Below are 115,343 nucleotides of genomic sequence, written 5' to 3' on the forward strand. Positions count from 1 at the left end.
GTTGAGGCGTGCCCGAAGTTGCCATGTTCCTGTCCTTTCTCAAGGCCGGTGAGCTTTTCTGGGCAGGGTGCTAAAACAAGAAACCCCGCCCGGTTTGCGCCGGCGGGGTTTGGGAATCGATGCGTTGATTCGGACCCTACGGCGCATTGCCGACGACCACCACCACACGCACGACGACCACCGCGGCTGGTAGCGCGGTAACTAGTAGGGTCGAAGTCAGCGAGGATGCGATCACAGGGAACCTTATCATCAGTAAAAAGAGTCAGGTTTTTATAAAAACACAGGCGCAAAATTCGCACAACAGGTTTATTGGCGCAGCATAAAAAACGCGCGTCAGATCACGCTTTACCCGAAATGCCCAGCACGCGCGCTTCGGGCGCGCTGCCGTCCAGCAGCGCCTGCGTCGGGCCGTCGTAATAGATGCGGCCATCGACCACCAGCAGCGTGCGCGGCGCGATGCGCGCCGCGTCGTCGAGGTTGTGCGACACCATCAGCAGCGTCAGGTTACGCTGTTCGCACACCGTCTGCAGCAGTTGCAGCATCTCGTTGCGCAGCGCCGGATCGAGCGCCGAGAAGGGCTCGTCGAGCAGCAGGATCGGCCGTTGGCGAATCAAACAGCGCGCCAGCGCGGCGCGCTGACGCTGGCCGCCGGAAAGCTGCGACGGCAGGCGCTCCAGGTGCTCTTCCAGGCCGACCTGACGAGCGATATGCGCCCGCTGTTGGCGCTGCTGCTCAGTCAAGCGCAGACCGGGATCCAACCCCAGCCCGATGTTCTGCGCTACCGTCAGGTGCGCGAACAGGTTGTTCTCCTGAAACAGCATCGACACCGGCCGTTTGGCCGGCGGTGTGGCGGTGTGGTCTTCGCCGTTCAGCAGCAGCCGGCCGCTGGCCGCCGGCAGAAAACCGGCGATCAGGCTCAGCAGGGTGCTTTTACCGGCGCCGCTGGGGCCGAGCACCGCGACGCGCTCGCCCGGCTGGATGCGCAGATCAAAGCGCATCGGCAGGTGTTCATACAGATAGGTCAGTTTTTCAAGCGTCAGCATGGCGCCCCGGTAAGCGTTCGATCAGGGTAAACAACAGGAAGCACAACAGCAGCAACAGCAGCGCGGTCACCGCCCCGTCGTTGCTGCGGTAGGCGCCAATCTGCTGATACAGGTAAAAAGGCAGGGTACGGAAATGCTCGTTGCCAAACAAGGCGACCACGCCGAAATCGCCGATCGACAGCACGCAGGCGAAGGCCAGCGCCTGCGCCAGCGGGCGGCGCAGCGCGCGCAGTTCGATCAGCCGCAGCCGTTGCCAGCCGTGGATATCCAGCGACAGGCACAGTGGGTTGTAGCGTTCGGCGAGGTCGCGCATCGGGTTCTCCAACACCTTCAGCGCATAGGGCACCGCCATCAGCGCATTGGTGAGGATCACCAGCGCATAGGGTGACTGCGGCAGCCCGATCGTATCGCTCAGCAGCAGGAAGAAGCCGGTGGCCAGCACGATACCCGGCATCGCCAGGATCACCATGCCGCTCAGCTCCAGCGCCTGGCCGCCGTGCAGATGCTGCCGCAGCTTCAGCTCTCGGCTGCTCCACAGCAGCATCATCGTGAGCGCCACGCACAGTAGCCCGGCGCCGAGGGCGATGCGCAGCGACGTGAACAGCGCCTGCCACAGCACCGGCTGGCGCAGCACGCTGACGACGGCCTGATTGGCGCCGTCGGCGATCACCGCCAGCAGAGGCGGCAATAACAGCAGCAGCGCGGCGGCGATCAGCAGAAAATCGCCGACGCGCCGCCACAGGCTGTCTTCCGGGTTGCGCCAGCGCTGGGCGTGGGTATGGCCCACCGGCAGCGCCTGGCTCAGCCGCTGGCTGATCAACACCAGCCCCAGACAACAGCTTAACTGGATCAGCGCCAGCATGGCGGCGCGACCCAGATCGTAGTCGTAACTCAGCGCCTGGTAGATCGCCAGTTCGATGGTGGTGGCCTGCGGCCCGCCGCCCAGCGACAGCACGGTGGCGAAGCTGGCGAAGCACAGCATGAAGATCAACGCGCCGCTCGGCAGGATCTGGCGACGCAGCGCCGGCCATTCGACGAAACGGAACTGCTGCCAGCCGTTCATGCCCAACTGGGCGGCCAGCTGGCGCTGCTCCACCGGAATGTTCTCCAGCGCCTGCAGCAACAGGCGGGTGGCCAGCGGCAGGTTAAAGAACAGGTGCGCCAGCAGAATGCCCTGCAGGCCGTAGGGCGAGAAGCCATACTCGACGCCCAGCCAGCCGCACAGCGCTGCCAGCCAGCCCTGACGCCCATAGACGCTGAGCAGGCCGAACACCGCCACCAGCACCGGCAGCACCAGCGTCATGGCGCACAGCCGCAGCAGCAGCTGCCGGCCGGGGAAACGGCGGCGATAGAGTGCGCGCGCCAGCAGAACGGCGGGCAGCACCGAAATCAGCGCCGACAGCAGCGCCTGCCAAAAGGTGAAGCGCACCACGTGCCACAGGTAGCTGTCCTGCCACAGGCCGCGCCAGTCGCTGCCCGGCGCGTGACGCCACAGCGAGCCCATCGCCAGCGCGGCGACCAGCAGGATCACGCCGGCGGCCAGCAGCCCCGGCCAGAGCCAGCGGGGGATCAGCGGCTGACGGCGGTTTGCCATGCCCGGATCCAGCCGCCGCGTTGTTTGGCCACCTCTTCGGCGCTGTATTGCAGCGCGGTCTGCGGCACGTTCATCTGCTCAAAGCCGACGGGCAGTGGGGTGTTGATCACCGGGTACATCCAGTTGCCGGTCGGGATGGTGTTCTGGAACGCCGGCGTCACCATGAACTGCATGAAGCGCTCCGCCAGCTCAGGCTGTTTGGCGGCCTTCAGCTTGCCCGCCACTTCCACCTGCAGGTAGTGCCCTTCGCTGAACGTGGCGGCGGCGTAGAGATCTTTTTTCTCTTCGATCAGGTGATAGGCGGGAGAGGTGGTGTAGCTGAGCACCAGATCGCCTTCGCCTTTCAGGAACAGGCCGTAGGCTTCGCTCCAGCCTTTGGTGACGGTGACGGTCTTCTTCGCCAACTGCTGCCAGGCGGCCGGCGCCTTGTCGCCATACACTTTTTGCATCCACAGCAGCAGGCCGAGGCCCGGCGTGCTGGTACGCGGATCTTCGTAGATCACTTTCCAGTTGCGATCGCTACTGACCAGCTCCTGCAGGCTTTTCGGCGGGTTCTTCAGTTTTTCTTTGTTATAGACGAAGGCGAAGTACCCGTAGTCGTAAGGCACGAAGGTCGCGTCCTGCCAGCCGCCCGGCACCGTCAGTTTGGCGGTGTCGACGCCGCTCGGCGCGAACAGGCCGGTTTGCTGCGCCGCCTGCAACAGGTTGTTGTCCAGCCCCAGCACCACGTCGGCGGCGCTGTTCTTGCCTTCCATGCGCAGGCGGTTCAGCAGCGAGACGCCGTCTTCCAGCGCGACGAACTTCAATTCACAGTCGCACTCGGCTTCGAAGGCTTTTTTCACCGCCGGGCCTGGGCCCCAATCGGCGGCGAAGGAATCGTAGGTGTAAACCGTCAGCGTCGGCTTGGCGAACACCGGCGCGGCGCACAGCAGCAATAAGCAGGGCAGATATTTTTTGACCACGTTGCACTCCTGAAAAATAAGGGGGCAAGGGCATCTGAGGGGGCGAGGCGGCGTCGCCGGTTCGCTGGGCTCAAATCCCTCCGCCGGTATTGACCGGATCAGGTTCGACGGGTGTGCTCTCAGCGGAAAATCGGGCTTATCACGCGGCCCGACTTACCGCACCCCGTTGAGACGGCGCTATTGTAAAGATTAACCGACCCGGGCGAAAGGCGCTTATGCCTCCGGCGGGGCAAACCAGGCGGACTTGAAGTCGAACCAGCCGAGAGTGTTCATCCGCACGCCGCGCATGCTGCGCTGGCCGTGCAGTTGCAGCCAGTGGTGGAACAGCGGATGCAGCTGGTGGTTGCTGACCAGACGCTGGCAGAACTCGGCCAGCGGCAAGCGGTTGGCGCGCCACAGCGCCGCGTCCTGCGCCAGATCTTCGTTCATGCAGTGCTGCATCAGCGGCAGTTCGTACAGCGTGGCGAACAGCGAAAACTCCAGCGGCAGATAGAAGTTGGCGCTGCCGAGCCACAGATCGCTGCGCGCGTCGCCCTGGTGCCAGGTGGCGTAATCCACGCTTTGCACAATCAGGCGGATGCCGTGCTGCGCCAGCAGCGGTTCGATCGCCTGGCGAATGGCGTGAAACTCCGAATGCTCATTGAAGTGGGTCATCGTCAGTTCGGTCAGGCCCGCGGGCTTGGGCTGCTGCGCCAGCGTGCGGTTGTGGTGCCAGCGCGGCAGCAGGCCGTACGCCGGCGACCAATAGCGCTGGTAGAGCGGCCCGGCGTGGCTCAGCAGCGAAATGGGGTTGATCAATTCGCACAGCCAGCTGCGAATGGCGGGATCGGCAGCCAGCGGGGAGCGCTGATCGAACAGCAGGAAATAGCAGCCCTCTTCCAGCCGGCTTTCCAGCTCGCTGTTGCCGGTTTCATCGCCCTGCAGCTGTACGCCGGAGTGCACCAGCTCTTCGGAAAACTCCGGCAGCACCCAGATGTTCACCTCGTCGATCAGCGCCCGGTAGCCGAAATAGTCGTCGAAGGCGTGGATCTTCATCTGGCTGGGATGGTTGCGCACCATGCGGTAGGGGCCGGTGCCGACCGGATGGCGGGCGAAATCAGGCAGTTCGCGCCATTCGCGCGGCAGGATCATGGCCTGCACGCTGCCCAGCAGCCAGGGCAGCCAGTGGTCGGGGCTGCGCAGCTGCACGTCGATCACGAACGGCGTCGGCGAGGTGACGCTCTCGATATGCGAGAACAGCGGTTGCGAGGTCAGACGCGAGAGGGAAGTGATGACGTCCGCCATCTCCAGCTCGCGGCCGTGATGAAAATGGATCGCCGGGCGCAGGTAAAACCGCCAGTGCAGCGGCGTCAGCGCCTGCCAATGGTGGGACAGATCGGACTCGAGTTCCCCGTTTTCCTCATTTATGCGCGTCAGGCCGTTGAAGATCTGGCGCGCCAAATGGGTTTCCGAACGCCGCAGCGCCGAGCCGGGCAGCAGGTTGTACAGCTGCCGGTAGTAGAGCACCCGCAGGATATGTTTCCCCTGGCGGAAGCTGCGGCCCAGCTGCGACAGCAGCATCTGGCGCACCACGTTTTTGTCGCCCACCAGCTGCACCAACTGATCGATGCGGTCCTGTTCCAACAGCTCCTCGGCCCGCTGTTGCTGCAGCGCCAGGCCGGTGTAGTGGAAGGTTAGCCGCGAACGTTTGCCGCGCCCCGACTCCGCCTGCCAGGTGAGCCAGCCCTCTCGCTGCATGGCGCTCAGCAGGGAGCGCACGTGGCGCCGCGAGCAGCTCAGCACCTCCGCCAGATCCTGCAGCGTGGTGTCGGTGGTTTCACCGTGGCAGCGCTGCCACAGACGGATGAACTGCTGCTGCAATCGGGACGTGGACATAAAAGAGGAACGCTCCTGCCTCAACTCGTCAATTTTTCTTTCCCTATATTACGCCGATAATTTTCATCAATGAAAGGGGGAGGGCGTAATGATGAAAGCTTTCTTATCCAGACAGTTCTACCAGCGCTATTTCAGCGCGGTGCGCCGCCAGCGCGCAGACTGGCTGAGCGTGGTGCCCGAGCAGGCGCGGCTGGCGATGCTGGCGCACCTGACGCAATGGGATATCAAAGAGATGACCGATAAGCAGTATCGCGAGCACCTGTAGGGGCTCCGGCAACCAATTTCTGAGTAATGGTGCTGTTTCACCAGCCAGTGGGGCGACCCACTGGTTTTTTTATGCGTGGTCATGGCAATGCGCTTGCATTTTTCTCGCCGTGGCCTAAGGTTCTTTTTTCTGCTTTGAGGTCAGGGAAGACGATATGCAACGCCTGAGCCGGTTGTCACAGCGCATCAATCCCATCTTTGCCGCATTCCTGCTGATTGCTTTTCTTTCTGGCATCGCCGGCGCGTTGCTGACGCCGACGCTCAGCCTGTTTCTGACCACCGAGGTCAAGGTGCGGCCGCTGTGGGTCGGGCTGTTTTACACCGCCAACGCGGTGGCCGGCATCGTCGTCAGTTTTCTGCTGGCCAAACGCTCCGATACCCGCGGCGATCGGCGCAGGCTGATCCTGCTGTGCTGCCTGATGGCGGTCGGCAACTGTCTGCTGTTTGCCTTTAACCGTGACTACCTGACGCTGATCACCGCCGGGGTGCTGATGTCCGCCGTTGCCAACACCGCCATGCCGCAGATTTTCGCGCTGGCGCGGGAATACGCCGACAGCGAGGCGCGTGAAGTGGTGATGTTCAGCTCGGTGATGCGCGCCCAGCTATCGCTGGCGTGGGTGATCGGCCCGCCGCTGTCGTTTGCGCTGGCGCTCAGCTACGGGTTCACCGTGATGTTCCTGATCGCCGCCGCTACCTTCGCGGTCTGCGTGCTGCTGGTAGGATTCATGCTGCCTTCGGTGCCGCGCGCGGCGGATGGCGAAGGGTTGCGGGAAGGCGCTTCCGCGCCGATTGCGCCCGCCAGCGCTTGGCGCAATCGCGATGTGCGGCTGCTGTTCATCGCCTCGATGCTGATGTGGACCTGCAATACCTTGTACATCATCGATATGCCGCTGTATATCACCGCCGATCTCGGCCTGCCGGAGGGGCTGGCCGGGGTGCTGATGGGCACCGCCGCCGGGTTGGAGATCCCGGCGATGCTGTTGGCCGGTTATTACGTCCAACGCTTCGGCAAACGCAACATGATGCTGCTGGCGGTGGCGGCGGGCGTGCTGTTTTATCTCGGGCTGACGGTGCTGGAGAGCAAGCCGGCCCTGATCGCGCTGCAGTTGCTCAACGCGGTGTTTATCGGCATCGTCGCCGGTATCGGCATGCTCTATTTTCAGGATTTGATGCCGGGCCGGCCGGGCGCCGCCACCACGCTGTTCACCAACAGCATCTCTACCGGGGTGATCCTGGCCGGGGTGCTGCAGGGCGCGCTGGTGGAGAATTTCGGTCATGGCTCGGTGTATTGGATGGCGGCGCTGTTGGCGCTGGCGGCGCTCGGGATGAGCGCCAAAGTGCGTGAAGTGTGAGGTCAAACGACGGCATTCTTGATGCAAGTCATTGAGAAGGCTGAACCGGACGCCCAAGCTGAAGACATATGGCGCGCGATCGTTGCGCCCACGCCCATCTCGCTATTGAGATGCCGCCTTGTCGTTTAGAACAGTGGGAACGTTATGGATAAACTCACACCGCTCAAACCGCTTCCTTCCCTGTGCGCCCTTGCCGCCACGCTGATTATCTGGTTCCTCATTCCCGTGCCGGAGGGCGTCGCGCCTAATGCTTGGCAGCTGCTGGCGCTGTTTATCGGCACCATCATCGCCATCATCGGCAAGGCGATGCCGATCGGCGCAGTCTCGGTGATCGCCATCGCCCTGGTGGCGGTGACCGGCGTCACCAATCCCGGCAAGCCGGGCGCCGCGCTGGACGACGCGCTCAGCGGCTTTTCCAACCAGCTGATCTGGCTGATCGGTTTTTCGATCATGATCTCCCTCAGCCTGAATAAAACCGGGCTGGGCGCGCGCATCGGCTATTACTTTATTTCGCTGTTCGGCAAAAAAACGCTGGGCATCGCCTATGCGCTGACGCTGGCGGAAACCACGCTGGCGCCGGTGACGCCGAGCAACACCGCGCGCGGCGGCGGCATCATTCACCCGATCATGAAGTCGATCGCCGACAGCTTCGGCTCCAAACCCGAGCTCAATACCTCCGGCAAAATCGGCCGCTACCTGTCGCTGGTGAACTACAACATCAACCCGGTCACCTCGGCGATGTTTATCACCGCTACCGCCCCTAACCCGCTGATTGTCAGCCTGATCGCCAAAGGCACACACGGCAGCTTCGAGCTATCCTGGTCGATGTGGGCAGTCGCCGCGCTGGTGCCGGGGCTGTGCTCGCTGATCGTGATGCCGTTGGTCATCTATCTGCTGTATCCGCCGGAGGTGAAAAGTACCCCGGACGCGCCGCGCTTCGCGCGCGAAAAACTGCAGGCGCTGGGGCCGGTAACGCTGCCGGAGAAAATCACCCTCGGGGTGTTCGCGCTGTTGCTGGTGCTGTGGGCCGGCATTCCGGCGATGATCTTCGGCCCGGCGCTGGCGGTCAATCCCACCACCGCGGCGCTGATCGGCCTGGCGGTGCTGCTGGCCACCGGGGTGCTGAGCTGGGAGGATGTGCTCAAGCATAAAGGTGCCTGGGACACCGTGGTGTGGTTCTCGGCGCTGGTGATGATGGCCAGCTTCCTCGGCAAGCTGGGGCTGATCGGCTGGCTGTCGCAAACCGTGGGCAACGGCATCGACCATATGGGCATGAGCTGGGTGGGCGGCACGATCTTGCTGACCCTCATCTATTTGTATTCGCACTATTTCTTCGCCAGCACCACCGCGCACGTGACGGCGATGTTCGCCGCCTTCTTCGCCGCCGGCATCGCGCTCGGCGCGCCACCGGCGCTGCTGGGCCTGATCCTGGCGTTCTCTTCCTCGCTGATGATGTCGCTGACGCATTACGGCACCGGCACCGCGCCGATCGTCTTCGGCTCCGGCTACGTGACGCTGGGGGAATGGTGGAAAGCGGGATGGGTGATGAGCGTGGTTAACTTGCTGATCTGGATAGTGATCGGCGGAGCATGGTGGAAGCTGCTGGGCTACTGGTGAGGAAAAAAAATCACCCGCCGGGCGGCGGGTGAAGGGGATTAATTCAAAAACGCCGGCTGCTGCGCTTCGTAGCGGGAGATGTCCGCTTCGTGCTGCAGCGTCAGGCCGATGCTGTCCAGCCCGTTGATCATGCAGTGGCGGCGGAAGCTGTCGATTTCGAACGGATAGCTTTTGCCGCCGGCGTTGACCGTCTGGTTCTCCAGATCCACCACGAACTCCGTTCCCTCGTTGGCGTCCACCAGCTTGAACAGCTCATCCACCTGCTGCTCGCTCAGCGTCACCGGCAACAGCTGGTTGTTGAACGAGTTGCCGTAAAAGATATCGGCGAAGCTCGGCGCGATCACCACTTTGAATCCGTAATCGGTCAGCGCCCAGGGCGCGTGTTCGCGCGAGGAGCCGCAGCCGAAGTTCTCGCGCGCCAACAGGATGCTGGCGCCTTTATAGCGCGGTTTGTTCAGCACGAATTCCGGGTTCGGCTGCTGGCCGGCGTCGTCGAGGAAGCGCCAGTCGTTGAACAGGTGCTGGCCGAAGCCGGTGCGGGTGACCTTCTGTAAAAACTGCTTGGGAATAATGGCGTCGGTGTCGACGTTGGCCGCATCCAAAGGCACCACTAAGCCGGTATGTTGAGTAAATTTAGCCACGTTAGCCCCTTAGTGAATATCACGGATGTCGGCGAAGTGACCGGCAACGGCGGCCGCGGCGGCCATCGCCGGGCTGACCAGGTGGGTGCGCCCACCGCGGCCCTGACGCCCTTCGAAGTTACGGTTGCTGGTGGATGCGCAGCGCTCGCCCGGATTCAGGCGGTCGTTGTTCATCGCCAGACACATCGAGCAGCCCGGCAAACGCCATTCGAAACCGGCTTCGATAAAGATTTTGTCCAACCCTTCGGCTTCCGCCTGGGCCTTCACCGGGCCGGAGCCCGGCACCACGATGGCCTGCACGCCGCTGGCGACCTTGCGCCCCTTGGCGATCGCCGCCGCCGCGCGCAGATCTTCGATGCGCGAGTTGGTGCAGGAGCCGATGAACACTTTGTCGATCGGCACGTCGGTCAATTTGATGCCCGGTTTCAAGTCCATGTAGGCCAAGGCTTTTTCCGCGGAGGCGCGCTCGACCGGATCGCTGAACGATTCCGGCGCCGGGATCGCCTGATTGACGGCGATCACCTGGCCGGGGTTGGTGCCCCAGGTGACCTGCGGCGCGATCTCTTCGGCGCGCAGCGTCACCACGGTATCGAATTGGGCGTCGGCATCGGACTTCAGCGTGCGCCAATAGGCGACCGCCTGCTCCCAGTTTTCGCCGGTTGGCGCGAACTGACGCCCCTTCAGGTAGGCGAAGGTGGTGTCGTCCGGCGCGACCAACCCGGCTTTGGCGCCCATTTCGATCGCCATGTTGCACAGGGTCATGCGTCCTTCCATGCTCAACGCTTCGATCGCCTTGCCGCAGAACTCCACCACGTGGCCGGTGCCGCCGGCGCTGCCGGTTTTGCCGATCACCGCCAGCACGATGTCTTTGGCGGTAATACCCTCGGCGGCGTCGCCGGTGACTTCAATCTTCATGGTCTTGGCGCGGCCCTGCTTCAGGGTCTGGGTCGCCAGCACGTGTTCCACTTCGGAGGTGCCGATGCCGAACGCCAGCGAGCCGAAAGCGCCGTGGGTGGCGGTGTGCGAGTCGCCGCAGACGATGGTCATGCCCGGCAGCGTCATGCCTTGCTCAGGCCCGATCACGTGCACGATGCCCTGGAACGGGTGGTTCAGGTCATACAGCGAAACGCCGAATTCCGCGCAGTTCTTGATCAGCTCCTGCATCTGGATGCGCGCCATCTCGCCGCTGGCGTTGATGTCTTTGGTCTGGGTCGACACGTTGTGATCCATGGTGGCGAAGGTTTTGCCGGGCTGGCGCACCTTGCGGCCCATGGCGCGCAGGCCGTCGAACGCCTGCGGCGAAGTGACTTCGTGCACCAGGTGACGGTCGATATACAGCAACGGCGTTTCGTTCGGCGCTTCGTGCACCACGTGGGCGTCGTACAGCTTCTGGTATAAGGTCTTGGCCATGTTATGCCCCCTGAGCTACAAAGCGAGCGATGATGTCGCCCATTTCATCGGTGCTGACGGCTTTGCCGTCACCGGCCAGATCGGCGGTGCGGTAGCCCTGTTCCAACGCCTGGTTGATGGCGCGCTCCACGGCGTCGGCCGCTTCATCGGCGCCCAGGCTGTAACGCAGCAGCAGGGTGGCGGACAGGATCTGCGCAATCGGGTTGGCAATGCCTTTGCCGGCAATATCCGGCGCGGAACCGCCCGCCGGTTCGTACAGGCCGAAGCCTTGCTCGTTCAGGCTGGCGGACGGCAACATGCCCATCGAGCCGGTGATCATCGCGCACTCGTCGGACAGGATGTCGCCGAACAGGTTGGAGCACAGCAGCACGTCGAACTGGGACGGATCCTTGATCAACTGCATGGTAGCGTTGTCGATATACATGTGCGACAGCGACACGTCCGGGTAATCCTTGGCGACCTGATTGACCACTTCACGCCACAGGATGGAGCTTTGCAGCACGTTGGCCTTGTCGATCGACGTCACCTTGTGGCGGCGCTTGCGGGCGGATTCGAAGGCGATGCGCGCGATGCGTTCAATCTCGAAACGGTGATACACCTCGGTATCGAAAGCGCGCTCCTGCATGCCCTGGCCTTCGCGGCCCTTCGGCTGGCCGAAGTAGATGCCGCCGGTCAGTTCGCGCACGCACAGAATGTCGAAGCCGCGGGCGGCGATGTCGGCGCGCAGCGGGCAGAATGCCTCCAGCCCTTGATACAGGCGCGCCGGGCGCAGGTTGCTGAACAGTTTGAAGTGCTTGCGCAGCGGCAACAGCGCGCCGCGTTCCGGCTGCTCGGCCGGCGGCAGGTGTTCCCATTTCGGGCCGCCTACCGATCCGAACAGGATGGCGTCGGCCTGCTCGCAGCCGGCGACGGTCGCCGGCGGCAGCGGGCTGCCGTGGCGATCGATGGCGATGCCGCCGACGTCGTATTCGGCAGTGGTGATGCGAATGTCAAAGCGTTGACGCACCGCGTCCAACACCTTGCGCGCCTGAGCCATTACTTCCGGGCCGATGCCGTCTCCGGGCAAGACGGCAATGTGATAAGTCTTCGTCATGTTCACACCGTTTCCTGATTATTTTGATGTTTGTTTTGCTGCAGGCGCTGCTTTTCTTTTTCTACCTGCTGTGAGCGCCAAATATTGTTCAACACGTGCACCATCGCCTTGGCGGAAGATTCGACGATGTCGGTCGCCAGACCCACGCCGTGGAAGCGGCGGCCGTTGTAAGAGACCACGATATCCACCTGGCCCAGCGCGTCGCGGCCATGGCCCTTGGCGGTCAACTGGTACTTCACCAGCTCGATCGGGTAGTCGGTGATGCGATTGATTGCCTGATAAACCGCATCGACCGGGCCGTTGCCGGTGGCGGCTTCGGCTTTCTCTTCGCCGCCGCAGATCAGTTTCACCGAGGCGGTGGCCATGATGCTGCTGCCGGACTGCACGCTGAAGTAGCCCAGGCTGAAGTGCTCCGGCTCTTCCTGCTGTTTGTTGATGAAGGCCAGCGCCTCCAGGTCATAGTCGAACACCTGGCCCTTTTTGTCGGCCAGCTTCAGGAAGGCGGCGTACAGGGTATCCAGGTTATAGTCCTGCTCCTGGTAGCCCATCTCTTCCATGCGGTGTTTCACCGCCGCCCGGCCGGAGCGGGAGGTCAGGTTCAACTGCACGTCCTTCAGGCCGATCGACTGCGGGGTCATGATTTCGTAGTTTTCGCGGTTCTTCAGCACGCCGTCCTGGTGAATGCCGGAGGAGTGGGCGAAGGCGTTGGAGCCGACGATCGCCTTGTTGGCCGGGATCGGCATGTTGCACAGCTGGCTGACGATCTGGCTGGTGCGGAAGATTTCCTGATGATTGATGTTGGTGTGCACGTTCATGATGTCCTGGCGCACCTTAATCGCCATGATCACCTCTTCCAGCGAACAGTTGCCGGCGCGCTCACCGATGCCGTTCAGGGTGCCTTCCACCTGACGGGCGCCGGCCTGAACCGCGGCGATGGAGTTGCCGACCGCCATGCCCAAATCGTCGTGGCAGTGCACGGAAATGATGGCTTTGTCGATGTTCGGCACGCGGTCATACAAGGTGGTGATGATGCCGCCGAACTGGTTCGGCGTGGTGTAACCGACGGTGTCCGGAATATTGATGGTGGTGGCGCCGGCGTTGATGGCGGCTTCGACCACGCGGCACAGATTGTCGATCGGCGTGCGGCCGGCGTCTTCACAGGAGAACTCTACGTCGTCAGTGTAGTTGCGGGCGCGTTTGACCGAGCGCACCGCCATCTCCAACACTTCGTCGAACGAGCGTTTCAGTTTCGATTCGATGTGCAGGGTTGAGGTGGCCAGGAATACGTGGATGCGGAACGCTTCGGCGACGCGCAACGCTTCGGCGGCCACGTCGATGTCTTTGTCCACACAGCGGGCCAGGCCGCAGACGCGGCTGTTCTTGATCTGGCGCGCGATGGTTTGCACCGACTCGAAGTCGCCCGGCGAAGAGACCGGGAAGCCGACCTCCATCACGTCGACGCCCATTCTTTCCAGCGCCAGCGCAATCTGAATCTTCTCTTTTACGCTCAGGCTGGCCTGCAACGCCTGTTCGCCATCACGCAGCGTGGTATCGAAAATAATGACTTGTTGGCTCATCGGTGCATTCCTTATCGTGTTGATTTCACGCTAAGCGGGCAAAAAAAAACCCGCGCAGTAGCGCGGGTTTCTTATGGGTGATCGGCTGAGTCAGCTCCGAACTTCGTCCACAGGCATACCGCGCAAACAAGATGCGTTGAGTAGTAGGCCTAGTAGACGATGAGTACGGATCATAAGGGTTCAGCTTCTCTTAAATTGGGTGTCTGCCTAATTTGATACGTGATTGGCCTGGCGATGTCAACACCTGATTGAATGCGGGGACAATGCACCAGCCCATTGGCCAAACAGAGGATCATTCGGCAAAAAAGCGACGCCTTAGAGAAAAAATGGGGCCAGTTTGCGCGCTGCTTAGCATAAACGAATCGAATATATACTGCGCTAATTGCTTCTGGATTTCGTTGCGTTAAGATTTGCGATGAAAAAATAAGAGGGATTAATCACGGGGGGCAATAAAATAACATTTTTTATACAAATGATTTAAATTGAATTCATATGATTAATTGATTATTTTAGTCATAATATAACAAAATAATGTAATTTTACACAAAGTGAGCGGTGTTTTTAGATGGTTTGATTGCTTATGATGTGTTTTTATAGTTTGTCTCATACAGTGCAACTATGTTGTTTAGTTGTATTAATCATTGTTGATACCTAATTATTAGTACTACCTAGGTGGCATTCTTCCCGCTGACGGGAGAAACTACTGACATGTATTCCATATACGACTTATATCGTGTCGATAACACGAGGTTTTTTATCGGTTGATGACGGTAATGGCAGGATTTGTCGTGCAAAGATATGACAATGCGGCGTTTCATTGTTTGTCGAGCATAAGGATTAGATTATCTACACAGGATTTAGTGGAGTGAAATATGGCTGAATATGATTCAGAAATCACTATGGTCAAAGAGCCGGCGGACATTCATTTGCGCAGCGTCGATCTTAATTTGCTGACGGTGTTTGACGCCGTGATGCAAATGCAAAATATTACGCGAGCCGCTAATTCGCTAGGGATGTCGCAGCCGGCGGTGAGCAACGCGGTAGCGCGCCTGAAGGTGATGTTCAACGACGAACTGTTCGTGCGCTGCGGGCGCGGGATCCAGCCCACCATGCGGGCCAGGCAGCTGTTTGGCCCGGTGCGGCAAGCGTTGCAGCTGGTGCAGAATGAATTGCCGGGCGCCGAGTTCGAGCCGCTGACCAGCACGCGAGCGTTTTCCTTGTCGCTGTGCAGTCCGCTCGACTTGCGCCTGGGCGCCGGGATAATCAATCACGTCAAACAGATCGCGCCGCAGCTTAATCTGCAAATAAAGTCATACATCAACAATAATATCGAACATCAATTGCGTTATCAGGACGTCGAGTTTGTCATCGGCTACAGCCGTTTCGAATCGGCAGAGTTTCGCAGTTTGGCGATGTTCGACGACGAATTAGTGCTGGCGGCCGCGCAGGCGCACCCGAGAATGGGCGAGGAGGCGACGCCGGAGCAAATGCTGGCCGAACAGCACGCGGCGGTATCCCTGGAAAGTTTTGGATCGTTCAGTAAGCCTTTTTATTTAGAGGAACCGATGCTGCGCGCCGTGACGCAGCAGTGCACGGATCTCTACAGCGTGTTGAATATGGTGTCGCAAACGGAGATGGTGGCGATTGCACCAGCCTGGCTGGTGAGACAACAGACGGAGGCGTTGAAAATAAAGGCGGTTCCTTTGTGCGCCAATCACAATAAAGCAACCTGCTATCTTTCCTGGCATGAATCCTCCGAGCGGGATAAAGGGCACCAGTGGATGAAATCCGTCCTGATTGAGGCAGGTAACCCAAAGTAAATCGATAAAAAATGGGAGCCATATAAAGATAATATTCAACTGAGCGTTTTTTTCTCATGATAAAAACTAAGAACTATCTGTGTTTTTATTAAGATGTTTCTTGGTTTTACGGCGATAAAATAACTTATTTTCATAGTGGGTTTGTTCGTTCAGCAAAAATAATTAATATAAATTAATATTCTGATTTTTACTTTCCGGCTAGTATTTTAAACTAACTCGATGCAGCGGCCCGGATGGGCCGCGTTTTATTGCCGCCGGCAAACCTTTTCCTTCCCGTTCTGTCCAACTGATGAAAGCACGAAAGCCGGCCTGAGTTTTGGCTCACACTTCTACGCTGAAATCGCTTTTCCCCCTGCCTGAGAGTAGGTAGACTGCGCGGAAAAAAGTAAACACGTGTAAGCTGAGATGAGGGCCGCAAGGCGTCGTTCAGGCTTAACTGTATGATTCATTTCAGGCTTAGAGCACTATGATCACTAATCTGCTGCAATACCATCTGATCCATCGTATACAGCATCAAATCACCCACCGAGCCGATCGCACAGCTTTTCGCCAATGGTCGCCCAACGGCGAGTTGCAACTGACCTGGGGAGCGGCCGCCGCCCGCATTGATCGCATCGCCGCCGGGCTGCTGGGGCTGGGCGTCGAAGTGCAAGAACGCATCGGTATTTTCGCCAATAACACGATGGCCTGGTCGTTGACCGATCTCGCGATCCTGCACCTGCGTGGCGTCAGCGTACCGCTCTATTCCACCAATACGCCGGCGCAGGCGGCGTTTGTCACCAACGACGCCGACATCCGCATACTGTTCGTCGGTGAGCAGGCGCAGCTTGACGCCGCCATCGCGCTGCGCGGCGTCTGCCCACAGCTGCGGCACATTATCGTCTTCGACGAGGGGGCCGATCTGCGCGGCTGCGAGATCGCACAGCATCTGAGCGCCTTCGAGCGCGCTGCCGATCCGGCGGCTTTTGCCGCTCAACGTCGGCAGCGTATTGAAGAGTGCGACCTGCAGGATCTCTTCACCCTGATTTATACCTCGGGTACTACCGGCGAGCCGAAAGGGGTGATGCTGGACTACCGCAACCTGGCGGCGCAGCTCTACCTGCATGATGAAAGGCTGACGGTCGGCGAAGAGGATGTGTCGCTCAGCTTCCTGCCGCTGTCGCACGTGTTCGAGCGGGCCTGGAGCTTCTTTGTGATGCATTCCGGCGCGCAGAACGTCTTCCTGCCGAATACCGATTGGGTGCGGGAAGCGATGGGGCAGGTCCGCCCGACGCTGATGTGTGCGGTGCCGCGTTTCTACGAGAAGATTTTCAGTGCGGTGCATGAAAAAGTGGCGCGCGCCCCTTGGCTGCGCCGTGCGTTGTTCCACTGGGCGATCGTCTGTGGCGAGCGCAAGTTCCTGCAGGAGCGGGCCGGCAAACCGTTGGGCAAAGTGTTCGACTTCACCCACCGCTGGGCCGACAAGCTGGTGTTGAGCAAGCTGCGCGGTATCCTCGGCGGCCGGGTGCGCTTTTTGCCGGCGGCGGGCGCCAAGCTGGACGACAATGTGATCCTGTTTTTCCAGGCGATGGGCGTCAACATCAAGTACGGTTACGGCATGACCGAAACCTGCGCCACCGTCTCCTGCTGGGAAGAGGGGCATTTCCGCTTCGGCTCTATCGGCAAACCGCTGCCGGAGGTCGAGGTGCGCATTGGCGAGGAAAATGAAATCCAGGTGCGCGGGCCGATCGTGATGCGCGGCTATTTCAACAAACCGTTGGAAACCGCCGCGACCTTTACCGAGGACGGCTGGCTGAAAACCGGCGACGCCGGGGCGATCGATGAAGAGGGCAACCTGTTCATCACCGAACGGCTGAAGGATTTGATGAAAACCTCCGGCGGCAAATACATCGCGCCGCAGATGCTGGAAGGCACGCTGGCGCAGGATCGCTTTATCGAGCAGGTGGCGATCATCGCCGATGCGCGCAAGTTCGTTTCCGCGCTGATCGTGCCGTGCTTTGAGTCGCTGGAAGAGTATGCGAAGTCAGTCAACCTGAAGTATCAGGATCGCCTGGAACTGCTGCGCAACGGCGAAATCCTCGAGATGTTCGAAAAGCGTCTGCGCGAGATGCAAAAGGAGCTGGCGCGCTTCGAACAGGTGAAGAAGTTCACCCTGCTGCCGGCGGCCTTTTCTATGGAGCTGGGAGAGCTCACGCCAACGCTGAAGCTGCGCCGCAAAGTGATCCTGCAGCGCTATCAGCGCGAAATCGATTCAATGTACCAGGAACAGGCCTGACGCCGCCGCCGGGCCATGTTCCCGGCGAAAAAAGCGGCATATCCTTCACCTGATTTAGTTCTGTAATTTTCCCTCTGTTCGAAACAATGCCTAGCCTGACAACCCTGCGGCTAGCGCATTGTTTTTATAAAGCCGTGATATCCAGCCGCTTGGCAATAACCATGCCTCCGCTAAGCCATTTTGGCGTTTGCCTGCCCCAAATTCTGACGTTATGTTAATTCGATAGCGACAACCCATAAAAACTTTGGGGCATTGCCCCGCAGCAGGCGCTACGTTCCGGCGCCAGAGAAGAATAAGCAAGCCTGGAGGCAAACCCATGGAGATGTTGTCAGGAGCCGAGATGGTCGTCCGATCGTTGATCGATCAGGGCGTTAAGCATGTATTCGGCTACCCCGGCGGGGCGGTGCTCGATATCTACGACGCCCTGCATACGGTTGGAGGGATCGATCATATTCTGGTGCGCCACGAGCAGGGGGCGGTGCACATGGCCGACGGCTACGCGCGCGCCACCGGTGAAGTGGGCGTGGTGCTGGTGACCTCCGGCCCCGGCGCCACCAACGCCATTACCGGTATCGCCACCGCCTATATGGACTCGATCCCGATGGTGGTGCTGTCGGGGCAGGTGCCCAGCTCGCTGATCGGCTACGACGCCTTCCAGGAGTGCGATATGGTGGGGATTTCGCGCCCGGTGGTGAAGCACAGCTTCCTGGTAAAACGCACCGAAGACATCCCGGCGGTGTTGAAGAAGGCGTTCTTCCTGGCTTCCAGCGGCCGGCCCGGCCCGGTGGTGATCGATCTGCCGAAAGATATCGTCGGCCCGGCGGTGCGGATGCCTTATGCCTACCCGCAGGACGTGAGCATGCGTTCTTACAACCCGACGGTGCAGGGGCACCGCGGGCAGATAAAACGCGCGCTGCAAACCATTCTGGCGGCCAAAAAGCCGGTGATGTACGTCGGCGGCGGCGCGATTAACGCCGGTTGCGAAGCCGAACTGTTGGCGTTGGCGGAACAGCTGAACCTGCCGGTGACCAGCAGCCTGATGGGGTTGGGCGCTTTCCCTGGCACCCACCGGCAGAGCGTCGGCATGCTCGGCATGCACGGCACCTATGAAGCCAACAAAACCATGCATCACGCCGACGTGATCTTCGCCGTCGGCGTGCGTTTCGACGATCGCACCACCAACAATCTGGCCAAATACTGCCCGGACGCCACCGTGCTGCATATCGATATCGATCCGACCTCGATCTCCAAAACGGTGGACGCCGATATTCCGATCGTCGGCGATGCCAAACAGGTGTTGGTGCAGATGCTGGAGCTGTTGGCACAGGACGAGAAAGCGCAGGATCACGACGCGCTGCGCGACTGGTGGCAGTCTATCGAGCAGTGGCGTGCCCGCGACTGCCTGGGTTACGACAAGCACAGCGGCACCATCAAACCGCAGGCGGTGATCGAAACCTTGCACCGCCTGACCAAAGGCGATGCCTATGTCACCTCGGACGTGGGCCAGCACCAAATGTTCGCCGCGCTCTATTATCCGTTCGATAAACCGCGCCGCTGGATCAACTCCGGCGGCCTCGGCACCATGGGCTTCGGCCTGCCGGCGGCACTGGGCGTCAAGCTGGCGCTGCCGGAGGAAACCGTGGTGTGCGTGACCGGCGACGGCAGCATTCAAATGAACATTCAGGAGCTGTCCACCGCGCTGCAATATAACCTGCCGGTGGTGGTGGTGAACCTCAACAACCGCTATCTGGGCATGGTAAAGCAGTGGCAGGACATGATTTATTCCGGCCGTCACTCGCAGTCCTACATGGATTCGCTGCCGGACTTCGTCAAGCTGGCCGAGGCTTACGGCCATGTCGGCATCGCCATCCGCACGCCGGATGAGCTGGAAAGCAAGCTGGCGCAGGCGCTGGCGGAAAAAGAGCGGCTGGTGTTCGTCGACGTGACCGTCGATGAAACCGAACATGTTTACCCGATGCAGATCCGCGGCGGAAGCATGGACGAAATGTGGCTTAGCAAAACGGAGAGGACCTGATCATGCGCCGTATTTTATCTGTCTTGCTGGAAAACGAATCCGGCGCCTTGTCGCGCGTGGTCGGGCTGTTCTCCCAGCGCGGTTATAACATCGAGAGCCTGACGGTGGCGCCGACCGACGATCCGACGCTGTCGCGCATGACTATCCAGACCGTCGGCGACGAGAAAGTGCTGGAGCAGATTGAGAAACAGCTGCACAAGCTGGTGGACGTGCTGCGCGTCAGCGAGCTGGTGCAGGGCGCCCACGTTGAGCGCGAGATCATGCTGGTGAAGCTGCAGGCCAGCGGCTACGGCCGTGAAGAGGTGAAGCGCTGCGCCGACATTTTCCGTGGCCAGATCGTGGATGTGACGGCGACGCTGTACACGGTACAGCTGGCCGGCACCAGCGACAAGCTCGACGCTTTCCTGAGCGCGGTGCGTGAAGTGGCGGAGATCGTGGAAGTGGCCCGTTCCGGGGTGGTCGGCGTGTCGCGTGGCGACAAAATCATGCGCTGAGTGCGGTCTGGCGGTGAATAATCAGGGGCGCGGCGTGGCTGCGCCCTTTGTTTTTCGGTATTTTTTGCCCGATTGCTGGCACCTTTCGGCAAAAGCGGTTGCTAGGCAGTGTTTTCTGCTGTTAGATCGCAGAGGCTGGATTGAATAACCGCACGGGATGTCATGGTTAATCCGAGCACAGCCTTCACTTCTATTTTCAGCGTCATTAAGGGGTTAATGTGAAACTGGATGAAATCGCGCGTCTCGCGGGCGTTTCGCGCACGACGGCCAGTTACGTCATCAACGGCAAGGCGAAGCAGTATCGTGTCAGCGATAAAACCGTCGAGAAAGTGATGGCCGTGGTCAGGGAGCATAACTATCACCCGAATGCCGTCGCGGCGGGGCTACGCGCCGGGCGTACCCGTTCTATCGGTCTGGTGATCCCGGATCTGGAAAATACCAGCTATACCCGCATCGCCAACTACCTGGAACGCCAGGCGCGCCAGCGTGGTTACCAATTGCTGATCGCCTGTTCCGAAGATCAGCCGGACAACGAAATGCGCTGTATCGAGCACCTGCTGCAGCGCCAGGTGGACGCCATCATCGTCTCCACCGCCTTGCCGCCGGAGCATCCTTTCTATCAACGCTGGGCCAACGATCCGCTGCCGATCATCGCGCTGGACCGCGCGCTGGATCGCGAGCATTTCATCAGCGTCGTCGGGGCCGATCAGGAAGACGCCTTTGCACTGGCGCAGGAGCTGCGCACCTTCCCGGCTGAATCGGTGCTGTATCTGGGCGCCTTGCCGGAGCTTTCGGTGAGCTTCCTGCGCGAGCAGGGCTTCCGTCAGGCCTGGCAAGAGGATCCCCGCCATGTCGATTACCTGTACGCCAACAGCTATGAACGTGAAGCCGCCGGCGCGCTGTTCGCCGAATGGCTGAAAACGCACCCGATGCCGCAGGCGCTGTTTACCACTTCGTTCTCGCTGTTGCAGGGCGTGATGGACGTGACGCTGAAGCAACGTGGCCGTTTGCCGACCGATCTGGCAATTGCCACCTTCGGCGACCATGAACTGTTGGATTTCCTCGAGTGCCCGGTGCTCGCGGTGGCGCAGCGCCATCGCGACGTGGCCGAACGCGTGCTCGAGCTGGTGTTGGCCAGCCTGGACGAACCGCGTAAACCCAAGCCGGGTTTGACGCGTATTCGCCGCAATCTGTTCCGCCGCGGCAGCCTGAGCCGCAAATAGTTCGCTCTACGGGAGCTCGCTTTGGCGGGCTCCTGGTTTAGACATAGCCCGCCACCCGGAACAGCCGCCTGCAATATTCCAGGAAATAGCCATACACCACGCCCATCGCCATGGAGACCAGCGCATTACTGGTCACCGCCGCCAGCATTTGTGGGCCGTCGGCACCTACGCTCCACAGAATGGCGGCATAAACCGGCGACTGGAAACTGACGTAGGCCAGCAGATCGGCGAGGTTGCGCAGCACGAACTGGCCGCGCGGGCAGCGGCGCGCCGTGCGGATAAACAGATCGCGATAGCGGCCGTAGGGCCAGGCGATCAGGATGTTGACCGGAATCGACAGCAGGCGCGAAGAGAGGGATTGCTGAAAGCTCATGCCGGAGATCAACACTTCTATCGCCATGCCGGCGATAAAGCAGTACACCACCAGTGCGAACGTATCGGCAGCGGCGCTACGCCAGTGAGCGGCGGGCGAAAGCATGTGTCATCCCCTTTGGTTAAAATGCTGTTAAATTATTAGTAATTGGATGTTAAGTCTGAGTTTTTGCGTTTTTTATAGTGTACTAATCTGCATTATGTTTTTTAACTAGGTTTATATTTTTATTTTTAACATTTGTTCGGTTTTTGTCCCGTGGAACCGGGGAAGAGGTGAGGGCGGAGGGATTAAAATCGGAATTTTAAAATAAATTCATTAAAAACATGTGGTTGCGATTTTTTGCTTCAAGTGAAGATTTTTTCCGGCAGAAATTGTGGAAATAAAGGTGTAAGAAAATGAAACCATAATTGTAAACAGGTATTTTGGGAATAATCTTACCAAATTGATTTAAATCGAAATTACTTCTGCTCGTAATATCCGAGCCATTTATTTTTTTCGCGGCCTCATCACGGCCGTGCAAATTGAAGTAAAATAGCGCCCGGTTTTACGGTGAATAACGATTGAGCGTTATTAACTCAAGGAGTTATGGCCTTATTCCGCGATCGATTCGCCAGGCGCCGAGCCTTGGCGGGCGCGGCTCGCCAGCGGTTACAGCCCTGAGATTGCCGAGCTGAAAAATGAGACATGGCTTGCAGAAGGAAGTAATGAGTTAATTAATCGCCAGTTCGTCAGGTTTTTAATCAGATTCTTTCCGCTTAGAAAATTCTCTCCGTTTATCATGGTGTTAATTTTTAATCGTCGAATAATCAGAGTTTCTTTCGCGAGTCAGCTCCCAAAATGACCAGAGAAATATTGCCAAAGCGCTGGCGCTCTGGCTTGACAAGGTTTTCATACCCTCCGTAAACTCCATTGTGTGGGAATTTGTGGGGTAAAGTGGTGAAAACGGTCACTAAGGGGTAGCTCAGGAATGTTCCGTGGAGCGACGATGGTCAACCTCGACAGCAAAGGGCGGCTCGCCGTACCTACCCGATATCGGGAATTGCTCAACGAGGAATCGCAAGGCCAAATGGTCTGTACCATTGACCTCCATCAGCCCTGCCTGCTGCTTTATCCTTTGCCCGAATGGGAAATTATTGAACAAAAATTATCACGTCTGTCGAGCATGAATCCCGCCGAGCGCCGCGTTCAGCGCCTGTTGCTGGGGCATGCCAGTGAGTGTCAGATGGATAGTGCCGGTCGTTTGCTGCTCGCCAATACGCTGCGGCAACACGCCGGACTCACGAAAGAAGTGATGCTGGTCGGTCAGTTCAACAAGTTTGAACTGTGGGATGAACAGACCTGGTATCAACAAGTCAAGGATGATATTGACGCTGAACAGTCGACTCAGGAACCGTTGTCTGAGCGGCTACAGGACTTGTCGCTATAAGCATGTTGGAAAACTATAAACACACCACCGTCCTGCTGGACGAAGCCGTCAACGGCCTCAACATCCGCAGCAACGGCATATATATCGACGGTACTTTTGGTCGCGGTGGCCATTCTCGTCTGATTCTGTCCCAGCTGGGGCCGGAAGGGCGCTTGCTGGCGATTGACCGTGACCCTCAGGCGATTGCAGCCGCCAAATCTATTGAAGATCCTCGTTTTACCATCGTACACGGCCCATTCTCCGAGTTGTCGCACTACGTGCGGGAACGTGAATTGGTGGGCAAGATCGACGGCGTTCTGCTCGATCTGGGCGTTTCTTCGCCGCAGCTTGACGACGCAGAGCGCGGGTTTTCCTTTATGCGCGATGGCCCGCTGGACATGCGCATGGATCCCTCCACCGGCCTGTCCGCCGCAGAGTGGCTGATGAAGGCCGAAGCGGACGACATCGCCTGGGTGCTGAAAACCTTTGGCGAAGAGCGTTTCGCCAAGCGCATCGCGCGCGCCATCGTGGAAAGAAACCGCGTGGAGCCGATGACGCGCACCAAAGCGTTGGCGGATCTGATTGCCGATGCCAGTCCGTTCCGTGAAAAGCACAAGCATCCGGCGACGCGCAGCTTCCAGGCGATCCGTGTCTATATCAACAGCGAGCTGGAAGAGATCGAGCGTGCGCTCGACGGCGCGCTGGAAGTGCTGGCCCCACGGGGCCGTTTGTCGATCATCAGCTTCCACTCGCTGGAAGACCGCATCGTCAAACGCTTTATGCGTCACCACAGCCGCGGTGCTCAGGTGCCGGCGGGCATTCCGTTGACCGAAGAGCAACTGCGCAGCATGGGCGGGCGAACGCTGAAAGCGCTGGGCAAAATGATGCCGTCGGAAGCGGAAGTGGCGGACAACCCGCGTGCGCGCAGCTCGGTGCTGCGTATTGCTGAGAGGATGCCCGCGTGATTGGCAACGAACGTCACGGCCTGGTCGGGGTGATTGGCGGCGATCTGCTGCGCAATGCCAAGATCCCCCTGATTTTACTGATTGCGTCACTGGTTTCCGCGGTTTTCGTGGTGACCACCGCGCACCGCACCCGCCTGCTGACCGCCGAGCGCGAACAGCTGGTGCTGGAGCGCGATGCGCTGGATATCGAGTGGCGCAACCTGATTTTAGAAGAGAACGCCCTCGGCGATCACAGCCGGGTTGAACGTATCGCGACAGAAAAACTGCAGATGCAACACGTTGATCCATCGCAGGAAAATATCATCGTTAAACAATGAATGGTTTAACCGGAATAATGACACGGAGTAGAAAGGAAACGCATGAAAGCAGCGCGCCCCGGTAAGTTGAGACGCCAGGAAGATCAGGCCAGCTTTGTCAGCTGGCGTTTTGCGTTGCTGTGCGGCTGCATTTTGCTGGCGATGGTCGGCCTGATGCTGCGCGTCGCGTACCTGCAGGTCATCAACCCCGATCGTCTGGTGAAAGAAGGCGACATGCGTTCGCTACGCGTGCAGGAAGTGCCGACCGCGCGCGGCATGATCAGCGATCGCGCCGGCCGGCCGTTGGCGGTCAGCGTGCCGGTCAATGCGGTGTGGGCGGATCCGAAAGAGCTGAACGAGCGCGGCGGCATCACGCTGGACAGCCGTTGGAAAGCGCTTTCCGATGCGCTGAACATCCCGCTGGACCAACTCTCAAACCGCATCAACGCCAACCCGAAAGGGCGCTTCGTTTATCTGGCGCGCCAGGTGAACCCGGCGATCGGCGACTACATCCACAAACTCAAGCTGCCGGGGATCTACCTGCGGCAGGAGTCGCGCCGTTACTATCCGGCGGGGCAGGTGACGTCGCATATCATCGGCGTGACCAATATCGACGGGCAAGGCATCGAAGGCGTCGAGAAGAGCTTCGACCGCTGGCTGACCGGGCAACCGGGCGAGAGAACGGTGCGTAAGGACCGCTTCGGCCGGGTGATCGAAGATATTTCCTCCGTCGACAGCCAGGCGGCGCACAACCTGGTGCTGAGCGTCGATGAACGCCTGCAGGCGCTGGTGTATCGCGAGCTGAACAACGCGGTGGCGTTCAACAAGGCCGAGTCGGGCACTGCGGTGCTGATCGACGTGAACACCGGCGAAGTGCTGGCGATGGCCAACAGCCCGTCTTACAACCCGAACAACATGGCCGGTACGCCGAAAGAGACCATGCGTAACCGTGCTATCACCGATATTTTTGAACCCGGTTCAACCGTGAAGCCGATGGTGGTGATGACCGCGCTGCAAAACGGCGTGGTGAGAGAAAACAGCGTGCTGAACACCATCCCGTACCGCATTCAGGGCCACGAGATCAAAGACGTGGCGCGGTACTCGGAGCTGTCATTGACCGGGATCTTGCAGAAGTCGAGTAACGTCGGTGTTTCAAAGCTGGCGTTAGCGATGCCGTCCTCAGCGTTAGTAGATACTTACTCTCGTTTTGGGCTGGGAAAAGCGACCAATTTGGGGCTGGTCGGAGAAAGCAGTGGCATATACCCAAAAAAACAACGGTGGTCTGACATAGAGAGGGCCACCTTCTCTTTCGGCTACGGGCTGATGGTAACTCCGTTACAGTTGGCGCGAGTCTATGCAACGATCGGCAGCCTGGGCGTGTATCGCCCATTGTCGATCACCAAGGTTGACCCTCCGGTCGCCGGCGAGCGCGTTTTCCCTGAACCTCTGGTGCGCACCGTGGTGCACATGATGGAAAGCGTGGCCTTGCCGGGTGGTGGCGGCGTGAAAGCCGCCATCAAGGGATACCGTATCGCCATCAAAACCGGTACCGCGAAAAAAGTGGGCCCGGACGGCAAGTACGTCAACCGATACATCGCTTATACCGCCGGCGTCGCGCCGGCAAGTAATCCCCGTTTTGCCCTGGTGGTCGTCATCAACGACCCGCAGGGTGGGAAATACTATGGTGGCGCAATCTCCGCGCCGGTGTTCGGCGCCATCATGGGCGGCGTATTGCGCACCATGAACGTCGAGCCTGACGCGTTGCCTACCGGTGACAAAAGCGAATTAGTGATTAACAAGAAAGAGGGTTCAGGTGGCAGATCGTAATTTGCGCGACTTACTCGCCCCGTGGGTGCCGACGGCCCCCGGGCGCGCGCTGCGGGAAATGACATTAGACAGCCGTGTGGCGGCTGCCGGGGATCTGTTTGTCGCCGTTGTCGGCCATCAAACGGATGGACGCCGCTATATTCCGCAGGCCATCGCGCAGGGCGTCGCCGCCGTGATCGCCGAAGCTGACGGTCAGGCCGAAGACGGCGCCATCGTTGAAATGCACGGCGTGCCGGTGATCTACCTGAGCCAACTGAACCAGCGCCTTTCCGCGCTGGCCGGGCGTTTTTACCACCAGCCGGGCGAGCGTCTGCGTCTGGTCGGCGTGACCGGCACCAACGGCAAAACCACCACTACGCAGCTGCTGGCGCAGTGGAGCCAACTGCTGGGCGAAACCAGCGCGGTGATGGGCACCGTCGGCAACGGCCTGCTGGGCCAGGTGTGCCCGACCGAGAATACCACCGGTTCTGCGGTGGATGTTCAACACGTATTAAACGAGCTGGCGGAACAGGGCGCGACCTTCGCCGCCATGGAAGTTTCTTCGCACGGTCTGGTGCAACACCGGGTGGCGGCGCTGCCGTTCGCCGCGGCGGTCTTCACCAACCTGAGCCGCGATCACCTGGATTACCACGGTGATATGGCCAATTACGAGGCGGCCAAATGGTCGCTGTTCGCCGCCCACAGCGTGGGGCAGGCGATCATCAACGCCGACGATGAAGTCGGTCAGCGCTGGCTGAGCAAGCTGCCGGATGCGGTGGCGGTGACGATGCAGGGCAACCTGCAGCCGGGCGGCCACGGCCGCTGGCTGAAAACCACGGCGGTCGACTATCACGACAACGGCGCCACCGTTCGCTTCAGCTCCAGCTGGGGCGACGGCGAGATCGAAAGCCGCCTGATGGGCGCGTTCAACGTCAGCAACCTGCTGTTGGCCTTGGCGACGCTGCTGTCGCTGGGCTATCCGCTGGAGGCGCTGGTGGAAACCGGCAGCCGTCTGCAGCCGGTCTGCGGCCGCATGGAAGTGTTTAACGCGCCGGGCAAACCGACGGTAGTGGTGGATTACGCCCACACGCCGGATGCGCTGGAGAAAGCGCTGGAAGCCGCGCGCCTGCACTGCCAGGGGCAGCTGTGGTGCGTGTTCGGCTGCGGCGGCGATCGCGACAAGGGCAAGCGTCCGCTGATGGGCGGCATCGCCGAGCAGTTCGCCGATCGCGTGGTGATCACCGATGACAACCCGCGTACCGAAGAGCCGCGCGCGATTATCAACGACATCCTGACCGGATTGCTGGACGCCGGGCAGGCGCTGGTGATCCACGGCCGCGCCGAAGCGGTAACCAGCGCCATCATGCAGGCGCAGGAACAGGATGTGGTGTTGGTGGCGGGCAAAGGCCACGAAGATTACCAATTGGTAGGCAACCGCCGCCTGGATTACTCCGACCGCACGACGGTCGCCCGACTGCTGGGGGTGCTGGCATGATCCCTGTCTCTCTTCAGACACTGGCTGAGGTATTGAGCGCTGAGCTGATTGGCGCCGATTGCCAAATTGTCGAGGTGACGACAGACACCCGCAAGGTGACCGCCGGTTGCCTGTTTGTGGCGCTGAAAGGCGAGCGTTTCGACGCTCACGACTTCGCGGCGGATGCCGTAGCCGCAGGCGCCGGGGCGCTGCTGGTCAGTAAGCGCTTATTGGTGGACGTGCCGCAGCTGGTGGTGCAAGACACCCGTCTGGCGCTGGGGCAGCTTGGCGCCTGGGTGCGTCAGCAGGTGCCGGCGCGCGTGGTGGCGCTGACCGGCTCCTCGGGCAAGACATCGGTGAAAGAAATGACCGCCGCCATTCTGCGCGAATGCGGCGAAGTGCTGTATACCGCCGGCAACTTCAATAACGACATCGGCGTGCCGCTGACGTTGCTGCGTCTGGAACCGCAGCATGATTTTGCCGTGATTGAGCTGGGCGCTAACCACATTGGCGAAATTGCTTACACCACCGCATTGACGCGGCCGCAGACCGCTTTGGTGAACAACCTGGCGGCGGCTCACCTGGAAGGCTTTGGCTCGCTGGCCGGCGTCGCCCAGGCGAAAGGTGAAATCTTTACCGGCCTGCCGGCCGACGGCGTGGCGATCATCAACGCCGATAACAACGACTGGCCGCACTGGCAGAACATGCTGGGCGGCAAAACCGTCTGGCGCTTCTCGCCGCAGGCCGCCGCAGGCGTGGACTTCTTCGCGGACGACGTGCGGGTAAACGGCGCGGGCACGCAGTTCACGCTGCACAGCCCGTTCGGCACCGCCGAGATCGCGCTGCCGCTGCCGGGGCGCCACAACGTGGCCAATGCGCTGGCGGCGACGGCGCTGGCGATGTCGGTGGGCGCCACCCTCGAAGCGGTGCGTCAGGGGCTGAAACAGCTGCAGGCGGTGCCGGGGCGTCTGTTCCCGGTGGCGCTGGCCGAAGGCAAGCTGCTGCTGGACGACAGCTATAACGCCAACGTCGGGTCGATGACCGCGGCGGCGCAGGTGCTGGCAGAGATGCCGGGCTACCGCGTGATGGTGGTCGGCGATATGGCCGAGCTGGGTGCGGAAGCGGAAGAGTGTCACCGTCAGGTGGGCGAAGCCGCCCGTCTGGCCGGGGTCGACAAAGTGATCAGCGTCGGCGGTTTGAGCCGCGTGCTGAGCGAAGCCTCCGGCAACGGCGAACATTATCAGGACAAGACAGCAGTGATCGCGCGCGTGGCGGAATTACTGTCGGAACATGCGGTCATTACCGTGTTAATCAAAGGTTCACGTAGTGCCGCAATGGAGCAGGTAGTACGCGCGTTACAGGAGAAAGCACCATGTTAGTTTGGCTGGCCGAGCATTTGGTCAAGTATTACTCAGGCTTCAACGTCTTTTCTTATCTGACGTTCCGAGCCATTGTCAGCCTGCTGACCGCGCTGTTCCTGTCGCTGTGGATGGGCCCGCGGGTGATCAAGCGCCTGCAAGAAATGTCCTTCGGCCAGGTGGTGCGCAACGACGGCCCCGAGTCGCACTTCAGCAAGCGCGGCACGCCGACCATGGGCGGCATCATGATCCTGACCTCCATCACCATTTCGGTGCTGATGTGGGCTTACCCGTCCAACCCGTATGTCTGGTGCGTGCTGTTCGTGCTGGTGGGGTACGGCATCGTCGGCTTCGTCGACGACTACCGCAAGGTGGTGCGTAAGGACACCAAAGGGCTGATCGCCCGCTGGAAGTATTTCTGGCAGTCGGTGATTGCGCTGATTGTCGCATTCGCCATGTACGCCGTAGGAAAAGACACGCCAGCCACCGAGCTGGTTGTGCCGTTCTTTAAGGACGTGATGCCGCAGCTGGGCCTGCTGTATATCCTGCTGGCCTATTTCGTCATCGTCGGCACCAGCAACGCGGTCAACCTGACCGATGGCCTGGACGGCCTGGCGATCATGCCGACGGTATTCGTGGCGGCCGGCTTCGCGCTGGTGGCCTGGGCGACCGGTAACATGAACTTCGCCAACTACCTGCATATTCCGTATCTGCGTCATGCCGGTGAGCTGGTGATCGTGTGTACCGCCATCGTCGGCGCCGGCCTCGGGTTCCTGTGGTTCAACACTTACCCGGCCCAGGTATTTATGGGCGACGTCGGTTCGTTGGCGCTGGGCGGCGCGCTGGGCACCATCGCGGTGCTGCTGCGTCAGGAGTTCTTGTTGGTGATCATGGGCGGCGTATTCGTGGTAGAGACGCTGTCGGTGATCCTGCAGGTGGGATCGTTCAAGCTGCGCGGGCAACGCATTTTCCGCATGGCGCCGATTCACCACCACTATGAATTGAAAGGCTGGCCGGAGCCGCGCGTTATCGTGCGCTTCTGGATCATTTCGCTGATGCTGGTGCTGATTGGCCTGGCAACGCTGAAGGTGCGTTAATCATGGCAGACTATCAGGGTAGAAAAGTCGTCATCATCGGGTTGGGCCTCACCGGCCTGTCCTGTGTCGATTTCTTCATGGCGCGCGGCGTGACGCCGCGCGTGATGGATACCCGTATCGCGCCGCCAGGGTTGGACAAACTGCCTGAAAGCGTGGAGCGCCATCTGGGCGATCTGAATCAGGACTGGCTGCTGGCGGCGGATCTGATCGTCGCCAGTCCGGGCGTCGCGCTGGCGACCCCGGCATTGAGCGCCGCGGCGGACGCCGGTGTGGAAATCGTCGGTGACGTCGAACTGTTCTGCCGTGAAGCGCAGGCGCCGATCGTGGCGATCACCGGCTCCAACGGTAAAAGCACCGTCACCACCCTGGTGGGCGAGATGGCGAAAGCCGCCGGTTGGGCGGTGGGCGTGGGCGGCAATATCGGCCTGCCGGCGCTGAGCCTGCTGCGCCAGGAATGCCAGCTTTACGTGCTGGAGTTGTCCAGCTTCCAGCTGGAAACGACGTATAGCCTGCGGGCGGCGGCGGCGACCATCCTGAACGTGACCGAAGATCATATGGATCGCTATCCGTTCGGCCTGCAGCAGTATCGCGGCGCCAAGCTGCGCGTGTATGAAAACGCCGCGGTGTGCGTGGTGAACGCCGACGACGCGCTGACCATGCCGGTGCGCGGCGCCGACGCGCGCTGCGTCAGCTTCGGCGCCGACGTGGGCGACTATCACCTGAACCGTCAGCAGGGCGAAACCTGGCTGCGGGTGCGCGGTGAGAAAGTGCTGAATACGCGCGAGATGAAACTGACCGGCCGCCACAATTACACCAACGCCTTGGCGGCGCTGGCGTTGGCGGATGCGGTCAATATTCCGCGCGCGTCCAGCCTGAAGGCGCTGACCACCTTCACCGGCCTGGCGCACCGCTTCCAGCTGGCTTGGGAGAACAACGGCGTGCGTTGGATCAACGATTCCAAAGCCACCAACGTCGGCAGCACCGAAGCGGCGCTGAACGGCCTGCAGGTAGACGGCACGCTGCATCTGCTGCTGGGCGGCGACGGCAAGTCCGCCGATTTCTCGCCGCTGGCGCGCTATCTGCAGGGCGACAACGTGCGTCTGTACTGCTTTGGCCGCGATGGCGCCCAGCTGGCACAGCTGCGGCCGGAGGTGGCGACGCTGACCGAGACCATGGAGCAGGCGATGCGCACCATCGCCGGCCGCGTACAGCCCGGCGACATGGTATTGCTGTCGCCGGCCTGCGCCAGTCTCGATCAGTTCCGTAATTTTGAAGTGCGCGGCGATGAGTTCGCCCGCCTGGCGCAGGAGCTTGGCGGATGAAACTACGCTTGCCGAACTTCGGGCTGACAGAACGGATGAAAGACTGGGTGACCGGCGCGCGCGACAACGATGCGGTCAACATGGTGCTGTACGATCGCACCCTGCTGTGGCTGACCTTCGGGTTGGCGATCATCGGCTTCGTGATGGTGACCTCGGCGTCGATGCCGATCGGCCAACGCCTGGCAGACGATCCGTTCCTGTTCGCCAAACGTGACGCGCTGTACCTCGGCCTGGCGTTCGGTCTGTCGCTGGTGACGCTGCGTATCCCGATGGAAGTTTGGCAGCGTTACAGCAACGTGATGCTGCTGATGTCGATCGTGATGCTGCTGATCGTGCTGGTGGTGGGGAGCTCGGTAAACGGGGCCTCGCGCTGGATCGCGCTCGGCCCGCTGCGTATTCAGCCGGCGGAGCTGTCCAAGCTGTCGCTGTTCTGCTACCTGGCGAGCTATCTGGTGCGCAAGGTGGAAGAGGTGCGCAGCAACTTCTGGGGCTTCTGCAAGCCGATGGGCGTGATGGTGGTGCTGGCGGTGCTGCTGCTGGCGCAGCCGGACCTCGGTACCGTGGTGGTGCTGTTCATCACCACGCTGGCGATGCTGTTCCTGGCCGGCGCGAAAATGTGGCAATTCCTGGCGATCATCGGCTCCGGCGTGTTCGCCGTGGTGCTGCTGATCATCGCGGAACCGTACCGTATGCGCCGCGTGACCTCGTTCTGGAACCCGTGGGCCGACCCGTTCGGCAGCGGCTACCAGCTGACCCAGTCGCTGATGGCGTTTGGCCGCGGCGAGTTCTGGGGGCAGGGGCTCGGCAACTCGGTGCAGAAACTCGAGTATTTGCCGGAAGCGCACACCGACTTCATCTTCTCCATTTTGGGTGAAGAACTGGGCTATATCGGTGTGGTTTTAGCCCTGTTAATGGTATTCTTCGTCGCTTTTCGCGCGATGTCCATTGGGCGCCGCGCGCTGGAGATCGACCAACGCTTCTCCGGCTTCCTGGCCTGCGCGATCGGCGTATGGTTCAGCTTCCAGGCGCTGGTTAACGTCGGCGCCGCCGCGGGCATGCTGCCGACCAAAGGTCTGACGCTGCCGCTGATCAGTTACGGCGGTTCAAGTTTGCTGATTATGTCGACGGCCATCGTGCTGTTGCTGCGAATTGATTATGAAACGCGCCTGACCAAGGCTCAGGCGTTTGTGAAGAGGTAAGGGATGAGCGGGAAACCTAAGCGTTTAATGGTGATGGCAGGCGGTACCGGCGGGCACGTGTTCCCGGGGCTGGCGGTCGCGCATCATCTGATGGCGCAGGGCTGGCAGGTGCGCTGGCTCGGAACCGCAGACCGAATGGAAGCCGATCTGGTGCCGAAGCACGGGATCGAGATTGATTTTATCCGCATCTCCGGCCTGCGCGGCAAAGGCCTGAAGGCCCAGCTGACTGCGCCGCTGCGGATCTGGCAGGCGGTGCGCCAGGCGAAAGCCATCATGCGCAGCTATCAGCCGGATGTGGTGCTGGGGATGGGCGGTTACGTTTCCGGCCCCGGCGGCCTGGCGGCTTGGCAGTGCGGCATCCCGGTGGTGCTGCACGAGCAGAACGGCATCGCCGGCTTGACCAACCGCTGGCTGGCGCGCATCGCCGCCAAAGTGATGCAGGCCTTCCCCGGTGCGTTCCCGAACGCCGAGGTGGTGGGCAACCCGGTACGTACCGACGTGTTGGCGCTGCCGTTGCCGGCGGAGCGGTTGCAGGGGCGCGAAGGCCCGATCCGCGTGCTGGTGATTGGCGGAAGTCAGGGCGCGCGCGTGCTGAATCAGACAGTTCCTGAAGTCGCGGCGCGTTTGGGCGATAGAATTACGCTCTGGCATCAGGTTGGCAAGGGCGCGCTGGAAACGGTGCTGCGCGACTACGAAAGGGTAGGGCAGACGCAGCACAAGGTGACCGAGTTCATCGACGACATGGCCGCCGCCTACGCCTGGGCCGACGTGGTGGTCTGCCGCTCCGGCGCGTTGACCGTCAGCGAAATCGCGGCGGCGGGGCTGCCGGCGATCTTCGTGCCGTTCATGCATAAGGATCGTCAGCAGTACTGGAACGCGCGCCCGCTGGAAGAAGCCGGCGCGGCGAAGATTATCGAACAGCCGCAGTTCAACGCCGATGTGGTGGCCGAACTGCTGGCGAGCTGGGATCGCAAGACGCTGCTGGCCATGGCCGAGAAAGCGCGCGCGGTCGCCATTCCGGACGCCACCGAGCGCGTGGCGGCGGAGCTGGTGCGGCTCGCCAAGTAACGAGTGCAGGGGTTCGGTGCGCCGAACCTGAATAAAAGCAATGTGATGTAGGGCCGGGGTACCGGATCCGGATTAGAGAGAGTGATGAATACACAACAACTGGCGAAACTACGTACTATCGTGCCCGAGATGCGTCGCGTCCGGCACATTCACTTTGTCGGCATCGGTGGTGCCGGCATGGGTGGTATCGCCGAAGTGTTGGCAAACGAAGGGTATCAGATCAGCGGCTCCGACCTGGCGCCGAATCCGGTCACCCAACAGTTGAGCGCGCTCGGGGCGACGATTTACTTCAATCACCGTCCGGAAAACGTGCTGGATGCGAGCGTGGTGGTGGTGTCTACCGCCATCTCCGCCGACAACCCGGAGATCGTCGCCGCCCGTGAAGCGCGCATCCCGGTGATCCGCCGCGCAGAGATGCTGGCGGAGCTGATGCGTTTTCGCCACGGCATCGCTATCGCCGGCACGCACGGCAAAACCACCACCACGGCGATGGTTTCGAGCATTTACGCCGAAGCCCGCCTGGACCCGACTTTTGTCAATGGCGGGCTGGTGAAGGCGGCGGGCACCCATGCGCGACTGGGGTCCAGCCGTTATCTGATCGCGGAAGCGGATGAGAGCGATGCGTCGTTCCTGCATCTGCAGCCGATGGTGGCCGTGGTCACCAACATCGAAGCCGACCACATGGACACCTACCAGGGCGACTTTGAGAACCTGAAGCAGACGTTTATCAATTTCTTGCACAACCTGCCGTTCTACGGCCGCGCGGTGATGTGCATCGACGATCCGGTAGTGCGCGAGCTGTTGCCGCGCGTGGGTCGCCACATCACCACCTATGGCTTCAGTGAAGATGCCGATGTGCGCATCGAAGACTACCGGCAGATTGGGCCGCAGGGGCACTTTACCCTGAGCCGTCAGGACAAGCCGTTGCTGACGGTGACGCTGAACGCGCCGGGCCGCCACAATGCGTTGAACGCGGCGGCGGCGGTAGCGGTAGCGACCGAAGAAGGCATCGACGACGAAGATATCCTGCGCGCGCTGGCGGGCTTCCAGGGCACCGGGCGCCGCTTCGATTTCCTCGGCGAGTTCCCGCTGGAGCCGGTCAACGGCAAAGCGGGCAGCGCGATGCTGGTGGACGACTACGGCCACCATCCGACCGAAGTGGACGCCACGCTGAAAGCGGCGCGCGCCGGCTGGCCGGACAAGCGTCTGGTGATGATCTTCCAGCCGCACCGTTATACGCGCACCCGCGATCTGTACGACGATTTCGCCAACGTGCTGTCGCAGGTGGATGTGCTGCTGATGCTCGACGTGTACGCCGCCGGCGAAGCGCCGATCCCGGGCGCGGACAGCCGTTCGCTGTGCCGCACCATCCGCAGCCGCGGCAAGCTGGATCCGATCCTGGTTTCCGATGCCGATACCGTGCCGGAAACCCTGGCGCAGCTGCTGCAGGATGAAGACCTGGTGCTGGTGCAAGGCGCCGGCAACGTGGGCAAAATCGCCCGTAAACTGGCCGAGCTGAAGCTGCAGCCGCCGAAGAAAGAGGAGGAGCACCATGGCTGATAAAGTTGCAGTTCTGCTGGGCGGCACCTCCGCTGAACGTGACGTTTCCCTGCAATCCGGCGCCGCGGTGCTGGCCGGGTTGCGCGAAGCCGGTATCGATGCGCACGGCGTCGATACCCGCGATTTCCCGGTGACCCAGCTGAAAGAGCAGGGGTTCACCAAAGTGTTTATCGCGCTGCATGGCCGCGGCGGCGAGGACGGCACCCTGCAGGGGCTGCTGGAGTTCCTCGAGCTGCCTTATACCGGCAGCGGCGTGATGGCCTCGGCGCTGACCATGGACAAATGGCGCACCAAGATGGTGTGGCAGTCGATGGGCTTGCCGGTGGCGCCTTACGTGGCGCTGAATCGCCAGCTGTATCTCGGCGCTGAAAAAGCGGCGCTGCTGGCGCGCGTGGCGGATCTCGGCCTGCCGCTGATCGTCAAGCCGAGCCGAGAAGGCTCCAGCGTCGGCATGAGCAAGGTCACCGAGAGCGCCGCGTTGGAAGCCGCGCTGGAAGAGGCCTTCCGTCATGACGACGATGTGCTGGTGGAGAAGTGGCTGAGCGGCCCGGAATACACCGTAGCGATGCTGGGCGACCAGGTGCTGCCGTCGATCCGCATCCAGCCGGCCGGCGTGTTTTACGACTACCAGGCCAAGTACATTTCGGACGACACGCAGTACTTCTGCCCGAGCGGTTTGAGCGCCGAGCAGGAAGCCGAGATGGCGGCGTTGGCGCTGCGCGCCTACCGCGGTCTGGACTGCAGCGGCTGGGGCCGCGTCGACGTGATGCAAGACAGCGATGGCAGCTTCTATCTGCTTGAGGTGAACACCTCTCCGGGCATGACCAGTCATAGCCTGGTGCCGATGGCGGCGCGCCAGTTTGGATTAAGCTTCTCGCAGTTGGTGGCGAGAATTTTGGAGTTGGCCGACTGATATGTCGCAAGCTGCCCTGAATGCGCGCGATCGCGAGGTCGATAACGGCCCGCGCCGCAGCAATGGAACCCAGTTGGCGGGAATGATTTTCCTGCTGATGGTGTTGGGAACGGTCGTGTGGAGCGGTTGGGCGGTGCTTGGCTGGATGAAAGACGCCAGTCGCCTGCCGCTCTCAAGGCTGGTGGTGACCGGCGAACGCCACTACACCACCAACGATGATATTCGTCAGGCGATCCTGGCGCTGGGCGCGCCCGGCACCTTTATGACGCAGGATGTGGACGTCATCCAGCAGCAGATCGAACGTCTGCCGTGGATCAAGCAGGCCAGCGTGCGCAAACAATGGCCGGATGAGCTGAAGATCCATCTGGTGGAGTACGTCCCGGTGGCGCGCTGGAACGATTTGCACATGGTGGACGCCGAAGGTAAAGCGTTCAGCGTGCCGGCGGAGCGGGCGGGCAAGCAGAAGCTGCCGCTGCTCTACGGGCCGGAAGGGAGCGAGCAGGATGTGCTGGAAGGCTATCGGGCGATGAGCGCTTCGTTGGCGGCCAGCAAATATACGCTGAAAATGGCGGCGATGACCGCGCGCCATTCCTGGCAGCTGGCGCTGGACAACGATGTCCGGCTTGAGCTGGGGCGCGATGACCGCAATGGGCGTTTGCAGCGGTTTATCGAGCTTTACCCGGTATTGCAGCAGCAGGGCCAGGCGGAGAGCAAGCGTGTCAGCTATGTCGATCTGCGCTACGAGTCCGGCGCTTCGGTAGGGTGGGCTCCGGTGTTGGTCGATCCGCAGGCGCTTGGCGGTCAGCAAAACAGTAATCAGCAACAGAATCAGGCACAGGCAAAACAACAATGATCAAGTCGACGGACAGAAAACTGGTAGTTGGACTGGAGATCGGTACTGCAAAAGTCTCCGCATTGGTAGGGGAAGTTCTGCCCGATGGCATGGTCAACATTATCGGGGTGGGCAGCTGCCCGTCTCGCGGCATGGATAAGGGTGGCGTAAACGACCTGGAGTCGGTGGTGAAGTGCGTACAGCGCGCCATCGATCAGGCCGAGCTGATGGCGGACTGCCAGATCTCCTCGGTGTATCTGGCGCTGTCGGGCAAACACATCAGCTGCCAGAACGAAATCGGCATGGTGCCGATCTCGGAAGAGGAAGTGACGCAGGACGACGTGGAGAACGTGGTGCACACCGCCAAATCGGTGCGCGTGCGCGACGAACACCGCATTCTGCACGTGATTCCTCAGGAATACGCCATCGATTATCAGGAAGGCATCAAAAACCCGGTTGGGCTGTCCGGCGTGCGCATGCAGGCCAAGGTGCATCTGATTACCTGCCATAACGATATGGCGAAGAACATCGTCAAGGCCGTGGAGCGTTGCGGCCTGAAAGTTGACCAACTTATTTTCGCCGGTCTGGCCGCGAGCTACGCGGTGCTGACCGAAGATGAACGCGAACTCGGCGTTTGCGTGGTGGATATCGGCGGCGGCACCATGGATATGGCGGTGTACACCGGCGGTGCGCTGCGCCACACCAAAGTGATTCCTTATGCCGGGAACGTGGTCACCAGCGATATCGCTTACGCCTTCGGCACGCCGCCGACCGACGCGGAAGCGATTAAAGTTCGACACGGCTGTGCGCTTGGGTCGATTGTTAGCAAGGATGAGAATGTAGAGGTGCCTAGCGTCGGGGGACGTCCTCCGCGCAGTCTGCAAAGACAGACGCTGGCTGAAGTCATTGAGCCACGCTACACCGAACTGTTGAATCTGGTTAACGATGAAATTTTGCAATTGCAGGAGCAACTGCGTCAGCAAGGGGTGAAGCATCATCTGGCGGCAGGTATCGTGCTGACCGGTGGCGCCGCCCAGATTGATGGCCTGGCAGCCTGTGCGCAACGGGTGTTCCACACTCAGGTACGCATCGGCCAACCCTTGAACATCACGGGTCTGACGGATTATGCGCAGGAGCCTTACTACTCGACGGCGGTAGGTCTGCTGCACTATGGAAAAGAGTCTCACCTGAGCGGTGAGACGGAAGTAGAAAAACGCGCCTCGGTGGGCAATTGGTTTAAACGCATCAATAGCTGGCTGAGAAAAGAGTTTTAATGTTTCAACAAAGAGATCATGCTGAGTAATCTTTTTATGATCTCGCAGCGACAGGCACAAAACGGAGAGAAACTATGTTTGAACCAATGGAACTAACCAATGACGCGGTGATTAAAGTCATCGGCGTCGGCGGCGGCGGTGGCAACGCCGTTGAACACATGGTGCGCGAGCGCATCGAAGGTGTTGAATTCTTCGCTGTGAACACGGACGCCCAGGCGCTCCGCAAAACGGCGGTTGGCCAAACCATCCAGATCGGTAGCGGTATTACCAAAGGTCTGGGTGCGGGCGCGAACCCGGAAGTGGGTCGCAATTCAGCGGAAGAAGACCGCGAAGCCCTGCGCGCAGCGCTGGACGGCGCAGACATGGTCTTCATCGCGGCCGGCATGGGTGGCGGTACCGGTACCGGTGCGGCGCCAGTGGTGGCTGAAGTGGCTAAAGATTTGGGTATTCTGACCGTGGCCGTGGTGACCAAGCCTTTCAACTTCGAAGGCAAGAAGCGCATGGCATTCGCGGAGCAGGGTATCGCTGAGCTGTCCAAACACGTGGACTCGCTGATCACCATCCCGAACGACAAATTGCTGAAAGTTCTGGGGCGCGGCATCTCTCTGCTGGACGCCTTCGGCGCGGCCAACGACGTGCTGAAAGGCGCGGTGCAGGGTATCGCCGAGCTGATCACCCGTCCGGGCCTGATGAACGTCGACTTCGCCGACGTGCGCACCGTGATGTCCGAAATGGGCTACGCGATGATGGGTTCCGGCGTGGCTTGCGGTGAAGACCGTGCCGAAGAAGCGGCCGAAATGGCGATCTCCAGCCCACTGCTGGAAGACATCGACCTGTCCGGCGCGCGCGGCGTGCTGGTCAACATTACCGCCGGCTTCGACCTGCGTCTGGATGAGTTCGAAACCGTGGGTAACACCATCCGTGCGTTCGCTTCCGACAACGCGACCGTGGTTATCGGTACCTCGCTGGATCCGGAAATGAACGACGAACTGCGCGTTACCGTGGTTGCAACCGGTATCGGTATGGACAAACGTCCTGAAATCACCCTGGTGACCAATAAACAGGCCAGCCAGCCGGTGATGGATCACCGTTATCAGCAGCACGGCATGTCGCCTCTGCCGCAGGAAGTGAAACCTGCCGCCAAGGTGGTCAACGACCAAGCTGCGCAACCGAATAAAGAGCCCGACTATCTTGATATTCCAGCCTTCCTGCGTAAACAGGCAGACTAAGAATATCCTGAGAATTTGGAATCTCCGCTCTTTGTGCTAAACTGTCCCGCCGGCCATGCTGTATGCTTGGCTGGTAGGATGGATAACATTGCGAGATAAAACGATGATCAAACAAAGGACATTAAAACGTATTGTTCAGGCGACTGGCGTCGGTTTGCATACCGGCAAGAAAGTCACGCTGACAATGCGCCCAGCGCCGGCTAATACCGGGGTCATCTATCGTCGCACTGACTTGAATCCACCGGTTGATTTTCCGGCTGATGCAAAATCCGTGCGTGATACCATGCTCTGTACTTGCCTGGTGAATGAGCATGACGTGCGTATTTCGACCGTTGAGCACCTCAACGCCGCGCTGGCTGGGTTGGGCATCGACAACATCGTCATCGAAGTCGACGCCGCTGAAATCCCAATCATGGACGGCAGCGCCAGTCCGTTCGTGTTCTTGCTGCTGGATGCCGGCATCGAAGAGCTGAACTCGGCGAAGAAATTCCTGCGTCTGAAAGAGACCGTGCGTGTTGAAGATGGCGACAAATGGGCCGAGCTGTCCCCGCATAACGGGTTCCGCCTGGACTTCACCATCGACTTCAACCACCCGGCTATCGACGCCAGCTCTCAGCGCTATCGTCTTGATTTCTCGGCTGAGTCGTTCGTGCGTCAAATCAGCCGCGCGCGCACCTTCGGGTTCATGCGCGACATCGAATACCTGCAGTCCCGCGGCCTGGCCCTGGGCGGCAGCTTCGACTGCGCCATCGTGGTGGATGACTACCGCGTGCTGAACGAAGACGGCCTGCGTTTCGAAGACGAATTCGTACGTCACAAAATGCTGGACGCCATCGGCGACCTGTTCATGTGCGGCCACAACATCATTGGCGCGTTTACCGCGTACAAGTCTGGCCATGCCTTGAACAACAAACTGCTGCAGGCCGTGCTGGCCAAGCAGGAAGCGTGGGAATACGTGACCTTCCAGGACGAAGCCGAAATGCCGTTGGCATTCAAGGCACCGTCCACCGTATTGGCGTAAGGTCTGAATTCCTCGTCCGCTGCGAATAACGGCAGGCGCATCCTCTGAGAGCCTGAGCATTCAGGCTCGTGATGCGGTCTGATGTTTTGCAGTTGTGTCGCTGATTACTTATCACGACTGGTTGTGTTGGTACCCTCTCCGGCCAATGCAGCCAGCCGTTCCAATATCTTGCGCAGTTTTTCCGGGCTACGGCTCGCCAATCCTCTCAGTTCTTCCGCACTTTCCAGACTCAAATGCCGCATCGGCACCGGTTTTTCCGGCGCTTTCTCTGCGTTTTGCACCTGGTGGCTGCCTTTCGCCATCAAGGCCGGATTAATCCTGATGTCGATCGACGACAATGATGGTAGAATTTGCGCTCGTAGTGCAGACAGTAAAGCGGGTTGTTCGTAGCGCAAGCGCATCATCCAACTGGCATTTGCCGTTTCGAGCACTAAAATACCCTGTCGGAAATTCGCGACGCGGCACCAGGGATGCAGGGGAGCGGGCAACAGGCCCTTCACTGCACGGTTAAGCTTGAGCAGCGCCACCGCGCGTTGCTGGACGTTATGCAGCGGCCCTTTGCTGCCGGCAGACGCGTCGTCGAACAGGACATCTAATAATTGTGGACGGCTATCGCGCATAATGGGCTCCGGCGGATTATAAACTCGTGATCGGTATTCTAAATCGTTGGCGACAATTTGGCAGACGTTATTTCTGGCCCCATCTCCTGTTAGGGATGGTTGCGGCCACGCTTGGCGCGTCTTCCAGTTTGTCCGGCGCCCCCGATCAGGCCGCACTGCCGAATACATCGTCCAGCCTTAACCGGCAAAATGCGGCCAATGGCACCTTCAACAGCCTGGCCCTGCTGCAGGACGCGCACCGCCGTCCTACCTTCAGCGTAGATTATTGGCAGCAACATGCGCTGCGCACCGTCATACGTCACCTTTCTTTCGCGCTGGCGCCGCAGGCGGTTTATGCGCGGGTGCAGGAGAGCGAAGCCGAAGCGGAACCCCCTTTGCAGGTGGCGCAACTGGCGCTGCTGTCCACCCTCAACGCGCTGCTGACGCACGAGCCGAAGCCGCCGACCATCATTCGCCACACCCACCTTGAGGTGCTGCCAACGCTGGCACGGCACCAGACCGGCCTGTGGGTGGCGCAGGTACAGGGCATTCGCGCCGGGCCTGCCGCGCTCGTCTGACTCCGCCCTTCGGGCACAAAAACCATAAATAATAGCAAGTTGACTGCCGTGTCAGGCCGTCATGACAGAGATATCAAACATCATGTTAGTAAAATTATTAACCAAAGTTTTTGGCAGCCGTAACGATCGTACCCTGCGCCGCATGCGCAAAGTGGTTGAGCAGATCAACCGCATGGAACCGGACATGGAAAAACTGTCCGATGATGAGCTGAAAGCGAAAACCAACGAATTCCGCGCGCGCCTGGAGAAGGGCGAATCGCTGGAAAGCCTGATCCCGGAAGCCTTCGCCGTAGTGCGTGAGGCGAGCAAACGCGTGTTCGGCATGCGTCACTTCGACGTGCAGCTGCTGGGCGGCATGGTGCTGAACGATCGCTGCATCGCCGAGATGCGCACCGGTGAAGGTAAAACCCTGACCGCCACGCTGCCGGCTTACCTGAACGCCCTGAGCGGCCGCGGCGTGCACGTCGTGACCGTCAACGACTATCTGGCGCAGCGTGACGCCGAAAACAACCGTCCGCTGTTCGAGTTCCTCGGCCTGAGCATCGGTATCAACCTGCCGGGCATGCCGGCGCCGGCCAAGCGTGAAGCTTACGCCGCCGACATCACCTACGGCACCAACAACGAATACGGCTTCGACTACCTGCGCGACAACATGGCGTTCAGCCCGGAAGAGCGCGTGCAGCGCAAACTGCACTATGCGCTGGTGGATGAGGTGGACTCCATCCTGATCGATGAAGCGCGTACGCCGCTGATCATCTCCGGCCCGGCCGAAGACAGCTCCGAGATGTACATCAAGGTCAACAAGCTGATCCCTAAACTGATCCGCCAGGAAAAAGAAGACTCCGACACCTTCAAGGGTGAAGGGCACTTCTCGGTGGATGAGAAGGCGCGCCAGGTTCACCTGACCGAACGCGGCCTGATCCTGATCGAAGAGATGCTGGTGGAAGCCGGCATCATGGATGAGGGCGAGTCGCTGTACTCGCCGACCAACATCATGCTGATGCACCACGTTACCGCCGCGCTGCGCGCCCACGTGCTGTTCACCCGCGACGTTGACTACATCGTGAAAGATGGCGAAGTGATCATCGTCGACGAACACACCGGCCGTACCATGCAGGGGCGCCGCTGGTCCGACGGCCTGCACCAGGCGGTGGAAGCCAAAGAAGGCGTGGAGATCCAGAACGAGAACCAGACGCTGGCTTCGATCACCTTCCAGAACTACTTCCGTCTGTACGAGAAGCTGGCGGGGATGACCGGTACCGCCGATACCGAAGCCTTCGAATTCAGCTCGATCTACAAGCTGGACACCATCGTGGTGCCAACCAACCGTCCGATGATCCGTAAGGACATGCCGGATCTGGTGTACATGACCGAGAAAGAGAAGATCGGCGCCATCATCGAAGACATCCGCGAGCGTACCGCCAAAGGCCAGCCGGTGTTGGTGGGTACCATCTCGATCGAGAAATCCGAAGTGGTTTCCCGCGAACTGACCAAAGCGGGCATCGACCACAAGGTGCTGAACGCCAAGTTCCACGCCATGGAAGCGGATATCGTCGCCCAGGCCGGCCAGAGCGGCGCGGTGACCATCGCCACCAACATGGCGGGCCGTGGTACCGATATCGTGCTGGGCGGCAGCTGGCAGGCCGAAGTGGCGCTGCTGGAAGCGCCGACCGAAGAGCAGATTGAAGCCATCAAAGCCGCCTGGAAAGAACGCCACGACGCGGTGCTGGCGGCGGGCGGCCTGCATATCATCGGCACCGAGCGCCATGAATCGCGCCGTATCGATAACCAGCTGCGCGGTCGTTCCGGTCGTCAGGGCGATGCCGGTTCATCCCGCTTCTACCTGTCGATGGAAGATGCCCTGATGCGTATCTTCGCTTCGGATCGCGTGTCCGGCATGATGCGTAAACTGGGTATGAAAGAAGGCGAAGCGATTGAGCACCCGTGGGTGACCAAGGCGATCGCCAACGCCCAGCGCAAGGTAGAGAGCCGCAACTTCGACATCCGTAAGCAGCTGCTGGAATACGACGACGTCGCCAACGATCAGCGCCGCGCCATCTACAGCCAGCGTAACGAATTGCTGGACGTGTCCGACGTGAGCGAAACCATCGCCAGCATCCGCGAGGACGTGTTCAAGAGCACCATCGACAACTACATCACGCCGCAGTCGCTGGAAGAAGAGTGGGACATTCAGGGGTTGGAAGAGCGCCTGAAGAACGACTTCGATCTGGAGATGCCGATCGCACAATGGCTGGACAAAGAGCCGGAGCTGCACGAAGAGACGCTGCGCGAACGCATTCTGGAGAACGCCAAAGAGCAGTACCAGCGTAAGGAAGACGTGGTCGGCAGCGAAATGATGCGCAACTTCGAGAAGGGCGTGATGCTGCAGACGCTGGATTCCCTGTGGAAAGAACACCTGGCGGCGATGGACTACCTGCGTCAGGGTATCCACCTGCGCGGCTATGCGCAGAAGGATCCAAAGCAGGAGTACAAGCGCGAATCCTTCAACATGTTCGCCACCATGCTGGAATCGCTGAAATATGAAGTGATCAGCGTGCTGAGCAAGGTTCAGGTGCGGATGCCGGAAGAGGTGGAAGCGCTGGAACAGCAGCGCCGTGAAGAGGCCGAGCGCCTGGCGCAGCACCAACAGTTGAGCCACCACGACGAGAACGCGCTGGTGACCGAAGATCCGAACGCGCCGGCGACCGCCGAGCGTAAAGTGGGCCGCAACGATCCATGCCCATGCGGCTCCGGCAAGAAATACAAGCAGTGCCACGGCCGCCTGCAGTAATGCCGGCCGCGGTTAACCGATAACACCAGGGGTTCAGCTTGCTGAGCCCCTGTTTTTTGACACCCATCAGGAGGGTGAGATGAAACATTTGAATATCGCCGTGGGCATCATCCGCAATGCGCAACGGGAGATCTTTATTACCCGCCGCGCCGCCGACGCGCACATGGCCGGGTTCTGGGAGTTTCCCGGCGGCAAGATCGAACAGGGTGAAACGCCGGAACAGGCGCTGAGCCGCGAGCTGCGGGAAGAGACCGGTATCGAAGCCGAACGTGCCGAGCTGCTGGAGGTGGTGGAGCATCGCTTCAGCGATCGCATCGTGACGCTGAATTTTTATCTGGTGGAGGCCTGGGCAGGCGAGCCGTTCGGCCGCGAGGGGCAACCGATGCGCTGGGTAAAACAGGCGGATCTGCGTGAAGACGAATTCCCGGAAGCCAACGTCGGCATCATCCGACTGCTGGTGGCGCAGGCGAACGCCGCGCAATGACAAGCGTGGCCTGACGCCCGCCAGGCCAACCGTGGGCGATCAGCGATCGTCCATTTCACTCCAGTCTTCGCTTTCCGACAGATCGCTGTTGCTCGGAATGCGCTTCTCTTCATCGGCCCACTCGCCGAGATCGATCAGCTGGCAGCGCTTGCTGCAAAACGGCCGGAACGGGCTGACTTCACCCCAAACCACGCCGGTGCCACAGGTTGGGCATTTTACTACGGTCGTCATAACGGTTCCTTACGCCTTCTGTCAGTGCTGAGAAGGCTTTCTTTCACAAGTTCAACAACAGGCCAGTTCGAACGTCAGGCGTTCAGGCACCACGCCATTTTCGCTGTCCAGCGGCAGGAAACGAATGGCATAACGCGTCTTGTGGCCGGAAATCTGCGGATAAAGCTGTGGCGCCAGATGGAGGCGCAGGCGCAGCAGATCCGCCCCTTCGGCGTTGTCCTGGAAAAAGCCGTTCAGGCTGATTTGATTGCGGAACGGCCCGGACTGGCGGATCAGATCCAGCACCATGGTCAGCGCCTGGTTCAGCGGATCCAGCGACTGCAGCCAGGTGGCGACGTCGGCATCGCGATCCTGCTGCGGCGCGTGCATCCACATGTGCAGGGTCGGCAGATCGAAGCTGCAGCAGCCGCCGGGAATGTTCAGCCGCTGGCGCACCAGGCCGATCAGCCGGTCTTCGCGCAGCGCCTGGCCGAGGCGCGGCGCCGCCATCAGCGCCGATGAGCGCGACTTCAACTGGCCGCGCAGCTGATCGATCAGCGCCATGTCCACGCCCGGCACATCGGCCCAGGCCAACAGTTTCTGCTGCTGGCGCTCCAGTTCTTTGAGCAGTTCGGTGCGCACTTCGCCGCGCTCCAGCACGTCCAGCAAGTCGGAGACGGTGCGAAAGAAGGTGAGAGCGATGGCGGTTTCGCTCAGGGCGCGTTGGCCGTGCAGCTGTTGCAGCAGAAATTCGATGCGCAGCCAGGTGCGCATTTTTTCGTTCAGCGGGTGTTCAAAGAGAACGGTTGGGGAAACATCACTCATGCAGTTTAATCCTGTTGGGGCGCTGTTGCCGCCAGTTCAAGGTAGCGACGATGCAGTGCGGCGACCTGTGGCTCTATCCCCTGAGCGGCGCCGCTGTTGTCAATAATGTCATCCGCCACGGCGAGGCGCTGCCGGCGTGTGGCCTGGGCGGCGAGAATGCTTTGCGCCTGCTCACGGCTGACGCCGTCGCGCGCGATGGTGCGAGCCAGCTGAGTTTCGGCGTCGACGTCGATCACCAGCACCCGATCGGCGCGATCCTGCAGGCCGTTTTCCACCAGCAGCGGCACCACCCACAGCGCGTACGGGCTGGCGGCCTGCGCCAGTTGGCGCTGGGTTTCACGGTGTATCAGCGGATGCAGCAGCTGGTTCAGCCAGGTTTTGTCATCGGGATGGCTGAAGATGCGCTGACGCAGCGCAGCACGGTTCAACGCGCCGTCCGGCAGCAACATTTCATTACCAAATCGTTCGGCGATCGCGGCCAAGGCAGGGGTGCCTGGCTCGACGACCTGACGGGCGATCACGTCGGCATCGACAAGGGTTGCGCCGTGGCGCGCAAAGGCGTTCGCGACGGTCGTCTTGCCGCTGCCTATGCCCCCGGTCAACGCAACAATGTAGGCCATGGTGTTAGGTGCATCCGATGTTCATAAAAAAATAATAGTCGAATCATAAAGCGATCGCGCAGAAGTGCAAGTCGGCAGGCGGCGCTTGCGCGTCGGCACCGTTCGGGCGGCGAGAAAAAGCGCAGCGGCACGGCAAAAATGAGCGGGCAATCACACTGCGATTATGCAGGTAAATTTGTCGGATTGTAGCGTAAATAAAGGCGAATTCGCAGTCTTGTTCGGCGATTATTAGCGCGTATTATAACGTCACTGGAACTGGCATTAATCTCGCCGCCGTCTTTTTGCGCCACTGGAAAGCCGTCGGGCAGAGATTCGAACATCCTCCTTGCGATCCGTCGCCATTAACCAGGAAATCATAAGTCATGCGTATTGAAGAAGATTTGAAGTTGGGCTTTAAAGACGTGTTGATCCGCCCTAAGCGCTCCACGCTGAAAAGCCGTTCCGAGGTTGAACTGGAACGTCAGTTTACCTTCAAGCATTCAGGTTGCAGCTGGTCCGGCGTGCCGATTATCGCCGCCAACATGGACACAGTGGGCACCTTCCGCATGGCCGAGGCCCTGGCTTCTTTCGACGTTCTCACCGCCGTACACAAACATTACAGCGTCGAGCAATGGGCTGACTTCGTGCAGCGCATGCCGGAATCGGTGCTGCGCCACGTGATGGTGTCCACCGGCACCTCCGAAGCCGACTTCGCCAAAATGCAGCAGATCCTGGCCCTGTCCCCGGCGCTGAAATTCATCTGCATCGACGTGGCCAACGGCTACTCTGAACACTTCGTCGCCTTCCTGCAGAAAGCGCGCGAAGCCTGCCCGAATCACGTGATCTGCGCCGGCAACGTAGTGACCGGCGAGATGGTGGAAGAGCTTATCCTCTCCGGCGCCGACATCGTTAAGGTTGGCATCGGCCCGGGCTCAGTCTGTACTACCCGCGTGAAGACCGGCGTGGGCTACCCGCAGCTGTCGGCGGTGATTGAATGCGCCGATGCTGCCCACGGGCTGGGCGGCCAAATCGTCAGCGACGGCGGCTGCTCGGTGCCGGGCGACGTCGCTAAAGCCTTCGGCGGCGGCGCTGACTTCGTGATGCTGGGCGGCATGCTGGCCGGCCACGACGAGTGTGAAGGCACCGTGGTGGAAGAGAACGGCGAAAAGTTCATGCTGTTCTACGGCATGAGCTCCGAATCGGCGATGAAGCGCCACGTCGGCGGCGTGGCGGAGTATCGCGCGGCCGAAGGTAAAACCGTCAAACTGCCGCTGCGCGGCGAGGTGGAGTTTACCGTGCGCGATATCCTTGGCGGCCTGCGCTCTGCTTGCACCTACGTTGGCGCCGAGCGCCTGAAAGAGCTGACCAAGCGCACCACCTTTATCCGCGTGGCGGAGCAGGAAAACCGCGTCTTCGGCAGCAAATAAGCCGCACCTTGCATTCGGGCGCAGCGCACCGCGGCGCCCGCTATCCTCTTTTTTATCCCAGCACGCTGCCCAGTTGAAAAATAGGCAGGTACATGGCGATCACCAAAGCACCGACGATCCCGCCCACCACCAGCATCAGCAGCGGCTCCAGCGTTTGCGCCAGCGTATCGGCCAGCTCGTGCGTCTGCCGTTCGTACCACTGCGCCAATTTATCCAGCAAGACGTCCAGCGAGCCCGATTCTTCGCCCACCCGCACCAGCTGCCGGCACAGCGGCGGAAACAGCGGTTGCAGGGCGAGGGCGTGATGAAACGCCTCGCCTTCGGCGAGCTGCCGCTGCACCTGCTCCAGCGCCTGCCGGTACAGCAGATGGTCGGCCGCCAGCGCCGCCGCGTTCAAGCCTTCTACCAGCGTCAGCCCCGCGCGTTGGGTCATGGTCAGAATGCGAAACGTTTGGCTCAGCGCGCCGCCGCTCACCAGCCGGGCGATCAGCGGCAGGCGCAGCAAGGCGGCCTGCTCACGTCGGCGCCACGGCGGGCGCGGATGCAGCCAGCGGCAATAGCCGAACAGCAATGCGCCGAGCAGCAGCGCCAAATAGGGGCCAACGGCGATCAGCAGCGCGGACAACCCCAATAACCCTTGGGTAAACCAGGGCAGCGGCGCATCGAACGACTGATAAACCTTGGCGAATTCCGGCAGCACCATCACCAGCATCAGCACGCTGACCAGCAGCGCCACCGCACAGATGAAGAGGGGATAGCGCAGCGCTTTGGTCACTTTGCGGCGCAGCAGCAGCTGGGCTTCCTGCTGTTGCGCCAGCTGCAGGCAGCAGCGATCGAGATTGCCGGTTAGCTCGCCGATGGCGATCAGTTGGCGATAGATAAGTGGAAAAACGCCTGGCTGCGCGGTAAGGGTTTCGGAGAGCGGCTGCCCTTCGCGCACCTGTTCTGCCAACTGGCGCAACAGGCAACGCCAGGCCGCCGAAGGGTGCTCTGCCGCCAGAAGCTGCAGCGTATTGACCAGCGGCAACCCGGCCTGCAGCAGGGTGGCGAGTTGGCGGGTGAAGTGGATCAAAGGTTCTCCGCGCCACTGGCCGGGCGTGACGCGTTTGCCGTGCCCGATCCGCCAGGGTTGCATACCTTGCTCAATCAGTAACCGGCTCACCTGCCGTTTTTCATCGCTCATCAGTTCGCCGCGGCGCAGGGCGCCCTGGGCGTCGAAAGCCTGCCAAAGAAACAGCCGGCGCGCTTTCATGGCGCGGTTACGCCGAGCTGGACGACGTCGATCACGCGGTACAGCTCTTCCAGCGAGGTCGCGCCTTCGCTGGCCAGCGCCAGGCCCGCCTGCAGCAGCGAAAGCTGCCCCTGCTCGCGGGCGACATCCGCCAGCCGGCTGGGCGCGGCGTTCGCCAGCAACGCCGCCTGTATTTCCGGCGTAATGGCCAACAGCTCATACACGCCGATGCGCCCATAGTAGCCGCCGAAGCAATGCTCGCAGCCATCGGCGCGCCAGGCGGTCAGCGGCTCCGGCCAGACCGAGGCAGGAAAATGCGTGGGTTGGCTGTGCGGGTAGCGGCAGTGGCGACACAGCCTGCGCACCAGCCGCTGCGCGATGACCAGCTTCAGGCAGCCGGCGAGCAGGTAGCCGGGGATACCCATGTGCATCAGGCGCGTCAGGGTTTCGCCGGTGGAGTTGGTATGCAGCGTCGACAGCACCAGGTGGCCGGTTTGCGCGGCCTTGACCGCGATCTCGGCGGTTTCCGCATCGCGGATCTCGCCGATCATGATGACATCCGGATCCTGGCGCAGCAGGGCGCGCAGCACCCGGGCGAAGCTCAGCTCGGTTTTGGCGTTGATCTGGGTTTGATTGACGCCGAACAGCGGTATCTCGACAGGATCTTCGACGCTGCACAGGTTGCTTTGCGCATCGTTCAACTGGCGCAGGCCGCTGTACAGCGTTACCGTCTTGCCGCTGCCGGTCGGGCCGGTCACCAGGATCAAACCTTGCGGGCAGGCCAGCGCCGCCGCGTAGCGCGCCAAATCCGCTCGGCTCATGCCCAGTTGATCCAGCGGCAGCTCCTGCTGTTCGCCCTGCTGAACGCGCAGCACCACCTTTTCGCCGTGTAGCGTCGGCAGAGTGGCGATACGCATGGCATAGCGCGCGCCGTCCAACGTCAGGCTGAGCTGCCCGTCCTGAGGCTGACGGCGCTCGGCGATATCCAGCTGGCCGAGGATCTTCAGCCGGGCGATGAGGCGTGCGGTCAGCTGGGGTGACGGCGAGGCGAGGGTTTGCAGCACGCCGTCGATGCGCAGGCGAATGCGAAAATGCTGCCGAAAGGGCTCGAAGTGGACGTCCGAGGCGCGACGCTGAATGGCCAGGCGCAGCGTCTGGTTGATGAACTGCACCACCGGCGCGTCGCCGTCGTCGGGGTAGGCGATGTCGGCGCTGTCTTCTTCGGCCGCCAGCGGCGCCGGTAGCGGTTCCTGGCGTTGGTTCAGCGCCTGCTCCAGCCTGGCCGCCGGCCATTGCTCCAGATGGATGCGCTTGCCGGTGGCGAAACGCAGCGCCGCCAGCAGCCCTTGCGGCGCCTCTTCGTTGAGGGCGATCGTCAGGGTGGTCGGATCTTCGTTCAGCGCCAGCGCCTGATAGCGCCGGCACAGGGCGTGAACTTCTTCGCTGATTTGCGCGTTCATCGCCGTTACTCCGCCGCGTTGTCGAAGCGGAAGACTTCCTGGCACACTTCAACCAGCGTTGCGTTTTCGCTGCTGCACAGCCGGCTCCAGCGGGTCAGCCCATCGGCGTTCGCTTTGGGGGTTAATGCCACCGCCAGCCCCTGCAGCGTTTGGGTGCCGGTCAGCGTGATCACGCCTTTGACGACTTTCACCCCGCTGGCGTAACGCGACGTGCCGCCGGTGGGAATGCCTTTGCTGCCGGCTTCACAGCCGGTGGGGGCGCCTTCGTCCAGCACGCACAGCTCGACCGCCAGTTTGTACGGCGACATGGTTTGCAGCATGTCGGTCATCGCCGCTTTCTGGATGTAGCGCTGGTAGGCGGGAATGCCGATGGCGCTGAGGATGGCGATGATGGCGATCACCACCATCAGTTCTATCAGGGTAAAGCCGCGTTGCGTTTCCATGCGTTGTCTCCTCCATAAGGGTGTGGAAGGCAACGGTAGCGGTTTGCGCGGGGGCACGGCGAGGGGCTTTTGCGCGTTTCTCGGCGCGCTTCCATCAGTAATGACGTTGTTTGCAGCGGTGAATAAAAGGGTGCGAGGGGCTTCGCAATTTTACGGTAACGCCCCCGGCAGCGGCCGGGGGCGAGGGGATCATTTGAAGCGCATCGACAGATCGAGCGCGGTCACATGCTTGGTCAGCGCGCCGACCGAAATGTAATCCACGCCGGTCTCGGCGAAGGTGCGCAGCGTCTCACTGGTGACGTTGCCGGATACTTCCAGCTGGGCGCGGCCCTGGGTTTGGGCGACCGCCTGGCGCATCATCTCGACGCTGAAGTTGTCCAGCATGATGATGTCGGCGCCGGCGTCCAGCGCCTGCTGCAGTTCATCGAGCGATTCGACTTCCACTTCCACCGGCACGTCGGCGTGCAGCCAGAAGGCTTTTTCCACCGCGTTCTTGATAGAGCCGGAGGCGATGATGTGGTTTTCCTTGATCAGGAAGGCGTCGGACAGCCCCAGCCGGTGGTTGCTGCCGCCCCCGCACAGCACGGCGTATTTCAGCGCGGTGCGCAGGCCGGGCAGGGTCTTGCGGGTATCGAGCAGGCGAGTCCGGGTGCCTTCCAGCAGAGCCACATAGCGGCTGACCTCGGTCGCCACGCCGGAGAGCGTCTGCACGAAGTTCAGCGCGGTGCGCTCGCCGGTCAGCATCACCCGCGCGGGGCCGCGCAGCCGGCAGAGCGGTTGGTTCGGCGTCAGGCGGTCGCCGTCCGCCACCAGCCACTCCACCTGCACCTGATTGCCCAGCTGAATAAAGACCTCATTCAGCCAGCGGCGGCCACAGAATACGCCGGCTTCGCGGGTGATGACGGTGGCTTCGGCCTGCTTGTCCGCCGGTAACAGTTGCGCGGTAATATCGCGCCCGGCGTCGACTTCACCCCCCAGGTCTTCGCGCAGCGCCTGGGCGACGGCATAGGGAATATCACTTTCAATTCGTTCAAGAAGCTCGGTGCGGCGACTGTCGGCACTGTAGCGGCGTGTCGGCATGGAAAACTCCGAAATGGACGGTTAGATCGTAGGGGAACATGCTACTCTGTTGCAGGAATAAGTACCACCGCAGAGAGGTGTCTGATGCAGTTGGAAAATGGCTGGATTATCGGGGTGACGCGAGTGGTCTCGCCGCACTGCGATCGGCGCCCGGATGACGAGCCGCCGTCGCTGCTGGTCATCCACAACATCAGCCTGCCGCCCGGCGAGTTCGGCGGCCCCTATATCGACCAGTTGTTTACCGGCACGCTCGATCCCGCACAGCATCCCTATTTTGCCGAGATCCATCAGCTGCGGGTGTCGGCGCACTGCCTGATCCGCCGCGACGGGGAGATCGTGCAGTACGTGCCCTTCGACCAGCGCGCCTGGCACGCGGGCGTTTCCCTGTATCAGGGGCGCGACCGGTGCAACGATTTCTCCATCGGCATCGAGCTGGAAGGCACCGATCAGTTACCCTACACCGAGGCGCAATACCGCGCGCTGCAGGCGGTCACCGCGCTGCTGGCCGAACATTATCCGCCGCTGGTGGCCAATATCGCCGGGCATTGCGATATCGCCCCCGGCCGCAAGACCGATCCCGGGCCGGCGTTCGATTGGGATCGCTATCTGGCATCTCTGGAACAACGCGGCGCGCCCGCCGACGCTATGCTTGAGACAAGAAATAGGGAGAGGAATCGCTAATGACGCTGTTTACGCTGTTGCTGGTTTTGGCCTGGGAGCGCCTGTTTAAGCTGGGAGAACACTGGCAGCTGGATCACCGTCTCGAAGTGGTGTTTCAGCGGCTGCATCGGGTTTCGCTGGCGCAGACGCTGGCGATGACCGCCGCCTGGATGGTGGTCGTTTGGGGCGTTCTGTGGCTGTCGCACGGGTTGTTCTTCGGCGTGGTGACGCTGCTGCTGTGGATCGTCATCGATCTGCTGTGCGTCGGCGCCGGCATCAAGCGCAAACACTACCGCGCCTACCTGAAAGCGGCGCGGCAGGGCGATACCCACGCCAGCGATCAGATGGCGGAAGAGCTGGCGTTGATCCACGGTTTGCCGGTGGACTGCAGCGAAGAGCTGCGCCTGCGCGAGCTGCAAAACGCGCTGCTGTGGATCAACTTCCGTTATTATCTGGCGCCGCTGTTCTGGTTCGTGGTCTTTGGGCCTTACGGGCCGATCGCGTTGGCGGGGTATGCCTTCCTGCGCGCCTATCAAACCTGGCTGGCGCGCCACAATACGCCGCTGGAGCGTTCGCAATCGGGCATCGATCACCTGCTGAACTGGCTGGACTGGATCCCGGTGCGTTTGGCCGGGGTGGCCTACGCGCTGTTTGGCCACGGCGAGCGGGCGCTGCCGGCCTGGTTCGCCTCGCTGGGGGATCGGCATTCATCGTCGTATCAGGTGCTGACGCGGCTGGCGCAGTTCTCGCTGGCGCGCGATCCGCATATGGATCCGGTGCAAACGCCGCGGGCGGCGGTGACGCTGGCGCGCAAGGTGACGATGATCATCGTGGTGGTGGTGGCGCTGTTGACCATTTACGGCACGCTGCTTTAAGCGGCAGCGAAAAGCAAAACGGGCGCCGAGGCACCCGTTTTTTTGGCCATTCGGCCGGGATTACAGCTTGGCGAAGCAGCGACGCGCGGCGTCGATGGTGCGCTGAATGTCTTCCTTGCTGTGCGCCACGGACATGAAGCCCGCTTCGAAGGCGGACGGAGCCAGATACACCCCTTCTTCCAGCATCAGATGGAAGAAGCGCTTGAAGCGTTCCACGTCGCACTGCATCACGTCCTGGTAGCAGGTGACCGCCGGCGCGTCGGTGAAGAACAGGCCGAACATGCCGCCGACGTTGTTGACCACCAGCGGGATATTCTCTTCCTGCGCCGCGTGCAGCAGGCCAGCGGCCAGCATCTCGGTCAGTTCGGTCAGCGTCTGGTGCACGCCCACCTGCGACACTTCGGTCAGGCAGGCATAGCCCGCCGCCATGGCGATCGGGTTGCCGGACAGGGTGCCCGCCTGGTAGACCGGGCCGGTCGGCGCCAGCGAGTCCATCACGTCGCGGCGGCCGCCGAAGGCGCCCACCGGCATGCCGCCGCCGATGATTTTGCCGAGGCAGGTCAGATCCGGCTCGACGCCGTAATAGGACTGTGCGCCGGCCAGCGCCACGCGGAAGCCGGTCATCACTTCATCGATGATCAAGAGCGCGCCGTACTTGTCGCACAGCGCGCGCAGGCCCGGCAGGAATTCCGGCAGCGGCGGCACGCAGTTCATGTTGCCGGCGACCGGCTCGACGATGATACAGGCGATCTCGGACGGGTACTGCTCGAAGGCGGCCCGCACCGAATCCAGGTCGTTATAGGTGCAGGTCAGGGTGTGCTTGGCGAAATCGGCCGGCACGCCCGGTGAGTTCGGCTGGCCGAGGGTCAGCGCGCCGGAACCGGCTTTCACCAGCAGGCAGTCGGCGTGGCCGTGGTAGCAGCCTTCGAACTTGATGATTTTATCGCGGTTGGTGTAGCCGCGCGCCAGGCGGATGGCGCTCATGGTGGCTTCGGTGCCCGAGTTCACCATGCGCACCATATCCATGGTAGGCACCAGCTCGGTGACCAACTGCGCCATTTTGACTTCCATCTCGGTTGGCGCGCCGAAGCTCAGGCCGCGCTGCGCCGCTTCGATCACCGCGTCGCGGATCGCCGGGTGGTTATGCCCCAGCACCATCGGCCCCCAGGAACCGACATAGTCGATATAGGCCTTGCCGTCGGCATCGAACAGGTAAGCCCCGTCTGCCCGCTCGATAAACAGCGGCACACCGCCTACGCCGGTGAATGCACGCACCGGAGAGTTCACCCCGCCGGGGATCAACTGTTGCGCCTGGGCGTACAGACTTTCGGACTTGCTGTGTAGGCTCATAAATCGGCTCCTGGATTCTCTTTTGAATGATTTGACCGCGCTATTCTAGAGGAGAGCGCCGCGTTATGAAACGATCACAGTCAGATACCATTAACGGCAGCGCGCGCCGCCGGGTTGGGGTAGAATAACCGCCTTGCCTATTTGTATTACAAATTACCTGACGAATTACTCGCGATGACGGAAACACATTCACAGCCAGTCGGGACGTTGAGCCCGCGTCTTAGCCGCAGCGATGCGGTGCGTCAGTTTATTCGCCGCGATAAAACGCCGGTGGCGATCCTGGTGATGGCCGCGCTGGTGGGGACGCTGGCCGGTTTGCTCGGCGTGGCCTTCGATAAGGCGGTGGAGTGGGTGCAGCAGCAGCGGCTGGCTTCGCTGGCGCAGGTCGCCGACTCCTGGATCCTGGTGTGGCCGCTGGCGTTTATCCTGTCCGCCGCGCTGGCGGCGCTGGGCTATTACCTGGTGCGGCGCTTTGCCCCTGAGGCGGGCGGCTCGGGCATTCCGGAGATCGAAGGCGCGCTGGAGGAGCTGCGGCCGGTGCGCTGGTGGCGCGTGATCCCGGTGAAATTCATCGGCGGCATGGGCACGCTGGGGGCGGGCATGGTGCTGGGGCGCGAAGGGCCCACGGTGCAAATGGGCGGCAACGTCGGGCGCATGGTATTGGACGTGCTGCGCATTCGCGGCGCCGAGGCGCGTCATACGCTGCTGGCGACCGGGGCTGCCGCCGGGCTGTCCGCCGCCTTCAATGCGCCGCTGGCCGGCATCCTGTTCATCATCGAAGAGATGCGGCCGCAGTTTCGCTACAACCTGATCTCGATTAAAGCGGTGTTTATCGGCGTTATCATGTCGAGCGTGGTATTCCAGCTGTTTAACGGCCAGGGCTCGGTGATCGCGGTCGACAAACTTTCTTCGGCGCCCATCAATACCCTGTGGCTCTATCTGGTGCTGGGGGCGATATTCGGCGCGGTGGGCGTGGGGTTCAACGCGCTGATCTTCCGCACTCAAGACATGTTCGCGCGTTTGCACGGCGGCAGAATGCGCAATGTCTTGCTGATGGGCGGGCTGCTCGGCGGCGTGTGCGGCATTCTGGGGCTGATCCAGCCGGAGGCGGCGGGCGGCGGCTTTGGGCTGATCCCGATCGCCGCGGCGGGCAATTACAGCGTCGGCATGTTGATGTTTATCTTTATCACCCGCATCTTCACCACGCTGCTGTGCTTCGGCTCCGGCGCGCCGGGCGGCATCTTCGCGCCTATGCTGGCGCTGGGCACGCTGTTCGGCACCGCCTTCGGGCTGGCGGGGGCGCATCTGTTCCCGCAGTACGGCATCGAGGCGGGCACCTTCGCCATCGCCGGCATGGGGGCGCTGTTCGCCGCCACGGTGCGCGCCCCGCTGACCGGCATCGTGCTGGTGCTGGAAATGACCGACAACTACCAACTCATTTTACCGATGATCATCACCTGCCTCGGCGCCACAGTGGTGGCGCAGCTGCTCGGCGGCAAGCCGCTGTATTCGTCGATCCTGGCCCGCACGCTGCAAAGGCAGGAGGCGCAGCTGGCGCGGGAAGCAGCGGAGAAAACAGGTAAGGAAAATACAACAAATGCGGTGAATACTTGAACGCAACACTCAGGTATCGGATAATCGTTAATATTAATCAGGCAGCCATAGTAGCGATCTGATGCTGAACAATGTTGGGAGTAAAGAGTATGAGTGATCAAACGGCACTGCCCCTGCAATTTACCGAGGCAGCAGCAAACAAGGTTAAGTTCCTGATTGCTGACGAAGAAAACCCGAACCTTAAGCTGCGGGTTTACATTACCGGCGGCGGCTGCAGCGGATTCCAGTACGGCTTCACTTTTGACGACAAGGTCAACGATGGCGATATGACCATCGAGAAGCAGGGCGTGGCGCTGGTGGTCGATCCGATGAGCCTGCAGTATCTGGTCGGCGGCTCGGTGGACTACACCGAAGGGCTGGAAGGGTCGCGCTTCGTGGTGACCAACCCGAATGCCAAAACCACCTGCGGTTGCGGTTCGTCGTTCAGCATCTGAGTTTGCCTGTCAGAATATCAACCCGCTCGCCTTACGGCCGGCGGGTTTTTTTATGCCTACCATTCCACGAGGATCACTTCCGCCCCGTTCTCCAGCGCCGGTTGGCGGGTAATGTTCGGCTGCGCCGCCGCATGGCTGCATTCGGCCCGTGGGGCGGCGGCCTCGAGGCGCACGGCGCATTGCGGTTCAATGGTCAGAGTAACGCCGATCCGGCCGCTGACGGCATCGGCATGCGCGGCGCCACTCAGCAGGGCGCCACAGCATGCAAGCAGGATTTTTTTCATCATTGCGGGAATAGCCATCCGTAAGCAATCTTGTGATGACTTATCGGCAAAAAGTTAAAAAGGTTTAACAGCGCGGGGAGGGGATTAACCTGCGGATAACAGAATTTTACATCGTCACTACGCTATTTATTGGGTGAAAATAATACTACCAAGCCCGTTTTTAGTCTAATAAATCACCCAATGCGGCGTTGCCAAGCGCCGCCCCACAGGGCGACGGCTCAGCGTTCGAGAATAAAGGCGGGCAATTTGAGGTGCCAGCGGATGGCCGCCAACCGAATGGCCAGGGTGATGATCATGCCCAGCATCATGGCCTGTTGCAGCGGCATGCTGAAGGTGTAAAACGCCGTGGCGTGCACGATGCCGCCGATGATGCAGGCGGTGGCGTAAATCTCGGTGCGCAGGATCATCGGGATCTCGCGCGCCAGCACGTCGCGGATAATGCCGCCGCCGACGCCGGTGATCACCCCCATGCAGATTGCCACCAGCGGGCCGGTGCCGGCTGCGAAGGCCTTGTTGACGCCGATGCCGACGAACACCGCCAGCCCGACGGCGTCCAGCACCGGCAGCACCCACTGCGGCAGACGGCGCGGCTGGCGCACCAGCAGCAGCGTCAAGACGCAGGTGATCATCGCCACCACCAGATCGGTGGGATCCTTGACCCAGAACACCGGGCCGTTGGCCAGCGCCATGTCGCGGATGGTGCCGCCGCCGACCGCGGTGACCACGCCCAATACCAGCACGCCGAACGGATCCATGCGCAACTTGCCGGCCAGCAGTACGCCGGAGATGGCGAACACCGCCGTACCGAGAATATCCAACCAGAACACCAGCATCAGCGGATCTCCGCCAGCTGGCGGCACAGCTGCTGCGCCGCCAACAGGATGCGCGGCCCGCCGCGGTTGAACCAGTCTTCGTTCAGCGCGATCACCGGCACCTGCAGCTGCGGCGCCCAGAAGGCTTTCACATTGGCGGCTTCTTTCGCGCCGCCGGTGATGACGATGGCCTGCGGCTGACGCGCCAGCACCTGTTCGCGGCTGATTTGCGGCCAAGGGGTGCGGCTGTCGGCGAAGACGTTCTGCCCGCCGCACAGCGCCAGCACCTGGCTTTGCAATGTGGCGCCGGAGCTGGTGAACAGCGGTTGGGTACCGAACTGCAGCAGCACGCGCCGTGGCGAGTTAGCGGCGTACTGTTGTCTGAGAGCGGCGAACTGGCGGCGAAGGCCTTCCGCCGCCTGATGCGCCTGCTCCGGGTGCGGGCTGTATTGCGCCAGCTTATCCAGCAAACCGGCGATCCCTTCGAGGGTGTCGGCGTCCGCATAGAAAATTGGGATGCCGAACGCGGCGAGCTGATCCAGCACGCGCTGCGGATTACCGCCGCGCCAGGCGAGGATCAGGTCCGGCTTGAGCGCCAGCACCCGCTCCAGATTGATGCCCTGCCAGGTGGCCACCTGCTCCAGCCTGGCGGCCTGCGGCGGATAATCGGAATAGGCGCTCGCCGCCACCAGCACATCGCCCATGCCGGCGGCATAGGCGAGTTCGGTGGCGTTGGGCGCCAGGCTGATCACCCGCTGGGCGGCGCCGGCCGGCATGGCCAGCCAGAGCGCCAACAAACAGAGCATCGAGGTAAAGCGCAGCCTCACATCAACCGCGCTTGGCCAGGGTTTGCAGCATGGCGTTGACCATCAGCGTGGACTGTTTGGCCGCTACCACCAGGAACTCGTCAAAGCTCATGTGCGACTCGCTGTCGGCGACGTCGGAAATGGCGCGCACCACCACGAACGGCGTGCCGAACAGATGGCAGACGTGGGCGATCGCCGCGGCTTCCATTTCCACGGCGGCGACGCGCGGGAAGGTGGCGCGAATGCGCGCCAGCGGCTCGGCGCCGTTGATGAAGGCGTCACCGCTGCAGATCAGGCCGCGCACCGCGTGCAGATCCAGCTGTTTGATGCAGCCTTCCGCCAGCGCGATCAGCGCGTCGTCGGCGACGAACGCCGCCGGGCAGCCGGCCATCTGGCCCGGCTCGTAGCCGAAGGCGGTGACGTCGGCGTCGTGGTAGCGCACTTCTTCCGACACCACGATATCGCCCACGCGCAGGGTGCTGGCCAGGCCGCCGGCGGAACCGGTGTTGATCACCAGATCCGGGCTGCAGTGTTCCAGCAGCAGGGTGGTGCCCATGGCCGCAGAAACTTTGCCGATGCCGGATTTCAGCAGGGCCACCTCAACGCCGCCGATCTGGCCGGTGTAGATTTCGCAGCCCGCGCGCTGGATGGTTTGACGGTTTTCGATTTGCTCGCGCAGCAGGGTGACTTCCTGCTCCATTGCGCCGATGATGCCTACTTTCATAAATAACACTCGCTGATTGGCCGTGAGAATTGCGGCATAGTCTATCATGGCTGTGTGAGAGAGATAATGCGTTGCATCCGCCGCCGGGAATTGTTATCACGGGGGCAGGGCGCAACGGCGGAGAAACAGATGTCCGGGATCGACTTCAAGCAAAAAATCAGCTTCCAACGGCCTTTCAGCAAACCGATCGAGGCCGAGGAAGAGTACGACATCGTGCGGCAGTTCGAGAGCGATCGCGGGCGCATCGTCAACTCGGCCGCCATTCGCCGTCTGCAGCAAAAAACCCAGGTGTTTCCGCTGGAGCGCAACGCGGCGGTGCGCAGCCGCCTGACGCACTCGATGGAGGTGCAGCAGGTCGGGCGCCACATCGCCAAAGAGATCCTCAACCGCTTCAAACAGGCGGGGAGAATTGATGAGCTCGGCCTGACCCGGCTGCTCGATCCGTTTGAAAGCATCGTGGAAATGGCCTGCCTGATGCACGACATCGGCAACCCGCCGTTCGGTCACTTCGGCGAGTCGGCGATCAACGACTGGTTCGCCCAGCGGCTCGATCCCGCCAGCTGCGGCAGCGAGCCGGGCAGCCACGATCGCTGCCAGGTGGCGACGCTGCGCCTGCATGAAGGAGAGAGCGATCTGAACCGGCTGCGCAGCCGGATCCGTCAGGATCTCAGCCACTTCGAGGGCAACGCCCAGGCGATCCGCATGGTGTACAGCCTGCTGAAGCTCAACCTGACCTACGCGCAGGTCGGATGCATTTTGAAATACACCCGCCCGGCCTACTGGGCGAGCGACATCCCCGCCAGCCACAGCTATCTGATGAAAAAGCCCGGCTACTATCTGGCGGAAGAGGCTTTCGTCGATCGGCTGCGGCGCGAGCTGCACATGGGCGAGTTCGATCGTTTCCCGCTGACCTACATCATGGAGGCCGCCGACGATATCTCGTACTGCGTGGCCGATCTGGAAGACGCGGTGGAGAAGAGCATTTTCACCGTCGAGCAGCTGTATCAGCACCTGATTCAGGAGTGGGGCGAAGTGGCGCCGGGCGATCTGTTCGACAAGACCGTCGCCAGCGCGTTTCGCAAGATCGATCGGGGCGGCGCGCGGCGCAGCGCGGAAGATCAGTTCTTCATGTATCTGCGGGTGTTTACCGTGGCGCGGCTGGTGCCGCACGCGGCGCAGCGCTTTATCGACAATCTGGACGCGGTCTATCAGGGCAGTTTCAATCAGGCGCTGCTGGAGGATTCCAGCCCGGCGTTCCGGCTGCTGAAAATATTTAAAAATGTGGCGTTCAAGCACGTGTTCAACCACCCGGAGGTCGAGCAGCTCGAGCTGCAAGGCTACCGGGTGATCAGCGGCCTGCTGGACATTTACAGCCCGCTGCTGGCGATGTCGCTGGCGGACTTCAGCCAGCTGGTGCGCGAGGACAGCCACCGCGCTTACCCGATCGAAACGCGCCTGTTCCACAAGCTGTCCACCAAGCATCGGCTGGCGTATGCGGAGGCGGTAGAGGGGCTGCAGCATTTATCGCCGGAGCAGCAAGCCATTCGGGAATATTATTTCCGCGCCCGTTTATTGCAGGACTATATCAGCGGAATGACCGACCTTTACGCCTATGATGAATATCGTCGATTAATGGCGGCGGAATAATTCAACTGAAGAATAATTGTCAGCAATTCCAACCGGTTGGCTGTCTCGACTTTTGTAAAGACGGACAATATTTGTTTACTATTGCCAATCATCTGTGCCGGAACTTCGGGCTATTAATTAACTCTGAATAAGCACGCAAGACGGCCATTCTTTTTGAACGACTTTATAAGAGACACACAGATGAAAAAAACCGCATTAGTTCTGAGCGCACTGGCATTCAGTATCGGTATGGCGATGGGTCCGGTCACGGCCAGCGCCGCTGAAACCGCCTCTTCCAACACCCAACAGCTGCCGAGCCTGGCGCCGATGCTGGAAAAGGTGATGCCGTCCGTGGTGAGCATTAACGTTGAGGGCAGCACCACGGTCAATACGCCGCGCATGCCGCAGCAGTTCCAACAGTTCTTCGGCGAAGATTCGCCGTTCTGCCAGGATGGTTCGCCATTCCAGGGCTCGCCGATGTGTCAGGGCGGCGAACAGCCAGGGCCGGATGGCCAGCCGCAGGGCACGCAGCAGAAATTCCAGGCGCTGGGCGCCGGGGTGGTCATCGATGCCGCCAAGGGCTATGTGGTGACCAATAACCACGTGGTGGACAACGCCAACAAGATCCAGGTGCAGCTGAGTGACGGCCGCCGTTTCGACGCCAAGGTGATCGGCAAGGATCCGCGTTCCGATATCGCGTTGATCCAGTTGAAAGACTTCAAGAATCTGACGGCGATCAAGATGGCGGATTCCGATCAGCTGCGCGTCGGCGATTACACCGTGGCGATCGGCAACCCGTACGGGCTGGGTGAAACCGCCACTTCGGGCATCGTATCCGCCCTGGGGCGCAGCGGCCTGAACATCGAAAACTATGAAAACTTCATCCAGACCGATGCGGCGATCAACCGCGGTAACTCCGGCGGCGCGCTGGTTAACCTGAACGGCGAGCTGATCGGCATCAACACCGCGATCCTGGCGCCGGACGGCGGCAACATCGGTATCGGCTTCGCCATTCCGAGCAACATGGTGAAAAACCTGACGGCGCAAATGGTCGAATATGGCCAGGTGAAACGCGGCGAGCTGGGCATCATGGGCACCGAGCTGAACTCTGAGCTGGCCAAGGCGATGAAGGTCGACGCGCAGCGCGGGGCCTTCGTCAGCCAGGTGATGCCGAAGTCTTCCGCCGCGAAGGCGGGCATCAAGGCCGGCGACGTGATCGTCACCATGAACGGCAAGGCCATCTCCAGCTTCGCCTCGTTCCGGGCGGAGATCGGCACGCTGCCGGTCGGCAGCAAGATGTCGCTGGGCATTATTCGCGACGGCAAACCGGTGACGATTGACGTCACGCTGGAGCAAAGCGCGCAGACTCAGGTGGCCTCGGGCAATATCTACACCGGCATCGAAGGCGCCGAGCTGAGCAACACCCAGGTCGGCAATGTGAAGGGCGTCAAGGTCGACAGCGTGAAAGCCGGCAGCGCAGCGGCGCGTATCGGCCTGAAAAAGGGCGATGTGATCCTGGGCGTGAACCAGCAGCCGATCCAGAACCTGGGCGAGCTGCGTAAAATCCTCGACAGCAAGCCGTCGGTGCTGGCGTTGAATATCCAGCGCGGCGAGAGCCAGCTGTACCTGCTGGCGCAGTGATAGGCGTCTGGCGTTAAAAAGAAAGGCACGCTGCGGCGTGCCTTTTTGCGTTATGGCCTGAGGATTCAGGCCGGTTGCGTCAGATGCGCGCGCGCCGCGTGGATCACCAGTTCAATCTCATCCAACAGCTCCAGCCACTCCGGCTCCAGTTCGTCGTTGGTGACGCCCTGGCGCAGCTGCCGCTCGAGGTAGAAACACAGCTGCTTGAGGCGCGGCACGCCGCTGTAGCTGCAACTGCCGTGCAGCTTATGGACCAGATCGAGGATCTCGTCGTCATGCTGGCCGTCGAGCAGCGCTTGCACCCGCTCGCGCACCTGCGGCAGGAAATCGAGCAGCATTTGCAGCAGATCGCGCGCCAGATCCGGTTTATTGGCCGCCTGACGCAGCGCCAGCGGCCAGTCGAGCGACAGCGGCGCGTCGTCGGCGATGGCGTTTTCCACGTCGCCGCTGTGGTAGCGCGACAGCACGCGGGTCAGCATTTTTTCGTCGATCGGTTTGGCCAGATAGTCGTCCATCCCGGCCTGCAGCAGGTGCTCGCGCTCGCCGCTGGCGGCATGGGCGGTAACGGCGACGATCGGCGTGGAGTTGTGATGCGGCAGTTGGCGGATCAGCTCGCTGGCGTGAATGCCGTCCATCTTCGGCATCTGAATGTCCATCAGGATCAGATCCAGCACGTTGTCGCGCGCCAGCGCCAGCGCTTCCTCGCCGCTCTCGCACAGCAGGGTTTTTTCTACCTGTTCCCCCAGCAGCGTGCCGATCAGCTTCAGGTTGGCCGGGTTGTCGTCAACCGCCATCACCGTCAGCGGCAGGCGTTTACGCTCAGGCGGCGCGGTGAGGCGTGTCGGTGTCTCCATCCTGAGCAGCGGGAACAACCGGGTGCTGGTGATCGGCTTGATCAGGCAGCCGAGCGCGCCTTGTTGTTTAAGCAGCTCGGCGTCGATCTGCGCCTGGCACGGCAGCGCCAGAATCACCCGATCGGCCAGCTTCAGCGAGGCCAGCAATTTGTCCTCGTGCTGCGCCATATTGGCGCGGAACGGGATGGGCACGCCGGCCAGCAGGAAGTCATAGTGGCCTGGCGGCAGCTGGGCCAGCGTCGGCGAGTGGGTGATCACCAGCTGCGTGACGCTGAGCATGTTGAGCGTCGCCTGTGCCGCCGTCGGGTTGGACTCGATATAGGCCAGCGTTTTGCCGTTCAGATCCGGCAGGCTCGGCGCCAGCGACAGCATGCCCTCGTTCAGATCCAGCGTGATGTGGAACCAGAAGGTCGAGCCGCGGTTCAACTGGCTGTGGAAGCAGATATCGCCCCCCATCTCTTTCACCAGTTTTTGCGTGATCACCAGCCCCAGCCCGGTGCCGCCGTGGCGGCGGGAGATGCTGGCGTCTGCCTGACGGAATGCCTGGAACAGCTGCGACTGCTGGCGTTCGGAGATGCCGATGCCGGTGTCGTGGATCTGCACTTCCACTTCCACCCGGCGATCCAGCCGTTTGCGCAGCTCGACGCGAATATCGATATTGCCGGTTTCGGTGAACTTGATGGCGTTGCCCAGCAGGTTGGTGATGATTTGCTGCAGGCGCAGCGAGTCGCCGATCACCTGCTCCGGCACGTCGTTGTGCACATCCAGCGTCAGCTCCAGCCCCTTATCGTGGGCGCTGGGCGCCAGCAGCACCACCACTTCGTCCAGCGTTTCACGCAGGGCGAACGGAATATGCTCCAGCACCAGCTTGCCGGCCTCCAGCTTGGAGAAGTCCAGCACGTCGTTGATGATGGTCAGCAGGTTGTTGGCCGAGCGTTCGATGGTCTGCAAATAGTCGGTCTGGGTCGCGCTCAAATCGGTTTTCAGCATCTGGCGGGTGAAGCCGATTACGCCGTTGAGCGGGGTGCGCAGCTCGTGCGACATGTTGGCCAGGAATTCGGACTTGATGCGCGCCGCTTCCTGCGCGCGTTTTTTCGCCAGATCCAGCTCGACGTTCTGAATTTCCATTTGCTCCAGCGTTTCACGCAGGTCGGAGGTGGCCTGATCGATGTTCTGCTGCATCTCTTCGTGATAGGCGGTGAGCGACATCGCCATCGAGTTGATGCCGTTCTTCAGCATGTGCAGCTCGCCGAGCATGTAGCCCTCCACGCGGCTGTCGAGCTGGCCGCGGCGGATACGGTCGACGGTATTCACCATGTTGCGGATCGGGCCGGTCACGTCGCGCATCAGCCGGTAAGCGAACAGGATGGCGATGCACATGCACAGCAACAGCAGCAGGGTGGAGACGAACACCTCTTTATATTGCTGCAGCCGCACCGACTGCAGATCCAGCTCGATCGCCACATAGCCCAGGTTGTTGTCGGGGTGGCTGCCGCCGTCGGCGGTTTCATCCGGATACTGGCTTTCCGACAGGATCGGCGTGCGCAGGATCAGCGAATCGCCGCGTCGGGTGAGCATCAGCTCAGTGGGCAACGGCACGCCTTTCGGCAGCTGCAGCTGAGCGAAGTTGTGGTGATAATTGGAGGTGACGAACAAATTGTTCTGCGCATCGAACACGGTGATCGAACGCACGATGTCCGAATGGCGGCGGTGCAACAGACTGACCAACTGCCTGACCGATTCGCGGCTGCGGAACGTCATGCCGTACTCGCTGGCCACCGCCAGCGGCTCGATGATGCTGGCGCCGGCGTCGACCAGTTGCTCCTGCAGCTCGTTATAGCGGTGCACCACGAAGAAGGTGCTGAGCAGCAAACCAATCAGCAAGGTCGGGGCCAGAATCAGGATCATCATGCGCGCACGCAGGCTGTATTTGGTCATGGGATTCCAATGTGGGAGAATTGACAGCTGACACTAGCTTAATGAACCAGCACACAATCGACAAATATGGCGCAATTCTACTCTCCCAAACGCCGCGTGACGACCCGGCAGAGCTCACAAATCTTCACCGTGACGGTGAGCGATCTCGATCCTTTCGGCCAGGGCGTGGCGCGCCACGACGGCAAAGCGGTGTTCGTGCCGGGCGTATTGCCGGGCGAGCAGGCGGAAATCCAGCTGACCGAAGATAAGCGCCAGTTCGCCAAAGGCAAGCTCAAGCGCCTGCTGAGCCGCAGCCCACAGCGGGTGGCGCCGCGCTGCCCGCATTTCGGCGTGTGCGGCGGCTGCCAGCAGCAGCATGCGGATGAGGCGCTGCAACAGCAGAGCAAGGCGGCGGCGCTGGTGCGCATGATCGCCCGCGAAACCGGGGTGACCCCGCAGCAGGAGCCGGTGATCGCCGGCCCGGAATACGGCTATCGCCGTCGCGCCCGCCTGAGCCTGGCGTGGCAGCCCAAGCCGCAGCGCCTGATGATGGGCTTTCGACAGGCGGCCTCCAGCGAGCTGGTGGCGGTGGAGCACTGCCCGGTGCTGCGGCCGGAGCTGGAACGGCTGCTGGCGCCGGTGCGCGCCTGCCTGAGCGGGCTGCAGGCGGTACGGCGGCTGGGGCATGTAGAGCTGGTGCTGGCGGATAACGGCCCGCTGCTGGTGCTGCGCCATCTCGACGCGCTGAAAGAGGCGGATCGGCAGGCGCTGTTGGCGTTTGGCGAGCGGGAAAACCTCGCCGTTTACCTGGCGCCGGACAGCGATCGCGTGGAAAAACTGTGCGGTGACACGCCGTATTATCAGGTTGACGGGCTACGCTTAGACTTCAGCCCGCGCGACTTTATTCAGGTCAATGACGCCGTAAACCAACAAATGGTGGCGCAGGCCCTTGAATGGCTCGACATTCAACCCAATGATCGGGTGCTGGACCTGTTCTGCGGCATGGGCAATTTTACCCTACCGCTGGCGCGCCGCGCCGCTGCGGTGGTGGGCATCGAAGGTGTTGCCACGCTGGTAGCGAATGGGCAATATAATGCACATAAGAATAAGCTGAATAATGCATCGTTCTTCCACGAGAATCTGGAGGACGACGTTGCGCGGCAACCTTGGGCAGCACAAGGGTTTGATAAGGTGATGCTGGATCCCGCCCGCGCCGGTGCGGCCGGGGTGATGTCACACATTGTAAAACTGGCGCCGGCGCGGGTGGTGTATGTTTCCTGTAACCCCACCACGCTGGCTCGCGACAGCAAAGTGCTGTTGAGCGCCGGTTATCGTCTTGCGCGCGTGCGGATGTTGGATATGTTTCCGCACACGGGGCATCTTGAATCAATGGCGCTGTTTATCAACGAGCGCGCGCCAGAGGTCGCTGCAAAGTAGGGAGAAGTTATGGTTGCGGTAAGAAGTGCACATCTGAATACGGCGGGTGAGTTCGCTCTCGATGAGTGGATAGCCGGCTTGGGGCTACCTAACCCGCAGTCATGTGAGCGATTGGCCGCAACCTGGCGTTATTGTGAGCAGCAGACCCAGAATCACCCCGACGCCTCGCTGCTGCTGTGGCGTGGTCTGGAGATGGTGGAAATCCTCTCGACGCTGAGCATGGACAACGACAGCATGCGCGCTGCGCTGCTGTTCCCGCTGGTGGACGCCGGCATCGTGCAGGAAGAGACCCTGACCGAAGCGTTCGGCAAGGGCATCGTCGCCCTGGTGCACGGCGTGCGCGACATGGACGCCATTCGCCAACTGAAAGCCACCCAAAACGACTCGATGGCCTCCGAACAGGTCGACAACGTGCGCCGCATGCTGTTGGCGATGGTGGAGGATTTCCGCTGCGTGGTCATCAAGCTGGCGGAGCGCATCGCTCACCTGCGCGAGGTGAAAGACGCGCCGGAAGACGAGCGCGTGCTGGCGGCGAAAGAGTGTTCCAACATCTACGCCCCGCTGGCCAACCGGCTCGGCATCGGCCAGCTGAAGTGGGAACTGGAAGATTTCTGCTTCCGCTACCTGCATCCGGAAGAATACAAGCGCATCGCCAAGCTGTTGCATGAGCGCCGCATCGATCGCGAACAGTTCATCGACGATTTCGTCGCCGGGCTGCGCGCCGAAATGGCCAGCGAAGGCATTCGGGTGGAGATCTACGGCCGGCCGAAACACATCTACAGCATCTGGCGCAAGATGCAGAAAAAGCACCTGGCGTTCGACGAACTGTTCGACGTGCGCGCGGTGCGCATCGTGGCGGAGCGCCTGCAGGATTGCTATGCGGCGTTGGGCATCGTGCATACCCACTTCCGCCATCTGCCGGACGAGTTCGACGACTACGTCGCCAACCCGAAACCCAACGGCTACCAGTCTATCCACACCGTGGTGCTGGGGCCGCGCGGCAAAACCGTCGAGATTCAGATCCGCACCCGGCAAATGCATGAAGACGCCGAGCTGGGCGTAGCCGCGCACTGGAAGTACAAAGAGGGCGCGGGCGTGACCGTGCGCTCCGGCTACGAAGAACGCATCGCCTGGCTGCGCAAGCTCATCGCCTGGCAGGAAGAAATGGCGGACTCCGGCGAGATGCTCGACGAAGTGCGCAGCCAGGTGTTCGACGATCGGGTGTATGTGTTTACGCCGAAAGGCGACGTGGTGGATCTGCCGGCCGGCTCCACGCCGCTCGATTTCGCCTACCACATTCACAGCGACGTCGGCCACCGTTGCATCGGCGCCAAGATCGGCGGCCGCATCGTGCCGTTTACCTATCAGCTGAAGATGGGTGATCAGATTGAGATCATCACCCAGAAGCAGCCGAACCCGAGCCGCGACTGGCTGAACCCGAACCTGGGGTATGTCACCACCAGCCGCGGGCGCTCGAAGATCCACAACTGGTTCCGCAAGCAGGATCGCGACAAGAACATTCTCGCCGGCCGCCAGATGCTGGACAACGAACTGGAACACCTCGGCATCAGCCTGAAAGAGGCCGAGAAGCTGCTGATCCCGCGCTACAACATGAACTCGCTGGACGAGGTGTTGGCGGCGATCGGCGGCGGGGACATTCGCCTGAACCAGATGGTGAATTACCTGCAGGGCAAGTTCAACAAGCCGAGCGCCGAAGAGCAGGATCGCGAGGCGCTGCGCCAGCTGGTGCAGCAGAAAGCGCCGCCGCCGGCCCGCAACAAGGACAACGGCCGAGTGGTGGTGGAAGGCGTGGGCAACCTGATGCACCACATCGCCCGCTGCTGCCAGCCGATCCCGGGTGACGACATCGTTGGCTTTATCACCCAGGGGCGCGGCATCTCGATCCACCGGGCGGACTGCGATCAACTGGTCGATCTGCAATCGCACGCGCCGGAGCGCATCGTCGACGCGGTATGGGGCGAAAGCTACTCCAGCGGTTATTCGCTGGTGGTGCGCGTAATGGCCAACGATCGCAGCGGGCTGCTGCGCGACATTACCACCATTCTGGCCAACGAAAAGGTCAACGTACTGGGCGTCGCCAGCCGCAGCGACACCAAGAAGCAGTTGGCCACCATCGACATGGATATCGAAATCTACAACCAGCAGGTGCTGAGCCGGGTGCTGGCGAAGCTGAACCAGCTGCCGGACGTGATAGACGCCAAGCGTCTGCACGGCAACTAAGCCCACATCGCCTTTCGGGCCGTATCGATAGCGGATGCGGCCCGAAATCCATGAATTCGGCGGGCGCTCCCCTGCGCCCCCATGCTTTCTCAGAGATTTTTTATGACCCAATCCACTCCGCTGCAGCGTCTGCTGAACATCATGAAAACGCTGCGCGACCCGCAGATCGGTTGCTCGTGGGACCGCAAGCAAACCTTCGCCACCATTGCGCCTTATACGTTGGAAGAGACTTACGAAGTGCTGGACGCCATCGAGCGGCAGGACTATGCCGATCTGCGTGACGAGCTGGGCGATTTGCTGTTTCAGGTGGTGTTTTACGCGCAAATGGGGCAGGAGCAGGGGCTGTTCGATTTCGATGAGGTGTGCACCGCCATCAGCGACAAGCTGGAGCGCCGTCACCCGCACATCTTCGGCGACGCCGAGGGCGGAGACAGCGAAGCCGTGGCGGCGCGCTGGGAGCAGCTGAAGGCCGGCGAGCGCGCCGAAAAAGCGCTGCACTCGGTGCTGGACGACATTCCGCAGGCGCTGCCGGCGTTGATGAAAGCGCACAAGATCCAGAAACGCTGCGCCTCGGTCGGCTTCGACTGGAACACCCTGGGCCCGGTGCTGGACAAAGTGTACGAAGAGATCGACGAAGTGATGCACGAAGCCCGCCAGGCGGTGGTCGACGAGAGCAAGCTGGAAGAGGAGATCGGCGATCTGCTGTTCGCCACGGTGAACCTGTCGCGCCATTTAGGCCACAAGGCGGAGAACGCGCTGCAGGCGGCGAACCGCAAGTTCGAGCGCCGCTTCCGCCAGGTGGAAGAGATTGTCCAGCAAAGCGGGCTGCGGCTTGAAGACGCCACGCTGGAGCAGATGGAAGAGGCCTGGCAGCAGGTGAAACGTCAGGAAAGCTGAATCGCCGCGACAATGTTGATCGACGACAAGGTTCACTCAAGCTGAAACGGTTAAGCTTGCGGTCAGGTTAGAGGCGCATGGCTGCCGGCGGCGGCAAAAGGGCAACAAACTGAAATCTAAGGCGTTTTATCGCTCCTGAGGGGCGGTAAAAAGAAATTTTCTCTGCTAACTATTTGTTTTAACTGGAGGGTTTATGCGGCGCCGGCGGAGTAAACCCTGATGAACACGGGAGGGCGGCCGAGATGATGGACAGCAAAACGATCGTTTGTAGGTCAGGAGAGGTTCGGGTATACTACTTTCCCGTCCTGGTTCTTCCATCGTCTTTAAACCTAAACTCTCAGGTTCAGCATGACAACTAATTATATTTTTGTGACCGGCGGGGTCGTATCCTCTCTGGGTAAAGGCATTGCCGCAGCCTCTCTGGCGGCTATTCTTGAAGCCCGTGGCCTCAACGTTACCATCATGAAACTGGACCCGTACATCAACGTGGATCCGGGCACCATGAGCCCGATTCAGCATGGGGAAGTTTTCGTCACCGAAGACGGCGCAGAAACCGATCTGGATTTGGGTCACTACGAGCGCTTCATCCGCACCAAAATGTCGCGTCGCAACAACTTCACCACCGGCCGCATCTACTCCGACGTGCTGCGTAAAGAACGCCGCGGCGACTATCTGGGTGCGACCGTGCAGGTCATTCCGCACATCACCAACGCGATCAAAGAGCGCATCATCGAAGGTGGCGAAGGCCACGATGTGGTGCTGGTGGAAATCGGCGGCACCGTCGGCGATATCGAATCGCTGCCGTTCCTCGAAGCTATCCGTCAGATGGCGGTGGAAGTGGGCCGCGAGCACACTCTGTATATGCACCTGACGCTGGTGCCGTACATGGCGGCGGCCGGCGAAGTGAAAACCAAGCCGACCCAGCATTCCGTAAAAGAGCTGCTTTCCATCGGTATTCAGCCTGATGTGCTGATTTGCCGTTCCGATCGCGCAGTTCCTGCTAACGAACGCGCTAAAATCGCGCTTTTCTGCAACGTGCCAGAAAAAGCGGTTATCTCTCTGAAAGACGTTGATTCTATTTATAAAATCCCAGGCCTATTGAAATCTCAGGGGCTGGACGATTATATTTGTAAACGATTCAGCTTGAACGCACCGGAAGCCAACCTGGCCGAATGGGAACAGGTGATCTACGAAGAAGCCAATCCGGGCGGCGAAGTGACCATCGGCATGGTCGGCAAATACGTTGAGCTGCCGGACGCCTACAAGTCGGTGATCGAAGCGCTGAAGCACGGCGGGCTGAAAAACCGTCTGACCGTGAACATCAAGCTGATCGACTCGCAGGACGTGGAAACCCGCGGCGTGGAAGTGCTGAAAGGGCTGGACGCGATCCTGATCCCGGGCGGCTTCGGTTACCGCGGCGTGGAAGGCAAAGTGATGACCGCACGCTATGCGCGCGAGAACAACATTCCTTACCTGGGCATTTGCCTGGGCATGCAGGTGGCGTTGATGGAGTTCGCTCGCAACGTGGCGGGCATGGAAAACGCCAACTCCACCGAGTTTATGCCAGACTGTAAGTACCCGGTGGTGGCGTTGATCACCGAATGGCGCGACGAAGACGGCAACGTCGAAGTGCGCAGCGAAGAAAGCGATTTGGGCGGCACGATGCGCGTAGGTGGCCAACAGTGCAACCTGATCGACAACAGCCTGGTGCGTCAGCTGTATGGCGAACCGACCATTGTCGAGCGTCACCGTCACCGTTACGAAGTTAACAACATGCTGTTGAAGCAGATCGAAGCCGCAGGGCTGCGTGTCGCCGGTCGTTCCGCCGACAACAAGCTGGTCGAGATCATTGAACTGCCGAATCACCCGTGGTTTGTAGCCTGTCAGTTCCACCCGGAATTTACGTCTACGCCGCGTGATGGGCATCCGCTGTTCGCCGGCTTCGTGAAAGCCGCAGGCGAGCATCAGAAGCGCCAGGTGAAATAAAATATTTGGTAGGCGGCGCGCGGTGAGAACCGCGCGCTGTTTGTCTGGAGTTTTAGTTTAACTTGTACTGAGGAAAACCTAATGTCCAAAATCGTTAAAGTCATCGGTCGTGAAATCATCGACTCCCGCGGTAACCCGACTGTTGAAGCCGAAGTTCATCTGGAAGGCGGTTTCGTCGGCCTGGCTGCTGCGCCGTCAGGTGCTTCTACCGGTTCCCGCGAAGCGCTGGAACTGCGTGACGGTGACAAGTCTCGTTTCCTGGGTAAAGGCGTACTGAAAGCCGTTGCTGCAGTAAACGGTCCGATTGCTCAGGCAGTACTGGGTAAAGATGCCAAAGACCAGGCGAACATCGACAAGATCATGATCGAGCTGGACGGCACCGAAAACAAATCCAACTTCGGCGCCAACGCCATTCTGGCGGTTTCCTTGGCAGCAGCGAAAGCGGCCGCAGCTTCTAAAGGCATGCCGCTGTACGAGCACATCGCTGAACTGAACGGCACCCCAGGCAAATTCTCCATGCCACTGCCGATGATGAACATCATCAACGGCGGCGAGCACGCTGACAACAACGTCGACATTCAGGAATTCATGATTCAGCCGGTTGGCGCGAAAACCCTGAAAGAAGCGGTGCGCATCGGTTCTGAAGTGTTCCACCACCTGGCGAAAGTTCTGAAAGCCAAAGGCATGAACACCGCCGTGGGCGACGAAGGCGGCTACGCGCCAAACCTGGGTTCCAACGCCGAAGCGCTGGCGGTTATCGCTGAAGCGGTAAAAGCGGCGGGCTACGAGCTGGGCAAAGACGTCACTCTGGCGATGGACTGCGCGGCTTCCGAATTCTACAAAGACGGTAAATACGTGCTGGCCGGCGAAGGCAACAAAGCCTTCACTTCCGAAGAGTTCACTCACTTCCTGGAAGATCTGACCAAACAGTACCCAATCGTGTCTATCGAAGACGGCCTGGATGAATCCGACTGGGCGGGCTTCGCTTACCAGACCAAAGTTCTGGGCGACAAAATCCAGCTGGTGGGCGACGATCTGTTCGTTACCAACACCAAGATCCTGAAAGAAGGCATCGAGAAAGGCATCGCTAACTCCATCCTGATCAAATTCAACCAGATCGGTTCTCTGACCGAAACTCTGGCGGCTATCAAGATGGCGAAAGACGCCGGCTACACCGCGGTGATCTCTCACCGTTCCGGTGAAACCGAAGACGCGACTATCGCCGACCTGGCGGTAGGGACTGCGGCTGGCCAGATCAAAACCGGTTCCATGAGCCGTTCTGACCGCGTTGCCAAGTACAACCAACTGATCCGTATCGAAGAAGCGCTGGGTGACCGTGCGCCGTTCAACGGCCTGAAAGAAGTTAAAGGCCAGTAAGTTCGACCGATTCGGTTGCTAAATAAAAACCCGCCGCGGCGGGTTTTTTTATGTTTTAAATTCGTGATGAATGTCAGTCTAATAATAAGTTTTTTATTGAAAACGTGGTCCTATTTAACCCGATAATTTTATTAAAGATAGTAACTGTGTTTATTTTATATTCCATTTTTATTTGCTTTATAATTATTCGTTACTAGACTGCCAATGAGGCAGTTTATTTCTCGCCGTTCTGCCGTAGATCTTCATCCTCACTATGCCTTAATACTGCCGGCTTGCTGGCCGGTTGAGCGAGGGCTTGATGCGACAGCGAATCGTCATTGTCGGCGGCGGAACCGGCGGCACCATCCTGGCCAATGTGTTGGCCGAAAAATTGCACCGAGAAATTATTAATAATAAAGTCGAGTTATTAATGATATCGGATTCACCGCTGCATTATTACAAACCGGCGTTTATGTATGTGGCGTTCAATACTTTTTTCAAGCAGGAACTCACGCGCTCACAGCAGAGTTTATTGCGCCCTGAAATACAATTCATTGTTGATAAAGCGGAATCTTTCGATTTAACACAGCGAAATATAGCCACGCAAAGCGGTAAAATTTATTCCTATGACTTTCTGGTCTTTGCTACCGGCTGCGTCCCCTGGCCGGAGCGTATCGAAGGGCTGGCGCAGGCGGGCGATCATTTTTACCAGTATCAGGCCGCCAGGCGGTTGGCGCAAAAACTGGCGACTATCGAGAAAGGGCGTATCTTCATCACCGTTTCCTTCCCTGAAACCCCCAACGTGCCCCACCAGTGCGGCATCGCGCCGATCGAAACCACGCTGATGCTGGATGACTACCTGCGGCGGCGCGGCGTGCGTAAGGCGGTTGAGATTGTTTATACCTATCCGACCATTTCCCAATTGCTGCGCAACTGCCTGTTTTTGCAGCGCCCGACCGGCGAAGCGCTGCCCGCCATTTTTGCCGCGCGCGATATCCGTCACCAGCGCGGTTTTACCCTCAGCCGGGTGGATGCGCAGCGCAATATCGCCTATTCCGCCGAGGGGGAGGAACAGCCGTTTGACATCCTGATGGCCACGCCGCCGATCCGGGCGGTGGAAGCGGTGCGCAACACCGGCCTGAGCGATATTCAAAACGGCGAGGGGTGGTTGCCGACCGATCACCAAACGCTACAGGTGTACGGCCAGCAGGGCGTATATGTGATAGGCGACACCGTGGATCTGCCGGTCAGCAAGGCGGGCGGTTCTTGCCACAATCAGGCGCCGGTGATCGCCGACAACATCGTGGCGGAAATACGGCTGGGGCAAACGGTCAGCCATTACGACGGCAAGGTGCAGGCGGTCGCGCAAATGGGGCTGAATGCCGGCATGCCGCTGGTGTACGACTACCGTCACGACGTGCTGCCGACCCCGGCCACCAAGGTGGGCGGCATGCTGCGCAACGGTTTTAACCGCGGTCTGTATTGGGCCACGGTAAGGGGGCTGATATGACGGAAAGCACGGTGCATGGTGATGAACTCCAATCGCTGGCGGGCTTGCTGGAAAAACTGCGGCCGCTGCTGGCCGGCGGGCGGCTGGACAACGTGGTCGATCTGCTGTCGTTGCTGTCGGACGTAGTGGATATCGCCGACAACGCGCTGGTGGAAAAACTGGCCGGCGTATTCGAAGGGCTGGTTACGGTCGGTTGGGAGGGAGGGACTGCGTTGAAGATGGCGCACAGCGAGCTGCAATTGAACCCGCCGCCCGCCAATTTTCGTGCGGCTTACGCCTTGCTGAAGCAGCCGGACACCCTGCTGGGCGTCATGCTGCTGCTGCGCACTCTGCAAATTATCGGGCGGCGTACACGGGATGGCGCGTTGCCGCCGGATGCTTCCGATGAATAATTGAATCGGCTTCGTTCACTCAGATAAGGAGTCGTTATGTCCGGCAAACTTGACCATGCCTTCGCTACCCGCGCTATTCATTATGGCTACGATCCTCAGCAGCATCAGGGGGCGCTGTGCCCGCCGGTGTTTATGAGCTCCACTTTTACCTTTCCCACGGCGGAATATGGCGGCGCTTGCTTTGCCGGCACCGAACCGGGGTATTTCTATTCACGTATCGCCAACCCGACGCTGAATCTGCTGGAGCAGCGCATCGCCAACCTCGAAGAGGGGGAAGCGGCGGTGGCGTTCTCTTCCGGCATGGGGGCGATCACCGCCTGTTGCTGGACGTTGCTCAGCCCGGGCGATGAGCTGATCGTCGATGAAACGGTGTATGGGTGCACCTTCAGCTATTTTCATCACGGTCTGGCGCGCTTTGGCGTCAAGATAACCCATGTTGATCTGACCCGGCCGGAGCGGCTGGCCGCCGCGATCGGTAGGCGCACCCGGCTGGTGTATTGCGAAACCCCGGCCAACCCCAACATGCGACTGATCGATATCGCCGCAGTGGCGGAGATTGCACACCGGCATCAGGCGTTGCTGCTGGTGGACAACACCTACTGTACGCCGTACCTGCAGCGGCCGCTGACGCTGGGCGCCGACATCGTGGTGCACTCGGCCACCAAGTACCTCGGCGGCCACGGCGATCTGCTGGCCGGGCTGGCGGTGACGAGCGAGGCGCTGGCGCAGACGATCCGGCTTGAGGGGCTGAAGGACATGAACGGGGCAGTGCTGTCGGCGCAGGATGCTGCGCTGGTACTGCGCGGTTTGAAAACCTTGCCGCTGCGCATGGATCGTCATTGCGATAACGCGCAGCGTCTGGCGGTGATGTTGGCGGAGCATCCTGCGGTCGAGCGGGTGTATTATCCCGGCCTGGCGAACTTTCCGCAGCATGCGTTGGCGCAGCGGCAAATGGCGCGCCCCGGCGGCATGCTGGCGTTTGAGCTGCGGGGCGGCATGAGTGCAGGCATTCGCTTCCTCAATGCGCTGCAGCTCATCTTGCGCGCGGTCAGCCTGGGCGATTGCGAAAGCCTGGCGCAACACCCGGCCAGCATGACGCACTCGGCCTACAGCCCCGAAGAGCGGCGGCGCCATCATATCAGCGAGGGATTGGTGCGGTTGTCCGCCGGGCTGGAGGCGTTTGACGACTTGCAGGCGGATGTCCTGCAAGCATTGGCGCAGGCGCATTAAAAAACCCGCCGCAGCGGGTTTTATCAGAAGCGAGCGTTACATCTGTTGCGTTGCCGCGGTCACCGGCGAACCCCCGCCTTTCTTGCGCACCCACAGCCAGTAAGCCACGGTGAGTAAAGCAATCCACACCAGCCCGACGTACAGCGCGATGCGGCTCTCTTCGAAGTAGCCGAGCAGGCCGATGACGAATGCCATAAAGGCGGTCGCCAGCGCCGGCGCCACCGGCCACCATGGAACCGGGAAGCTCAACTGACGAGTTTCTTCCGGCGACAGCGTGCGGCGCATGACGATCTGCGACAGCAGGATCATCAGCCACACCCAGACGGTGGCGAAGGTGGCGATCGAGGCGATGATCATGAAGACCTTCTCCGGGATCAGGTAGTTGAGCACCACCGCCAGCAGCAGGGCGACCGACATCACCAGCACCGTCATCCACGGCACGCCGCTGGCGGTCAGTTTGGTGAAGCTGCGCGGCGCCTGGCCGTCCTGCGCCATGCCGTACATCATGCGGCCGGCGCCGAAGATGTCGCTGTTGATGGCCGAGATGGCGGCGGTGATCACCACCACGTTCAGCACGTTGGCGGCGGAGCTGATGCCGAGGTTGCTGAAGATCTCAACGAACGGGCTGCCGTTCTGGCCGATGCTGTTCCACGGGTAGATCGCCATCAGCACCGTCAGCGTCAGCACGTAAAACAGCAGGATGCGCACCGGCACGGCGTTGATCGCTTTCGGCAGCACTTTGGCGGGGTCTTTCGCCTCGCTGGCGGTAATGCCGATGATCTCGATGCCGCCGAAGGCGAACATCACCACCGCCAATGACGCGACCACGCCGCCGATGCCGTTAGGCATAAAGCCGCCGTGCTGCCACAGGTTACTGATACCGGTAGCGTGCTGGGCTTGGCCGAAGCCGAACAGCATCACCGCCGCGCCGCCGACGATCATCGCCACGATGGCGGCGACCTTGACCAGCGACAGCCAGAACTCCAGCTCACCGAACACCTTGACGCTGCACAAATTGAGCGCGCCGATAAACAGAATGATGCTGAGCACCCAGACCCACTGGGCGACGTCCGGGAACCACAACCCCATATAAATGCCGAAGGCGGTGACGTCCGCCAAAGCGACGATCACCATTTCGAAGGTGTAGGTCCAACCGGTGAGGAACCCGGCCAGCGGGCCGAGATAGTGGCTGGCGTAGTGGCCGAACGAGCCGGAAACCGGCTGGTGCACCGCCATTTCACCCAGCGCGCGCATCACCATGAACACCGCCGCGCCGCCCACCAGGTAGGCCAGCAGCACGGCCGGGCCAGCCAGCTGGATGGCGCCGGCGGAGCCGTAGAACAGGCCGGTGCCGATCGCCGAGCCGAGAGCCATGAAACGGATGTGCCGCGCGTTTAGTCCGCGTCTGAGTTGTGTTGTTTCGTTACGCATGTTGCTTCCCGTTAAGTGTTTGCCGAACAGGCACGCGCTGCCCGCGCCGGGTGGAACGCACCCGGCGGGGCAGAACAAACTGCGTGATTCAGTGTGTGATGATTATGCCTGGCTAGGCAGCAGCGCCGCAGGCAGCAGCGATGTCAGGTGACCGGCCGCCAAGAGTTGGCTGGCGGCTTCAATGTCGGGGGCGAAGAAACGATCCTTGTCGTAGAAACTGACATGCTCGCGCAGCAGACGGCGCGCCTGCTCCAGACCTTCCGAGGTCTTCAGGCCGTTGCGGAAATCCAGGCCCTGGCAGGCGGCCAGCCATTCGACCGCCAGAATGCCGCGCACGTTGTCCGCCATGATCCACAGGCGGCGACCGGCGGCCGGCGCCATGGAAACGTGGTCTTCCTGGTTGGCGGAGGTCGGAATGCTGTCGACGCTCGACGGGTGCGCCAGCGCTTTGTTTTCGCTGGCCAGCGCCGCGGCGGTCACCTGGGCGATCATGAAGCCGGAGTTCACGCCGCCGTTTTCCACCAGGAACGGTGGCAGCTGCGACATGTGCTTGTCCATCATCAGCGAGATGCGACGTTCTGATAGCGAACCGATTTCGGCGAACGCCAGCGCCAGGTTATCGGCGGCCATCGCCACCGGCTCGGCGTGGAAGTTGCCGCCGGACAGCACGTCGCCCTGTTCGGCGAACACCAGCGGGTTATCCGAGACGGCGTTGGCTTCAATTTCCAGCACCTCGGCGGCCTGGCGGATCTGCGTCAGGCAGGCGCCCATCACCTGCGGCTGGCAGCGCAGGGAGTAAGGATCCTGCACTTTTTCGCAGTTGCGATGCGAGTCGGAGATTTCGCTGCGCGCGCCGAGCAGGTGGCGGTAGGCGAGGGCGGCGTCGATCTGGCCGCGCTGGCCGCGCACCTCGTGGATACGCGCATCGAACGGGCTGCGAGAGCCCAGCGCCGCTTCCACCGTCAGGCTGCCCGCCACGGTCGCGGCGGCGAACAGGTCTTCGGCATCGAACAGGCCGCGCAGCGCGAAGGCGGCGGAGACCTGGGTGCCGTTCAGCAGCGCCAGGCCCTCTTTCGCCGCCAGCGTCAGCGGTTTCAGGCCGGCCTTGGCCAGCGCTTCAGTCGCCGGCAGCCATTGGCCCTGATGGCGCGCCTGGCCTTCGCCCAGCAGCACCAGGCTCATGTGCGCCAGCGGCGCCAGGTCGCCGGAGGCGCCGACGGAGCCTTTCAGCGGAATATGCGGATAAACTTCGGCGTTGACCAGCGCGATCAGCGCCTGGATGACTTCCAGACGAATGCCGGAGAAGCCGCGCGACAGGCTGTTGATCTTCAGCACCATGATCAGGCGCACCAGATTGTCGTCGGTCGGCTCGCCCACGCCGGCGGCGTGCGACAGCACGATCGAACGCTGCAGGTTTTCCAGATCGTCGCGGGCGATGCGCGTCGAAGCCAGCAGGCCAAACCCGGTATTGATGCCGTAAGTGGTGCGGTTTTCTTCAACGATGCGTTCCACGCAGGCCACGCTCTGCTGGATTGGCGCGTAGGCGTTGTCGTCCAGCGTCAGCGTCACCGGGTGTTGATAGACGTCGCGTAGCTGGGCCAGCGTCAGTTTGCCTGGGCGAATAGTCAGCGCTTTCATGCTTTTTCTCCTTGGGTCGCGGCAACCATCGGCAGGTTCAGGCCTTGCTCACGGGCGCAGTCGATAGCGATATCGTAACCGGCGTCGGCGTGACGCATGACCCCGGTAGCCGGGTCATTGTGCAGGACGCGGGCGATGCGCTCGGCGGCTTCGTCGGTGCCGTCGCAGACGATCACCATGCCGGAGTGTTGGGAGAAGCCCATGCCGACGCCGCCGCCGTGGTGCAGGGAAACCCAGGTGGCGCCGCTGGCGGTGTTCAGCAGGGCGTTGAGCAACGGCCAGTCGGAAACCGCATCGGAACCGTCTTTCATCGCTTCGGTTTCACGGTTCGGGCTGGAAACGGAGCCGGAATCCAGGTGGTCGCGGCCGATGACGATCGGGGCGGACAGTTCGCCGCGGCGCACCATCTCGTTGAACGCCAGGCCCAGCTTGGCACGCTGGCCGAGGCCAACCCAGCAGATGCGCGCCGGCAGGCCCTGGAAGCTGATGCGCTCGCGCGCCATGTCCAGCCAGCGGTGCAGGTGTTCGTCATCCGGGATCAGCTCTTTCACCATGGCATCGGTTTTGTAGATGTCCTGCGGATCGCCGGACAGCGCTGCCCAGCGGAACGGCCCGATGCCGCGGCAGAACAGCGGACGGATGTAGGCCGGCACGAAGCCCGGGAAGTCGAAGGCGTTGTCGACGCCGGTTTCTTTCGCCATCTGGCGAATGTTGTTGCCGTAGTCGAAGGTCGGCACGCCCATCTGCTGGAAGGCCAGCATGGCTTTGACGTGATCGGCCATCGACTGCTTGGCGGCGGCGACCACTTTGGCCGGTTCGGTCTGGGCGCGCTGGCGATATTCTTCCCAGCTCCAGCCTTTCGGCAGGTAGCCGTTCAGCGGATCGTGGGCGCTGGTCTGATCGGTGACCATGTCCGGGCGCACGCCGCGGCGAACCAGCTCAGGCAGGATTTCCGCCGCGTTGCCGCACAGGGCGATGGAGATGGCTTTGCCTTCCGAGGTGTATTTTTTGATGCGTGCCAGCGCGTCGTCCAAATCTTTAGCCTGCTCATCGACGTAGCGGGTTTTCAGGCGGAAATCGATGCGGCTCTGCTGACATTCGATGTTCAGCGAGCAGGCGCCCGCCAGCGTCGCGGCCAGCGGCTGCGCGCCGCCCATGCCGCCCAGGCCCGCGGTCAGCACCCAGCGGCCCTGCAGGCTGCCGTCGTAATGCTGGCGGCCCGCTTCGACGAAGGTCTCATAGGTGCCCTGAACGATGCCCTGGCTGCCGATGTAGATCCAGCTGCCGGCGGTCATCTGGCCGTACATGGCCAGGCCTTTGGCGTCCAGCTCGTTGAAGTGTTCCCAGGTCGCCCAGTGCGGCACCAGGTTGGAGTTGGCGATCAGCACGCGCGGCGCGTTGCTGTGGGTTTTGAAGACGCCGACCGGCTTGCCGGACTGCACCAGCAGGGTTTCGTCTTCTTCCAGCGTTTTCAGCGTTTCGACGATCTTGTCGTAGCAATCCCAGTCGCGCGCGGCGCGGCCGATGCCGCCGTACACCACCAGCTCGTGTGGGTTCTCCGCAACTTCAGGATCGAGGTTGTTCATCAGCATGCGTAACGGCGCTTCGGTCAGCCAGCTTTTTGCGTTTAATTGTGTGCCGCGTGGCGCGCGTACATCGACATTGCGAACTTTGTTATTTGTAGTCACAGCAGTTTCCTCAAACAGTATCGGTGCAGATTCCATGCCGCGGTGGGGGATGAGTACCACGGCATAACAATGCGTAGGGTTTATTAACATATACTTGTATGTACAAGCATATGCAACACTGACCAGTTGCCGCTTAAAAGTGGCATAAGAAAAAGTTATTTTCTTTTTATATCAGTTTGATATGCGATTTTTTATCGCCGGCTTCATGTATGGAAAGCCGGAGAAAAGTGAGCTGTTCGGCAAAAATGAATTAAAAATGACTCATTTTTGGGCGGCTAGTCACAATATTTTTACAGACTGATTACAGTTGCGGCCAGGGGATAAACAAACCCTATCGCCGCAGGGAAAAAGCCCGCCGTCGGTGGCGGGCTTGCCAGGGTCAGGCCGCCGGTTGTAGCGTCGGTTTGCGGCTCATTTTGCATACCGTGGCGATGGCGGCGATCAGCGCCGGCACGCACAGGAACATCAGGATGCTCTGCACCTCCCACTGCATCGCCAGCAGTTGGGCGCCCATCATGGTGCCGGCGACGCCGCCGAAGCGGCCGATGCCCTGCATCCAGGCGATGCCGGTGGCACGGCTGTGGGTGGGGTAGAAGGTGGCCGCCAGCGTTTGCAGCCCGGACTGCGCGCCGTTCATGGTGACGCCCATCAGGAAGATGAAGGCGCCCAGCAGCACGATGTGTTTGTCCTCGGTCGCCATCGCCACGATCAGCAGGGCAGTGGCGACAAAGCCGCTCGAGACCACCTTATGCGCGTTCCAGCGATCCATCAGCCAGCCGGCCACCAGGATGCCAAGCGTGCCGCCGAAGGTGAACAGCGAGGTGAGCATCGCCGATTGCTCCAGCTGGTAACCCAGCCCCTGCATCAGGATCGGCATCCAACTCAGCAACACGTAGTAGATTACCAGCCCCATAAAGTAGGTCAGCCACAGCATCAGCGTGCCGAGCAGGTAAGGGCGGCTGAACAGCAGGCCGACGCTGGTCTTGGTGTGCGTAAGCTTCTCTTCGTACAGGTAAAAACGCGTCACGCCATCCAGGCTCTGGCTGACGAAGCGCTGTGCGATGCGCTTGATCTTCGCCGCATCCTGCCCGCGGTTGACCATGTATTTGACTGATTCCGGCAGCAGCAGGATCAGCAAAACCGTCAACGCCAGCGGCGCAATGGCGCCGAGCAGCAGCACGCTGTGCCAGCCGTAGCTCGGGATCAGCCACGATGAAATGGCGCCGCCGCCGGCCGCGCCCAGCGGAAAACCGCAATACATGGTGTTGATCGCCAGCGAACGGCAGCGCTGCGGCGCGTATTCGGAGATCAGCGTGATGGCGTTGGGCATCGCCGCTCCCAGCCCGAGGCCGGTGAGGAAACGCCACAGCGTCAGGCTATTGAGCGAGCCGGCGTAGGCGGTGGCCAGGCTCGACAGGCCGAAGAACAGACAGGAAAACACCAGCACGCGCTTGCGGCCGATGCGATCGGAGATTGGCCCGGCGATCAGCGCGCCGAGCGACAGCCCCAGCAGCGCGGCGCTCAGCACCGGCCCCAGATCCTGTTTGACGATGCCCCAGTCTTTGGCGACCGAGGGGGCGATATAGCCCATGGCGGCGGTATCGAAACCGTCGATGGCGAGGATCAGGAATCCGAGAATGATCAGGGTCCAGTGAAACAGCGAAAACTTGCTGTCGTCGATGGCCTGCTGAATGTTCAACTCGCTGGTGGAATGAGTCATGGCACCCTCTAAACGCAGATGTAGTCGTGATGGATGGAACGTGGCCGAAACTGACGCTCGGCTTGTGTTTGCTTGTATATACATCTGCGCGTCGGCGCTTTATGTCAAATATATTTATCTTATGCGTTAAATAAATGTTGTTTTTGCGAAGCAGGTTACACCGTGAATGAAAGGCCAAAGCCCGACTCACAAATTAAATGAACGCCGTGGGTGGTGAGATATGCTGGCGGCGGCGCGGAGAATAAAATTTAATACAATGTTGGCCGTTTGGTCGCCGGGCCGGAATCTGCGATAATCGCTTTTTACTTTTCCAGATTGAGAAACCGATGCAGTACCCGATCAATGAGATGTTCCAAACCTTGCAGGGCGAAGGCTTTTTCACCGGCGTGCCGGCCATTTTTATCCGCTTGCAGGGCTGCCCGGTAGGGTGCAGTTGGTGCGATACCAAACATACCTGGGAAAAGGAAGCCAATCGGGAAGTCGACCTGCAACGGATCCTGGTCAAAACAGAGGAAAGCGACGCCTGGGGCAATGCCGGCGCCGAGCAGCTGTTGGCGGTGATGCGCCAACAAGGTTACACCGCGCGCCATGTGGTGATCACCGGCGGCGAACCCTGCATCTACGATCTGACACCGCTGACCGAGCTGTTCGAACAGCATGGCTACGGCTGCCAGATTGAGACCAGCGGCACCCACGAGGTGCGCTGTTCCGCCAACACCTGGGTGACGGTTTCGCCGAAGGTGAATATGCGCGGCGGCATGAAGGTGCTGGATCAGGCGCTGCGGCGCGCCGACGAGGTGAAGCATCCGGTGGCGCGCGAGCGCGACATCGAGGCGCTGGACGCGCTGCTGGCGACGCTGCAGGACGACAAGGCGCGCATTATCGCGCTGCAGCCGATCAGCCAGAAAGAAGAGGCGACCCGCCTGTGCATCGAAACCTGCATCGCGCGCAACTGGCGGCTGTCGATGCAGACCCACAAGTATCTGAACATCGCCTAAAATCAGGGCGCCCTTGGGCGCCCTTTCTTTTAACCTTTATATACGCATCCCGCAGTACAGGTCTCTTTCACCATCACCGCAGTCAGTTCCGGCAACTGGGGCTTGAGCTGCTGCCAAATCCAGGCGGCGAGCACTTCGCTGGTGGGATTTTCCAATCCTGGAATATCGTTCAGATAATGGTGATCCAGCCGCTCCCAGATCGGGGAAAACACAGCCTTGAGCTCGGCGAAATCCATCACCCAACCGGTGTGGGGATCCACTTCACCGGTCACTTCCAGACGCACCATAAACGAATGCCCATGCAGACGGCCGCACTTATGGCCCTCCGGCACGTGGGGCAAACGGTGTGCGGCTTCAAACTGAAAATCTTTAAACAGCGTGGTTGCCATTATTACGGCCTCATTGACTCAAAAACCGCCGCATAGTACCGGAAAGCGCGTCTGCTTGCCATTTATACCGTTATGGTCTAGCGCCGCGATAACCGCGCCCGGTTAACACTTTTTTTGTTTGGTGTTTGCGGCACCTATCGGCTGGGGTAATGAGCCGAAATGTTGAACGGTGAAAAAACGATGAAAAAAAGCGCTTTAATTTCATCTGGATAAAAAACTTTGTTTAACGGTTTAAGCGTTATCCCTTACCGGAAAAACAGCTTAGTCATTTTGGTTATGATTTATTGCTATCCCTTATTTAATCGTTGCTATTCTGCTCGGTAACCTTACAAACTCTCCTGATCTTTTCCGCACACCCGACGCAGCGAAGAGACAGCGACTGACACTGGCGCGCGCCTGGCAGGAAAGGCGCTAAGTATAGGAAATAAGTACAGCAATGACGACTCAGGCTCCTCCAACATCTTTGCTCCCGCTGACGCCCGAACAGCTGGCGCGCTTGCAGGCGACGATCGGCGACTATTCGCCGACGCAGCTGGCGTGGCTGTCCGGCTATTTTTGGGGCATGGTCAATCAACAGCCCGGAGCCGTGGCCATTGCGCCTGTCGCCCCTGCGGCTGCCGCCGGCATCACCATCATTTCCGCTTCGCAGACCGGCAATGCGCGCCGCCTGGCGGAGCAGCTGCGCGACGATCTGCTGGCCGCCAATCTGAGCGCCACGCTGATCAGCGCCGGCGACTACAAGTTCAAGCAGATAGCTCAAGAGCGCCTGCTGGTGATCGTCGCCTCTACGCAGGGGGAAGGCGAGCCGGCGGAAGAAGCGGTGGCGCTGCATAAATTCCTGTTCTCGAAGAAGGCGCCGAAGCTGAATGACACCGCTTTTGCGGTGTTCGGGCTGGGCGACACCTCTTATGAGAATTTCTGCCAGTCTGGTAAGGATTTCGACGGCAAGCTGGCCGAGCTGGGCGCCGAGCGCCTGGTGGAGCGTGTGGACGCCGACGTGGAGTACCAGGAACTGGCCGCCGCCTGGCGCAAGCAGGTGGTGTCGGTGCTGAAGGCGCGCGCGCCGGCGGAAAGCGCCGCACCGGGCGTGTTGGCCAGCGGCGCGGTCGATCTGATCGACAGCAGCCCGTACAGCAAGGAACAACCACTTACCGCCCAGCTGGCGGTCAATCAGAAAATTACCGGCCGCGCGTCGGATAAAGACGTGCGCCATATCGAGATCGATCTGGGCGACTCCGGCCTGCGCTATCAGCCGGGCGATGCGCTCGGCGTATGGTTCGACAACGATCCGGCGCTGGTGGACGAACTGGTGCAGCTGTTGTGGCTGAAAGGCGACGAGCCGGTCGAGGTGGAAGGGCAAACCCTGCCGCTGGCGCAGGCGCTGCGCAGCCATTTCGAGCTGACGCAGAACACCACGCCGATCGTCGATAAATACGCCGCGCTGTCGCGCGACGAAACGCTGATCGGCCTGTTGGCGGATAAAGCTGCGCTGCAGCAGTACGCGCACAACACGCCGATCGTCGACATGGTGCGTCAGGCGCCGGCGGATCTGAGCGCCGAACAGCTGGTCGGCCTGCTGCGCCCGCTGACGCCGCGTCTGTACTCCATCGCCTCTTCGCAGGCGGAGAACGAAAGCGAAGTCCACATCACCGTGGGCGTGGTGCGTTACGACATCGACGGGCGCGCCCGCAGCGGCGGCGCCTCCGGCTTCCTGGCGGATCGCCTGGAGGAAGACGGCGACGTGCGGGTGTTTATCGAACACAACGACAACTTCCGCCTGCCGGCCAACCCGGAAACGCCGGTGATCATGATTGGCCCGGGCACCGGCATCGCGCCGTTCCGCGCCTTTATGCAGCAGCGCGACGCCGACGGCGCCAGCGGCAAAAACTGGCTGTTCTTCGGCAACCCGCACTTCACCGAAGATTTCCTGTATCAGGTCGAATGGCAGCGCTACGTGAAAGACGGCCTGCTGACCCGCATCGATCTGGCCTGGTCCCGCGACCAGCAACATAAAATATACGTACAAGACAAACTGCGCGAACAGGGCGCGGAAGTGTGGCGCTGGATTCAGGAAGGCGCGCACATTTACGTCTGCGGCGATGCCAATCGCATGGCGAAAGACGTGGAAAACACATTACTGGAACTGGTGGCCGAGCACGGTGGCATGGATACCGAGCAGGCGGATGAATTTTTAAGTGAGCTGCGCCTTGAGCGCCGTTATCAGCGAGATGTTTACTGATGAGTGATAAACACCCCGGGCCTTTGGTAGTCGAAGGCAAACTGGCCGATGCGGAGCGCATGAAGAAGGAGAGCAACTTCCTGCGCGGCACCATCGCCGAAGATTTGAACGACGGCCTGACCGGCGGCTTCAACGGCGACAACTTCCTGCTGATCCGTTTTCACGGCATGTACCAGCAGGATGACCGCGATATTCGCGCCGAACGCGCCGAGCAGAAGCTGGAGCCGCGCCACGCCATGATGCTGCGCTGCCGCCTGCCGGGCGGCATCATCAGCCCGCAGCAGTGGCTGGGCATCGACAAGTTCGCGCAGGAGAGCACGCTGTACGGCAGCATTCGCATCACCAACCGCCAGACGTTCCAGTTTCACGGCATTCTGAAAGGCAACGTCAAACCGGTGCACCAGCTGCTGAACCGTCTGGGGCTGGACGCGTTGGCGACCGCCAACGACGTTAACCGCAACGTGCTGTGCACCTCCAACCCGGTGGAGTCCGAGCTGCATCAGGAAGCCTACGAGTGGGCGAAGAAGATCTCCGAACACCTGCTGCCGCGCACCCGCGCCTACGCTGAGGTGTGGCTGGATCAGGAGAAGGTGGCCACCACCGACGAAGAGCCGATTCTGGGGCCGACCTACCTGCCGCGCAAATTCAAAACCACGGTGGTGATCCCGCCGCAGAACGACGTCGATCTGCACGCCAACGACATGAACTTCGTGGCGATCGCCGAAAACGGCAAGCTGGTAGGCTTCAACCTGCTGGTGGGCGGCGGGCTGTCCATCGAACACGGCAACAAGAAAACCTACGCGCGCCAGGCCAGCGAATTCGGCTACATTCCGCTCGAGCATACGCTGGCGGTGGCGGAAGCGGTGGTGACCACGCAGCGCGACTGGGGCAACCGCACCGATCGCAAGAACGCCAAAACCAAATACACGCTGGAGCGCGTCGGGGTGGACGTTTTCCGCGCCGAAGTGGAAAAGCGCGCCGGCATCACCTTCGCGCCGATCCGGCCGTATGAATTCACCGGCCGTGGCGATCGCATCGGTTGGGTGAAGGGCATCGACGATCAATGGCACCTGACGCTGTTTATCGAGAACGGCCGCCTGCTGGACTATCCGGGGCGCCCGCTGAAGACCGGCATGGCGGAGATCGCCAAGATCCATAAAGGCGACTTCCGTCTGACGGCGAACCAAAACGTGATCATCGCCGGCGTGCCGGCAAGCGAGAAGGCGAAGATCGAAGCCCTGGCGCGCGATCATGGCCTGATCGACGACGAGATCAGTGAGCAACGCAAGAACTCGATGGCCTGCGTATCGTTCCCGACCTGCCCGTTGGCGATGGCGGAGGCCGAGCGCTTCCTGCCGCAGTTCGTCACCAAGGTGGAAGGGATCATGCATCGGCACGGGGTGGGTGACGAGCATATCGTGCTGCGCATCACCGGCTGCCCAAACGGCTGCGGCCGCGCGCTGTTGGCGGAGCTGGGGCTGGTGGGCAAGGCGGTCGGCCGCTATAACCTGCATTTGGGCGGCAACCGCGAAGGCACGCGCATTCCGCGCATGTACCGCGAGAACATCAACGAAGACGAGATCCTGAGCGAGATCGACCTGTTGGTGGGGCGCTGGGCGAAGGAGCGCAACGCCGGCGAAGGCTTCGGCGACTTCACCATCCGCGCGGGCATCGTCAAACCGGTGCTGGATCCGGCGCGAGATTTCTGGGAGTGAGGCCGGGCGGCCCCTGGGGCAGAGGGGCCGCACAGGTAATTTCAAGTAGCAGGAGAGACAACATGGCTGAATTCGATCTGGCGGCGCTGAACGCGTTGCCCAAATCCGGGCAGGCGCTGGCATTGGCGGTGGTCAACGGCCAACTGGAGACCCTCAGCGCCGAACAGCGCGTTGCATGGGCGCTGGAGCATCTGCCCGGCGAGTTCGTACTCTCGTCCAGTTTCGGCATTCAGGCGGCGGTATGCCTGCACCTGGTGACGCGCATCCGGCCGGATATCCCGGTGATCCTGACCGACACCGGTTACCTGTTCCCGGAAACCTACCGCTTTATCGATCAACTGACCGACCAGCTGAAGCTGAATCTGCAGGTGTTCCGCGCCGAACAGTCTCCCGCCTGGCAAGAGGCGCGCTACGGCAAACTGTGGGAGCAGGGCGTGGAAGGGATTGAGAAGTACAACCAGATCAACAAGGTCGAGCCGATGAACCGCGCGCTGGAGACGCTGGGGGCGCAGAGCTGGTTCGCCGGCCTGCGGCGCGAGCAGTCCGGCAGCCGCGCCAATCTGCCGGTGCTGGCGGTGCAGCGCGGGGTGTTCAAGATCCTGCCGATCATCGACTGGGACAACCGCAAGATTTACCAGTACCTGACCGAACATGGGCTGAGCTATCACCCGCTGTGGGAGCAGGGCTACCTGTCGGTAGGCGATACCCACACCACCCAGAAGTGGGAGCCGGGCATGAGCGAGGAAGAGACGCGTTTCTTCGGCCTGAAGCGCGAGTGCGGCCTGCACGAAGGCTAAACGGCGCGATCAACATGACGGGGCTCAGCAGTGCTGGGCCCTGTTTTTTTGCGGACTACTTTTTCTTCTGTGCTTTCGGCGGGTGCGCCTGCGCCAGCTCTTTGATCAGCGGCAGCAGGATCTGCACGCTTTCGCGGCTGCGTTTGTCGATCCGCCCCGGCAGATAGCGATCCAGATACTGCAGGTTGTCATACTGCGGGCGGTGCCAGGTGATGCCCTGCGGGAAGTGCGGGCTGACGGCGCGCTGCTGGTAGCCGTCCTTGTCGCCCAGCGACCAGTTGGTGGCCTCCACTGACAGCACCGGGATGCCTGCGGCGTCGAACACCTCTTGATCGGAGCAGCAGCCGGTGCCCTTCGGATGCTGGGCGCTACCCGGATTGCTGGCGGCGGCGATGCCGTAGCGGTGGGCGATATCCAGCGCGCGATCGCGGGAGCGTTTCGCCATTTGCGGCGGCGTGTTGCGCCCGGCGTTGAAGTACAGACGATCGCCGGTGATCAGGCTGTCGAGGTTGATCACCAGCACGGTGTTGCTTTTCTCTTCCGCGCTCATGCGTTGCAGGTAGTTTTGTGCGCCCAGCGAGCCGATCTCTTCGGCACTGGTGGCGACGAAGCGCAGGCCGTAGGCGGTGGGGATGCTTTTCAGGCGCTCCGCCAGTTCCAGCATCACGCCGATGCCGGAGGCGTTGTCGTCGACGCCCTGCAGCGTCAGGCCGCCGAGGTTGTTATCCAGGTCTTCGTCGCTCTGCGGCGTGTAGGTGTCGAAGTGGGCGACAATCACTATTTGTTTCGGGCTGTCGCCGTTGCGGGCGGCGATCACCGAGCTGGCGGTGACGTTGTTCCAATTCTTCTTGCCGTCTTTGCTGGTGTAGAGATAGCGCGTGTTGACGCTGCGAATATCGCTTTGATAACCCATCTTGCTGAACTGCTGCTTCAGGTAGTCGGCGGTGAGCAATTCGGCCGGGCTGCCCGCCATGCGGCCGGGGAAGTAAGTGGCGATGTGGCGGGTCTGTTCGGCGGCGAAACGGCCCATTGGCGCGTCTTTTGCGGGCTGTGCGGCACAAACGCTGAAGACGCCGCCGAGTGCGAGGGCCAGCAGGCTGGTCTTCAGGTAAAAACGGGAAAACATACCGAAAAATCCTTCTTTGCTATCGGCGCTGCCGATCATTTTTCTTCGGCACCCAGTATGAGACGCCGGGCGGCATTACACAATTTCCCCGTCTCTTAATTTTCGCGCGAATGCGCAAACCGTCGCCGCAGTTATCACCGTTTGCCTCTGGCGTTGCGGCCTATATTCCATAAAGGAACTAATCATTCCTTTTCGTCATTTCAGAGGCTAAATCTCAGCCCGTATAGTCACACTATCTTTCTGTTATATGAAAAGGCTGTTGTGGACTATCTACCAATATTTGCCGACCTGAAACAACGTCCGGTGCTGGTCGTTGGCGGCGGTGACGTGGCTGCGCGCAAAGTCGATCTGCTTCAGCGCGCCGGGGCTGAAATACGGATAGTTGCGCAGTCGCTCTCACCGGAACTGGAACAACAACGTCAGCAAGGGCAACTGCTCTGGCTGGGGAAAACCTTTGACCCGCAACAGCTGGACGAGGTGTTTCTGGCGATCGCCGCCACGGACGACAACGCGCTGAATGCCGCGGTGTTCGCCGAGGCGGATAAACGCCGGGTGTTGGCCAACGTGGTGGACGATCAGCCGCGCTGTTCGTTCATCTTCCCGTCGATCATCGATCGCTCGCCGCTGGTGGTGGCGGTGTCGTCCAGCGGCCAGGCTCCGGTGCTGGCGCGGTTGCTGCGCGAAAAGCTGGAGGCGTTGCTGCCCGCCAGTTTGGGGCAGATGGCGCAGGTGGCGGGCCGCTGGCGCGGCCAGGCCAAACAGCGGCTGGCCTCGATCGGCGAACGTCGTCGTTTCTGGGAGAAAGCCTTCGGCGGCCGTTTCGCCACGCTGGTGGCCAACGGCCAGACGGCGCAGGCGGAGCGGCAGCTGGAGCAGGATTTGCAAAGCTTCGCCGCAGGCGATGAAGGCGTGCAGGGCGAGATAGCCCTGGTGGGCGCCGGGCCGGGCGACGTGGGGCTGTTGACCCTGCGCGGGCTGCAGGTGATGCAGCAGGCGGACGTGGTGCTGTATGACCACCTGGTCAGCGGCGAGATCCTCGATCTGGTGCGCCGCGACGCCGAGCGCATCTGCGTGGGCAAACGCGCCGGCGCGCACTCGGTGATCCAGGAAGAGACCAACCGGCTGCTGGTGGAGCTGGCGCAGCAGGGCAAACGCGTGGTGCGCCTGAAGGGCGGGGATCCGTTCATCTTTGGCCGCGGCGGCGAAGAGCTGCAGGTGGCCGCCGCCGCCGGCATTCCGTTTCAGGTGGTGCCGGGCGTCACGGCCGCCGCGGGGGCGACCGCCTACGCCGGCATTCCGCTGACGCACCGCGACCACGCGCAGAGCGTGACCTTTATCACCGGCCACTGCCGCCCCGACGGCGATGGCCTGGACTGGGCCGATCTGGCCCGGGCGCGGCAGACGCTGGCTATCTACATGGGCACCATGAAGGCGGCGGACATCAGCCAACGCCTGATCGCCCACGGCCGCGCTGCCGATACGCCGGTGGCGGTGATCAGCCGCGGCACGCGCGCCGATCAGCAGGTGCAGATCGGCACGCTGGATCAACTGGAACATCTGGCCCAACGGGCGCCGCTGCCGGCGCTGCTGGTGATTGGCGAAGTGGTGGAACTGCACCATCAAATCGCCTGGTTCGGGCATCAATCGCAGACGGAAGGGGCCGCGCGCCCGGCCGTCGTGAATTTGGCATAGGCAAGGCTTTTAAGGATCTGTTATGGACGAAAAACGACTCACTCATTTGCGGCAATTGGAGGCGGAGAGTATCCATATCATCCGTGAAGTCGCCGCTGAATTCGCCAACCCGGTGATGCTGTATTCCATCGGTAAAGACTCTTCCGTGATGCTGCATCTGGCGCGCAAGGCGTTCTTCCCCGGCACGTTGCCGTTCCCGCTGCTGCACGTCGATACCGGCTGGAAGTTCCGCGAAATGTACGAATTCCGCGATCGCACCGCGAAGGAGTACGGCTTCGAGCTGCTGGTGCATAAAAACCCGGAAGGGGTGGCGATGGGCATCAACCCGTTTGTGCACGGCAGCGCCAAGCATACCGACATCATGAAGACCGAGGGCCTGAAGCAGGCGTTGAACAAGTATGGTTTCGACGCCGCCTTCGGCGGTGCGCGGCGCGACGAGGAGAAATCGCGCGCCAAAGAGCGCATCTATTCGTTCCGCGATCGCTTCCACCGCTGGGATCCGAAAAACCAGCGGCCGGAGCTGTGGCACAACTACAACGGCCAGATCAACAAAGGGGAGAGCATCCGCGTCTTCCCGCTGTCGAACTGGACCGAGCTGGATATCTGGCAGTACATCTTCCTGGAAAAGATCGACATCGTGCCGCTGTACCTGGCGAAACCTCGCCCGGTGGTGGAGCGCGACGGCATGCTGATGATGGTGGACGACGATCGCATCGATCTGCAGCCGGGTGAAGTGATCAGCCAGCGCATGGTGCGTTTCCGCACCCTGGGGTGCTGGCCGCTGACCGGCGCGGTGGACTCGCAGGCGCAAACCCTGCCGGAGATCATCGAAGAGATGCTGGTCTCCACCACCAGTGAACGCCAGGGGCGGATGATCGATCGCGATCAGTCCGGTTCGATGGAGCTGAAAAAGCGTCAAGGGTATTTCTAAGGAGCCGCCGGATGAACAACGCAATCGCACAACAAATCGCCGACCAGGGCGGCGTCGAATCCTATCTGCACGCGCAGCAGCACAAGAGCCTGCTGCGCTTTCTGACCTGCGGCAGCGTCGATGACGGCAAAAGCACCCTGATTGGCCGCCTGCTGCACGATACCCGCCAGATCTACGAGGATCAGCTGTCGACGCTGCACAGCGACAGCAAACGCATCGGCACCCAGGGCGAGAAGCTCGATCTGGCGCTGCTGGTGGACGGCCTGCAGGCCGAGCGCGAGCAGGGCATCACCATCGACGTGGCCTATCGCTATTTCTCGACCGAAAAACGCAAATTTATCATCGCCGATACCCCGGGGCATGAGCAGTACACCCGCAACATGGCCACCGGTGCCTCCACCTGCGATCTGGCGATCCTGTTGATCGACGCGCGCAAAGGGGTATTGGACCAGACTCGCCGCCACAGCTTTATCGCGACCCTGCTGGGCATTCGCCATCTGGTGGTGGCGGTGAACAAGATGGATCTGGTGGACTACCAGGAAGCGGTGTTCGAGCAGTTCAAACAGGATTACCTGACCTTCGCCCAGCAGCTGCCAGGCGATCTGGACATCAAATTCGTGCCGCTGTCGGCGCTGGACGGCGACAACGTGGCGAGCGAAAGCGCCCATATGCCGTGGTACAGCGGCCCGACGCTGCTGGAAGTGCTGGAGAGCGTGGACGTGGTCAGCGAGCGAGAAAACCAGCCGCTGCGCTTCCCGGTGCAGTACGTCAACCGCCCGAACCTCGATTTTCGCGGCTATGCCGGCACGCTGTCCGCCGGCGTGGTGCGGGTGGGGCAACGGGTCAAGGTGCTGCCTTCCGGCGTGGAGTCCAGCGTGGCGCGCATCGTGACCTTCGACGGCGATCTGCAAGAGGCGGTGCCGGGCGAGGCGATTACGCTGGTGCTGAAGGATGAGGTGGACATCAGCCGCGGCGATCTGCTGGTCGACGCCGGCGAAAGCCTGCAGGCGGCGCAGAGCGCGCTGGTGGACGTGGTATGGATGGCCGAGCAGCCGCTGGTGCCGGGCCAGAGCTACGACATCAAGATCGCCGGTAAAAAGACCCGCGCCCGCGTGGAGAGTATCCGCCATCAGGTGGAGATCAATACGCTGGCGCAGCACCCGGCAGACACGTTGCCGCTTAACGGCATCGGCCTGGTGGAGCTGACCTTCGACGAGCCGCTGGTGCTGGACAGCTATCAGAGCAATCACGACACCGGCGGGCTGATCTTCATCGATCGCATGAGCAACGTCACGGTGGGCGCCGGTCTGGTGCGTGAAACGCTGCAGGCCGCATCGGCGGCGCGCGGCGAGTTCAGCGCTTTCGAGCTGGAGTTGAATGCGCTGGTGCGCAAGCACTTCCCGCACTGGGGCGCACGCGATCTGCTCGGTGGCCGATAAGGTGGCCGCTGAACTGAAGGCGACCGGGCCGGACGATGAGAACGTGGTTTGGCATCCGCACGCGGTGACGCGCGCGGATCGCGAAGCGCGCAATGGCCATCGCGGCGCGGTGCTGTGGTTTACCGGGCTGTCCGGCTCGGGCAAATCCACCGTCGCCGGCGCGCTGGAGCAGGCTCTGCACGGGCTCGGCGTCAGCACCTATCTGCTGGACGGCGATAACGTGCGCCACGGCCTGTGCCGCGATCTCGGCTTCTCGGACGAAGATCGGCGCGAGAACATCCGCCGGGTGGGGGAAGTGGCCAAACTGATGGTGGATGCCGGGCTGGTGGTGCTGACCGCGTTCATTTCGCCGCACCGCGCCGAGCGGCAGATGGTGCGCGAAATGCTCGGCGACGATCGCTTTATCGAAGTGTTCGTCGACACGCCGCTGGCGATCTGCGAGGCGCGCGATCCGAAGGGATTGTATAAAAAAGCGCGCGCCGGCGAGCTGCGCAACTTCACCGGCATCGACGCGGTTTACGAGGCGCCGCAGCAGCCGGAAATCCACCTCGATGGCCAACAATTGGTAACAAATTTGATTGCGCAATTGTTAGACGTGTTGCGTGGTCAGGCTATTATCAAACCCTGAATTCAAAAAAAGCGTGTGGCGTTTTTCGCCATGCGCTTTTTACTCTAAGCCGCCGCAGAGCGAGCCGAATAACCAGGGATCACTATGCAAAATGTCACGCCTATCTTGATCGACTCCAAGCAGTCAAAACAGGAGAGAGAGGAGCCTTCTTATTCTTTCCTGGGCGGCGTCAGCGGCTTTGTTTTCTACTGGCTGGCGTTCGCGTTGCCGTTTCTGGTTTACGGTTCCAACACGCTGTTTTTCCTGCTCTATACCTGGCCGTTCTTCCTGGCGCTGATGCCGCTGTCGGTGCTGATCGGCATCACCCTCAGCATGCTGTTGCGCGGTCGTCTGATCCTGACGCTGCTGCTGACCGGCGCCATCGTGCTGTGCCTGTTCTGGCTGGTGTTCAGCTTCCTGACCGGGTGGTAAGAGAGCGGGCGCCGATGCCGGCGCCCGAAGGATTGCAAAGCGGTGCCGAAGGTTACAAAACTTTGCTCAGAAACGCCTGAGTGCGCGGATTGGCCGGATGGCTGAAGATCTGCTGCGGCGTACCTTCCTCCTGAATGATCCCCTGATCGATAAACAGCACCCGATCGGCCACCTCGCGGGCAAAGCCCATTTCATGCGTTACCACCACCATGGTCATGCCCTCGTGGGCCAGGGACTTCATCACCGCCAACACTTCGCCCACCAGCTCCGGATCGAGCGCGGAGGTGGGTTCGTCGAACAGCATGATCTTCGGCTCCATCGCCAGCGCGCGGGCGATGGCCACCCGCTGCTGTTGGCCGCCGGACAGGCTGTTGGGGTAGGCGTCTATCTTGTCGAGCAGGCCGACCTTGCGCAGCAGCTGTTCGGCTTGCGCGATGGCTTCGGCGCGCGGCCGTTTCTTCACGCTCACCGGCGCCATGATGATGTTTTCCAACACCGTCATGTGCGGGAACAGGTTGAAGCGCTGGAACACCATGCCCACGCTTTCACGCATCTTGTTCAGGTCGGTTTTCTGATCGTGGACGGCGAAGCCGTTGACCTCGATCTCGCCGCCGGAGAGCGTTTCCAGCGCGTTGATGCAGCGCAGGAAGGTGCTCTTCCCGGAGCCGGAAGGGCCGATGACGCATACCACTTCGTTGGCGGCGATCCGGCAGGAAATGCCGCGCAGCACGTGGCTCTCGCCGAACTGTTTTTGCAGGTTATGTACGCGAATCACTTTTACCGAACCTCTTTTCCATGTGTTGCACCAGCAGCGAGAGCAGGAAGGTGATGACCCAATAGACCAGCGAAATGGTCAGGTAGGGCTCCCAGTAGGTGGCGTAGGCACCGGAGACGGTGCGGGCGGCATAGGCCAGATCCGCCAGGCCGATGGCGGAGGCCAGCGACGAATCCTTGACGATGGCGATGGCGTTGTTGCCCAGCGGCGGCAGCATGCGGCGGAAGGCCTGCGGCAGGATCACCTGGCGCATGGTCTTGCCGTAGCTCATGCCCAGCGAACGCGAAGCTTCCATTTGGCCGCGGTCGATAGACTGGATCCCGGCGCGGAAGATTTCCGACACATAGGCGCCGGCGTTGAGCGTGATCGCCACCACGCAGGAGAGAAAGGCGCCGTAGTCGGCGCGCAGCGCGCGGGCGAAATCGACGCTCATCAGGCCGCTGGTGACCAGCAGGCCGTCGCGCGGGTTGATGAACAGCGGCACCAGCGCGAAGTGCACGACCATGATTTGTACGAACAGCGGCGTGCCGCGAAAGGCGCTGATGTAGATGCGCACCGGCCACTGAACGCCGTAATGCAGTATGGGTTTCCAGATGCCGTGCGGCGCCTGCGCCAAACGGCCCAGCCCGAGGATCAATCCCCAGGTGGTGCCCAGCAGCACGCAGATAATGGTGCATTTGATGGTCATCCAGGCGCCTTCCATAAACAGCGGCGCGTATTCCTGGATAATCTCCCAGCGGAAGTTCAAGATCAGATCCTTATTTAAGCGTGTTAAGGCTACTGCGCGTTGTCATCTTGGGATTGGGCAGTGCTCGCCATCCTCATGGACTGCGTGTCCACTCCGGTGGCTGTGCGCTGGCCGCACCCAATCTGACTTAGCTCGCTACGCCTGTTTATTTGCTGGCCGACTGCGCTGAGGCGCGCCAGTTGATTATTCCGCCGGCAGCGTCGGTACGTTGCTGTCGAACCAGGTTTGGTAGATCTTGGCGTAGGTGCCGTCGGCGACGATCTTCTTCAGGCCGGCGTTAATCTTGTTACGCAGTTCGTCGTTGCCTTTGGCGACGGCGATGCCGAAATACTGGCGCTCGAACTTGGCGTCGGACACCAGCTTGAAGGCCTTCTCAGGGTGGGTTTTGATATAGAACTTGGCCACGCCGACGTCGCCGACCGCCGCGCCGATGCCGTCTTCATACAGCTCCTGCAGCATCAGCGGCGTATTGTCGAAGCGCTTGATGGCGGTGCTGTTTTTGCCCAGCACATCGGACACCACGATGTCGCCGGTGCTGGAGTTCACCACGCCGACCTTCAGCGCTTTCAGCGCGGCGATGGAATCGACCGTCGAGTCTTGCGGCACGACGATGGCCTGTTCGGCCGGGAAATAAGGCGCAGAGAAATCAACCATTTGCTTGCGCTTGTCGGTGATGGTGATGCCGGAAATGATGATATCGCGATCGCCGGAATTCAGCGTGGCGAAGATCCCTTCCCACGGCGTATTGATCAGTTTGATTTGGAAGCCTTCGGCCTTGGCCACCGCTTTGATGATGTCGATGTCGAACCCTTCCAGCTGTTTTTGGCTGTTTTCAAATTCGAACGGCCGATAGGTGCCGCCGGAGCCGACGACGTAGGTAGGTTCAGCCGCCAACGCGGCGGTGGAGAAGGTGGCGGCCAGGCAGGCGCCGATCAGAACTAAACGTTTTAACATCGCGATCCCCGATAATGAAAGGTTATACATTGGAATTATTTATGCACTAGTAGTGCATAAAAATAAGCTTCAATGAATGAAAGTGCAACCACTGCATGAGGATTATTCTTTCTATGGTGGTAAATATTCATTTTTTGCATTGCTGTGGCGTAAGCGATGGGCCGGTAAGCGGCGGTGCAGTGATTCTTGCTGCATAATGGAGGAAGGGCAGTGTGTCTCTCATCGGAAAACGCGCCGCGCGCGTCGGGTAAAAGGGGCTTTTTTTGCCGCTTTCGCCGCGGATTTGGGTTATAAACTCGGGAACCCTTCATCCGTATTCTGAATTTGGCGTTGAAATGCCGCTCTCAGTGTGGAGTCCAACGAGAAGTTGTGGGATGATTGGTCGGTTTTTCAGGGGGCGGAGATGGGAAAACTTACGCTGCTATTGCTGGCATTGCTCGGTTGGTTACAGTATTCACTGTGGCTGGGCAAAAATGGTATTCACGATTACGTGCGGGTCAATGAAGACGTTGCGGTCCAGCAGGGCAACAACGCCAAGTTGAAAGCGCGTAACGATCAGCTGTTTGCCGAAATCGACGATTTGAACGGCGGACAGGAAGCGATCGAAGAGCGTGCGCGTAATGAGCTGGGCATGATCAAGCCCGGTGAGACTTTCTATCGTCTGGTTCCTGACCAATCCAGACGCAACGCGGCGTCTTCCTCGCAAAACAACGCACAAAAATAACGCATGAATCACTCCGCAGGCACCTTTCCCTCGGTGATTGCCGTCCTGCCCGCTGCCGGTATCGGCAGCCGCATGCAGGCGGAATGCCCGAAGCAATATTTAACTATCGGCCGGCATAGTATCGTCGAACACGCCATCCATGCCCTGTTGCGCCACCCGCGCATCGAGCGGGTGATCGTGGCGATCGGCCCCGAAGATCGCCAGTTCGAACAGTTGCCGATCGCCCAGGATCCGCGGGTGATCGTCACCGAGGGCGGCAAGCAGCGCGCGGATTCGGTGATGGCCGGGCTGAATCTGGCGGGCGATGCGGACTGGGTGCTGGTGCACGACGCCGCGCGCCCCTGCCTGCACGCCGACGATCTCGAGCGCCTGCTGGCGATTACCGCACACAGCAAGGTCGGCGGCATTCTCGCCGCGCCGGTGCGCGACACCATGAAACGCGCCGAACCCGGCCGCGAAACCATCGCCCATACCGTCGATCGGCAGGATCTGTGGCACGCGCTGACGCCGCAGCTGTTTCCGCTGCCGTTGCTCAAGCAGTGCCTGCAGCGCGCGCTGGATGAAGGCGCGAACGTCACCGACGAAGCCTCGGCGCTGGAGCATTGCGGTTATCATCCGCTGCTGATCGCCGGCCGGGCGGACAACATTAAAGTAACGCGGCCGGAGGATTTGGCGCTGGCGGCGTTCTATTTGACTCAGTTAGACAATTAAGGAGCGCATCATGCGTATCGGTCACGGTTTTGACGTACATAAATTCGGCGGCGAAGGCCCGTTGGTGATCGGCGGTGTTCGCATCCCTTACGACAAAGGTTTGCTGGCCCACTCCGACGGTGACGTCGCGCTGCACGCCGCGACCGATGCCCTGCTGGGCGCGGCGGCGCTGGGCGATATCGGCAAGCTGTTCCCCGATACCGATCCGGCGTTCAAAGGCGCCGACAGCCGCGAACTGCTGCGCGAAGCCTGGAAACGCATTCGCGCCAAGGGATACCGCCTCGGTAACCTCGATATCACCATTATCGCCCAGGCGCCGAAAATGGCGCCGCACATCCCGCAGATGCGCGTTTTCCTGGCGGAAGATCTGCAGTGCCATATGGATGACGTCAACGTGAAGGCCACTACCACCGAGCAGCTCGGCTTCACCGGGCGCGGTGAGGGCATCGCCTGCGAAGCGGTTGCCTTGCTGATCAAGGAATAACCGCATGGATATGGCGAATCTGACCTGGCTGCATGGCCGGCCGCAGAGCACCGGGGTGTTGAAAGCCAATCCGGAAGATTTCGTGGTGGTGGAAGATCTGGGCTTTGCACCGGACGGTGAAGGCGAGCACGTGCTGGTGAACATCCGCAAAAACGGCTGCAATACCCAGTTCGTGGCCGACTATCTGGCGCGCTTCGCCGGTATTCACGCCCGTTCCGTCAGCTATGCCGGCTTGAAGGATCGCCACGCGGTGACCGAACAGTGGTTCTGCCTGCATATGCCGGGCAAGGACACGCCGGATTTCTCCCGGTTTGCGCTGGAAGGCTGCGAGGTGCTCTCGTATGCCCGCCACCTGCGTAAAATGCGCATCGGCAACCTGAAGGGCAACCACTTTACGCTGGTGCTGCGCCAGATTTCAGATCGTCAGGACGTTGAGCGCCGTCTGCAGGCCATCGCCGCGCAGGGCGTGCCGAACTACTTCGGCAGCCAGCGTTTCGGCCGTGGCGGCAACAACCTGGTGATGGCGCGCCGCTGGGCGAATGATGAAATTCGCGTCAAAGAGCGCAGCAAGCGCAGTTTTTACCTCTCTGCCAGCCGCAGCGCGCTGTTTAATCTGGTCGCGAGCAGGCGCCTGGCGGACGGCCTGCAGCGCACCGTGCTGGAAGGTGACGCCCTGCAGCTGAGCGGCCGCGGCAGCTGGTTTGTCGCCAAAGCCGATGAGCTGGAGACGTTGCAACAGCGCTTGGATGCCGGTGAGCTGGTTGTCACCGCGACGTTGCCGGGCGACGGCGAGCCGGGCACCGCCGGCAGCGCGTTGGCATTTGAACAACAATGCTTGGCGGAGCAGCCGGAATTGCTTACGCTTTTAAAGCGCGAGCGTGTCGACCCCGCTCGTCGGGCCCTGCTGCTGCAGCCGCAAAATATGCGGTGGAGCTGGTGGGATGACGTTACCGTGGAACTGCGCTTCTGGCTGCCGGCAGGCAGCTTCGCCACCAGCGTGGTTCGCGAGATCATGCAGCAGGATGACAGCGATGCGGATATTGCTGAGTAACGATGACGGCGTCAGCGCTCCGGGCATTCAGGTGCTGGCGGCGGCACTGCGGGAATTCGCCGAAGTGCAGGTTGTGGCGCCGGATCGTAACCGCAGCGGCTCTTCCAATGCCTTAACGCTGGAGTCGCCGCTGCGCACGCAGACGCTGGCCAACGGGGATATTGCGGTGCTGCAGGGGACGCCGACCGACTGCGTTTACCTTGGCGTCAACGCCTTGATGCGCCCGGCGCCCGATATCGTGGTCTCCGGCATCAACGCCGGGCCGAATTTAGGCGACGACGTCATCTATTCCGGCACCGTCGCGGCGGCGATGGAGGGCCGGCACCTGGGGCTGCCGGCGTTGGCGGTGTCGCTGAACGGCCACCGGCACTACGCGACCGCCGCCGTCATTACCTGCCGCATCCTGCGCGCGCTGCAGCGCGAACCGTTGCGAACCGGAAAAATCCTGAATATCAACGTACCGGATCTGCCGCTGGCGGAGATCAAAGGCCTGCGCGTGACCCGCTGCGGCAGCCGCCATCCAGCCGACAAGGTCTTCTGCCAGCAGGATCCGCGCGGACAAAATATCTACTGGATCGGGCCGCCTGGTGATAAATTTGATGCCGGGCCGGATACCGACTTTGCGGCGGTGGAACAAGGCTATGTGGCGATAACGCCGCTGCAGGTGGATTTAACCGCCTACGCGGCGCAAGAAGTCGTGAAAACATGGTTAACCAAAGCAGAGGTTAGCGGGGAATGGTGAACAAGCGCATGCAAACATTGCTGACGCAGCTGCGGCAGCAGGGGATCCGGGACGAAAAGCTGCTGCGGGCGATCGAGGCGGTGCCGCGCGAGCGTTTTGTCGACGAAGCGCTGGATCATAAGGCCTACGAAAACACCGCATTGCCGATCGGCTCCGGCCAGACCATTTCCCAGCCTTATATGGTGGCGCGGATGACCGAACTGCTGAATCTGACGCCCACCTCGCGGGTGCTGGAGATCGGCACCGGTTCCGGCTATCAGACCGCCATTCTGGCGCATCTGGTGCAACACGTTTGTTCCGTCGAACGCATCAAGGGGTTGCAGTGGCAGGCCAAGCGCCGCCTGAAGCAGCTCGATCTCCACAATGTTTCCACCCGCCACGGCGATGGCTGGCAGGGCTGGGCGTCGCGCGGCCCGTTCGATGCGATCATCGTCACTGCCGCGCCGCCGGAGATCCCGCAGGCGCTGGTGGAACAGTTGGACGACGGCGGTATTCTGGTGTTGCCGGTGGGGGAGCAGGCTCAAACTCTCAAACGCATTCAGCGTCATGGCAACGAGTTCGTTGTCGATGCGGTAGAAGCGGTGCGCTTTGTGCCGCTGGTGAAAGGCGAATTGGCCTAGCGATCGTCTGATTTTTCGACCGTCGGCAAAATCTGTTGCACTTTCATCATGCCCGGATAAGGTTTTCTCGTTCCAATCAGGTTAATTTTCACTAGAATTGGCCTTTCTACGTAGTTGTCTTATGGTGCGGCAACGCCAATCTGGTTAGCATTGGCGCGCGTTTTGATGCTCCGGCGCGAGATGACCTGGCATTCAGGGATCGGCCGGCGGCGCCTTTACATCGCAGAAACTGGGAAGTGGCAAAAGCTCGGCTACGATGTAAAGGGTATTTTGGATATATCACTGATATTGCTGTCATGGGGGAAGCATGAGCACGGGAAGCCCAATGATTACGTTACGCCGGGTTGCGGTGTGTACGATGGTAAGTTTGTGGTTGGCGGGTTGTACGAACAATGCCTCAACGTCGGCCCCTATCAGCAGCGTGGGGGGCGGCGGCGCCGTTCCATCCGGCAATAATAATGGCGGGGCGCAGCAGGCCAGCCCAGAGGGCCGCATTGTCTATAACCGCAGTTATAACGCCATTCCTAAAGGGAGTTACAGCGGCGGCGAAACTTATACGGTCAAGCGCGGCGACACGCTGTTTTATATTGCCTGGATCACCGGCAACGATTTCCGCGACCTGGCGCAGCGCAACAATATTCCCGAGCCATACAGCCTGAATGTTGGCCAAACCATTCAGCTTGGTAATGGTTCCGCCAACGGCGGCGGCGGTATGTTGGCGACGACTGACGCGACCCAAGGCGGCGTTCCGAAGCCACCTTCCACCTCCCAGATCCAGACGGCAACGGTTGATTCTCAATCAACTAACGCGTATTCTGAAAACTCGGGTAAACAGAATGTAGGTAAGATGTTACCTGCAGCAGGGGCCGCAGCGGTTGGGACCGCGGCTGCGCCTGTTACCGCGCCGGAAGCCGCTCCACCAGTGAGCAGCACCGTCAGCAACAGCGCTCCGGTCAGTACCTGGAGATGGCCGACTGACGGTAAGGTTATTGATAACTTTTCCTCATCAGAAGGTGGGAATAAGGGTGTCGATATCGCCGGTTCCCGTGGGCAGCCGATCTTCGCTACCGCCGATGGCCGCGTAGTGTATGCAGGCAACGCTTTACGGGGTTACGGTAATCTAATCATCATCAAACATAATGATGATTACCTGAGCGCCTACGCTCATAACGACACAATGCTGGTCCGGGAACAACAAGAAGTGAAGGCGGGTCAAAAAATAGCTACCATGGGTAGCACCGGTACCAGTTCAGTACGTTTGCATTTTGAAATTCGTTACAAGGGGAAATCCGTAAACCCGCTGCGTTATCTTCCGCAGCGATAGATTGGGCAGAATACGCTGAGATTCTGCTCGCGGTATCACGGGTAGGAGCAGCATATGAGCCAAAATACGCTGAAAGTTAACGAGTTACATGATGATGCGGATTTCGACGAGAATGGAGCTGAGGCCGAGTCGTTTGATGAAAAAGCGCTGGTAGAAGAAGAGACCAGCGAGAACGATTTAGCGGAAGAAGAGCTGTTGTCTCAAGGCGTTACGCAACGCGTATTGGATGCGACGCAGCTCTATCTGGGTGAGATCGGTTATTCACCTCTGCTGACCGCAGAGGAAGAAGTCTATTTTGCGCGGCGTGCTCTGCGCGGTGACGTGCCGTCCCGCCGCCGCATGATTGAAAGCAACCTGCGGCTGGTGGTGAAAATCGCCCGCCGCTACAGCAACCGCGGTCTGGCGCTGCTGGATCTGATCGAAGAGGGTAACCTCGGTCTGATTCGCGCAGTGGAAAAATTCGACCCGGAACGCGGTTTCCGCTTCTCCACTTACGCAACCTGGTGGATCCGTCAGACGATTGAACGGGCGATCATGAACCAAACCCGTACCATTCGTTTGCCTATCCATATCGTCAAAGAACTGAATGTCTATCTGCGCACCGCGCGCGAGCTTTCCCACAAGCTGGATCATGAACCGAGCGCTGAAGAGATTGCCGAGCAACTCGACAAGCCGGTGGATGACGTCAGCCGCATGCTGCGTCTGAATGAGCGCATCACCTCGGTGGATACGCCGCTGGGAGGGGATTCGGAGAAAGCGCTGCTGGACATTCTGGCCGACGAGAAGGACAACGGGCCTGAAGACACCACGCAAGACGACGATATGAAGCAAAGCATCGTCAAATGGCTGTTCGAACTGAACGCCAAACAGCGTGAAGTGTTGGCGCGTCGTTTCGGCCTGCTGGGCTATGAAGCGGCGACGCTGGAAGACGTAGGCCGGGAGATTGGCCTGACGCGCGAGCGCGTCCGTCAGATTCAGGTTGAAGGTCTGCGCCGTCTGCGTGAGATTCTGCAGATGCAGGGCCTGAGCATTGAGGCGCTGTTCCGCGAATAACGCCGGTTGTTGAACCGCATCAAATAAAAACGGTGAGCGTCAGGCTCACCGTTTTTTTATGCCCGCGTTTGGCGCCAGACTACACCATATTTTTCAGCCGGTAGATCCATTCCAGCGCCTGGCGCGGCGACAGGGAATCCGGATCCAGCGCTTCCAGGGCTTCAACCGCCGGCGAGGTTTCTTCCTGCAGCAGCGTCATCTGGGTGGCATCGACGCTGCCCGAGGCGGTGTGGCTGGAGATAGACTCCAGCTCGCGCAGCTTCTGGCGGGCGCGCTTGATGACGTCGCGCGGTACGCCGGCCAATGCGGCGACCGCCAGGCCATAGCTTTTGCTGGCGGCACCGTCCTGCACGCTGTGCATGAAGGCGATGGTATCGCCATGTTCGAGCGCGTCCAGATGCACGTTGACCACGCCTTCCATTTTCTCCGGCAGGGTCGTCAGCTCGAAGTAGTGGGTGGCGAACAGCGTCATCGCCTTGATGCGGTTGGCCAGGTTCTCGGCGCAGGCCCAGGCCAGCGACAGGCCGTCGTAGGTGGAGGTGCCGCGGCCGATTTCATCCATCAACACCAGGCTATGCTCGGTGGCGTTGTGCAGGATGTTGGCGGTTTCGGTCATCTCCACCATGAAGGTGGAGCGGCCGGAAGCCAGATCGTCCGCCGCGCCGACGCGGGTGAAGATGCGATCCACCGGGCCGATGGTGGCCTTGGTGGCCGGCACGTAACTGCCGATGTGCGCCATCAGCACGATCAGCGCCGTTTGCCGCATATAAGTGCTTTTACCGCCCATGTTCGGGCCGGTAATGATCAGCATACGGCGCTGTGGCGACAGGGTGAGCGGGTTGGAGATAAACGGCTCGCTCAGCACCTGCTCCACCACCGGGTGACGGCCTTCGGTAATGCGGATCCCCGGCTGCTCGCTCATGGTCGGGCAAGCGTAGTTCAGGGTATCGGCGCGCTCGGCCAGGTTGGCCAGCACGTCCAGTTCGGCCAGTGCGGCGGCGCTTTGCTGCAGTTCCGCCAGGTGTGGCAGCAACAGATCGAACAACTCGTCGTACAGGCTTTTCTCGATCGCCAGCGCTTTGCCCTTGGAGGTGAGCACTTTGTCTTCGTACTCTTTCAATTCCGGGATGATGTAGCGCTCGGCGTTTTTCAGCGTCTGACGGCGCACATAGTGGATCGGCACCAGGTGGCTTTGGCCGCGGCTGACCTGAATGTAGTAGCCGTGTACGCCGTTGAAGCCGACCTTGAGCGTATCCAGCCCCAGCTTTTCACGCTCGCGGATCTCCAGCCGATCGAGGTAATCGCTGGCGCCGTCGGCCAGTGCGCGCCACTCGTCCAGCTCGCTGTTGTAACCGGGGGCGATCACGCCGCCGTCGCGCACCAGCACCGGCGGGGATTCAATGACCGCGCGTTCCAGCAGCTCGCGCAGCTCGTCGAACTGCCCTACCTGCGACAGCAGCTGCTGCACGTGTGGCGTTTCCACATCTTGCAGCAGCGCGCGGATGTCCGGCAGTTGCTGGAAAGCATGACGCATGCGCGCCAGATCGCGCGGCCGGGCGGTGCGCAGCGCCAGACGCGCCAAAATTCGCTCCTGATCGCCCACCTGACGCAGCGAAGGCTGCAGATCGGTGAACAGCTCCTGCAATGCGCCGATCGCCTGTTGGCGGGCAGTGAGAACCTTGATATCGCGGGTCGGCATGTGCAGCCAGCGTTTCAGCATGCGGCTGCCCATCGGCGTGACCGTGCGATCGAGGATCGCCGCCAGCGTGTTGTCGCTGCCGCCGGACAGGCTCTGCGTCAGTTCCAGGTTGCGGCGGGTGGCGGCGTCCATGATGATGCCGTCCTGCTGGCGCTCCATGGTGATGCCGCGAATGTGCGGCAGCGAAGTGCGCTGGGTATCTTTGACGTACTGCAGCAGGCAGCCGGCGGCGCGCAGCGCCTGGTGCGCCTGTTCGACGCCGAAACCGGTCAAATCGCGGGTGCCGAACTGCAGGTTGAGCTGCTGACGCGCGGTCTCAAGCTCGAATTCCCACAGCGGGCGGCGGCGCAGGCCGTGGCGCTGTTCGATCAGCGCCATTTGTTCGAAGGTTTCCGGGTAGAGCAGCTCGGCCGGATTGGTGCGCTGCAGCTCGGCGGCCATGGTTTCCAGATCCTGCGGCTCGGCGACGCGAAAGCGGCCGGAGCTCACGTCCAGCGTGGCGTAGCCGAAGCCGCGCGCGTCCTGCCAGATCGCCGCCAGCAGGTTGTCCTGGCGCTCTTGCAGCAGCGCTTCGTCGGTGATGGTGCCGGGCGTGACGATACGTACCACTTTGCGCTCGACCGGCCCTTTACTGGTGGCCGGATCGCCGATCTGCTCGCAGATGGCGACGGACTCGCCGAGCTGCACCAGCTTGGCCAGGTAGTTCTCTACCGCGTGGTGCGGCACGCCGGCCATCGGGATCGGTTCACCCGCCGAGGCGCCGCGTTTGGTCAGCGAGATATCCAGCAGCTGGGAAGCGCGCTTGGCGTCGTCGTAAAACAGCTCGTAGAAGTCGCCCATGCGGTAGAACAGCAGGATTTCAGGATGCTGGGCCTTGAGGCGCAGGTACTGCTGCATCATCGGCGTATGCGAATCGAGTTTATCGGTGCTATTCATGCGATTATTTTTCCAATCCATTGAATGTAAAGGGAACTGTGATTTTCATTGTCGTCATTCGCTATCACATTGTTTCAGCAGGCGCCGCCCCATTCAGCGCTTGGCGGGCGGCGCAAATCAAATCATCAAAACGCCAAACGGCGCGCTCAAACCCGAGGTTTGCACAGACGCTTATACTAGCCCAGCGGGCAATCGGCTGTCACAGGTAAAAATGGGAAGCGCTGCGCAAGGAGGAGTTGTAACGAAGCGAGATTGTCGTTCGCCTGCGGGCAACAACGCAAGTCGCCGCCCGCTGAGGCGGCGTGGAGTTTATTGCGCGGCGGTGAGGGGCAGGGGCAGTTGATAGAGACGGAAGCTGTCGGGCACTTCGGATTCATGGCCGGGCAGCAGGCGGTGGCGAATGCGCGATTCGCTGACGAAGGCGCAGCCTTGTGGGGTGATAGTCAGATTGACCGGCGATTCCATGCCTTCGCGCAAGACCTCAATCCGGTGCATGCCTGCCGCCTTGGGAGACGGGATCCGCAGGATCCGCCCCTGGCCGCTCTGGATCCCGTTTTCCAGCACGATCAGCGCGCCGTCCGGTGCCAACCCCATCCCGTCCGGGTTTTCAATCAGGCGCGGCAGCTGCATTTCCGTCAGCTGCGGCTTTGGATCGTTATAGCGGAAGGTGTAGAGCTTACCGGTGCCGAAATTGGCGACTGCCATCAGCCGGTCGTCGAGCAGCACGATCCCGGCGGCGCCCAGCCCGCTGGGGGCCGCTAAGCGTGGATCCTGATACAGCGTACTGAATGCCGCTTCGCCCGGCCGCAGGCGCAGGATGCCGCCGCCGCGGGTTTCCGTCACGTACACCGTACCGTCTGCGCCGAGCACGATATCGTTGCCCATTTCTCCCGCCGGCAGCGCCAGGCTGCGGTTGAGCGTGCCATCCGCGACGTTCAGCGCGTAGATGCGGTTGGCGCGCGTTTTGCCGCCGGAGAGGAAGTCCGGCGAATTGCCCCACAGCAGCCCGCGCCGTTCGTCCAGCCGCAGCGCGTTTGAGGCGAACACCGTGTCAGCGCCGGGGAAAAAGGTTTCCCACGCTTTACCCGGCCGTTTGCGCAGCACGTTGCCGCTGGTGATCAGGCCGACATACAGCGTGCCGTCCGCCGCGCGGGCGATGCCGTTGGGGTAAAGCGCGCCGGGCGGCAGCGTCATACTGCTTTCCGTACAGTGTGCATCGATGGCGGCCTGCGCCGGCGCGCTAAGGGTGAGTGCAGTAGCGAGGGTGAATAACGCCGCTCGCGCGGTCACAGCGTATGCCATGTTTCTCTCCTGGAATGAAGGAAAAGGGGCTACCAACGTTCGGGGCGGGTAGCGTGCGCCATTGGCGCCTCCAGCGCGGCCACGTCTTCTTGCGATAGCCTGAGGTCTAGCGCCGCCAGTGCATCCTGCAGATGGTGTGGCTTGGACATGCCCACCAGCGGCGATGCCACGCCGGGTTTGGCCAACAGCCAGGCCAGCGCAATCTGCGCCGGGGGAACGCCGCGCGCGGCCGCCACCTCAGCTACCGCAGCGACGGTGCGTTCGACCTCGTTTCTGCCGCCGTACCAACGGGGGGCCTGCTCGTCGGTGGCGGCACGCAGCGTGCCGCCACTGCCGGAGCCAGCCAGCACGCCGCGGGCCAGCGGCGACCAGGGCGTCAGGCCAAGACCTTCCTCCAGGCACAGCGGGATCAGTTCCTCTTCGTCTTCACGCGTCACCAGGTTGTATTGGCTTTGCAACGAAATAAACGGCGCCAGGCGGTGCTGACGTTGAAAGGCCAGCATTTTCATCAGGCGCCAGGCGTGCAGTGAAGACGCGCCGAGATAGCGGATCTTGCCCGCCCGCACCAGGCCATCGAGGGTGTCGGCGGTTTCTTCGATCGGCGTTTCGGTGTCGAAGCGGTGCAGCACGAACAGATCGAGGTAATCCGTTCCCAACCGCTGCAAGGAGGCGTCAATGCTGTGCAGCAGGTGCTTGCGCGACAGCCCCCGGCTGTTCGGCTGCGCGTCCATCGGAAAGTAAGCCTTGGTGGCGATCACCACGTCTTCTCGACGGGCGAACGCCTTCAGCGCGCGGCCGAGAATGCGCTCGCTTTCTCCGCCGGAGTAAATGTTGGCGGTATCGAAAAAGTTGATGCCCGCTTCCAGCGCCTCGCGGATAAAGGGGCGCGCTTCATCCTCCTTCAGCACCCAGGGGCGCCAGGCCGGATCGCCGTAGGTCATGCCGCCCAGGCAGAGGCGGGACACCTTCAGGCCGCTGTCGCCAAGCCGAACGTAGTTCATGGCGTCGTCTCCTCAGCGCATGCCGGCGATGGTGTAACCGCCGTCCACCAGCAGGCTTTGGCCGGTGATGAAGCGGGCTTCGTCCGTCGCCAGCCACAGCGCCACATCGCCGATGTCTTCCGATTCGCCCAGGCGGCCGGCGGGCGTGTGTGCGATAAAGGGCGCGAACGCCGCGCTGTCGGCCACGCTGCCGCGCGCCATCGGCGTGTCGATGATGCCGGGGTTGATGTTGTTGACGCGGATGCCCTGGCCGCTGTATTCGAGCGCCACCGCGCGGATCATTGCATCGAGCGCGCCTTTGCTGGCGGAGTAGCTGGATGAACCGGCCAGCGCGCCGTGGGTCAGCCAAGAGGAGGTGTTAACGATCACGCCGCCCGAGCGCTGTGCCAGAAAGGTTTCAATCTCGTATTTCATCGCCAGCCAGACGCCTCTGAGGTTAATGGCGATCACCCGGTCAAAATCCTCGCTGCTCTGTTCGGTGATGGGGGCGAAGTTGCCGATGATGCCGGCGTTGTTGAAGGCGACGTCGAGCCGGCCGTAGTGGGCGGTCACCGTGGCGAGCAGCCTGCGGATGTCGTTTTCCTGGGAGACGTCGGCCACGATGGGCAGGGCGTCGCCGCCGGCGAGCGCGATGTCGCGCGCCGTGGCTTCGATTTCCGCCGCGCGTCGGCCGGCCAGCGCCACTTTGGCGCCTTCGCGGGCATAGGCCAGCGCGGCGGCGCGGCCGATGCCTGTGCCGCCGCCGCTCACCAGCACGACTTTGTCCGCCAGACGGCGCGGCGTTTCATGAGTTGGAGCTGTAGCATTAATCATCGCATCGATACCTGGTAATGGGTTCGATCGTAATGCTATGTTGTTAGGTAACGGATAACTATCCGCTAAAAATTCATCTCACTATTAGATAATTTATATTAATAGCATGAAGAAACCCGAATTGTCCGGCCTGGCGGCCTTCGTGGCTATCGCCAGTGAACGCAGCTTCCGCCGCGCCGCCGCCCGATTGGGCGTGACGCCGCCGACGCTGACCCACACCCTGCGCGAACTGGAAGCGCAGGTGGGCATTCGCCTGCTGAACCGCACCACCCGCAACGTTTCGCCGACGGAGGCCGGTGAGCATCTGTTGGCACAGCTGGTGCCGGCCTTTACCGACATCGACGCCGCGCTGGAGAGCCTGAATGCGTTTCGCGAAGGGCCGCGCGGCCTGGTGCGCATCAACGCGCCGCGTTCGGCGATCGATCTCGCCATCGTGCCGCATCTGGGGCGGTTGGCCAGCGAATATCCCGGCATTACGCTGGAGGTGGTGGCGGACGAAGGGTTCGCCAACATCGTCGAGCAAGGCTTTGACGCCGGTATTCGGCTCGGCGAGGATCTGCACAACGATATGCGCGCGGTGCGTCTGACGCCGGATCTGCGTTTTGCCATCGTCGCCACGCCGGACTATTTTCAACGGCACGGCGAACCGACGCACCCGCAGGATTTGCTGCAGCACCGCTGCATCGGTTGGCGCAAGGCCTCTTCGGGCGAGCGCTACAAATGGGCATTTCAGCAGGGCGAGCAGCGATTTACCGTGGCGGTTAACAGCCCGCTGATCGTGGATGACGCCAGGCTGCTGCTGCAGGCGGCGCTGGCGCACGTCGGCATCGCCTTCGCCATCGAGCAGGAGGTGGAAGAACACCTCGCGAGCGGGCGGCTGCGGCGAGTGTTGGCCGACTGGTGCGCGCCGTTTCCCGGTTTTTACCTCTATTACCCCAACCGCAGGAACCATTCCGTGGCGCTGGCCACGGTGATCGAGTTGCTGCGTCTGCCCACTTAATCCTCTTCGCCTGCCATCGCGTTCGGAGAGCAGCAGGCGAATCAAGCTTGAACTATTTTTATTCCCTTTTCGTTTGTTCAGGCGCAAATAAACCCTTAAATTCTCGGCGTGTTTATAACTATCTGTTTATAATTGTTATTTGAGTATTTATTACGAATATTCTGAGTTTATATCGGTTATTTGAGAACCCGGTCACACTATTTTTTTATGCGAAATGTGAAGGGGGTCAAGCCATCAGGTCAAGGAGAGACGGTTATTCTCTCCCCTGGCTTACCGATCCGTTTTTCATGCTCCGTATACTGTCTGCAACCAGGGCAACGTGACGGAAATTTTCATAAGGAATGTGCGTGAAGCAATCGTGATTGCATCTGGCATACAAATAACACGGGGTTTTTTTGATTATCTGAGGTGCTTGGTATGGAAAAGAAAAAAATCTATCTGTTTTGTTCTGCCGGTATGTCCACTTCCCTGTTGGTTTCAAAAATGAAGGCGCAGGCCGAGAAATACGAAGTGCCGGTGATCATCGCCGCCTACCCGGAAGCGCTGGCTGCGGAGAAAGGCGTTGAAGCGGATCTGATCCTGCTGGGGCCGCAGATTGCCTACACCTTGCCGGAAGTGCAAAAACAGCTGCCCAACAAACCCGTTGAAGTCATCGATCCGCTGCTGTACGGCAAGGTCGATGGGCTGGGCGTGCTGAAGGCCGCGGTGGCCGCCATCAAGAAAGCCAACCAATAACAGGAGGCCGCCGTGAATACCCTCATTGCCTCGCTCGAGAAGGTTATCCTGCCTTTCGCCGTAAAAATCGGCAAGCAGCCCCACGTCAACGCCATCAAGAACGGCTTTATCCGCCTGATGCCGCTGACCTTGACCGGGGCGATGTTCGTGTTGATCAACAACGTGTTCCTGAGCTTCGGCGAAGGATCGTTCTTCTATTCGCTGGGCGTGCGCCTGGACGCCTCCACCATCGAGACGCTCAATAGCCTGAAGAGCATTGGCGGCAGCGTGTACAACGGCACGCTGGGGATCATGTCCCTGATGACGCCGTTCTTTATCAGCATGGCGTTGGCCGAAGAGCGCAAGGTCGATCCGCTCGCCTCGGCGCTGCTGGCGGTGGCGGCCTTTATGACCGTCACGCCGTTCAACGTCGGCGAGGCCTATGCGGTGGGCGCCAACTGGCTGGGCGGCGCCAACATCATTTCCGGTATGCTGATCGGGCTGGTGGTGGCCGAGATGTTTGCTTTCATCGTGCGGCGCAACTGGGTGATCAGCCTGCCGGACAGCGTGCCGGCTTCGGTGTCGCGTTCCTTCTCGGCGCTGATCCCCGGTTTCATCATCCTCTCCATCATGGGGCTGGTGGCGTTCGCGCTGGCGCATTGGGGCACCAACTTCCACCAGATCATCATGGACGGCATTTCGGCGCCGTTGGCCAAGATGGGCAGCGTGGTGGGCTGGGTGTACGTGCTGTTCTCCTCGCTGCTGTGGTTCTTTGGGGTGCACGGCTCCATGGCGCTGGCGGCGCTGGACAGCGGCATCATGACGCCGTTCGCACTCGAAAACGTGGAGCTGTACAACAAATACGGTTCGGTCGAAGCGGCGATGGCCGCCGGGAAAGAGTTCCACATGTGGGCGAAGCCGTTCGTCGACTCCTACATTTACCTCGGCGGCACCGGCTCGACGCTGGGCCTGATCATCGCCATCTTCATCGCCTCGCGCCGCGAGGATTACCGCCAGGTCGCCAAGCTGGCGACGCCGTCCGGCATTTTTCAGATCAACGAACCGATTCTGTTTGGCCTGCCGGTGATCATGAACCCGGTGATGTTCATTCCGTTCATCCTGGTGCAGCCGGTGCTGACCATCATCACCTCGCTGGCTTATTACTCCGGGCTGATCCCGCCTATCACCAACATCGCGCCCTGGACCATGCCGGTCGGCCTGGGGGCGTTCTTCAACACCAACGGCAGCATCATGGCCATGTTGTTGAGCCTGTTTAACCTGGCGGTCGCCACCGTGATTTATCTGCCGTTCGTGGCGATCTCCAACAAGGCGCAGAGCCAGATCGACGCGGCGACGGAAAGCGAAGAAGACATCGCCAAGGCGCTGAAATTCTAACTGTGGAACGGGGCGGCGCGGCCGCCCTGCGAGGGACGCGAGTATGGAATATCAATTTGCCGACGGGTTTTGGTGGGGCAGCGCCACCTCCGCGCCGCAGTCTGAAGGGGCGGCCGCGCGCGACGGCAAGAGCCGCAACATCTTCGACTATTGGTACGAGATCGCGCCCGAGCGCTTTCACGATCGGGTGGGGCCGGCTGAGGCCTCGACCTTTTACGACCATTTCCGCACCGATATCGGGCTGCTCAAAACGCTGGGCCATAATACCTTCAGAACGTCTATCTCGTGGTCGCGGCTGATCCCGGACGGTGACGGCGAGGTGAACCCGCAGGCGGTGGCGTTCTATAACGCGATGATCGACGAGCTGCTGGCGCAGGGCATCACACCGTTTATCAATCTCTACCACTTCGATATGCCGCTGTGCATGCAGCAGCGCGGCGGCTGGGAAAGCCGGGCGGTGGTCGAAGCCTATGCGCGTTACGCCGATATCTGCTTCGGCCTGTTTGGCGATCGGGTCACCCACTGGTTCACCTTCAACGAGCCGATCGTGCCGGTGGAGGCCGGTTATCTGAATGACCTGCATTACCCTTGCGTGGTGGATTTCAAACGGGCGGTCACCGTGGCGTATCACAGCGTACTGGCGCACGCCATGGCGGTGCAGCGTTTCAGAGCGCGGGAGCTGCCGGGGAGCATCGGCATCATTCTGAATCTGAGCCCGACCTATCCGCGTTCCGACGCGCCGGAGGATCGGCAGGCCGCGCACGACGCCGATCTGCTGCTCAACCGCAGTTTCCTCGATCCGGTCGCCAAAGGGCGTTATCCGGCGGCGTTGCTGCAGCTGCTGGAGCGGCATGGGCTGATGCCCTGCTGCGAGCCACAGGATGCGCCGCTGATTGAAGGCGGCGTGGTGGACATCCTCGGCGTAAACTATTACCAGCCGCGCAGGGTGCAGGCGAAAGAGGGGCGTCGTGCCGAGGGGCCGATCGCATCGCCGGAGGATTTGTTCAGTTACTATGCAATGCCGGGCCGCAAAATCAATCCGCACCGCGGCTGGGAGATCTACGAAAAGGGGCTGTACGACATCCTGATGGATCTGAAAGAGAACTACGGCAACCTGCCTTGTTATATTTCGGAAAACGGCATGGGCGTTGAGGGCGAAGAGGCGTTTATCGGCGCCGATGGGCGGGTGGAGGACGATTACCGCATCGACTTTATTCGCGAGCACCTGAAGTGGCTGCATCGCGCGCTGGCGGAAGGCTCGCAGTGCAAAGGCTATCATCTGTGGACCTTTATCGACTGCTGGTCCTGGCTGAACGCCTACAAGAATCGTTATGGGCTGGTGCGGCTGGATCGGGCGGATCAGCGCCGCACCATCAAGAAAAGCGGCTACTGGTTTGCCGAGGCGGCCAGACGCAACGGATTTGACTAACGGGAGGCCGGCGCCGTGTCCGACAACCGAATTTCGCTGAGTGCCAACGACGTGAAGCTGATTCGCGAGCAGGATTTTTTTAACTGCAAAGATTTTCACCTGTTTATCTACAACAAGGTGGAAAGCGCCACCGGGCTGCATCAGCACGACTATTACGAGTTCACCATCGTGCTGAGCGGCAAATGC

The 115,343-nt window shown here is 61.0% G+C and carries 102 protein-coding genes and 1 riboswitch (2 of these 103 only partly in view); of the genes, 64 read left to right on the forward strand and 38 right to left on the reverse strand.

Annotated elements, in window-relative coordinates; all coding sequences use genetic code 11:
• From ilvB to sgrR, 6 genes are all read right to left on the reverse strand, one after another.
• Positions 1-25: the 5' portion of an acetolactate synthase large subunit gene (ilvB, locus tag ACJ8IM_RS10580; protein WP_308317420.1), read on the reverse strand. The gene continues 1,670 nt to the left of window position 1, outside the view; 25 of the gene's 1,695 nt are visible here — the first part of the coding sequence; it begins with the start codon at positions 23-25; its stop codon lies off the left edge, out of view.
• A gap of 111 nt (positions 26-136) precedes the next feature.
• Complete coding sequence (gene ivbL, locus ACJ8IM_RS10585; RefSeq protein WP_154747116.1) at positions 137-250, reverse strand: ilvB operon leader peptide IvbL; 114 nt, start codon at positions 248-250, stop codon at positions 137-139.
• Between the two features lie 88 nt (positions 251-338).
• Positions 339-1,043 (reverse strand): thiamine ABC transporter ATP-binding protein ThiQ, encoded by a 705-nt coding sequence (thiQ, locus tag ACJ8IM_RS10590; RefSeq protein ID WP_025301552.1) that lies wholly within the window; start codon positions 1,041-1,043, stop codon positions 339-341.
• Positions 1,030-2,637 carry a thiamine/thiamine pyrophosphate ABC transporter permease ThiP gene (gene thiP, locus ACJ8IM_RS10595; RefSeq protein ID WP_033652904.1) on the reverse strand — a complete coding sequence of 536 codons (1,608 nt, stop codon included), beginning with the start codon at positions 2,635-2,637 and terminating at the stop codon, positions 1,030-1,032. Before thiP ends, thiQ begins: the two co-directional genes overlap by 14 nt.
• On the reverse strand, positions 2,613-3,599 hold the full coding sequence (thiB, locus tag ACJ8IM_RS10600) for a thiamine ABC transporter substrate binding subunit (RefSeq protein ID WP_033652905.1): 987 nt from the start codon (positions 3,597-3,599) through the stop codon (positions 2,613-2,615). The genes thiP and thiB overlap by 25 nt, the downstream gene beginning before the upstream one ends.
• A 57-nt stretch (positions 3,600-3,656) precedes the next feature.
• Positions 3,657-3,775, reverse strand: a riboswitch (TPP riboswitch).
• 37 nt (positions 3,776-3,812) lie between these two features.
• On the reverse strand, positions 3,813-5,474 hold the full coding sequence (gene sgrR / locus ACJ8IM_RS10605; RefSeq protein ID WP_033652906.1) for an HTH-type transcriptional regulator SgrR: 1,662 nt from the start codon (positions 5,472-5,474) through the stop codon (positions 3,813-3,815).
• A gap of 88 nt (positions 5,475-5,562) precedes the next feature.
• Between sgrR and sgrT the strand changes: the two genes are divergently transcribed.
• The 3 genes from sgrT to ACJ8IM_RS10620 all read left to right on the forward strand — a co-directional run bounded on the left by sgrT (position 5,563) and on the right by ACJ8IM_RS10620 (position 8,707).
• Positions 5,563-5,739 carry a glucose uptake inhibitor SgrT gene (sgrT, locus tag ACJ8IM_RS10610; protein ID WP_170310358.1) on the forward strand — a complete coding sequence of 59 codons (177 nt, stop codon included), beginning with the start codon at positions 5,563-5,565 and terminating at the stop codon, positions 5,737-5,739.
• Positions 5,740-5,893: 154 nt separating this feature from the next.
• On the forward strand, positions 5,894-7,090 hold the full coding sequence (locus ACJ8IM_RS10615; protein ID WP_033652907.1) for a sugar efflux transporter: 1,197 nt from the start codon (positions 5,894-5,896) through the stop codon (positions 7,088-7,090).
• Between the two features lie 144 nt (positions 7,091-7,234).
• Entirely contained in the window at positions 7,235-8,707 is a 1,473-nt protein-coding gene (locus ACJ8IM_RS10620) for a DASS family sodium-coupled anion symporter (RefSeq protein WP_033649188.1), read from the forward strand.
• A 38-nt stretch (positions 8,708-8,745) separates the two neighbouring features.
• On the opposite strand, the gene leuD is transcribed toward ACJ8IM_RS10620, so the two are convergent.
• The 4 genes from leuD to leuA are packed head-to-tail and all read right to left on the reverse strand — an operon-like array spanning position 8,746 to position 13,428.
• Positions 8,746-9,348 carry a 3-isopropylmalate dehydratase small subunit gene (gene leuD, locus ACJ8IM_RS10625; RefSeq protein WP_025159634.1) on the reverse strand — a complete coding sequence of 201 codons (603 nt, stop codon included), beginning with the start codon at positions 9,346-9,348 and terminating at the stop codon, positions 8,746-8,748.
• Between the two features lie 9 nt (positions 9,349-9,357).
• Positions 9,358-10,758, reverse strand: a complete 1,401-nt coding sequence (gene leuC, locus ACJ8IM_RS10630) for a 3-isopropylmalate dehydratase large subunit (protein WP_033637093.1) — start codon at positions 10,756-10,758, stop codon at positions 9,358-9,360.
• Position 10,759: 1 nt separating this feature from the next.
• Positions 10,760-11,851, reverse strand: a complete 1,092-nt coding sequence (leuB, locus tag ACJ8IM_RS10635) for a 3-isopropylmalate dehydrogenase (RefSeq protein WP_033649192.1) — start codon at positions 11,849-11,851, stop codon at positions 10,760-10,762.
• 2 nt (positions 11,852-11,853) lie between these two features.
• Positions 11,854-13,428 carry a 2-isopropylmalate synthase gene (gene leuA, locus ACJ8IM_RS10640; protein ID WP_004932820.1) on the reverse strand — a complete coding sequence of 525 codons (1,575 nt, stop codon included), beginning with the start codon at positions 13,426-13,428 and terminating at the stop codon, positions 11,854-11,856.
• Positions 13,429-14,300: 872 nt separating this feature from the next.
• Between leuA and leuO the strand changes: the two genes are divergently transcribed.
• The 5 genes from leuO (at position 14,301) to cra (ending at position 21,275) form a co-directional block, all read left to right on the forward strand.
• Positions 14,301-15,248, forward strand: a complete 948-nt coding sequence (leuO, locus tag ACJ8IM_RS10645) for a transcriptional regulator LeuO (RefSeq protein WP_033649194.1) — start codon at positions 14,301-14,303, stop codon at positions 15,246-15,248.
• A 466-nt stretch (positions 15,249-15,714) separates the two neighbouring features.
• Complete coding sequence (locus tag ACJ8IM_RS10650) at positions 15,715-17,523, forward strand: AMP-dependent synthetase/ligase (protein ID WP_033652908.1); 1,809 nt, start codon at positions 15,715-15,717, stop codon at positions 17,521-17,523.
• A gap of 316 nt (positions 17,524-17,839) precedes the next feature.
• Entirely contained in the window at positions 17,840-19,558 is a 1,719-nt protein-coding gene (gene ilvI, locus ACJ8IM_RS10655; RefSeq protein WP_033652909.1) for an acetolactate synthase 3 large subunit, read from the forward strand.
• A gap of 2 nt (positions 19,559-19,560) precedes the next feature.
• A complete protein-coding gene (gene ilvN / locus ACJ8IM_RS10660) occupies positions 19,561-20,052 on the forward strand; it encodes an acetolactate synthase small subunit (RefSeq protein WP_004932806.1) in 492 nt (163 codons plus the stop codon).
• Between the two features lie 218 nt (positions 20,053-20,270).
• The gene (gene cra / locus ACJ8IM_RS10665) at positions 20,271-21,275 is read left to right on the forward strand and encodes a catabolite repressor/activator (RefSeq protein ID WP_004932801.1); all 1,005 of its coding nucleotides are present in this window, start codon (positions 20,271-20,273) and stop codon (positions 21,273-21,275) included.
• A gap of 37 nt (positions 21,276-21,312) precedes the next feature.
• On the opposite strand, the gene ACJ8IM_RS10670 is transcribed toward cra, so the two are convergent.
• Positions 21,313-21,753, reverse strand: a complete 441-nt coding sequence (locus ACJ8IM_RS10670) for an L-alanine exporter AlaE (RefSeq protein ID WP_033637098.1) — start codon at positions 21,751-21,753, stop codon at positions 21,313-21,315.
• An 862-nt stretch (positions 21,754-22,615) separates the two neighbouring features.
• Here ACJ8IM_RS10670 and mraZ point away from each other — a divergent pair.
• The 16 genes from mraZ (at position 22,616) to lpxC (ending at position 40,467) form a co-directional block, all read left to right on the forward strand.
• On the forward strand, positions 22,616-23,074 hold the full coding sequence (gene mraZ / locus ACJ8IM_RS10675) for a division/cell wall cluster transcriptional repressor MraZ (protein ID WP_025159638.1): 459 nt from the start codon (positions 22,616-22,618) through the stop codon (positions 23,072-23,074).
• Between the two features lie 2 nt (positions 23,075-23,076).
• Positions 23,077-24,018, forward strand: a complete 942-nt coding sequence (rsmH, locus tag ACJ8IM_RS10680) for a 16S rRNA (cytosine(1402)-N(4))-methyltransferase RsmH (RefSeq protein WP_033652910.1) — start codon at positions 23,077-23,079, stop codon at positions 24,016-24,018.
• The gene (gene ftsL / locus ACJ8IM_RS10685; RefSeq protein WP_012005204.1) at positions 24,015-24,335 is read left to right on the forward strand and encodes a cell division protein FtsL; all 321 of its coding nucleotides are present in this window, start codon (positions 24,015-24,017) and stop codon (positions 24,333-24,335) included. Before rsmH ends, ftsL begins: the two co-directional genes overlap by 4 nt.
• 42 nt (positions 24,336-24,377) lie before the next feature.
• A complete protein-coding gene (locus tag ACJ8IM_RS10690; protein ID WP_004932790.1) occupies positions 24,378-26,141 on the forward strand; it encodes a peptidoglycan glycosyltransferase FtsI in 1,764 nt (587 codons plus the stop codon).
• A complete protein-coding gene (gene murE, locus ACJ8IM_RS10695; protein ID WP_033652911.1) occupies positions 26,128-27,615 on the forward strand; it encodes a UDP-N-acetylmuramoyl-L-alanyl-D-glutamate--2,6-diaminopimelate ligase in 1,488 nt (495 codons plus the stop codon). Before ACJ8IM_RS10690 ends, murE begins: the two co-directional genes overlap by 14 nt.
• Positions 27,612-28,973 (forward strand): UDP-N-acetylmuramoyl-tripeptide--D-alanyl-D-alanine ligase, encoded by a 1,362-nt coding sequence (murF, locus tag ACJ8IM_RS10700; RefSeq protein WP_033652913.1) that lies wholly within the window; start codon positions 27,612-27,614, stop codon positions 28,971-28,973. The genes murE and murF overlap by 4 nt, the downstream gene beginning before the upstream one ends.
• Entirely contained in the window at positions 28,967-30,049 is a 1,083-nt protein-coding gene (gene mraY / locus ACJ8IM_RS10705; RefSeq protein ID WP_004932782.1) for a phospho-N-acetylmuramoyl-pentapeptide-transferase, read from the forward strand. Before murF ends, mraY begins: the two co-directional genes overlap by 7 nt.
• A gap of 2 nt (positions 30,050-30,051) precedes the next feature.
• The gene (gene murD, locus ACJ8IM_RS10710; RefSeq protein WP_033652914.1) at positions 30,052-31,371 is read left to right on the forward strand and encodes a UDP-N-acetylmuramoyl-L-alanine--D-glutamate ligase; all 1,320 of its coding nucleotides are present in this window, start codon (positions 30,052-30,054) and stop codon (positions 31,369-31,371) included.
• A complete protein-coding gene (ftsW, locus tag ACJ8IM_RS10715; protein WP_004932776.1) occupies positions 31,368-32,570 on the forward strand; it encodes a cell division protein FtsW in 1,203 nt (400 codons plus the stop codon). Before murD ends, ftsW begins: the two co-directional genes overlap by 4 nt.
• Positions 32,571-32,573: 3 nt before the next feature.
• Entirely contained in the window at positions 32,574-33,638 is a 1,065-nt protein-coding gene (murG, locus tag ACJ8IM_RS10720; protein ID WP_004932773.1) for an undecaprenyldiphospho-muramoylpentapeptide beta-N-acetylglucosaminyltransferase, read from the forward strand.
• An 84-nt stretch (positions 33,639-33,722) separates the two neighbouring features.
• On the forward strand, positions 33,723-35,198 hold the full coding sequence (gene murC / locus ACJ8IM_RS10725; RefSeq protein ID WP_025301571.1) for a UDP-N-acetylmuramate--L-alanine ligase: 1,476 nt from the start codon (positions 33,723-33,725) through the stop codon (positions 35,196-35,198).
• The gene (locus ACJ8IM_RS10730) at positions 35,191-36,111 is read left to right on the forward strand and encodes a D-alanine--D-alanine ligase (RefSeq protein WP_033641257.1); all 921 of its coding nucleotides are present in this window, start codon (positions 35,191-35,193) and stop codon (positions 36,109-36,111) included. The genes murC and ACJ8IM_RS10730 overlap by 8 nt, the downstream gene beginning before the upstream one ends.
• Position 36,112: 1 nt before the next feature.
• Positions 36,113-36,964, forward strand: a complete 852-nt coding sequence (ftsQ, locus tag ACJ8IM_RS10735; protein ID WP_033637108.1) for a cell division protein FtsQ — start codon at positions 36,113-36,115, stop codon at positions 36,962-36,964.
• Positions 36,961-38,217, forward strand: coding sequence for a cell division protein FtsA (ftsA, locus tag ACJ8IM_RS10740; RefSeq protein ID WP_004932758.1), 1,257 nt, complete (start codon positions 36,961-36,963; stop codon positions 38,215-38,217). Before ftsQ ends, ftsA begins: the two co-directional genes overlap by 4 nt.
• A 74-nt stretch (positions 38,218-38,291) precedes the next feature.
• A complete protein-coding gene (ftsZ, locus tag ACJ8IM_RS10745; protein WP_004932757.1) occupies positions 38,292-39,446 on the forward strand; it encodes a cell division protein FtsZ in 1,155 nt (384 codons plus the stop codon).
• A gap of 103 nt (positions 39,447-39,549) precedes the next feature.
• Positions 39,550-40,467 carry a UDP-3-O-acyl-N-acetylglucosamine deacetylase gene (gene lpxC, locus ACJ8IM_RS10750; protein WP_025159644.1) on the forward strand — a complete coding sequence of 306 codons (918 nt, stop codon included), beginning with the start codon at positions 39,550-39,552 and terminating at the stop codon, positions 40,465-40,467.
• Between the two features lie 104 nt (positions 40,468-40,571).
• On the opposite strand, the gene ACJ8IM_RS10755 is transcribed toward lpxC, so the two are convergent.
• On the reverse strand, positions 40,572-41,087 hold the full coding sequence (locus tag ACJ8IM_RS10755; protein ID WP_033637110.1) for a DUF721 domain-containing protein: 516 nt from the start codon (positions 41,085-41,087) through the stop codon (positions 40,572-40,574).
• Positions 41,088-41,113: 26 nt separating this feature from the next.
• On the opposite strand from ACJ8IM_RS10755, the gene secM reads away from it, so the two are divergent.
• The 3 genes from secM (at position 41,114) to mutT (ending at position 44,919) form a co-directional block, all read left to right on the forward strand.
• Entirely contained in the window at positions 41,114-41,644 is a 531-nt protein-coding gene (gene secM / locus ACJ8IM_RS10760; RefSeq protein WP_033649205.1) for a secA translation cis-regulator SecM, read from the forward strand.
• A gap of 82 nt (positions 41,645-41,726) precedes the next feature.
• A complete protein-coding gene (secA, locus tag ACJ8IM_RS10765) occupies positions 41,727-44,435 on the forward strand; it encodes a preprotein translocase subunit SecA (RefSeq protein ID WP_033637114.1) in 2,709 nt (902 codons plus the stop codon).
• Positions 44,436-44,514: 79 nt separating this feature from the next.
• Entirely contained in the window at positions 44,515-44,919 is a 405-nt protein-coding gene (gene mutT, locus ACJ8IM_RS10770) for an 8-oxo-dGTP diphosphatase MutT (protein WP_033652916.1), read from the forward strand.
• Positions 44,920-44,958: 39 nt separating this feature from the next.
• On the opposite strand, the gene yacG is transcribed toward mutT, so the two are convergent.
• From yacG to coaE, 3 genes are read right to left on the reverse strand one after another with little or no spacing between them, the layout of a single operon-like run.
• The gene (gene yacG, locus ACJ8IM_RS10775) at positions 44,959-45,150 is read right to left on the reverse strand and encodes a DNA gyrase inhibitor YacG (RefSeq protein WP_004932737.1); all 192 of its coding nucleotides are present in this window, start codon (positions 45,148-45,150) and stop codon (positions 44,959-44,961) included.
• 51 nt (positions 45,151-45,201) lie between these two features.
• On the reverse strand, positions 45,202-45,954 hold the full coding sequence (gene zapD, locus ACJ8IM_RS10780) for a cell division protein ZapD (RefSeq protein WP_033652917.1): 753 nt from the start codon (positions 45,952-45,954) through the stop codon (positions 45,202-45,204).
• Positions 45,955-45,959: 5 nt separating this feature from the next.
• A complete protein-coding gene (gene coaE, locus ACJ8IM_RS10785; protein WP_033637119.1) occupies positions 45,960-46,574 on the reverse strand; it encodes a dephospho-CoA kinase in 615 nt (204 codons plus the stop codon).
• Between the two features lie 362 nt (positions 46,575-46,936).
• On the opposite strand from coaE, the gene ACJ8IM_RS10790 reads away from it, so the two are divergent.
• Entirely contained in the window at positions 46,937-47,980 is a 1,044-nt protein-coding gene (locus ACJ8IM_RS10790) for a GMP reductase (protein ID WP_015376656.1), read from the forward strand.
• A gap of 52 nt (positions 47,981-48,032) precedes the next feature.
• Here the strand turns inward: ACJ8IM_RS10790 and hofC are convergent, their stop codons facing one another.
• The 4 genes from hofC to nadC form a co-directional block, all read right to left on the reverse strand.
• A complete protein-coding gene (gene hofC / locus ACJ8IM_RS10795; RefSeq protein ID WP_033652918.1) occupies positions 48,033-49,232 on the reverse strand; it encodes a protein transport protein HofC in 1,200 nt (399 codons plus the stop codon).
• Positions 49,229-50,671 carry a type II secretion system protein GspE gene (gene gspE / locus ACJ8IM_RS10800; protein WP_033652919.1) on the reverse strand — a complete coding sequence of 481 codons (1,443 nt, stop codon included), beginning with the start codon at positions 50,669-50,671 and terminating at the stop codon, positions 49,229-49,231. The genes hofC and gspE overlap by 4 nt, the downstream gene beginning before the upstream one ends.
• A 5-nt stretch (positions 50,672-50,676) precedes the next feature.
• Positions 50,677-51,114 (reverse strand): prepilin peptidase-dependent pilin, encoded by a 438-nt coding sequence (gene ppdD / locus ACJ8IM_RS10805; RefSeq protein ID WP_033652920.1) that lies wholly within the window; start codon positions 51,112-51,114, stop codon positions 50,677-50,679.
• 189 nt (positions 51,115-51,303) lie between these two features.
• Entirely contained in the window at positions 51,304-52,194 is an 891-nt protein-coding gene (gene nadC, locus ACJ8IM_RS10810; RefSeq protein ID WP_019455086.1) for a carboxylating nicotinate-nucleotide diphosphorylase, read from the reverse strand.
• A gap of 84 nt (positions 52,195-52,278) precedes the next feature.
• Here nadC and ampD point away from each other — a divergent pair, with 84 nt between their 5' ends.
• Together ampD and ampE are read left to right on the forward strand one after the other, a co-directional pair.
• Positions 52,279-52,875: a 1,6-anhydro-N-acetylmuramyl-L-alanine amidase AmpD gene (ampD, locus tag ACJ8IM_RS10815; RefSeq protein ID WP_033652921.1), complete on the forward strand. Its 597-nt coding sequence runs from the start codon at positions 52,279-52,281 to the stop codon at positions 52,873-52,875.
• Positions 52,875-53,729 carry a beta-lactamase regulator AmpE gene (ampE, locus tag ACJ8IM_RS10820; protein WP_025301586.1) on the forward strand — a complete coding sequence of 285 codons (855 nt, stop codon included), beginning with the start codon at positions 52,875-52,877 and terminating at the stop codon, positions 53,727-53,729. Before ampD ends, ampE begins: the two co-directional genes overlap by 1 nt.
• Before the next feature lie 60 nt (positions 53,730-53,789).
• Here the strand turns inward: ampE and hemL are convergent, their stop codons facing one another.
• The gene (gene hemL, locus ACJ8IM_RS10825; protein ID WP_033652922.1) at positions 53,790-55,079 is read right to left on the reverse strand and encodes a glutamate-1-semialdehyde 2,1-aminomutase; all 1,290 of its coding nucleotides are present in this window, start codon (positions 55,077-55,079) and stop codon (positions 53,790-53,792) included.
• Between the two features lie 174 nt (positions 55,080-55,253).
• Here hemL and clcA point away from each other — a divergent pair, with 174 nt between their 5' ends.
• Positions 55,254-56,693, forward strand: coding sequence for a H(+)/Cl(-) exchange transporter ClcA (clcA, locus tag ACJ8IM_RS10830; protein ID WP_033652923.1), 1,440 nt, complete (start codon positions 55,254-55,256; stop codon positions 56,691-56,693).
• An 89-nt stretch (positions 56,694-56,782) separates the two neighbouring features.
• Positions 56,783-57,127: an iron-sulfur cluster insertion protein ErpA gene (gene erpA / locus ACJ8IM_RS10835; protein WP_004932708.1), complete on the forward strand. Its 345-nt coding sequence runs from the start codon at positions 56,783-56,785 to the stop codon at positions 57,125-57,127.
• A gap of 56 nt (positions 57,128-57,183) precedes the next feature.
• Here erpA and ACJ8IM_RS10840 read toward each other — a convergent pair whose 3' ends face one another.
• The 4 genes from ACJ8IM_RS10840 to mtnN form a co-directional block, all read right to left on the reverse strand.
• A complete protein-coding gene (locus ACJ8IM_RS10840; RefSeq protein ID WP_049234087.1) occupies positions 57,184-57,414 on the reverse strand; it encodes a hypothetical protein in 231 nt (76 codons plus the stop codon).
• Positions 57,415-57,629: 215 nt separating this feature from the next.
• A complete protein-coding gene (locus tag ACJ8IM_RS10845) occupies positions 57,630-58,244 on the reverse strand; it encodes a TRIC cation channel family protein (RefSeq protein WP_033637131.1) in 615 nt (204 codons plus the stop codon).
• Positions 58,244-59,029 carry a vitamin B12 ABC transporter substrate-binding protein BtuF gene (btuF, locus tag ACJ8IM_RS10850; protein ID WP_033652985.1) on the reverse strand — a complete coding sequence of 262 codons (786 nt, stop codon included), beginning with the start codon at positions 59,027-59,029 and terminating at the stop codon, positions 58,244-58,246. The genes ACJ8IM_RS10845 and btuF overlap by 1 nt, the downstream gene beginning before the upstream one ends.
• A 22-nt stretch (positions 59,030-59,051) precedes the next feature.
• Positions 59,052-59,753: a 5'-methylthioadenosine/S-adenosylhomocysteine nucleosidase gene (gene mtnN / locus ACJ8IM_RS10855; protein ID WP_033652925.1), complete on the reverse strand. Its 702-nt coding sequence runs from the start codon at positions 59,751-59,753 to the stop codon at positions 59,052-59,054.
• Between the two features lie 129 nt (positions 59,754-59,882).
• On the opposite strand from mtnN, the gene dgt reads away from it, so the two are divergent.
• Entirely contained in the window at positions 59,883-61,400 is a 1,518-nt protein-coding gene (gene dgt, locus ACJ8IM_RS10860) for a dGTPase (protein ID WP_033652927.1), read from the forward strand.
• A gap of 180 nt (positions 61,401-61,580) precedes the next feature.
• Positions 61,581-63,020 (forward strand): serine endoprotease DegP, encoded by a 1,440-nt coding sequence (gene degP / locus ACJ8IM_RS10865; protein WP_033649228.1) that lies wholly within the window; start codon positions 61,581-61,583, stop codon positions 63,018-63,020.
• Positions 63,021-63,085: 65 nt separating this feature from the next.
• Here degP and barA read toward each other — a convergent pair whose 3' ends face one another.
• Positions 63,086-65,812, reverse strand: a complete 2,727-nt coding sequence (barA, locus tag ACJ8IM_RS10870) for a two-component sensor histidine kinase BarA (RefSeq protein WP_101455742.1) — start codon at positions 65,810-65,812, stop codon at positions 63,086-63,088.
• Positions 65,813-65,878: 66 nt separating this feature from the next.
• Between barA and rlmD the strand changes: the two genes are divergently transcribed.
• The 8 genes from rlmD (at position 65,879) to ACJ8IM_RS10910 (ending at position 76,840) form a co-directional block, all read left to right on the forward strand.
• Positions 65,879-67,228: a 23S rRNA (uracil(1939)-C(5))-methyltransferase RlmD gene (gene rlmD / locus ACJ8IM_RS10875; protein ID WP_033652930.1), complete on the forward strand. Its 1,350-nt coding sequence runs from the start codon at positions 65,879-65,881 to the stop codon at positions 67,226-67,228.
• 9 nt (positions 67,229-67,237) lie between these two features.
• Positions 67,238-69,469, forward strand: coding sequence for a GTP diphosphokinase (relA, locus tag ACJ8IM_RS10880; protein WP_033637137.1), 2,232 nt, complete (start codon positions 67,238-67,240; stop codon positions 69,467-69,469).
• Positions 69,470-69,571: 102 nt separating this feature from the next.
• Complete coding sequence (gene mazG / locus ACJ8IM_RS10885; RefSeq protein WP_033649234.1) at positions 69,572-70,366, forward strand: nucleoside triphosphate pyrophosphohydrolase; 795 nt, start codon at positions 69,572-69,574, stop codon at positions 70,364-70,366.
• 348 nt (positions 70,367-70,714) lie between these two features.
• Positions 70,715-72,352, forward strand: a complete 1,638-nt coding sequence (gene pyrG / locus ACJ8IM_RS10890) for a glutamine hydrolyzing CTP synthase (RefSeq protein WP_033637139.1) — start codon at positions 70,715-70,717, stop codon at positions 72,350-72,352.
• Between the two features lie 81 nt (positions 72,353-72,433).
• A complete protein-coding gene (gene eno / locus ACJ8IM_RS10895) occupies positions 72,434-73,729 on the forward strand; it encodes a phosphopyruvate hydratase (RefSeq protein WP_033637140.1) in 1,296 nt (431 codons plus the stop codon).
• A gap of 298 nt (positions 73,730-74,027) precedes the next feature.
• Entirely contained in the window at positions 74,028-75,218 is a 1,191-nt protein-coding gene (locus ACJ8IM_RS10900; protein ID WP_033652931.1) for an NAD(P)/FAD-dependent oxidoreductase, read from the forward strand.
• Positions 75,215-75,610: a hypothetical protein gene (locus ACJ8IM_RS10905; RefSeq protein WP_077791442.1), complete on the forward strand. Its 396-nt coding sequence runs from the start codon at positions 75,215-75,217 to the stop codon at positions 75,608-75,610. Before ACJ8IM_RS10900 ends, ACJ8IM_RS10905 begins: the two co-directional genes overlap by 4 nt.
• A gap of 36 nt (positions 75,611-75,646) precedes the next feature.
• Positions 75,647-76,840: a methionine gamma-lyase gene (locus ACJ8IM_RS10910; RefSeq protein WP_033652932.1), complete on the forward strand. Its 1,194-nt coding sequence runs from the start codon at positions 75,647-75,649 to the stop codon at positions 76,838-76,840.
• Positions 76,841-76,876: 36 nt separating this feature from the next.
• Here the strand turns inward: ACJ8IM_RS10910 and ACJ8IM_RS10915 are convergent, their stop codons facing one another.
• The 4 genes from ACJ8IM_RS10915 to ACJ8IM_RS10930 form a co-directional block, all read right to left on the reverse strand.
• The gene (locus ACJ8IM_RS10915) at positions 76,877-78,271 is read right to left on the reverse strand and encodes an amino acid permease (protein WP_033652933.1); all 1,395 of its coding nucleotides are present in this window, start codon (positions 78,269-78,271) and stop codon (positions 76,877-76,879) included.
• 102 nt (positions 78,272-78,373) lie between these two features.
• Positions 78,374-79,909 (reverse strand): histidine ammonia-lyase, encoded by a 1,536-nt coding sequence (hutH, locus tag ACJ8IM_RS10920; RefSeq protein ID WP_033652934.1) that lies wholly within the window; start codon positions 79,907-79,909, stop codon positions 78,374-78,376.
• Entirely contained in the window at positions 79,906-81,597 is a 1,692-nt protein-coding gene (gene hutU / locus ACJ8IM_RS10925) for a urocanate hydratase (protein ID WP_025159649.1), read from the reverse strand. Before hutU ends, hutH begins: the two co-directional genes overlap by 4 nt.
• A gap of 379 nt (positions 81,598-81,976) precedes the next feature.
• Positions 81,977-83,317, reverse strand: coding sequence for an MFS transporter (locus ACJ8IM_RS10930; RefSeq protein ID WP_033637149.1), 1,341 nt, complete (start codon positions 83,315-83,317; stop codon positions 81,977-81,979).
• A 326-nt stretch (positions 83,318-83,643) separates the two neighbouring features.
• Between ACJ8IM_RS10930 and queE the strand changes: the two genes are divergently transcribed.
• The gene (gene queE / locus ACJ8IM_RS10935) at positions 83,644-84,315 is read left to right on the forward strand and encodes a 7-carboxy-7-deazaguanine synthase QueE (RefSeq protein ID WP_033652935.1); all 672 of its coding nucleotides are present in this window, start codon (positions 83,644-83,646) and stop codon (positions 84,313-84,315) included.
• A gap of 29 nt (positions 84,316-84,344) precedes the next feature.
• Here the strand turns inward: queE and queD are convergent, their stop codons facing one another.
• Positions 84,345-84,704: a 6-carboxytetrahydropterin synthase QueD gene (gene queD / locus ACJ8IM_RS10940; protein ID WP_004932638.1), complete on the reverse strand. Its 360-nt coding sequence runs from the start codon at positions 84,702-84,704 to the stop codon at positions 84,345-84,347.
• Between the two features lie 436 nt (positions 84,705-85,140).
• Here queD and cysJ point away from each other — a divergent pair, with 436 nt between their 5' ends.
• From cysJ to ACJ8IM_RS10955, 3 genes are all read left to right on the forward strand, one after another.
• Entirely contained in the window at positions 85,141-86,943 is a 1,803-nt protein-coding gene (gene cysJ, locus ACJ8IM_RS10945; RefSeq protein WP_033652936.1) for an NADPH-dependent assimilatory sulfite reductase flavoprotein subunit, read from the forward strand.
• Positions 86,943-88,658: an assimilatory sulfite reductase (NADPH) hemoprotein subunit gene (cysI, locus tag ACJ8IM_RS10950; protein WP_033652937.1), complete on the forward strand. Its 1,716-nt coding sequence runs from the start codon at positions 86,943-86,945 to the stop codon at positions 88,656-88,658. The genes cysJ and cysI overlap by 1 nt, the downstream gene beginning before the upstream one ends.
• Before the next feature lie 62 nt (positions 88,659-88,720).
• Positions 88,721-89,455 (forward strand): phosphoadenylyl-sulfate reductase, encoded by a 735-nt coding sequence (locus tag ACJ8IM_RS10955; protein WP_016929052.1) that lies wholly within the window; start codon positions 88,721-88,723, stop codon positions 89,453-89,455.
• A gap of 55 nt (positions 89,456-89,510) precedes the next feature.
• Here the strand turns inward: ACJ8IM_RS10955 and ACJ8IM_RS10960 are convergent, their stop codons facing one another.
• Positions 89,511-90,581, reverse strand: a complete 1,071-nt coding sequence (locus ACJ8IM_RS10960) for an aminopeptidase (RefSeq protein ID WP_033649282.1) — start codon at positions 90,579-90,581, stop codon at positions 89,511-89,513.
• Between the two features lie 261 nt (positions 90,582-90,842).
• On the opposite strand from ACJ8IM_RS10960, the gene cysG reads away from it, so the two are divergent.
• From cysG to ACJ8IM_RS10985, 5 genes are all read left to right on the forward strand, one after another.
• The gene (cysG, locus tag ACJ8IM_RS10965) at positions 90,843-92,273 is read left to right on the forward strand and encodes a siroheme synthase CysG (RefSeq protein WP_033652938.1); all 1,431 of its coding nucleotides are present in this window, start codon (positions 90,843-90,845) and stop codon (positions 92,271-92,273) included.
• A gap of 22 nt (positions 92,274-92,295) precedes the next feature.
• Positions 92,296-93,204, forward strand: coding sequence for a sulfate adenylyltransferase subunit CysD (cysD, locus tag ACJ8IM_RS10970; RefSeq protein WP_004932620.1), 909 nt, complete (start codon positions 92,296-92,298; stop codon positions 93,202-93,204).
• Positions 93,205-93,215: 11 nt separating this feature from the next.
• Positions 93,216-94,643, forward strand: coding sequence for a sulfate adenylyltransferase subunit CysN (gene cysN / locus ACJ8IM_RS10975; protein ID WP_033652939.1), 1,428 nt, complete (start codon positions 93,216-93,218; stop codon positions 94,641-94,643).
• Positions 94,582-95,271 carry an adenylyl-sulfate kinase gene (gene cysC / locus ACJ8IM_RS10980; RefSeq protein WP_080289883.1) on the forward strand — a complete coding sequence of 230 codons (690 nt, stop codon included), beginning with the start codon at positions 94,582-94,584 and terminating at the stop codon, positions 95,269-95,271. The genes cysN and cysC overlap by 62 nt, the downstream gene beginning before the upstream one ends.
• An 84-nt stretch (positions 95,272-95,355) precedes the next feature.
• The gene (locus ACJ8IM_RS10985; RefSeq protein WP_004932611.1) at positions 95,356-95,682 is read left to right on the forward strand and encodes a DUF3561 family protein; all 327 of its coding nucleotides are present in this window, start codon (positions 95,356-95,358) and stop codon (positions 95,680-95,682) included.
• 52 nt (positions 95,683-95,734) lie between these two features.
• Here the strand turns inward: ACJ8IM_RS10985 and ACJ8IM_RS10990 are convergent, their stop codons facing one another.
• The 3 genes from ACJ8IM_RS10990 to ACJ8IM_RS11000 form a co-directional block, all read right to left on the reverse strand.
• The gene (locus tag ACJ8IM_RS10990; RefSeq protein WP_033637159.1) at positions 95,735-96,457 is read right to left on the reverse strand and encodes an amino acid ABC transporter ATP-binding protein; all 723 of its coding nucleotides are present in this window, start codon (positions 96,455-96,457) and stop codon (positions 95,735-95,737) included.
• Complete coding sequence (locus ACJ8IM_RS10995; protein WP_086556831.1) at positions 96,441-97,208, reverse strand: amino acid ABC transporter permease; 768 nt, start codon at positions 97,206-97,208, stop codon at positions 96,441-96,443. Before ACJ8IM_RS10995 ends, ACJ8IM_RS10990 begins: the two co-directional genes overlap by 17 nt.
• Positions 97,209-97,388: 180 nt before the next feature.
• The gene (locus ACJ8IM_RS11000; RefSeq protein ID WP_033637160.1) at positions 97,389-98,159 is read right to left on the reverse strand and encodes a basic amino acid ABC transporter substrate-binding protein; all 771 of its coding nucleotides are present in this window, start codon (positions 98,157-98,159) and stop codon (positions 97,389-97,391) included.
• Positions 98,160-98,562: 403 nt separating this feature from the next.
• Between ACJ8IM_RS11000 and ftsB the strand changes: the two genes are divergently transcribed.
• The 8 genes from ftsB to rpoS all read left to right on the forward strand — a co-directional run bounded on the left by ftsB (position 98,563) and on the right by rpoS (position 104,868).
• Positions 98,563-98,883: a cell division protein FtsB gene (ftsB, locus tag ACJ8IM_RS11005; RefSeq protein ID WP_016929043.1), complete on the forward strand. Its 321-nt coding sequence runs from the start codon at positions 98,563-98,565 to the stop codon at positions 98,881-98,883.
• Positions 98,884-98,886: 3 nt separating this feature from the next.
• A complete protein-coding gene (gene ispD / locus ACJ8IM_RS11010) occupies positions 98,887-99,594 on the forward strand; it encodes a 2-C-methyl-D-erythritol 4-phosphate cytidylyltransferase (protein WP_033649254.1) in 708 nt (235 codons plus the stop codon).
• A gap of 10 nt (positions 99,595-99,604) precedes the next feature.
• A complete protein-coding gene (ispF, locus tag ACJ8IM_RS11015) occupies positions 99,605-100,078 on the forward strand; it encodes a 2-C-methyl-D-erythritol 2,4-cyclodiphosphate synthase (RefSeq protein WP_004932594.1) in 474 nt (157 codons plus the stop codon).
• 4 nt (positions 100,079-100,082) lie between these two features.
• A complete protein-coding gene (gene truD, locus ACJ8IM_RS11020; protein ID WP_033649256.1) occupies positions 100,083-101,129 on the forward strand; it encodes a tRNA pseudouridine(13) synthase TruD in 1,047 nt (348 codons plus the stop codon).
• A complete protein-coding gene (gene surE / locus ACJ8IM_RS11025; protein WP_033637163.1) occupies positions 101,110-101,871 on the forward strand; it encodes a 5'/3'-nucleotidase SurE in 762 nt (253 codons plus the stop codon). The genes truD and surE overlap by 20 nt, the downstream gene beginning before the upstream one ends.
• Positions 101,865-102,491, forward strand: coding sequence for a protein-L-isoaspartate(D-aspartate) O-methyltransferase (locus ACJ8IM_RS11030; protein ID WP_033637164.1), 627 nt, complete (start codon positions 101,865-101,867; stop codon positions 102,489-102,491). The genes surE and ACJ8IM_RS11030 overlap by 7 nt, the downstream gene beginning before the upstream one ends.
• A 325-nt stretch (positions 102,492-102,816) precedes the next feature.
• Entirely contained in the window at positions 102,817-103,815 is a 999-nt protein-coding gene (nlpD, locus tag ACJ8IM_RS11035; protein WP_033652940.1) for a murein hydrolase activator NlpD, read from the forward strand.
• A 54-nt stretch (positions 103,816-103,869) separates the two neighbouring features.
• Positions 103,870-104,868, forward strand: a complete 999-nt coding sequence (gene rpoS, locus ACJ8IM_RS11040) for an RNA polymerase sigma factor RpoS (RefSeq protein ID WP_004932578.1) — start codon at positions 103,870-103,872, stop codon at positions 104,866-104,868.
• Positions 104,869-104,947: 79 nt separating this feature from the next.
• Here rpoS and mutS read toward each other — a convergent pair whose 3' ends face one another.
• The 4 genes from mutS to ACJ8IM_RS11060 all read right to left on the reverse strand — a co-directional run bounded on the left by mutS (position 104,948) and on the right by ACJ8IM_RS11060 (position 110,619).
• Positions 104,948-107,503 carry a DNA mismatch repair protein MutS gene (gene mutS, locus ACJ8IM_RS11045; protein WP_033652988.1) on the reverse strand — a complete coding sequence of 852 codons (2,556 nt, stop codon included), beginning with the start codon at positions 107,501-107,503 and terminating at the stop codon, positions 104,948-104,950.
• Between the two features lie 309 nt (positions 107,504-107,812).
• On the reverse strand, positions 107,813-108,805 hold the full coding sequence (locus ACJ8IM_RS11050) for a Vgb family protein (RefSeq protein WP_033652942.1): 993 nt from the start codon (positions 108,803-108,805) through the stop codon (positions 107,813-107,815).
• Positions 108,806-108,834: 29 nt separating this feature from the next.
• Positions 108,835-109,806 (reverse strand): aldo/keto reductase, encoded by a 972-nt coding sequence (locus ACJ8IM_RS11055; RefSeq protein WP_033652943.1) that lies wholly within the window; start codon positions 109,804-109,806, stop codon positions 108,835-108,837.
• Positions 109,807-109,818: 12 nt separating this feature from the next.
• Positions 109,819-110,619: an SDR family NAD(P)-dependent oxidoreductase gene (locus ACJ8IM_RS11060; RefSeq protein WP_051917591.1), complete on the reverse strand. Its 801-nt coding sequence runs from the start codon at positions 110,617-110,619 to the stop codon at positions 109,819-109,821.
• 106 nt (positions 110,620-110,725) lie between these two features.
• Here ACJ8IM_RS11060 and ACJ8IM_RS11065 point away from each other — a divergent pair, with 106 nt between their 5' ends.
• The 5 genes from ACJ8IM_RS11065 to chbR form a co-directional block, all read left to right on the forward strand.
• Positions 110,726-111,619, forward strand: coding sequence for a LysR family transcriptional regulator (locus tag ACJ8IM_RS11065; protein WP_033652946.1), 894 nt, complete (start codon positions 110,726-110,728; stop codon positions 111,617-111,619).
• A 417-nt stretch (positions 111,620-112,036) separates the two neighbouring features.
• On the forward strand, positions 112,037-112,354 hold the full coding sequence (locus tag ACJ8IM_RS11070) for a PTS sugar transporter subunit IIB (RefSeq protein ID WP_004932561.1): 318 nt from the start codon (positions 112,037-112,039) through the stop codon (positions 112,352-112,354).
• Between the two features lie 12 nt (positions 112,355-112,366).
• Positions 112,367-113,728 (forward strand): PTS N,N'-diacetylchitobiose transporter subunit IIC, encoded by a 1,362-nt coding sequence (chbC, locus tag ACJ8IM_RS11075; protein WP_033652948.1) that lies wholly within the window; start codon positions 112,367-112,369, stop codon positions 113,726-113,728.
• A 43-nt stretch (positions 113,729-113,771) separates the two neighbouring features.
• On the forward strand, positions 113,772-115,157 hold the full coding sequence (locus tag ACJ8IM_RS11080) for a glycoside hydrolase family 1 protein (protein WP_033652950.1): 1,386 nt from the start codon (positions 113,772-113,774) through the stop codon (positions 115,155-115,157).
• 15 nt (positions 115,158-115,172) lie between these two features.
• Positions 115,173-115,343, forward strand: the beginning of a protein-coding gene (gene chbR, locus ACJ8IM_RS11085) for a transcriptional regulator ChbR (RefSeq protein WP_033637170.1). 678 nt of this gene lie beyond the right edge of the window; the window shows 171 of its 849 coding nt (coding positions 1-171); the start codon lies at positions 115,173-115,175; its stop codon lies beyond the right edge, outside the window.

Origin of the sequence: Serratia sp. CY33525 (assembly GCF_052169115.1) — a bacterium.
In the GTDB taxonomy this organism is placed as follows: Bacteria; Pseudomonadota; Gammaproteobacteria; order Enterobacterales; family Enterobacteriaceae; genus Serratia; species Serratia sarumanii.

Bases quoted from the DNA above. Each gene is read 5' to 3' on its own strand.
- ivbL (WP_154747116.1), bottom strand. From the start codon at position 250: ATGATAAGGTTCCCTGTGATCGCATCCTCGCTGACTTCGACCCTACTA.
- thiQ (WP_025301552.1), bottom strand. From the start codon at position 1,043: ATGCTGACGCTTGAAAAACTGACCTATCTGTATGAACACCTGCCGATG.
- thiP (WP_033652904.1), bottom strand. From the start codon at position 2,637: ATGGCAAACCGCCGTCAGCCGCTGATCCCCCGCTGGCTCTGGCCGGGG.
- sgrR (WP_033652906.1), bottom strand. From the start codon at position 5,474: ATGTCCACGTCCCGATTGCAGCAGCAGTTCATCCGTCTGTGGCAGCGC.
- sgrT (WP_170310358.1), top strand. From the start codon at position 5,563: ATGATGAAAGCTTTCTTATCCAGACAGTTCTACCAGCGCTATTTCAGC.
- ACJ8IM_RS10615 (WP_033652907.1), top strand. From the start codon at position 5,894: ATGCAACGCCTGAGCCGGTTGTCACAGCGCATCAATCCCATCTTTGCC.
- ACJ8IM_RS10620 (WP_033649188.1), top strand. From the start codon at position 7,235: ATGGATAAACTCACACCGCTCAAACCGCTTCCTTCCCTGTGCGCCCTT.
- leuC (WP_033637093.1), bottom strand. From the start codon at position 10,758: ATGGCCAAGACCTTATACCAGAAGCTGTACGACGCCCACGTGGTGCAC.
- leuB (WP_033649192.1), bottom strand. From the start codon at position 11,851: ATGACGAAGACTTATCACATTGCCGTCTTGCCCGGAGACGGCATCGGC.
- leuA (WP_004932820.1), bottom strand. From the start codon at position 13,428: ATGAGCCAACAAGTCATTATTTTCGATACCACGCTGCGTGATGGCGAA.
- leuO (WP_033649194.1), top strand. From the start codon at position 14,301: ATGGCTGAATATGATTCAGAAATCACTATGGTCAAAGAGCCGGCGGAC.
- ACJ8IM_RS10650 (WP_033652908.1), top strand. From the start codon at position 15,715: ATGATCACTAATCTGCTGCAATACCATCTGATCCATCGTATACAGCAT.
- ilvI (WP_033652909.1), top strand. From the start codon at position 17,840: ATGGAGATGTTGTCAGGAGCCGAGATGGTCGTCCGATCGTTGATCGAT.
- ilvN (WP_004932806.1), top strand. From the start codon at position 19,561: ATGCGCCGTATTTTATCTGTCTTGCTGGAAAACGAATCCGGCGCCTTG.
- ACJ8IM_RS10670 (WP_033637098.1), bottom strand. From the start codon at position 21,753: ATGCTTTCGCCCGCCGCTCACTGGCGTAGCGCCGCTGCCGATACGTTC.
- mraZ (WP_025159638.1), top strand. From the start codon at position 22,616: ATGTTCCGTGGAGCGACGATGGTCAACCTCGACAGCAAAGGGCGGCTC.
- rsmH (WP_033652910.1), top strand. From the start codon at position 23,077: ATGTTGGAAAACTATAAACACACCACCGTCCTGCTGGACGAAGCCGTC.
- ACJ8IM_RS10690 (WP_004932790.1), top strand. From the start codon at position 24,378: ATGAAAGCAGCGCGCCCCGGTAAGTTGAGACGCCAGGAAGATCAGGCC.
- murF (WP_033652913.1), top strand. From the start codon at position 27,612: ATGATCCCTGTCTCTCTTCAGACACTGGCTGAGGTATTGAGCGCTGAG.
- mraY (WP_004932782.1), top strand. From the start codon at position 28,967: ATGTTAGTTTGGCTGGCCGAGCATTTGGTCAAGTATTACTCAGGCTTC.
- murD (WP_033652914.1), top strand. From the start codon at position 30,052: ATGGCAGACTATCAGGGTAGAAAAGTCGTCATCATCGGGTTGGGCCTC.
- ftsW (WP_004932776.1), top strand. From the start codon at position 31,368: ATGAAACTACGCTTGCCGAACTTCGGGCTGACAGAACGGATGAAAGAC.
- murG (WP_004932773.1), top strand. From the start codon at position 32,574: ATGAGCGGGAAACCTAAGCGTTTAATGGTGATGGCAGGCGGTACCGGC.
- murC (WP_025301571.1), top strand. From the start codon at position 33,723: ATGAATACACAACAACTGGCGAAACTACGTACTATCGTGCCCGAGATG.
- ACJ8IM_RS10730 (WP_033641257.1), top strand. From the start codon at position 35,191: ATGGCTGATAAAGTTGCAGTTCTGCTGGGCGGCACCTCCGCTGAACGT.
- ftsQ (WP_033637108.1), top strand. From the start codon at position 36,113: ATGTCGCAAGCTGCCCTGAATGCGCGCGATCGCGAGGTCGATAACGGC.
- ftsA (WP_004932758.1), top strand. From the start codon at position 36,961: ATGATCAAGTCGACGGACAGAAAACTGGTAGTTGGACTGGAGATCGGT.
- ftsZ (WP_004932757.1), top strand. From the start codon at position 38,292: ATGTTTGAACCAATGGAACTAACCAATGACGCGGTGATTAAAGTCATC.
- lpxC (WP_025159644.1), top strand. From the start codon at position 39,550: ATGATCAAACAAAGGACATTAAAACGTATTGTTCAGGCGACTGGCGTC.
- ACJ8IM_RS10755 (WP_033637110.1), bottom strand. From the start codon at position 41,087: ATGCGCGATAGCCGTCCACAATTATTAGATGTCCTGTTCGACGACGCG.
- secA (WP_033637114.1), top strand. From the start codon at position 41,727: ATGTTAGTAAAATTATTAACCAAAGTTTTTGGCAGCCGTAACGATCGT.
- mutT (WP_033652916.1), top strand. From the start codon at position 44,515: ATGAAACATTTGAATATCGCCGTGGGCATCATCCGCAATGCGCAACGG.
- yacG (WP_004932737.1), bottom strand. From the start codon at position 45,150: ATGACGACCGTAGTAAAATGCCCAACCTGTGGCACCGGCGTGGTTTGG.
- zapD (WP_033652917.1), bottom strand. From the start codon at position 45,954: ATGAGTGATGTTTCCCCAACCGTTCTCTTTGAACACCCGCTGAACGAA.
- coaE (WP_033637119.1), bottom strand. From the start codon at position 46,574: ATGGCCTACATTGTTGCGTTGACCGGGGGCATAGGCAGCGGCAAGACG.
- ACJ8IM_RS10790 (WP_015376656.1), top strand. From the start codon at position 46,937: ATGCGTATTGAAGAAGATTTGAAGTTGGGCTTTAAAGACGTGTTGATC.
- hofC (WP_033652918.1), bottom strand. From the start codon at position 49,232: ATGAAAGCGCGCCGGCTGTTTCTTTGGCAGGCTTTCGACGCCCAGGGC.
- gspE (WP_033652919.1), bottom strand. From the start codon at position 50,671: ATGAACGCGCAAATCAGCGAAGAAGTTCACGCCCTGTGCCGGCGCTAT.
- ppdD (WP_033652920.1), bottom strand. From the start codon at position 51,114: ATGGAAACGCAACGCGGCTTTACCCTGATAGAACTGATGGTGGTGATC.
- nadC (WP_019455086.1), bottom strand. From the start codon at position 52,194: ATGCCGACACGCCGCTACAGTGCCGACAGTCGCCGCACCGAGCTTCTT.
- ampD (WP_033652921.1), top strand. From the start codon at position 52,279: ATGCAGTTGGAAAATGGCTGGATTATCGGGGTGACGCGAGTGGTCTCG.
- ampE (WP_025301586.1), top strand. From the start codon at position 52,875: ATGACGCTGTTTACGCTGTTGCTGGTTTTGGCCTGGGAGCGCCTGTTT.
- hemL (WP_033652922.1), bottom strand. From the start codon at position 55,079: ATGAGCCTACACAGCAAGTCCGAAAGTCTGTACGCCCAGGCGCAACAG.
- clcA (WP_033652923.1), top strand. From the start codon at position 55,254: ATGACGGAAACACATTCACAGCCAGTCGGGACGTTGAGCCCGCGTCTT.
- erpA (WP_004932708.1), top strand. From the start codon at position 56,783: ATGAGTGATCAAACGGCACTGCCCCTGCAATTTACCGAGGCAGCAGCA.
- ACJ8IM_RS10840 (WP_049234087.1), bottom strand. From the start codon at position 57,414: ATGATGAAAAAAATCCTGCTTGCATGCTGTGGCGCCCTGCTGAGTGGC.
- ACJ8IM_RS10845 (WP_033637131.1), bottom strand. From the start codon at position 58,244: ATGCTGGTGTTCTGGTTGGATATTCTCGGTACGGCGGTGTTCGCCATC.
- btuF (WP_033652985.1), bottom strand. From the start codon at position 59,029: ATGCTCTGTTTGTTGGCGCTCTGGCTGGCCATGCCGGCCGGCGCCGCC.
- mtnN (WP_033652925.1), bottom strand. From the start codon at position 59,753: ATGAAAGTAGGCATCATCGGCGCAATGGAGCAGGAAGTCACCCTGCTG.
- dgt (WP_033652927.1), top strand. From the start codon at position 59,883: ATGTCCGGGATCGACTTCAAGCAAAAAATCAGCTTCCAACGGCCTTTC.
- degP (WP_033649228.1), top strand. From the start codon at position 61,581: ATGAAAAAAACCGCATTAGTTCTGAGCGCACTGGCATTCAGTATCGGT.
- barA (WP_101455742.1), bottom strand. From the start codon at position 65,812: ATGACCAAATACAGCCTGCGTGCGCGCATGATGATCCTGATTCTGGCC.
- rlmD (WP_033652930.1), top strand. From the start codon at position 65,879: ATGGCGCAATTCTACTCTCCCAAACGCCGCGTGACGACCCGGCAGAGC.
- relA (WP_033637137.1), top strand. From the start codon at position 67,238: ATGGTTGCGGTAAGAAGTGCACATCTGAATACGGCGGGTGAGTTCGCT.
- mazG (WP_033649234.1), top strand. From the start codon at position 69,572: ATGACCCAATCCACTCCGCTGCAGCGTCTGCTGAACATCATGAAAACG.
- pyrG (WP_033637139.1), top strand. From the start codon at position 70,715: ATGACAACTAATTATATTTTTGTGACCGGCGGGGTCGTATCCTCTCTG.
- eno (WP_033637140.1), top strand. From the start codon at position 72,434: ATGTCCAAAATCGTTAAAGTCATCGGTCGTGAAATCATCGACTCCCGC.
- ACJ8IM_RS10900 (WP_033652931.1), top strand. From the start codon at position 74,028: ATGCGACAGCGAATCGTCATTGTCGGCGGCGGAACCGGCGGCACCATC.
- ACJ8IM_RS10905 (WP_077791442.1), top strand. From the start codon at position 75,215: ATGACGGAAAGCACGGTGCATGGTGATGAACTCCAATCGCTGGCGGGC.
- ACJ8IM_RS10910 (WP_033652932.1), top strand. From the start codon at position 75,647: ATGTCCGGCAAACTTGACCATGCCTTCGCTACCCGCGCTATTCATTAT.
- ACJ8IM_RS10915 (WP_033652933.1), bottom strand. From the start codon at position 78,271: ATGCGTAACGAAACAACACAACTCAGACGCGGACTAAACGCGCGGCAC.
- hutH (WP_033652934.1), bottom strand. From the start codon at position 79,909: ATGAAAGCGCTGACTATTCGCCCAGGCAAACTGACGCTGGCCCAGCTA.
- ACJ8IM_RS10930 (WP_033637149.1), bottom strand. From the start codon at position 83,317: ATGACTCATTCCACCAGCGAGTTGAACATTCAGCAGGCCATCGACGAC.
- queE (WP_033652935.1), top strand. From the start codon at position 83,644: ATGCAGTACCCGATCAATGAGATGTTCCAAACCTTGCAGGGCGAAGGC.
- queD (WP_004932638.1), bottom strand. From the start codon at position 84,704: ATGGCAACCACGCTGTTTAAAGATTTTCAGTTTGAAGCCGCACACCGT.
- cysJ (WP_033652936.1), top strand. From the start codon at position 85,141: ATGACGACTCAGGCTCCTCCAACATCTTTGCTCCCGCTGACGCCCGAA.
- cysI (WP_033652937.1), top strand. From the start codon at position 86,943: ATGAGTGATAAACACCCCGGGCCTTTGGTAGTCGAAGGCAAACTGGCC.
- ACJ8IM_RS10955 (WP_016929052.1), top strand. From the start codon at position 88,721: ATGGCTGAATTCGATCTGGCGGCGCTGAACGCGTTGCCCAAATCCGGG.
- ACJ8IM_RS10960 (WP_033649282.1), bottom strand. From the start codon at position 90,581: ATGTTTTCCCGTTTTTACCTGAAGACCAGCCTGCTGGCCCTCGCACTC.
- cysD (WP_004932620.1), top strand. From the start codon at position 92,296: ATGGACGAAAAACGACTCACTCATTTGCGGCAATTGGAGGCGGAGAGT.
- cysN (WP_033652939.1), top strand. From the start codon at position 93,216: ATGAACAACGCAATCGCACAACAAATCGCCGACCAGGGCGGCGTCGAA.
- cysC (WP_080289883.1), top strand. From the start codon at position 94,582: ATGCGCTGGTGCGCAAGCACTTCCCGCACTGGGGCGCACGCGATCTGC.
- ACJ8IM_RS10985 (WP_004932611.1), top strand. From the start codon at position 95,356: ATGCAAAATGTCACGCCTATCTTGATCGACTCCAAGCAGTCAAAACAG.
- ACJ8IM_RS11000 (WP_033637160.1), bottom strand. From the start codon at position 98,159: ATGTTAAAACGTTTAGTTCTGATCGGCGCCTGCCTGGCCGCCACCTTC.
- ftsB (WP_016929043.1), top strand. From the start codon at position 98,563: ATGGGAAAACTTACGCTGCTATTGCTGGCATTGCTCGGTTGGTTACAG.
- ispD (WP_033649254.1), top strand. From the start codon at position 98,887: ATGAATCACTCCGCAGGCACCTTTCCCTCGGTGATTGCCGTCCTGCCC.
- ispF (WP_004932594.1), top strand. From the start codon at position 99,605: ATGCGTATCGGTCACGGTTTTGACGTACATAAATTCGGCGGCGAAGGC.
- truD (WP_033649256.1), top strand. From the start codon at position 100,083: ATGGATATGGCGAATCTGACCTGGCTGCATGGCCGGCCGCAGAGCACC.
- surE (WP_033637163.1), top strand. From the start codon at position 101,110: ATGCGGATATTGCTGAGTAACGATGACGGCGTCAGCGCTCCGGGCATT.
- ACJ8IM_RS11030 (WP_033637164.1), top strand. From the start codon at position 101,865: ATGGTGAACAAGCGCATGCAAACATTGCTGACGCAGCTGCGGCAGCAG.
- nlpD (WP_033652940.1), top strand. From the start codon at position 102,817: ATGATTACGTTACGCCGGGTTGCGGTGTGTACGATGGTAAGTTTGTGG.
- rpoS (WP_004932578.1), top strand. From the start codon at position 103,870: ATGAGCCAAAATACGCTGAAAGTTAACGAGTTACATGATGATGCGGAT.
- mutS (WP_033652988.1), bottom strand. From the start codon at position 107,503: ATGAATAGCACCGATAAACTCGATTCGCATACGCCGATGATGCAGCAG.
- ACJ8IM_RS11050 (WP_033652942.1), bottom strand. From the start codon at position 108,805: ATGGCATACGCTGTGACCGCGCGAGCGGCGTTATTCACCCTCGCTACT.
- ACJ8IM_RS11055 (WP_033652943.1), bottom strand. From the start codon at position 109,806: ATGAACTACGTTCGGCTTGGCGACAGCGGCCTGAAGGTGTCCCGCCTC.
- ACJ8IM_RS11060 (WP_051917591.1), bottom strand. From the start codon at position 110,619: ATGATTAATGCTACAGCTCCAACTCATGAAACGCCGCGCCGTCTGGCG.
- ACJ8IM_RS11065 (WP_033652946.1), top strand. From the start codon at position 110,726: ATGAAGAAACCCGAATTGTCCGGCCTGGCGGCCTTCGTGGCTATCGCC.
- ACJ8IM_RS11070 (WP_004932561.1), top strand. From the start codon at position 112,037: ATGGAAAAGAAAAAAATCTATCTGTTTTGTTCTGCCGGTATGTCCACT.
- ACJ8IM_RS11080 (WP_033652950.1), top strand. From the start codon at position 113,772: ATGGAATATCAATTTGCCGACGGGTTTTGGTGGGGCAGCGCCACCTCC.